Here is a 115,343-nt window from a genome sequence, read left to right as displayed (position 1 = left end):
GCACGTCGCCATGGCTATCAAGAAGGTATTGCATTAGATGTACACGGCTATTTATCTGAAGGTGCAGGTGAAAACATTTTTGAAGTCAAAGATGGCATTTTATTCACACCGCCGTTTACTTCATCTGCTTTACCGGGGATCACGCGTGATGCAATTTTAACCTTAGCAAAAGATATGGGCATTGAAGTGCGTGAACAGACATTGTCTCGTGAATCTCTCTATCTGGCGGATGAAGTCTTTATGACAGGTACCGCCGCTGAAATTACCCCTGTCCGCAGTGTCGATGGTATTGAAGTCGGGATTGGTCGTTGTGGCCCGATGACCAAGAAAATCCAACAAGCATTCTTCGGCTTATTTGATGGCACTACCGAAGATAAATGGGGTTGGTTGGATCAAGTTAATCCTTAATAATTAAATATAAATATCCCTCCAGCATAAAGAGCCTATTGGCGATATGTCATTGAATTATGCAAAGGGTAAATGTTACAGGCGGTCGTTCCCCGCCTGTTTTAAACACGGGAGTAAAGATATGCCTAAGTACCGTTCAGCAACAACAACTCATGGTCGTAATATGGCTGGTGCTCGCGCATTGTGGCGCGCAACGGGTATGACCGATGCTGATTTTGGAAAACCTATTATTGCAGTTGTGAACTCATTCACTCAGTTTGTTCCAGGTCATGTTCATTTACGTGATCTTGGTAAGCTCGTTGCGGAGCAAATCGAAAAAGCGGGTGGCGTTGCGAAAGAGTTTAATACAATTGCGGTCGATGATGGGATTGCCATGGGACATGGCGGAATGCTGTATTCCTTACCTTCCCGTGAATTAATTGCGGATTCAGTTGAATATATGGTCAATGCACACTGTGCGGATGCAATGGTGTGTATCTCTAACTGTGACAAAATCACTCCGGGAATGTTGATGGCATCCTTACGCCTTAATGTTCCGGTTATTTTTGTGTCAGGTGGCCCGATGGAAGCCGGTAAAACTAAGCTTTCAGATCAAATTATTAAGTTAGATTTAGTTGATGCGATGATCCAAGGCGCTAACCCGAATGTTAGTGATGAAGTGAGTGATCAAATCGAACGTTCAGCATGCCCAACTTGTGGTTCGTGCTCTGGTATGTTTACTGCTAACTCAATGAATTGCCTAACGGAAGCACTTGGTTTATCACAACCCGGTAATGGCTCATTGTTAGCAACTCACGCAGATCGTGAAATGTTGTTTATCAACGCCGGTAAACGTATTGTTGAGCTTACTAAACGTTATTATGAAAAAGACGATGAAAGTGCGTTGCCGCGTAATATTGCGAATAAATCAGCGTTTGAAAATGCGATGATATTAGATATCGCAATGGGTGGCTCGACAAATACCGTTTTACATTTATTGGCGGCGGCACAAGAAGCAGAAATTGATTTTACCATGGATGATATTGACCGCTTATCTCGCAAAGTGCCGCATTTGTGTAAAGTGGCACCAAGTACCCAAAAATACCATATGGAAGATGTCCACCGAGCTGGTGGGGTTATCGGTATTTTAGGAGAGCTTAGCCGAGCGGGTTTATTACAAGAAGATGTTACCAATATTCTAGGCCTGACTTTTCAAGAAACATTAGCGCAATATGACGTGATGTTGACGGAAGATGAGGCAGTTAAATCGATGTTCTCGGCAGGACCTGCGGGTATCCGTACCACGAAGGCTTTCTCACAAAATTGTCGCTGGCCATCGCTGGATACAGATCGTGAAAATGGCTGTATTCGTCGTCTTGAACATGCGTATAGCTTGGATGGCGGCTTGGCGGTTTTATCCGGTAATATCGCCGAAGATGGCTGTATCGTAAAAACGGCAGGGGTAGATGAAGGCAGTTTAGTCTTCCGAGGGCCAGCGAAAGTTTTCGAAAGCCAAGATGATGCTGTTGAAGCGGTATTAGGTGGGAAAATTGTTGAAGGTGATGTGGTTGTTATTCGCTATGAAGGGCCAAAAGGCGGTCCGGGCATGCAGGAAATGTTGTATCCAACCTCTTACTTAAAATCAATGGGGCTGGGTAAAAGTTGTGCGCTTATCACGGATGGTCGTTTTTCTGGCGGTAGTTCAGGGCTTTCTATCGGTCATATCTCGCCAGAAGCAGCAAGTGGTGGCTTGTTAGCTTTGGTGCAAGAAGGCGATATCATCGATATTGATATTCCAAAGCGAACCATAAAACTGGATGTTAGTGATAGCGAGCTTAATAAACGCCGTGATGCAGAACTAGCTCGCGGTGATAAAGCTTACACGCCAACAAATCGTCAACGCGAGGTTTCTTTTGCATTGCGAGCTTATGCTTCACTCGCCACAAGTGCTGATAAAGGTGCTGTCCGCGATAAATCGAAACTAGGGGGCTGATTGTGGCAGCTGCAAAACCGTTACCGGCCAAGCCATCAGGGGCTGATTACTTAAAAGCGGCGCTTAGTGCGCCGGTGTATGAAGTGGCGACGGTCACGCCACTTCAGCAAATGGATAAGATATCTGCACGTTTGGCGAATACGATTTTAGTGAAGCGTGAAGATAGGCAACCTGTGCACAGTTTCAAGCTGCGTGGTGCTTACGCCATGATTGCGACTTTGACAGAAGAACAAAAAGTCAAAGGAGTAGTGACTGCTTCGGCGGGTAATCATGCCCAAGGTGTTGCTTTATCTGCGAGCCGAGTTGGTGTGAAAGCTAAAATTGTTATGCCAGTCGCAACTGCCGATATCAAAGTGGATGCTGTGCGTAGTTTTGGCGGTGAAGCTATTTTGTATGGCGCAAATTTTGATGAAGCGAAAGCCAAAGCAATAGCCATGGCAGCGGAAGAAGGCTATACCTTTGTACCGCCTTTTGATCATCCATCCGTGATAGCCGGACAAGCAACAATTGCTTTAGAACTGTTACAGCAAGATGCACACTTAGACCGTATTTTTATTCCCGTTGGTGGTGGTGGATTGATTGCCGGTGTCGCGGTTTTAATTAAGCAACTGATGCCTGAAATCAAAATTATCGGTGTTGAAGCTGAAGATGCCGCTTGTTTAAAAGCTGCACTAGAAGCAGGGCATCCTGTCGATTTACCTCGTGTTGGCTTATTCGCGGAAGGGGTTGCGGTTAAACGTATTGGTGATGAAACCTTTAGGCTGTGCCAGCAATATGTTGACGATGTGATTACGGTTGATAGCGATTCAATTTGCGCTGCATTGAAAGATATTTTTGAAGACGTGCGTGCAATTGCTGAGCCATCCGGCGCATTAGCTTTAGCTGGATTGAAAAAATATGTTCAGCAGCACAACATTAAAGGCGAGCGCCTTGCGCATATTCTTTCTGGCGCAAATATGAATTTTCATGGATTACGTTATGTTTCTGAGCGTTGTGAGCTTGGGGAACAGCGAGAGGCATTGCTGGCAGTCACTATTCCTGAAAAAAAAGGGAGTTTTTTACGCTTTTGTCAGCTATTAGGGCATCGTGCAATTACTGAGTTTAATTATCGTTATACCGATGCAGATCCTGAGCATGCATGCATTTTTGTTGGAGTGCGGTTGAGTGAAGGTGAAAGCGAGCGTTTAGAAATTATTCAAGAATTACAAAATAATGGCTATGAAGTAACAGATTTGTCTGATGATGAAATGGCGAAACTTCATGTGCGCTACATGATTGGTGGTCGCCCTTCTAAGCCATTAGATGAGCGATTATATAGTTTTGAATTTCCAGAGTCCCCAGGGGCATTGCTGAAATTTCTAGAGACCCTAGGTACGCATTGGAATATTACGCTATTTCATTACCGTAGCCACGGGACTGATTATGGCCGAGTATTAGCCGCATTTGAATTGTCAGGCCCTGAAGTTCGCTTTGATCGCCATCTTGATGCGCTGGGTTATGAATATCATGATGAAACGGGTAACCCATCATTTCGTTTCTTTTTAGCGCCGCAAGATAAGCAAAAAGTGTTAGATTGAGTTTTCAGGGAGTAATGCCCAAAACGCTTTAATTAAGGGCTCATTTAGGCGTTTGCTAAGTAGACAAACGCCTAGCTCGAATGGCTCGACCATCGAAATATTATCTAATTGAGAAATGCGGCTGCGTACAGGTTCAGGGCTGTTGTCTACAACAACGCTGGGTATCAACGCAATGCCGCAACCAAGAGCAACCATCGAAACAATGGCCTCATGGCCTGATACTGTGGCATATATTACGGGATTATTGATGTGATGGCGTTTAAACCATAATTCGATACGTTTACGTGATGGGCCATGCTCCGGCAAGATGAAGGGCACTGTTGACCAATCAGGTTTTTCTTCTGCCACCATGGTGCGTACCGCGCAGGGCAAAGACGGCGCGATTAAAACTAATGGTATTTCACCAATTTTAGCAAAACGCACGCTATCGGGTAAACGTTCTGGCTTTCCTGCAATACCAAGGTCGGCTTCGTTTGTTTCGACTTTTTCAACCGCATCTGCGGCATCGCCAGTGGTAAGCTTTATTTCAACCAAAGGATGTAGCGCTCGGAACTTATCGAGGACTTGGGGTAAGTGACTATAAGCTGCAGTGACCGAACAAAAAAGGCGTAGCTCCCCACTTAATGATGGGCTTTGCTGATTAAGTGCATGCTGTAATTGCTGGTGTTGTAACAAGGTTTGTTGAGCAAACTGCTTAAGGTGTTCACCGGCTTGGGTCAGTTTTACCGAACGATTATCACGAATGAATAGGGGATGTCCCAACTGTTCTTCAAGGCGCTGAATTTGCCGTGACAAGGTTGATGGGCTGACGTGCATTGCTTTTGAAGTGCGACCAAAGTGTAAGCTTTCAGCTAAATGTAAAAATAGCTTCAAATCACGGATATCCATTTCGTCCTCTGATAAGGTAGATAATAGTGTTGCAAATATCGCAACATTATATTGTTAATATATCAATTTAAGCAATGCACAACATCGAATATAGTAAATCCATAAAGGCTCAAAAATGAGCAACAGGTAAATCGATTACCTGACATAACGAATAAAACAGAACAATGGAGCATGACAATGGCGAATTATTTTAACACATTGAATTTACGCGAGCAGTTAGCGCAACTGGGTAAGTGCCGCTTTATGAACCGCGATGAATTTGTGGATGAAGCGAATTATCTGAAAGGTAAAAAAATCGTTATCGTCGGTTGTGGTGCTCAAGGTTTAAACCAAGGCTTGAATATGCGTGATTCAGGTTTAGATATCGCTTACGCATTACGTGCCGAAGCAATTAGCGAAAAACGTGCATCATGGCGTAAAGCGACAGAAAATGGTTTTAAAGTTGGCACATATGAAGAGCTGATCCCGGAAGCAGATTTAGTTGTTAACTTAACGCCAGACAAACAGCATTCTACTGTTGTTCGTGCCGTTCAGCCAATGATGAAGCAAGGCGCGGCATTGGGCTACTCTCATGGCTTTAACATTGTCGAAGTCGGTGAAGAGATCCGTAAAGATATTACCGTTGTGATGGTTGCCCCAAAATGTCCGGGTACGGAAGTTCGTGAAGAATATAAGCGTGGCTTTGGCGTTCCAACGCTGATTGCTGTTCATCCTGAAAACGACCCGAAAGGTGAGGGTATGGCTATCGCGAAAGCATGGGCAGCGGCAACGGGTGGCCATCGTGCAGGTGTTCTGGAATCTTCATTTGTTGCTGAAGTTAAATCTGACCTGATGGGTGAGCAAACTATCCTGTGCGGTATGTTGCAAGCGGGTGCATTACTGAGCTACGACAAAATGGTGGCAGATGGCGTTGAGCCAGGCTATGCAGGCAAGCTGATTCAATTTGGTTGGGAAACGATCACGGAAGCGTTGAAACAAGGTGGTATCACGCTAATGATGGATCGCTTATCTAACCCTGCAAAAGTACGTGCATATGCATTATCTGAGCAACTGAAAACGATTATGGCACCATTATTCCACAAGCATATGGATGACATTATCTCGGGTAAATTCTCATCAGATATGATGGCTGACTGGGCAAATGATGATAAAAACTTGCTGACATGGCGCGAAGAAACCGGTAAATCGTCATTTGAAAACTACCCAGAGTATGAAGGCAAAATTTCTGAGCAGGAATATTTTGACCATGGCGTTTTGCTGGTTGCGATGGTTAAAGCGGGCGTTGAATTAGCATTCGATACTATGTTAGAAGCCGGTATTTATGAAGAGTCTGCCTATTATGAGTCTTTACATGAGCTACCATTGATTGCGAACACCATAGCACGTAAGCGTTTATATGAAATGAACGTGGTTATTTCAGATACAGCAGAATACGGTAACTACTTGTTCTCTTTTGCCGCTGTACCAATGCTAAAAGATTTTATGACTAAGTTACAAGCAGGCGATTTAGCGAAGCCCGTTGCGGACAACGGTACAGACAATGCACAGTTACGTGATATCAATGAAGCGATCCGTAACCATCCGATTGAGACTATCGGTAAGACTTTACGGGGTTATATGACGGATATGAAGAAGATTTCTAGCGCACAATAATTCCTCGTCACTCTTCGCGTGATAGGTGCGTTGGCTGCACTCGGTTACCCAAGTCACATACTATTGTATGCTCCTTGGGATAACCTCCTTTGCCGCCTTCCTCTAACACGAATAGCTTAGAAAAATATCAAAGCAAAAATTTTCAATGAAAGCCGTGTGATGAAGTATCACGTGGTTTTTTGTTTTATCGTATTCATATAGAAGAAATAAAGCAGGTGCGTTGGCTTCACTCGGTTACCCAAGTCACATACTAATGTATGCTCCTCGGGATAACCTCCTTTGCCGCCTGCCTCTAACGCGAATAGTTTAGAAAAATATATTGATGTAATAAAAGAATAAAACAAAACCACATGATTCTGATGAATGATGTGGTTTTTTGTTTTTAGAAAGGAACATTGCTCAAGAGTTGATTGGGTTTCTGCTACAATCTGTAGCGAGTTCCATTTTGAATAATTAAGTGATGTAGAGAAACCATGCGATTAAATCCAAGCCAGCAACAGGCTGTTGAATATGTGGAAGGGCCATGCCTTGTGTTGGCAGGGGCGGGTTCGGGAAAAACTCGAGTTATCACCAATAAGATCGCCCATTTGATCCGCCAATGCGGCTATCAACCTCGACAAATTGCCGCGGTAACCTTTACCAATAAAGCCGCACGTGAGATGAAAGAGCGTGTGGCGCAAACATTAGGTAAAAAAGAGGCTCGTGGGTTGATCATCTCTACATTTCATACCTTGGGCTTGGAAATTATTAAGCGCGAGTATAAAGCATTAGGCATTAAAGCGAATTTTTCACTGTTTGATGATCAAGACCAAATAGCACTTCTGAAGGAGCTGACATTTGATCTGCTTGAGGAAGATAAAGATCTCTTAAAGCAACTGATCTCATCGATCTCTAACTGGAAGAACGATCTAATTTCACCGCAACAAGTGATGGGTCAAGCTAGAGGCGAAAAAGAGCAGCATTTTGCGGAATGTTATCGACGCTATGAGTTACATTTAAAAAGCTGTAATGTCCTTGATTTCGATGATCTTATTAGTAAACCAACTCTGTTGCTCTATCATAATGAAGAGGTGCGTGATCGTTGGCAGCAAAAAATTCGTTACTTGCTGGTGGACGAATATCAAGATACCAATACCAGCCAATATCAACTCGTTAAATTACTGGTAGGAAAACGTGCAAGGTTTACGGTTGTTGGTGATGACGACCAATCTATTTACTCTTGGCGTGGTGCTCGTCCTCAAAACCTTGTGCTATTAAATCAAGATTTTCCTAAGCTTAATGTGATTAAGTTAGAGCAAAACTACCGCTCTTCAGAGCGCATCTTAAAAGCCGCTAATATTTTGATAGCGAATAACCCGCATGTATTTGAAAAGAAACTTTTCTCTGAATTGGGCTATGGTGCGCCTTTAAAAGTCTTAACTGCAAATAATGAAGACCATGAGGCTGAAAGGGTAATTGGCGAGCTAATTGCACATCATTTTATCAATAAAACTCAATATAAAGACTATGCAATTTTGTATCGAGGTAATCACCAGTCGCGTATTTTTGAAAAAATGCTGATGCAAAACCGTATTCCGTACCACATCTCAGGAGGAGCTTCCTTTTTCTCACGCCCTGAAATAAAAGATTTATTAGCTTATTTGCGAGTACTTACTAACCCTGAAGATGATAGCGCGTTCCTGCGTATCGTAAATACACCGCGCCGTGAAATTGGCCCTAAAACCATTCAAAAATTAGGTGAGTGGGCAAATCAACGCAGTAAAAGTCTGTATCAAGCCAGTTTTGATCTCGGGTTAGAGCAATCTTTAAAAGGAAAAGGTTTAGAAGCATTGCAGCGATTCACTCATTGGATGGATGATATTGTAAAAATATCGGAACGAGAGCCTCTAATCGCTGTGCGCGATTTATTACGCGAAATAGATTATGAAAGCTGGCTTTATGAAACATCAGCAAGTGCAAAAGCCGCCGAAATGAGGATGAAAAACGTCAATCAATTGTTTACTTGGATGAGTGAAATGATTGAAGGTGATGAGCTTAATGAGCCGATGTCTCTTACCCAGATAGTGACTCGTTTCACATTACGCGACATGATGGAACGTGGTGAAGATGATGAGGATTCTGATCAAGTTCAGCTAATGACTCTACATGCATCAAAAGGGTTAGAATTTCCTTATGTATTTTTGGTTGGTATGGAAGAAGGATTATTACCTCATCAAAGTAGTATTGATGAAAATAATATTGATGAAGAACGTCGATTAGCTTATGTCGGGATCACTCGAGCACAGCGGGAACTCTTTTTTACACATTGCCGTGAGCGTCGTCAATATGGTGAGTTAATTCGTCCTGAATTGAGCCGATTTCTGCTTGAATTGCCGCAAGATGATTTAGAGTGGGAACAACAACGTAAAGTTGTGACGGCCGAGGAGCGTATGCAAAAAGGGCAGTCTGCACTTGCTGACATCAAAGCGCGTTTAGGTTTGAGTAAAAAAGAAGATGTATAATATAACTAATGAGTTCCCACATTAAACATTGCCTAATGTGGGAATATGATTAGTAATTTGAACTATTTCGTTCTTCCAGATCTAAAATCCAATTGACATAGCCCTGCCACTGAACCTCTTGCTGTAGGTTTTCCGCTCGCAATGGGTGTTCTGCTAACCAACGATAAGGTAGCACAATGATGAGGACATGTGAGCTCACATTTAACCTTAGAGCAGGCAAAGTATCATCACGTCGACGACTGGCAAAAATAATTGCTAGCCTGAGTAAACGACATAAATCATAGGCTTGCTGCATTGGTATTGCATTTTGTTGGCTCAGAGTTGATGCATCAATAGGCCCATGCTGATTTTTTAGCAGCGCGGACAGTAAACGTTTCTGAGCAGGCGTAAACCCGGGTAAATCAAGATTGGAGATTAAATAGCTGGCATGTTCAGGCCCTTTACGAAAATCAATACTGAGGCCGATTTCATGTAATGCACAGGCGCTAGATAATAAATCGCGGCAACGAAGATCAAGATCCCAGTCTTTAGCAACTTGAAGATAGAAATGTTCAGCTAGCTGGCGAACTCGGCCGGCTTGCTCTATATCAACTTGGAAACGGCGTTGGATATTGCGTAATGTTCGTGCTCGAATATCTTGCTCGATTGGCAATTCAAGCATGCCATACACTAGCCCCTCACGTAAAGCGCCGCCTGCGAGCGTCATATTATCAATTTCCAATGCTTCAAAAATAGCAATTAAAATAGATAAGCCACTCGGGAAGACAAGCGCACGTTCAAAAGTTAATCCTTCAATTTCAAGTTCTTCCAATTTATGGCACTGGATAGCTTTTTGTCTGAGCTGCTTTAACTTAGAAAGTGTGATTAGTTCATCCATGCCCTGTGCGATCATAATTTCTTGAATTGCTTGAACGGTACCTGATGCGCCAACACAAATTTTCCAGCCATGGTTTTTAAGCGAATCGGCAACCGGGGCAATAACTTCATGTGCGGCAGATTGGGCTTGTGCGAAATTATCTTCGGTCAGGGTTCTGTCGCTAAAATAGCGTTCTAGCCATGTCACGCAGCCCATTTCAAGGCTATAAAGTTGCTGTGCTTGAGCGCCAGTTCCCGTAACGAGCTCTGTACTGCCGCCGCCAATATCAACAACTAAGCGTTGATCAGGACCGCCTGTTGTATGAGCAACGCCTTGGTAAATTAGGCGAGCTTCTTCTTCTCCTTGAATAACTTTGACTGGATTTCCTAGGATTTCGCTGGCTTTTTCAATAAAAGTATCCGCATTTTTTGCTAAGCGCAGTGTCGCTGTTGCGACAACACGGATTTGAGCACGAGGAATATCCTGTAAGTGCTCAGAAAAAAGGCGCAGGCATTGCCAGCCTCGTTCCATTGCTTGCTCTGATAGTCGGTTATTTTTATCTAACCCAGCAGCAAGGCGAACTTTGCGTTTAACCCTAGAAATTATCTGGATGCTACCAGCGGATTCACGGACAACCAGCATGTGAAAGCTGTTGGAACCTAAATCAATAGCAGCATAAAGAGAAGAAGATTTCAGCATATCGTTTTTACTCAGCCTGGTCGTTTATGGTTGTTACGCGGGCCATTGTGGCGACGTGGCGAATTTGAGTTACGTCTAGGTCCACTAGGACGCGGACGATGGCGACGTTTTGGTACTGGAAGCTCAGTTAACAGAGCATCACTATTGTATTTACTCACAGGGATTGAGTGCTGAATATACTCTTCGATACCGGGTACATTCAGAGCGTATTCTTCACACGCTAAGCTGATTGAGTTACCACTTTCACCAGCACGACCTGTTCGACCAATACGGTGTACATAGTCTTCACAGTCATCAGGTAGGTCATAGTTAAATACATGAGTTACAGATGGAATGTGTAAACCACGTGCAGCAACATCAGTGGCAACTAAAATATCAATTTGGCCTTGGGTAAATTGCTCTAAAATACGTAGGCGTTTTTTCTGTGCAACATCACCTGTCAGCAAGCCAACACGGTGACCATCTGCGGCGAGGTGAGCCCAGACATCTTCACAACGGTGTTTTGTATTTGCAAAAATAATACAGCGCTCAGGCCATTCTTCTTCAAGTAAGGTCTGTAGTAGGCGCATTTTTTCTTCGTTTGAAGGGTAAAATAGCTCTTCTTTTATACGATGGCCTGTTTTTTGTAGCGGTTCTACTTCAACATATTCAGGGTTATTCATTTGCTCAAACGCTAATTCTTTCACACGATAAGACAGTGTGGCAGAGAACAGTAGGTTAAGCCTTTCTGTTGCGGCCGGAATACGGCGGAATAGCCAACGAATATCTTTAATAAAGCCAAGGTCATACATGCGATCAGCTTCATCGAGAACAATCACTTGGATTGCACTTAAATCGACGTAGTTTTGTTTAGCATAGTCGATAAGACGACCGGTTGTGCCAATCAAAATATCAACACCATTTTGAAGAACTTTTAGCTGTTCATCATAACCATCACCGCCGTAAGCCAAACCCATTTTCAGGCCAGTATACTCAGCAAGTTCTTTTGCATCCGAGTAAATTTGTACGGCTAATTCACGAGTCGGCGCCATGATCAATGCACGGGGCTGATTGGTTTTTTTCCCCTCAGCAGCAGGGTGAGTTAATAGATAATGAAATGTAGACGTTAAAAATGCTAACGTTTTACCTGTACCGGTTTGCGCTTGTCCCGCAACGTCTTTGCCTTCGACAGTAAAAGGCAAGGTGAACGCCTGAATCGGCGTGCAATAATCGAAGCCTTTTTTATTAAGAGCTTCAATGACTTTAGGGTGCAATGCGAAGTCGGAAAACTTCTTTTCTGTCAAGTGTGCTTTACTCATAGTATGTTAGAATATCAGTTAACGGTTGATTTACGAAAGTGTATATTGTGAAATAAAGCATACTACTGCTAATAATGTTACACTTAGCCTGCAAAAGATGATTCTTTGGAGTACAACATGAGCGACAAAATTATACATATAACTGATACAAGTTTTGAAACTGCAGTTCTAAAAGCAGATTCACCTGTTCTCGTCGATTTTTGGGCTGCATGGTGTGGTCCTTGTAAAATGATCGCGCCTATTCTTGATGAAGTAGCTGAAGAATATACAGGCAAACTGACCATCGCAAAACTGAATATTGATGAAAACCCGGCTACCGCTCCCAAATATGGCATTCGCGGTATCCCAACGCTTCTATTATTCAAAAATGGTAGTGTAGCAGCAACAAAAGTTGGTGCATTATCTAAAACCCAACTGAAAGAATTTCTAGACGAAAATCTGTAAGTTATCGTTATATGTAAGCTAAAACGTTTAGCGGTATCTCTATTTTATCTAGAGAGCCGCTAGACGTCTTCATTCAGGCATGATAAGTTATCTGTATTCCTCATTTAGTACCCGTAGAATTACCTTGAATTCCATAGCTCTTATCTTATATATCTAGTTTGTCAGTTCAGTGTAGTCATAATTTCATGATGCTGTTACTCGTCTAGACTGATAATGCATTGATTTTAAAAATGATGATTTGAAAATCGAGTTATAGCAGCCGCTTAAATCAATTTCGTTGATCGCGTCATTTCTATAATGTAAGTTAAAAAATAGTTATTAGATGAGTAATGAAATTTAGGTGAGTTGTATCATAAGATGCAACTAACAGGTCGAGTAAAGTTTAATATCAGTTGATAATATTTAGGTTTTAATGCGTTGACTGAGTTTAAATTTGTGATGTGGAATAGATGTTGTCTTAAATGTACAAAAAACTATTGCTAATATTGTGTACGTTTCTAATAATATAGCGAACATCGTTTAGATGAATAGTCATATGTTAGTGCAATCTTAGCAGTAACAAACGCGAATTTTACGTGTTGTTGTTAGAGGTTAGTCAACCATTACCAACAGGGCGTTATAAAGTGAAACTGGCACTTACTTCTTAATAATAAGCTGCCTTCAATTTACGTTCATAGTTCAAGAAATACCCCGAGTTAAAGAACCCACCATTATGAATCTTACCGAATTAAAAAATACGCCAGTATCAGAATTGATTACGTTAGGCGAAAACATGGGGCTAGAGAATTTAGCCCGTATGAGAAAGCAGGATATTATTTTCTCAATTTTGAAGCAGCATGCAAAAAGTGGAGAAGATATTTTCGGCGATGGCGTACTGGAAATATTGCAGGACGGGTTTGGCTTCCTCCGTTCAGCTGACAGTTCTTACCTCGCAGGTCCTGATGATATCTATGTTTCTCCTAGTCAAATCCGTCGTTTTAACCTACGCACCGGCGATACCATAGCCGGAAAAATTCGTCCCCCTAAAGAAGGTGAACGTTATTTTGCCCTTCTCAAAGTTAACGAAGTTAACTATGACAAGCCTGAAAATGCGCGTAGCAAAATTCTCTTTGAAAACCTTACTCCTTTACATGCAAATAGTCGTCTTCGCATGGAGCGTGGTAATGGTTCAACGGAAGATTTAACTGCACGAGTTTTGGACTTAGCGGCTCCGATTGGTCGTGGTCAACGTGGCCTGATTGTTGCTCCGCCAAAAGCGGGTAAAACGATGTTACTGCAAAATATTGCCACTAACATTGCAACTAATCATCCGGACTGTGTTCTGATGGTATTGCTGATCGATGAGCGTCCAGAAGAAGTGACTGAAATGCAACGTTTGGTAAAAGGTGAAGTTATTGCTTCTACTTTTGATGAGCCAGCTGCACGTCACGTCCAAGTTGCTGAGATGGTTATTGAAAAAGCAAAACGTCTTGTTGAACATAAAAAAGACGTTATTATCTTGCTTGATTCCATTACACGTCTTGCCCGTGCCTACAACACCGTTGTACCTTCTTCAGGTAAAGTGTTGACTGGTGGTGTGGATGCAAATGCATTACACCGTCCAAAACGTTTCTTCGGTGCCGCTCGTAATGTTGAAGAAGGCGGTAGCTTAACCATCATCGCAACTGCACTTGTAGACACTGGTTCGAAAATGGATGAAGTTATCTACGAGGAATTTAAAGGTACAGGTAATATGGAACTGCACCTGTCTCGTAAGATTGCTGAAAAACGTGTTTTCCCTGCGATTGATTACAATCGTTCAGGTACACGTAAAGAAGAACTTCTCACGACACAAGATGAACTACAAAAAATGTGGATCCTGCGTAAGATCATTCACCCAATGGGCGAAATCGATGCAATGGAATTCCTCATTAACAAACTGGCAATGACTAAAACTAACGAAGAGTTCTTTGATTTTATGAAGAGAGCTTAACGGCTAACGTTTCAGTATGCAGATAAAATAGGCGCTCCACCAAGGGGCGCCTATTTTTTTATCTGTACTTTAGTTCGTTGGTTAAAATATTATATTGGTACTTATAAAGACTAGTTATTGCCTAGATTGTTATTTTTATAGTAATAAATTTAGTGACTGAAGTTTTAACTAATAGTCATGTGCTTAAAGCGTGTTTTTATAATACAAAGTAATTTTTTTATACTGATATCGAGTTTTTATGCGATTTTATATCTAAATGATTGAATTGGAGTGATTTATTTTTTCTCTTTAATGATGACTTTATCCGATATCTACTGATAGAACGGTACTGGTTAATATAAACTCACTGAGTTAATCATAGTAGAAAATAAAATTAACTCGATTTAAGGATATTGTTTTTATGGCATGCATATTGCAGCTATAAAGTATAAAATCGATATTACAGCCTTGTTGAAATAGAACATGGACGTGAAGTTTCATTTATTAGTTATACTGTGCAAATAGCATAACCAATAAAGATTCGTCTTATAGCGGAAATTTTTGTTGAGATGATAATGCAATAGCGCTTGTTTGTTTATCGGCATTAGTCCAAAAAATTTTAGTTTTTTAGTTAGATTAGAAAAAATAAGAGAGTCGAATAGTGGATACCACACACTTTATAACCAACCTCTTCTACGTATTCTTGTTTTCGTTAGCCTTTATTTTTATCGCCCGTGTTGTTGCAGTAAACATCGGGTTGGTTGATAAGCCTAACTTCAGGAAAAAACACGTAGGATTAGTTCCTCTCGTTGGAGGGATTTCGGTCTTTTTCGGAATTTGTTTCGCGTTTGCTATCACTGAGGAATATATTCCTCACAAGTGGTTGTATGTTGCCTGTGCTGGGTTATTGGTCTTCATCGGTGCACTTGATGATAGATTTGATATCAGTGTGAAGTTAAGGGCTGGTGTTCAAGCGATTGTCGCAGTTGTTATGATGACAGCGGGGGGCTTAACACTTGAATCATTAGGGCATGCATTTGGTCCGTGGGAGCTGGTGTTAGGTCCATTCGGTTATATTGTTACGCTATTTGCCGTGTGGGCTGCGATCAATGCATTTAATATGGTTGATGGTATTGATGGGCTCTTAGGTGGGTTATCCTCTGTTTCCTTTGGTGCTTTAGGTTTTCTGTTATATCAAAGCGGCAATTATGCATTAGCATTTTGGTGTTTTGCATTTATTGCGGCTATCCTTCCTTATATCTTATTAAACTTAGGTATCTTAGGCCGTCGTTTTAAAGTATTTATGGGGGATGCGGGAAGCACACTGATAGGCTTTACTATCATCTGGATATTGGTGGCTTCGACGCAAGAACAGGTTCATCCGATTAATCCGGTGACGGCATTGTGGATTATTGCCATTCCATTAATGGACATGGTTGCCATCATGTATCGTCGTATTCGTAAAGGTATGAGCCCATTCTCTCCTGACCGTCAACATATCCATCATTTGATCATGCGCTCAGGTTTTACGCCAAAAGGGGCATTTGTTCTTATTACTTTGTCCGCTGCGGTATTAGCATGCATTGGTATTATCGGTGAACGCCTATCATTTGTACCTGAATGGGTAATGTTGGCATTGTTTTTGCTTGTATTTATGATGTATGGTTATTGCATTAAACGTGCTTGGAAAGTTGCTCGTTTTATTAAACGTGTAAGACGTCGAGCTCGCAGAGGTGCAGTACGGTAACGACAAACGTAAATAGAGGTTCTGTGCAGTGAATAACTCAGAAACGCAACCTAATCAGTATCAAGCTCCAGTAGAACCGGAATTGGATATCCGAGGCTTATGCCGCTCATTATGGCAAGGTAAAATCTGGATCGCTGCATTTGCAGTCATATTTGCTGCAATCGCGTTGGGCGCATCTTATTTTATGCAGCCAAAGTGGAGCTCAACTGCAATCACGGACCTACCAACAGTTAATAATCTGGGCAGTTATTACTCCCAGCAACAATTCCTGCGTAACCTTGATTCACGTATTAATAATATTGGGCAAGAAGGGCAACTGCCTACGATAGCGAAAGAAGCTTACGAAGAATTCACTAAGCAACTTGGTGCTTATGATACTCGTCGTCAATTTTGGCTGAGTACGGATTATTATAAGCAACGGTTAGAAAATGATCCGAAAGCAGATGCTGCGCTATTGGATGAACTCATTAATAATATTGAGTTTACACCTGCGGATGAACTAAAAAATCTAACCGATAGTATTAAATTGGTTGCTGAAACAGCTACAGATTCAAACCAATTGCTGCGCGAATATATTCAATTTGCCAATCAACGCGCAACAACCAATTTGAACGATGAAATAAAAGGAACTTGGGCAACAAAAATGCAGTCCATGAAAGCGTTAGTAAAACGCGAAGACATGGTTGCTCAAGCAGCATATGAAAGACGTTTAAATACACTTGAGCAAGCACTTATTGTTGCTGAAAAACAAGGTATTTCACGTAATCAAAGCTCTATGCCTGTTGATGAAGTTCCTGATTCTAAAATGTTTATGTTAGGCGCACCATTACTACAAGCTCAAATTGAAACCTTAAAAGCAACCGGCCCTGATCATGATTCTAATTATGACCAAAACATTGCGATGTTATCGACATTAAGTGTCGGGCCTACCCTCCAAGATAATTTTCAAGCATACCGCTACTTGCGAACGCCTGAAGATCCAGTCAAACGCGATAGCCCACGCAGAGCCTTTATGATGGTTCTATGGGGTGCAATTGGTATGTTAGTTGGTGCCGGAGTTGTACTGTCTCGCCGTCGCCCATCATGATTTTAAATACGTCACTGGCTCTTTGAGTCAGTGACGCTATAAAGTCATTAAAATTAAAGAAAGCAGCAAACTGCGAAAGATAAATATAAGAGAGTCACTGTGAAAGTATTGACTGTATTCGGCACACGACCTGAAGCCATTAAAATGGCGCCGTTGGTTCATGCACTTGCGGGTGATGCGGATTTTGAAGCTAAAGTTTGTGTTACCGCACAGCATCGTGAAATGCTAGATCAAGTACTGAAACTATTTGAGATCACACCCGATTATGATCTCAATATTATGAAACCAGGGCAAGATTTAACGGATATAACATGCCGTATTTTAGAAGGATTAAAGGCAGTATTTGCTGATTTTAAGCCTGACGTCGTGTTAGTTCATGGCGACACAGCAACAACCATGGCGACCAGCCTTGCTGCATTTTATCATCGTATTCCTGTTGGGCATGTAGAGGCTGGATTGCGTACAGGGGATCTTTACTCGCCATGGCCTGAGGAAGCAAATCGCAAGATTGCAGGTCATCTCGCCATGTACCATTTTGCACCAACCGAAAATTCGCGCCAAAATTTGTTAAAAGAATCGATTCCAGATAGCCATATTTTTGTCACGGGTAATAGCGTGATTGATGCTTTGTTATGGGTACGTGATAAAGTTATGAGCGACCAGTACATGATGGAAAAATTAGCCGCTAATTACCCGTTTCTTGATGCAAACAAAAAAATGATTCTGGTAACAGGCCATCGTCGTGAAAGTTTTGGTGGGGGTTTTGAGCGCATTTGTCATGCACTCGCTGAAATTGCACAGGCACATCCTGATGTTCAAGTTGTCTACCCTGTACACTTGAATCCAAATGTCAGTGAGCCAGTAAAACGCATATTGCATGATATTGATAATATTATCTTAATTAGTCCTCAAGAGTATCTCCCATTTGTCTATTTAATGAACCATGCTTATTTGATATTGACAGATTCTGGCGGTATTCAGGAAGAAGCTCCATCATTGGGCAAACCAGTTTTAGTGATGAGAGATACCACCGAACGTCCTGAAGCCGTTGATGCGGGTACAGTACGTCTTGTTGGTACGAATACACAAAAAATTGTGGAAGAAGTTAATCGGTTACTGACAGATGATGCGGAATATCACGAAATGAGCCGCGCTCACAATCCTTATGGTGATGGGCATTCTTGTCAGCGTATTCTTGACGCATTAAAAAGCAATCAGGTGAAATTATGAGTTTTAAAACTATTTCTGTTATCGGCCTTGGTTATATTGGTTTACCAACAGCGGCAGCCTTTGCATCTCGTAAAAAGCAAGTGGTTGGCATCGATGTCAACCAACATGCGGTGGATACCATTAATCAGGGTAAAATCCATATTGTCGAGCCCGAATTAGATATCGTAGTAAAAAAAGCAGTGGAAGAGGGGTACCTGAAAGCCTTTACTAAGCCACAGCCCGCAGATGCATACCTCATTGCCGTTCCAACACCATTTAAAGACGAGCATGAGCCCGATCTAGCTTATGTCAGGTCTGCTGCAGAATCGATTGCACCGGTATTGAAAAAAGGCGATTTAGTGATCCTTGAATCCACATCGCCAGTGGGTACAACTGAACAAATGGCGTTATGGATGGCTAAAGCGCGCCCTGATTTGACATTCCCACACCAAGCGGGTGAAAACGCCGATATTGATGTGGCATATTGCCCGGAGCGCGTATTGCCGGGACAAGTTATGGTCGAATTGATTAAAAATGACCGCGTTGTTGGTGGAATGACACCAAAATCATCCAAGCGTGCTAGTGAGTTGTACAATATTTTCCTTGAAGGTGAATGTGTTATCACCAACTCAAGAACCGCAGAAATGTGCAAATTAACAGAAAATAGCTTCCGTGATGTGAATATTGCATTTGCTAACGAATTATCATTAATTTGTGCTCAGCAAGATATCAATGTTTGGGAGTTGATTAGCCTCGCTAACCGCCACCCGCGTGTGAATATTTTACAGCCAGGTCCCGGTGTTGGCGGCCACTGTATTGCCGTCGACCCATGGTTTATCGTGGCTCAAAATCCACAACAGTCTCGCTTAATCCATACTGCGCGTTTAGTTAACGATGGCAAACCAATTTGGGTTGTTGATCAGGTCAAAGCAGCAGTCGCAGACTGTTTAGCTGAAACGGGTAAGAAAGCGAGTGAAGTGACTATTGCTTGTTTTGGCCTTTCGTTTAAGCCGAATATTGATGACCTGCGTGAAAGCCCAGCGATGCACATTACTAAGATGATCGCTAACTGGAATCCGGGTAAAACTTACGCAGTTGAGCCGCATATTCATGAATTGCCGACTTCTTTAAAAGGTATTTCTGAGTTAGTTTCAGTTGAGCAGGCGGTTAATGAAGCTGACATCATTCTGATGTTAGTTGATCACAATATATTCAAAGCTATTCAAGGTTCGCTAATCACTCAAAAATGGGTGGTGGATACCAAAGGAGTATGGCGTTGAAACGCATTTTAATCACGGGCGGTGCGGGTTTTATCGGCTCTGCTGTTGTTCGTCATATTATTGATAACACACAAGACAGTGCGATTGTGGTCGATTGTTTGACCTATGCAGGCAACCTAGAATCACTGGCTGATGTGGCGAATAATCCACGCTACTCCTTTGAACTGGTTGATATTTGTGACCGTGTGGCACTGGATAAAGTGTTTGCCCAATATCAGCCAGATGCCGTAATGCATTTAGCGGCCGAAAGTCACGTTGACCGTTCCATTGATGGCCCAGCAGCATTCATCGAAACCAATATCGTTGGGACTTATACTTTATTGGAAGCGGCTCGTCATTATTGGTCAGCGTTGGATGAAGGTAAAAAGGAAGCTTTTCGTTTTCACCATATTTCGACAGATGAAGTATATGGTGATTTGGATGGCCCTGATGGTTTCTTCACGGAAACAACGCCTTATGCGCCCAGTAGCCCGTATTCCGCATCAAAAGCATCGAGCGATCATTTAGTTCGTGCATGGCAAAGAACCTATGGCTTGCCAACCATGATTACGAATTGCTCGAATAATTATGGTCCATACCATTTCCCTGAAAAGCTGATCCCGCTAATCATTCTTAATGCATTGGCGGGTAAACCTTTACCTGTTTATGGTAAAGGGGAGCAAATTCGTGATTGGTTATTTGTTGAAGACCATGCTCGTGCTTTGCATTTAGTTGCAACAACCGCTGAGCCGGGAACCACCTACAACATTGGTGGGCACAACGAACGTCGCAATATAGATGTTGTTGAAACGATTTGTGAGCTGCTTGAGGAACTTTATCCAGAGAAACCTCAAGGTGTTGTTCATTATCGCGACTTGATAACTTACGTGAAAGACCGACCGGGTCACGATATGCGCTACGCCATTGATGCGACCAAAATTGAGCATGAATTAGGTTGGACACCACAAGAAACCTTTGAATCTGGTATTCGCAAAACCGTGCAGTGGTATTTGAATAACGAAACGTGGTGGCGCCGTGTGCAAGATGGTTCCTATGCAGGTGAACGACTTGGTTTGAGCAGTTAGGAGGACACATGAAAGGTATTATACTGGCGGGGGGATCGGGAACGCGTTTACACCCTATCACTCGCGGCATTTCTAAGCAGCTATTACCTATTTACGATAAGCCGATGATTTATTATCCGCTGTCGGTTTTGATGTTGGCGGGAATTCGTGAAATATTAATTATTTCTACCCCTGATGATTTACCGATGTTTCAGCGTTTATTAGGTGATGGACAAGAGTTTGGAATTGAGCTCAGTTATGCAGAACAGCCTTCCCCTGATGGACTTGCTCAGGCATTTATTATCGGTGAAGAGTTCATTAATGGTGACGCTTGCTGTTTAGTGCTTGGCGATAATATCTTCTTTGGTCACTCATTTAGTCCAAAATTGACCTCGGTCGCCAAAAGAAGTCAAGGCGCAACAGTGTTTGGTTACCAAGTGATGGATCCTGAGCGCTTTGGGGTTGTTGAATTTGATGATGACTTTAAAGCGTTATCTATCGAAGAGAAACCCAAAAAACCCAAATCTAACTGGGCAGTGACTGGCCTCTATTTCTACGATAATCAAGTGGTTGAATTTGCTAAGCAAGTTAAACCTTCTGAGCGCGGTGAATTAGAAATTACCTCTATTAACCAAATGTACTTAGAACGTGGCGAGTTGAATGTTGAGCTGCTCGGTCGCGGTTTTGCATGGCTAGATACCGGTACTCACGACAGCTTGATTGAAGCGGGAACATTTGTACAAACCGTTGAAAAACGTCAAGGTTTTAAAGTTGCCTGCTTAGAAGAGATTGCATGGCGTAATGGCTGGCTGACCGATGAGCAAGTTCAAGAATCTGCTGAAAAGCTGAAAAAAACCGGTTATGGGCAATATTTAGAGGATCTCCTTCGTGTCCGTCCGCGCCAGTATTGATGCCTTAGCGTGGGAGTCTGATTTTTTTGGACGCTCAACGGCAAAATTGAATTTTACCAGCACTGACGCTGAAACTCTCCTTGCTTATCAATTAGATCAATATGCGATAGTGCAAGCGAAAATTGCCGCATCAGAAACCGCCCTGATTGATGATTTATCCGGTATGGGTTTCGTTTTGGTTGAAGGTGAAATTGATTTTGCTCTGACTATTGGCACAAAAAATGCTTACTTAAACGCTGGGTCATCTACGACTGAATATGTTGATGTGGCACAAGTGGATGACATTGTCGTACTACGTCAAGCCGCAGCCGCTGTTTTTAGTAATAGCCGCTTTAGGGCGCCTTGGTATCAAAATGATGATAGCGGGCGGTTTTATGGGTTGTGGATTGAAAAATCAGTATTAGGTACGTTTGACCATACCTGTTTGTTAGTCAAAGACGCATCCGGCAATATTTTAGGTTTTGTGAGCCTACGGAATATTGATGCCGATACCGCTCGTATCGGCCTGTTAGCTAAAATGCCAGAAGCGAAAGGACAGGGGATTGGTCGTAAATTGATGTCAGCAGCATTCGATTGGTGTGTGCAACACCAAAAAAGACAGTTAAATGTTGCCACTCAAATCAGCAATGTTGCGGCATTAAATCTTTATTCACGTAGCGGTGCTTCTATTGCAAGTACCGCATATTGGCTATACAGGGGACAACATGATTCCATTTAATAAACCACCCGTTGTAGGTACTGAATTAGAGTATATGAGACAAGCCATGGAAAGTGGCAAGTTATGCGGCGACGGGGACTTCACAAAACGTTGTGAAGAGTGGATGGAGAAGCGCTTTGATTGCCCAAAAGTTCAATTAACGCCATCTTGTACTGCATCATTAGAAATGGCTGCGATCCTGATTGATATCAAACCAGGCGATGAAGTTATCATGCCTAGCTTTACCTTTGTGTCGACGTCAAACGCCTTTGTTTTGCGTGGCGCAAAAATTGTTTTCGTTGATATTCGTCCAGATACGATGAATATTGATGAAACAAAGATTGAAGATGCCATCACTGAACGTACTCGTGCAATTGTTCCGGTTCATTATGCAGGGGTTGCTTGTGAGATGGACACCATCATGAATATTGCGAAAAAGCACAATTTATTTGTGATTGAAGATGCGGCGCAGGGCGTCATGTCCACCTATAAGGGAAAAGCCCTTGGTACAATTGGCCATATTGGTTGCTACAGTTTCCACGAAACCAAAAACTACTCTTCAGGCGGCGAAGGTGGAGCGACTTTAATTAATGATAAATCATTGATTAATCGTGCAGAAGTGATCCGTGAAAAAGGAACGAACCGCAGCCAATTTTTCCGCGGCCAAGTGGACAAATATACTTGGCGCGACATTGGTTCAAGTTACTTACTTTCTGACTTACAAGCGGCTTACTTATGGGCACAACTCGAAGAGGCCGATAAAATCAATGATCGCCGTTTACTGCTGTGGAAACGCTATGATGAAGCACTGCAACCACTCGTGGGTGCCGGCCGCTTAGTGTTAGCTACTGTGCCTGAAGGACTAAAACACAATGCGCATATGTTCTACATTAAATTGCAAGATGTGGAAGAGCGTACTGCGTTTAATGATTACATGAAATCTCATGGTATTTTGACGGTGTTCCACTATGTTGCGCTGCACTCGAGCCCTGCGGGAATGGAGTTTGGACGTTTCCATGGTGAAGATAAATATACAACACGTGAAAGCGATCGTTTAGTGCGTTTACCGATGTTTTATAATATGACGGATGCAGAACAACAGACTGTGATTGAACGCATTAACGCGTTTTTTGCCTAATGTCATTAGCAAGAGCATCGGTTTGGACGGCTGGGTCTACCCTGATTAAAATCGGGGCAGGCCTTGTAATCGTTAAATTATTAGCCGTCTCATTTGGTCCAAGTGGTGTCGGTTTGGCGGGTAATTTCCGCCAACTTATTACGGTGTTAGGGGTACTTTCTGGCGCCGGAATTTTTAATGGCGTCACAAAATATGTTGCCGAACATCATCAAGACCCAGTGAAATTACGTGCTGTCCTTGGTACCTCTTCGACAATTATTTTAGGTTTTTCAACACTTTTAGCTGTTATTTTTCTTTTATTTAGTGGTTTTATCAGTGCAGCTCTATTTGATGATGCAAATTATGAATCGGTAATCCGCGCCGTCGCATTTATCCAGATGGGAATTGCATACTCGAATTATTTTTTAGCAATATTAAAAGGTTATCGGGATGCATCGGGTAATGCTCAGGCTATTATCTTAGGTAGCTTGGTGGGAGTGGCAGCTTATTATTTATGCTATATGCTTGGTGGTTATGATGGCGCATTAGCGGGGTTAGCTTTAGTTCCAGCACTCGTGGTATTACCAGCAGGTTTGATGATTGTAAGACGCAAGCAGTTTGCACTTTCTGCGCTTAAACCCGCTTGGGATAAAGCGATTGCAACGAGTTTAGGTAAGTTCACGATAATGGCGATATTGACGTCAATAACCTTACCTGTTGCGTATATCATGATGCGAAATTTATTAGCCGAGCGTTACAGCTGGGATGATGTTGGTTTATGGGCGGGTGTAAGCACGATTTCAGATGCCTATTTGCAATTTATTACTGCCTCGTTTTCGGTTTACTTGCTACCCACGTTATCTCGCTTGCAATTAAAAAGCGAAATATCAGCAGAAATTATCAAGGCATTAAAATTTGTATTACCCGCAGTCGCTGTTGCCAGTTTTATGGTGTGGTTGCTGCGCGATTTTGCGATTTGGTTACTGTTTTCTGAACAATTTACCGGTATGAGAGACCTATTTGCATGGCAGTTGGTCGGTGATGTACTAAAAGTGGGCGCTTATGTTTTTGGCTACCTCGTTATCGCCAAAGCCGCATTACGTTTTTATGTCCTGGCTGAAGTAAGCCAATTCGTTCTTTTGATGGGCTTTGCTCATTGGCTTATCCCTGAGCATGGCGCTGTTGGCGCAACACAGGCTTATATGGCAACGTATATTGTCTATTTTATCCTCTGTTGTTGCGTATTTTTGATTTACCGTAGGCGAGCATGACAACCTTAATACATGTACTGGGATCTGACCTCCCTCATCACAATCAGACGGTTTTAACATTTTTTAATCATGTTATTTGCCAAGAGGCTGAGCCGTCACAAAAGCCGCATTTTATGGTGGTAAGCCATGACGTGCAGTTGGCTGACGCTTATCCAAAGCTAGAGATTGAAGTTTTTGAAAGTAAAAAAGCGATTGCTGATAGCGTGATCCAACGTGCTAAGGCGGATCGCCGCACACGATTTTTCTTCCACGGACAATTTAATGCACCAATATGGCTAGCCTTACTGTTTGGCCAAATAAAATCCCATCAATTTTGGTGGCATATTTGGGGTGCTGATCTGTATGAAGAATCTAACGCATTAAAATTTAAATTATTTTATGTTTTGCGTCGTTTAGCGCAAAAAAAGGTTGGCCATGTGTGTGCAACGCGTGGTGATCTTTGCTATTTCCATCAATCGAATCCAAAAGTTCCTGCATCAGTGCTTTATTTCCCGACAAGGATGGATCCTGCATTAACATTAAACGAGCCTAAGCCACGAGAAGGCGATGAATTAACAATTCTTCTGGGTAACTCAGGTGACCGTTCAAATCGTCATGTAGAGGCGTTGGCTGCGATTAAACAACAGTTTGGGGATAAGGTTAAGGTGATTGTTCCAATGGGCTATCCTGCGAACAACCAAACGTATATTCAGCAGGTTGAAGATGCGGCGAATAGCCAATTTTCAGCGGGACAGGTTGATATTCTTAAAGAGCGAATGGCGTTTGATGCGTACCTGAATTTATTGAAATCCTGTGATTTGGGGTACTTTATCTTTAATCGTCAACAAGGCGTAGGTACCGTTTGCTTACTGATCCAGTTTTGTATTCCTTTTGTCATCAGCCGCCAAAATACATTTTGGCAGGACTTGACGGCTCAGAATGTCCCTGTTTTTTTCTATGGCGATGAACTGACGCTACCGCTGGTGGATGAAGCACAACGGCAGATGGCAACGCTTGATAAGCAGCACATTGACTTTTTTGCACCTAACTTCACCGAGGGTTGGAAAGCGATCCTGAGCCTTGCGGAGGAGCGAGCATGACGCTAGCGGAGTTAGGCGGCTTAGCATTGGTTTACCTGATATCGATTATTTTTATTGGCACATTACTCTATAAAGAGTTTTTACGTGTGCGTTTTAACTTTAATATTTTCTTTTCGATGTTGTATTTATTGACATTTTACTTCGGATTTCCACTAACTTGTGCCTTAGTATTTCAATTTGAAGTCGCCGTTGTTCGTGCGGATTACTTATTGTACGCCCAGCTTGCTGCAACCTGTTTTTATGCCATTTATTATGTTGCTTATAAAACGCGTTTATCAAGGAATGATAACTCGCAAAGGCGTGCACTCTTTAGCATGAATAAGGTCGAAACCAATTTAACCTGCATGTTGTTGATCTTGATTGCTGTTGTCACTGTGGGAATTTTCTTTTTACAAAATGGTTTTTTGTTATTCAAGCTAAAATCCTACAGTCAAATATTTTCAAGTCAGGTCTCTGGGGTCGCATTAAAACGCTTTTTCTATTTTTTTATCCCCGCCATGCTGATTGTGTATTTCTTACGTCCAACACAAAAACGGTGGGTTTTGTTTCTTGTTAGCACCGTCGCATTTGGTTTTCTGACTTATGTGATTGTGGGGGGGACAAGAGCCAATATTATTATCGCCTTTGCGCTATTTTTGTTTATCGGTATCGTGAGAGGGTGGATAACACTTTGGATGCTGGCTGCTGCTGGAGTGGCGAGTATCGTCGGTATGTTCTGGTTAGCGTTGAAGCGTTACGGCCTTGATGTAAGCGGTGCAGAGGCTTACTACACGTTCTTATATCTGACACGAGACACATTTTCGCCTTGGGAAAATTTAGCCTTGTTGCTGAGTCATTATGATGAAATGGATTTCCAAGGTCTTGCACCAATTGTGCGTGATTTCTATGTGTTTATTCCATCGTGGGTATGGCCTGATCGTCCTGATACTGTACTTAATTCGGCGAACTACTTTACATGGGAAGTGCTTAACAACCATTCAGGCTTAGCGATTTCACCAACCTTGATTGGTTCCCTAGTGGTGATGGGTGGGGTTCTTTTTATTCCTCTCGGCGCAATCGCGGTTGGGCTTATTATTAAATGGTTTGATTGGATTTATGGCATGAGTCTCAAAGAATCAAACCGTTATAAAGCCGCTATCATGCAAGCATTCTGTTTTGGCGCTATTTTCAACATTATTGTATTAGCTCGCGAAGGCGTTGATTCATTCGTGTCGCGAGTGGTCTTTTTCTGCTTAATATTTGGGCTTTGTTTGGTTTTAGCTAAATTACTGTACTGGTTATTTGAAAGTGCGGGTCTTATCCGAGCGAAAACAGCTTCTTACCTAAGAAGTCAACAGCGAGAGAACCGCTAAGGGAGCAATATGGAACAGCCATCAACTTCGCAATCATCGGTTGCACAATCGTCAGTTCCACAATATAGCATTCGTGGTCATAACATCTGGGGCTTCAAAAACATGGCCCATTTCTTAGACTATTTATTTGCCAATGGTGAAACAAAGACCGGCACTTTGGTTGCTATCAATGCAGAAAAAGTGATGATCGCGGAAAAAGATATTGCGTTGAATACCTTGCTTGGCCAAGCGGAATACTTATATGCCGATGGCATTAGTATTGTTCGGGCAATACGTCGTAAATACCCACAAGCAGAGGTCTCTCGTGTTGCAGGGGCTGACCTTTGGGAAGGTTTAATGGAAAGAGCCGGTAAAGAAGGAACGCCAGTATTTTTGATAGGCGGTAAACCTGAAATTTTAGCGCAAACAGAAGATAAGCTGCGAACTCAGTGGAATGTGAACATCGTTGGCTCGCAAAATGGGTATTTTACCGCAGAAGATAGAGATGCTTTATTTGAGCGTATTCATGCCAGTGGTGCAAAAATCGTCACCGTAGCGATGGGATCTCCTAAGCAGGAGATGCTAATGCGTGATTGCCGCCTCGTGCATCCTGATGCCTTATATATGGGCGTAGGTGGGACTTATGACGTCTTTACGGGGCATGTGAAGCGTGCGCCTAAAGTATGGCAAAATTTAGGCCTTGAGTGGCTGTATCGCTTATTATCACAACCGACACGTATTAAACGCCAGTTTAAGTTGCTTAAGTTTTTAGGTTATTATTACGGTGGTAAGCTTTAATTATTTTGAGTCTATATTTTAAATTGCAAGGTTCCTCATTGAAGAGATCGGCGTAACTGCTGGTCTCTTTCTTCAAATATTTCTATAATCCCTCAAAAATAAACATAACCACTAGATATTCCACTCTATCTTGGGGATATGGCGTTTTTTTTCATTATTAAAATGACAATTACAGCGATTATTACTCACTTAGTCCCAATTAAGGCTGTGATTATATGACTACAATTTATGGCAGGGGAATTTATGGAAAATCCACAACAAGGACTTCAGCGAGGGCTTGAGGCTCGTCATATTGAGCTGATTGCACTCGGTGGCACTATTGGTGTTGGACTCTTTATGGGGTCAGCAAGCACTTTAAAATGGGCCGGGCCTTCAGTGCTACTGGCTTATATCATCGCCGGAATATTCGTTTTTTTTATTATGCGGTCAATGGGCGAAATGCTGTTCCTTGAGCCTGTAACGGGTTCTTTTGCCTCCTTTGGGTATAAATATTTAAGCCCATTTTGGGGGTGTTTAACCGCATGGGGTTACTGGTTTATGTGGGTAGCGGTTGGGATATCTGAGATAACCGCAATCGGCGTTTACGCGGAATATTGGTTTCCCGATGTGCCTCAGTGGATATTTGCGTTAGTTGCCGTCACACTCGTTGCCCTCGCTAATTTAGCCGCAGTGAGGCTGTACGGTGAATTAGAGTTTTGGTTTGCCATGATCAAAGTGACGACGATTGTAGTGATGATCTTGATAGGGCTTGGGCTAATTTTCTTTGGTATTGGTAATAATTTTGTACCCATTGGTTTAGGGAACCTTACTGAGCATGGGGGCTTCTTTGCAGGTGGTTGGAAAGGTTTCTTATTTGCCTTGTGTATTGTTGTTGCATCTTATCAAGGTGTTGAATTAGTTGGGATCACCGCTGGGGAAGCCAAAAATCCACAAGTGACATTGAGAAAAGCCATCAATAATATTTTATGGCGTATTTTAATTTTCTATGTTGGTGCGATTTTTATTGTTGTCACACTATTTCCTTGGACTGAGGTGGGGCAGCAAGGCAGTCCATTTGTTCTCACCTTTGCTAAGGTGGGCATTATTTCGGCAGCCGCAGTGATTAACTTTGTGGTGCTGACTGCGGCGTTATCCGGTTGTAATAGCGGTATGTACAGTGGTGGGCGGATGTTGTACGCATTGGCACAAAATAAACAATTACCGCGTTCATTACTTAAATTAACGCGTAATGGTGTTCCGGCTCGTTGTGTTGGTTTTACCATTGTGTGTTTATTGGCGGGGTCGAGCTTGAACTACATCATACCTAACCCGGAAAAAGTTTTTGTATATGTATACAGTGCGAGTGTTTTACCCGGTATGGTGCCTTGGTTAGTACTGTTAACCAGCCAAATTCGTTTTCGCCAGCAGAATAAAGACAAACTAAAAGATCATCCTTTTAAATCGATTTGGTTTCCATGGGTAAACTATGCCACTTTGCTGTTTTTAGCTTGTGTATTGGTCGGAATGGCCATTAATCCAGATACTCGCTTGTCTTTAATCGTGGGGGCGATATTTTTATTGACCGTTTCAGCGTTTTATTTCTTAGTTAAAGCGGTTAATCGCAAGAATGAAAAAGCGAAGTTAGGTCATTCATAGCAACTGGATTTTAGTTATAGAACGATAAAGAGAGTAAAAACGCTCTCTTTATCGCCGAAATGGATAAAAGGCAAGCAATCGATATTTTTATTTAAAAAAGGACTAGACAGCGTGTAGATAAATCCGTACTATCCTGTTCCGCAACGGCGTTAAGCGCCCGTAGCTCAGCTGGATAGAGCGCTGCCCTCCGGAGGCAGAGGTCTCAGGTTCGAATCCTGTCGGGCGCACCATTAATTGGTGACACGCTACGGTGGCAAAACGAAGTTGTTTGTAGTAGAGTAGTGAGAAGTAAAGTAACAAGAAATAAAATAGCAACGCTTTGAATAAAGTGAAGTTATGGTGGCTATAGCTCAGTTGGTAGAGCCCTGGATTGTGATTCCAGTTGTCGTGGGTTCGAGCCCCATTAGCCACCCCATTTTTTTCTGTGACATTGCGAGGGTGGCGGAATTGGTAGACGCGCTAGCTTCAGGTGTTAGTGCCCTATGGGCGTGGGGGTTCAAGTCCCCCCTTTCGCACCACGAAAAGAATAATGTGAAGATGTAAAGCAGTACATTTCGGCGAGTAGCGCAGCTTGGTAGCGCAACTGGTTTGGGACCAGTGGGTCGGAGGTTCGAATCCTCTCTCGCCGACCAATTTAAAGAACCCCGCTTAATAAAGCGGGGTTTTTGCATTTTAGTGTATTAACTTTTTATTTTTATCTCACCTATCACCTATCACCTATCACTGATTACTTTCTTTATTTCTTCATCAAAACACGCTTTTTATCCCGTTCTTTTTTACTTCTATTTTAATGAATTCAACTAGCTGTTTTATATAAGAAAATAGAACTGTCGTAAATTTGATACAAACCAATACTTTAATGTCTCTAAATGGAGACATATTACTCAATGATTTGTAAGGAAAAATTAATAACGAGACTTTAATGTCTCTAAATTGAGACAAGAGAGAGGTTAAACCCTGCTTGTGAGAAAGGCTTTTGAATAGAATAAAGAACGGAACGAGTGGGGCTAATAAAATTTTGTGTAAAATCGCATAGATGCGTGAGTAATACCAAAAAGTGAAAATAAAATAAAGTTGGCACGCCTTGTGCATTATTTATTATGTAGATGCTCATCCCACTTCTTATGACAGCAATGCTTCATAAACCAAGGGATGACGCAAAGCCGATTATCGGTGCCTATTGTCCACTGTAGATGATCAAGAGCTAATCCTCTTACCATCAATTAACGGGCGAAACGTTGAGTGAGGCACCATCCGTCTGTAGACCTGATTGTATTTTACACCTGCTTCGGCAGGTGTTTTTTTTGGTTTGAGCTCTACAAAATTTCTTTGATAGTGATTTTTCAATTCAATTCATTTCATATTCGTCATACTTCAAGCTAAATGGCTATGGTTTGCATGTACCTTGAAGTATTTTGAATATAAAAGGGGCATCGAACTCAATAATTATTTTTGTTTTTTGCTAAACCATTTACTGAACCAACGGGTGATGTAGGTATAGCAAAGAATAATGAATGTAATAATAAAGATATCTTTATTTAAATCTTCAGTATTAAAACCGACGATAGTGATAAAAATAAAAGGCGATAAAATTAATAGAAGTAGATCAAAAAAGATCTGCAAACGATTAGGGGTAGAAATAATCCAACGCCAAATAGTTTTAATTACATTCATATGTATATCCTGAGTTCATCTAAGGCAAAAGTGCATAAGATTATTTATACACTATGCGAATGGTTTATTACATAGTAAAGCTTGTTTTGTTTGCACTTCTAGCCATTATGGTTAACCTTTTTAAGGTTAATTAGGGAATATAGAGGATATCGCTACGAATGATTCTTGCGTGTATAATGGTCAATCGATGAGATGACCTTTGCTTTATCTTTTAATGACATTCTAAATAAGAAAAACAGTTGTATTATATAGTTATTACCTAATGAATATTATTTTGGTATTAATCTAAAATAGTGGGACGTTGGAGGCAAATAAAAAGCCCCACCTATTTAGGCAGAGCTTTTATTGAAGCAAAAATCGTGGAAAAGCGTCGATAAACTAAAGGCTATGATCGCTCTTTTTTTAGCGAATGTATCAGCGCTTCTTGGCGAATTTTAGCCGCTTCATTTGGCTTGTGAAGCTTATCATACGCATCAGCTAACCACGCTGCATCATGGGCATCAAATCGCTGAGCCAAAGCTGCTTTAAAGTAGGCTTCTGCTTTTTCCCACTGGGCATGTTGAAGCGCAAGTAGCCCTAACGTGCTGTTAAGAAGTGGGGTTGCACCATTTTGTTTCAGTAACTGAAGCAATGTTTTTTCGATAACTTCGGGTTGTTCGCTGTTAAGGCGTGGTGCTAACACTAATAAACGTTCGTCGTATTGCTGTTTTAGCCCATCAATAATGATTTTTTCTGCGCTCATCGTATCACCACATTCAATCAAGTGCTCCGCTAGGAAAGATTGTAGGGCGGTTTCATTACGCACTTTACGCGGTTGCGTTTTCCACCATTTGCGTAAACCTTCGCTACCACCTTCAGCCATACATTGGTTCATTAACCCTTTATATGCTTTGAGTTTTAGCGCATCCAATTCATCTTCATTATGGAGCTGAACTTTCGCCATTACTGGCAGTAACTCGATTAAAGCTTGATAAGCACCTGAGCGTAAATAGGCTTGCTCTGCAAGGCGTAAAATTTCGGGGTGTCTTGGTGCTTGGTCGATAAGCCTATCAATACCATTACGAGCCGCGTGAACTTCCCCTTCTGCTAACTGAATACGCACTCGGCTAATATCAACCGGGAGCTGATCATTACCCGCCGCTTCTGCGGCTCGGTCGAGATATTGATGAGTACGATACTCATCCCCTCTTTGTTGTGCAGCTTCGGCAGCAAGTAGATAGTTAACAACCGGTTGCTGAGATAATTCAGCATGTTTACTCATTAGCTTTTCGACTTGTTCAAAGTCACCTTCAGCGAGCTTAAGTAAGGCTTTTTGGGTTTGAGTATGGGCTTTATGGTATTTACGGCCACTCACCCAGCCTTTTGTTCGTGAAGTGGTGCTAATAAAACGGCGATAGCACCAGCCTAAAAATAGCAGAACAAACTGAAGTAAAATAAAGGAGAGCACCAAGCTCGTTACGCTAGTGGTGATATCGTAGTCATCGGTACGGATAAAAACGTAACCTTGGTGACCTGCGAGCAATGGCCCTAAAATAATACCAGCGATAAGAACAATAAAGAGTATCAATACCTTAATCATAGTTACCCCTTGTTCTCAGTAGGCTGTGCCGCCTCAATTGGCGCTGATTTAGCTTCCTTTTGCGGCTCTACGGCTTGGGTTTGTGCATCTTCTGGAATGGTAGTATCAGCTACATCCGTTGCGGCTTTGGCTGCATCTGAGGCCGCTTCAATGGTATCGCTTGCATCAACGGCACCATCATTTGTTTGTGAAAGTAAGCTACGGACACGTGTTTGCATTAATTTTTCAAGTTTTGCTTGGCTTTCCAGCGCTTCTGGCATTTCAGTTGCAATCGGCTGGTTAATTAAATCGTCGATTTCAGATAAAAAGGCTTTTGTCGCTGGGGCATCTACATCAAAGTAAGCCCTAACCCAAGTAGACGCTTGCTCAAGGGATTGTTTATACGTTTCTTCTTGATAACGGGGTACGGCTTGAGCTGCAATCAGTAATTGGGAACGAATGTTTTCACGCAGATAGATGTCTTGATTCGGTGCGAGCAACGGCGCTTCTGAACCATCACGAGCACGGACCGTGACAAAGTCACTGGTGAAACTTTTCCAACTGCGAGATAAGTTTTGCTTCCAATCAGAAATATCTTCACTGACTTCGCCGCTGTTATCATCCGATTTTGCATCACCGCTATTTAAATCAGCTAAGCGCAAGTTATCTACTTCGTTACTCAGCTGATTGAGGCGTAAAATGATACCATCATAATCAACTTGGTTGATGGCAGCTAACCGACCAATATCATTATTAATAGATTTACGGATATCCAATAGACTCGGGTCGTTCATCTCAGCTAAGCTGTTATCCGCGCTTTTCAGAAGCACGGCAGCGGTCACTGGGTCATGGTCATTCCACAGTTTTCTGCCAGCCATTTTCACCATGAAGTCAGCCTGTGCGATTAGCCAACTTTTCACATCCGTACTTGAAAGCGCAGTAACATGTGCTTGTAATTCTTGCATGCGGCGATTTAATTGTTCTTCATATTCACGGGCGTGATTACGCAGTTCTGAATTCGCGGCAATCAGTGCATCTAAACGTTGGCTATCGGTATTTTGTTGTTCAATTAACTCATTGAGCTGCTGTTTCAACACATTGTTTTCATTTACTAACGTGCTATTGTTTTGTTGATTAAAGTAATAAAGGCTGCCACCAATAGCGATGATGATAGCAATGGCAATGATGCCAACTACCAGACCAGAACGTTTTTGTTCCGAAGCCGGTTTTACTTGGCGGCGATCTTGTTTATCTGCAACCTTTTCATCGTTAGCCGTTTCGGTAGTTTTTTCTTGTTCCGTCATAAATTAGCATCCCATATCGGTTGAAATTAACGCTTCTAGTAAAGCATTATTATCTGCGCTATTCGCTACACAGACCCTGTGCCATCCACTTTGTCGGGCTTGGTCTGCAATCCGTTCACTGACGACAATGAGTCGGCGGGAAAACCACCACTCTTTGATGTCTTCAGCAATTAATTCATTTAGTAAGGTTAACATTTGACCGCTGGTGATCACAATATCGCTAATGTTGGCTTGAGACCATTTTTGGTTAAATGCCGTTTTTTCATAATAAACGGGGTGTCTTGCATAGCACTCGCAATAGTCAACTTGTGCCCCCCTTGCTCTGAGAGTTGAAGCAAGGAGCTCTCGGCCGCCATTACCGCGCAATAATAAGGCACGTTTACCTTCTAAAAACTGAAGTTCAGGCAGCGTGAGGAGTATTTCGCTGGTTTCTCCATGATCAGCCCAACAGATTGTTTGCCCCGTTGTTCGCTGAAAATACTGTCCGGTTGAGCGGCCTATACCGTAGTAGGATAACTTATCTGACCAGTTACGTCCTGCTTGTTCAAGGGTTAAATTTGCATACCAGACTGCATTTTTGGATAAAAGAAAGACTAAGTCACTATTCTCTAAATTATTGAGCTTAGCGATAAGTTGAGAAAGTTCGGCACCCGGACCAATGCTGATCAAGGGGGAGGCATAGGCCTCGCCTCCGATGGCGTTGATCGCTGCTATCAGCTCTGAGCTGGTGGCTTCAGGGCGGGTGACGAGGACTCTCATGCAGGTGGATTTCCTTGATAGACTTCCGCTAAAATTTCTCGTGCACCACGCTCAAGAAGTTCTTCCGCTAACTCAATACCCGCTTGGTTTGCATGTTCAGGTGTGCTGAGGCGCTCGCCTCGAATAATAACACTCCCGTCAGGAGCGCCAACAAGCGCTCGAAGCCAAATTTTGTCACCTTGCCAGATAGCATAACTACCAATAGGAACTTGGCATCCGCCTTCCAGTCGCATGTTCATGGCCCGCTCAGCGAGAACACACACTGAGGTGGTGTCATCATTTAGCTTAGCTAGCAATGCTTGCGTTTTTTCATCATTTAAACGGCATTCGATACCGACAGCACCTTGACCCACTGCGGGTAAAGATTGCTCAGGCTCAAGAGCGGCACGTACTCGCTCTTCTAAACCTAAACGTTTGAGGCCTGCCACTGCAAGGATAATGGCATCATACTCGCCGTTATCGAGTTTAGAGAGACGAGTACCTACATTACCGCGTAAATCACGAATAACGAGGTCTGGGCGCTGTTCTCTTAATTGGCATTGGCGACGTAAACTTGATGTTCCAACAATACTACCGACAGGTAAATCGTCAATATTGGCATAGTGATTAGAAACAAAGGCATCGCGGGGATCTTCACGCTCACAGATGGTCACTAAACCGAGTCCTTCAGGAAACTCAACAGGAACATCTTTCATGGAATGTACTGCAATATCAGCACGATCTTCGAGTAATGCAAGTTCTAATTCTTTGACAAATAAGCCTTTACCACCAACTTTTGCTAATGGAGTATCAAGAATGATATCGCCTTTTGTCACCATAGGGACAAGTTCAACTTGTACGTTAGGATGAAGTTGCTCTAATTTTTGTTTTACAAAATACGCTTGCCACAGCGCTAAAGGGCTTTTGCGTGTTGCAATACGTACAATATTGATAGCTGTCATTTCGCTGTTTTCTCAGGCGAATATCGCCGCAGATTAACCATACATTTAGCGTCAGTTTTAACATGTTAGCGATATTTTTTCCAGTTGGACACAAAAGGGTCAATACGATTATGTGTCCTCTTTTTTGTCAGGATGAGGGGCAGGGAGGGGACTCGCTCCTAATTAAGGAAGAAAATAGGCGCATTAAATACATTTCTTTAGCTAATTGTGCTCTAAAATCGGCGAGAAAAGTGTAATTTGACATTAATTTGTGTTGAAGCGTTCAAGCATAGACAGCGTGCGCATTGTCCTTACTCTCATTTTATTTGGTTGTTTTATTAAACGATGAGTCGGGTTGTCATTATTCCATTGAAAAACAAGGGATATTCCGGTGTTATAAAAAATAAAAAGTCTTTTTATACAATATGTTGAAAAGCATTTTGTATCAAAAATAAGCGGAAAAAATTATGTGATCTACTTTACCCTTTTGATGCAAGGTGTTAAATTGATCACGTTTCCGACAATCCATTTGAAAATTACTTTAAATTTATCTCTATCTGTTGGGTGCTGGGGAAAGTCCCAGATTTGTTTGTCTCTCATTCAGTCAGGCGTAACCTTTGTATCTCTATATCGAAACCTTAAAACAAAGACTTGATGCGATAAACCAACTTAGGTTGGAACGCGCGACAGCGTCTATGAACGAAACCTTTTCGAAGGTGTATAGCCTGCTGCCTGTCTTGTTTCACTATCATCATCCAATGATGCCTGGTTTTATTGAAGGTAATGTTCCTCATGGTGTTTGTTTTTTCTCCCCTGATGCAGAACAGAACAAATGGTTGGAACAATTTGAACGATTCCTTACTGTCGAACCACAAGCCAATGGCGAATTGCCGATCACGGGCATTTACTCCATGGGCAGTACCTCTTCAATTGGTCAAAGCCAATGTTCCGATATTGATGTTTGGGTATGTCATCCATCATGGCTCGATAACGAAGAAAAGCGTTTCCTACAAAAAAAATGCACTTTAATTGAGCAGTGGGCAGCGTCTTTAGGAATTGATGTAACCGTTTTTCTTATTGATGAAAACCGCTTTCGTCATAACGCAAGCGGGCATATTGGTGGCGAAAACTGCGGTTCAACTCAGCATATTTTATTGTTAGATGAATTTTACCGTACTGCGGTGCGTATGGCCGGTAAACGGTTGCTATGGACAATGGTGCCAGTTGAAGAAGAACCGAATTACGATGAGTATGTCATGGGGCTTTATGCTCAAGGTGTGCTTACGCCAAATGAGTGGTTAGATCTCGGTGGGTTAGGTGAATTATCTGCCGCTGAGTATTTTGGTGCGAGTTTGTGGCAACTGTATAAGAGTGTCGACTCCCCTTATAAAGCGGTTTTAAAAAGTATTTTGCTTGAATCTTATTCATGGGATTATCCTCACGGTAAACTGTTGGCGATGGAATTTAAACGTCATTTACACGCGGGTGAAATTGTCTGTTATGGCTTGGATTCGTATTGCTTAATGCTAGAGCGCGTAACACGCTACCTAGTCGAAATTAATGATTTAACCCGCCTTGACCTTATCCGCCGCTGCTTCTACCTCAAAGTCTGTGAAAAACTCTCTGAAGATGATGACAACCAATGCGCGGGTTGGCGTCGTGATGTTTTATCACAACTTGTTGAGTCATGGGGTTGGGGCACAGAGCGTTTAGCATTGTTAGATACGCGTAATCAGTGGAAGATTGAGCGAGTTCGCCAAGCCCATAACGAATTACTTGATACCATGATGCAAAGCTATCGTAACTTAATTCGTTTTGCTCGCCGTAATAATTTAAGTGTTAGTGCAAGCCCGCAAGATATTGGGGTATTAACCCGTAAATTATATGCCGCTTTTGAAGCATTACCTGGCAAAGTTACTTTGGTAAATCCACAGATATCGCCTGATTTAAGTGAGCCACATCTTACTTTTATCTATGTACCGCAAGGCCGAGCAAATCGCAGCGGTTGGTACCTGTATAATCAAGCACCAAATATTGATACCATCATTGGTCATCAGCCATTGGAATATAACCGCTATCTTAATAAATTAGTGGCGTGGGCGTATTTCAATGGGTTATTAACTGAATCAACTCAAGTGTATATGCATAATGGGCAATCCCAGTGCGATGAAAGAAAGTTACTTGAGCTGATGCATGATGTTTCAAGCCATTTCCCCATTAGGTTGCCTGCACCAACACCAAAAGCCTTATATAGTCCATGTGAAATCCGCCACTTAGCCATTATCGTTAACTTAGAAAAAGACCCAACACAGGTCTATTCTGAACAGGTTGTGCATGTGGATTTTAGAAAGTTAGATATTTTTAGCTTTGGTGAAACGCAGCAGTGTTTAATTGGTAGTATTGATTTGCTTTATCGCAACTCATGGAATGAGGTGAGAACCCTTCATTTTAGTGGTGAGCAGTGCATGTTAGAAGCATTGAAAACCATTTTGGGTAAAATGCATCAAGATGCCTCTCCGCCAGAGGCGGTGGAAGTTTTTTGCTATAGTGAACATCTGCGAGGCTTGATCCGTACACGTGTTCAGCAGTTGATCTCTGAATGTGTCGAATTGCGCTTATCAAGTAATCGTCATGATCCAGGTCGTTTTAAAGCCTTACGTATCGCGGGTCAGACTTGGGGGCTTTTCTTTGAACGCCTCAATGTGTCAGTTCAAAAATTAGAAAATGCCGTTGAGTTTTATGGGGCAATTTCCTATAACAAACTGCATGGATGGCCAGTTAAGTTACAAGCGAAAGGTGAAAATCATTTACCTGCGGTAGTGGATGGCTATGCCAGTGAAGGTATTGTGCAGTTTTTCTTTGAAAATATGCCAGATAACAGCGGTTTTAATATTTACGTGCTAGATGAAGCTAATCGCGTCGAAATTTATTCTCATTGTGAAGGGTCTAAAGAAGATCTCGTTCGTGATGTCAGTAAATTTTATTCGTCGTCCCATGATCGCTTTACGTATGGCGCTAATTTTATCAATTTCAACTTGCCACAGTTTTACCAAATTGTGGATCAAGATGGTAAAAGTCAGGTAATTGCATTTTCTGGAGTAACTTGGCCTTTTGCTGTAGAAGAAGATAACGATAAACTAATGAGCCATGAGCTGCGCTTGAGGCAGTCAGGTCATCCTCAAGCACATTTTTATTAGTAAACTGAAGGAAATCATTGGGTTTACTTCGTCTATTTCCTCAGAAAAATAATTAGAAAGAAAACGGTTCTTGGCTTTGAAAAGCGATTGCGTTTGCTAACACTCCTTTAAATTCTTGGCCAGAACGGTCACAAATCCATTCATTATTTTTATAGCTATAGTGATACCCACCTTGCTTTGTTGCGAGCCAAATTTGGTGAAAAGCCTCTTGTTTGTTGATGATGATTTTACTGCCATCTTCAAAAGTAAGTGTCATTACGCCACCATTAATCTCGCAATCAATATCTGCGTCACCCTCGTAATTATCGATATGCTCTTCAATCGAGCTGAGTAGCTGTTCTGCTAATTGATGAAATTCGCTGTCATTCACGGTTAACTTCCTATTGCTCACAATTATTTAATTGAAATTATTATAGTTACTTAAAATTATAGGTGGGAATGTCTAGTGGGGTCAATCTAGCGAGAGCGGTTAAAATTTTCAGATTAAATTTAGGCTAGAGTATATAATGTGAACATGCTTGATAAACAGGCGTGATTTGAGAAGTCACACCTGTTATTGTGTAAAAATATCAGATGTTAAAATGAGTATTACAGGCGAAATATAATGAAAAAAAGTTTATTCGGGCTTAGTGCGCTTATTATGTTATTTACCCTCTCTGGTTGCGGCTTAAAGGGCCCACTCTATTTTCCGCCAGAAGAGCAAGCTGCGCCTGCTCAAACGTCTGATGTGCAACCTAAAGCACAAAGCAGCGCTGAAAAAGCGCCTGCTCAAGCTACAACTAAGTCATAGTTGGCGCTATGGAGCGAGAAATGCAATTTTCTAAAATGCATGGCTTAGGTAATGATTTCATGGTGGTCGATGGCGTGACGCAGAACGTTTATTTTTCGCCCGAACTCATTTGCCGTCTTGCTGATCGGCATACAGGTATAGGTTTTGACCAGTTACTGCTTGTTGAAGCGCCTTATGACCCTGACCTCGATTTTCATTACCGCATTTTCAATGCCGATGGGAGTGAAGTCTCACAATGTGGCAATGGCGCACGTTGTTTCGCTCGCTTTGTTCGCCTAAAAGGGTTAACGAATAAGCAAAAAATAAAAGTCAGCACACAATCTGGCCGCATGACCTTAACCATCAATGAAAATGATGATGTCTGTGTCAACATGGGTGAACCTGATTTCGAGCCACAGAAAGTTCCTTTCCGCGCAGTAAAGGCTGAAAAGACCTATATTATTCGAGCACAAGAACGTACAGTGCTATGTGGCGTGGTTTCTATGGGAAATCCACACTGTGTGATCCAAGTTGAAAGCATACACACAGCCGAAGTCGAAGTATTAGGACCCGCACTTGAAAGCCATGAACGTTTCCCTGAACGTGCAAATATCGGTTTCATGGAAGTTGTGAATGCAGAGCATATCCGCTTACGGGTTTATGAACGTGGTGCGGGTGAAACACAAGCTTGTGGTAGTGGTGCGTGTGCGGCGGTTGCCGTTGGTATTGGCCAAGGCTTATTAGGCAAGCGTGTTCGTGTTGATTTACCTGGTGGGTCTCTTGATATTAGCTGGGATGGTCCGGGAACCCCGCTCTATATGACGGGACCTGCAACACATGTTTATGATGGCGTGATCCAAATTTAATCTTGATAAACAAAGAGGATAATAATGGATAAAACGGAAATAGTGCCAAAGCGTGTTGATCAGATTGATGAATGCGATGTGGTGCAATATTTAAAGGAAAATCCTTATTTTTTTCTGCGCAATGCGCCACTTGTTGAACTCATCAAGGTTCCACATGTTGTACAAGATGCCATTTCATTGCCTGAATTAGTGATGCGCCGTCAACGGATAAAAATTAAAGAATTAGAACAAGATATCCGCTTTATGGTGGAACAAGCACACGAAAACGGACAGCTCTTTGATGAGCTGTTGTTTTTGGTTATTGAAATGTCATCTGCCGACAGCTTGCAAGAAATGTTGCTCTGCTTAAATCGTTGGGCTCGAAAATTAGGCCTTGCAAGCGCATCTGTCCGGTTATTTAGTGATTGCTGGCGGCTTGCTGCGCCATTAGATGCACATCAGCTGGTAATCTCTCGGCGTGTTTTTGAATCGGTTCGGATACAACGTTTTGGTGATAAGATGAATTATCTTGGGCGATTAAATGGGCCTGAACTTCAATTGCTTATACCTGAAGCGCTCAATGTTGGCTCTGTCGCAATTTCATTATTTGGCCACCATGGTGAGTCTGGTATGGTCATTTTTACTAGCCGCGACCGTGAGCATTATCAGCAGGGTATGGGGACGGTAATGCTGGAAAAAGTTGCTCAAATTCTGCCGAGGTTATTATGCCGATGGATAGAACGTCTGTAAGTATTCAGCCTAATGGGCTGGATGATCAAATTGAAGCCTTTTTACGTTACTTGCGTGTTGAACGTAGACTTAGCCCTGTCACTATCACCAATTATCGTCGCCAACTGAGCGCCGTTACTCAAATACTCTCAGAATTAAAAGTGACACAGTGGCAGCAACTGGACACCGCAATTGCGCGCAATGTTGCCGCTAAAAGCCGTCGAACAGGGCTGCAAGCCGCGAGTATGGCATTACGGTTGTCATCGCTTAGAAGTTTTTGTGATTGGATGGTACAGCAAGGCGAGCTTCCGGCTAACCCCGTTAAAAGCATTCAAGCCCCTAAAGCGAAAAAACGACTTCCTAAGAACATGGATGTCGATGAAGTTTTTCAATTATTGAATATGGATAGCGGCGACCCCCTCGTTGTGCGTGATAGAACCATGCTAGAAGTGATGTATGGTGCGGGGTTACGTTTATCTGAGCTTGTAGGGCTAGATGTAAAGCATCTTGACCTTGATCTTGGTGAAGTATTGGTGATGGGGAAAGGCAGTAAAGAGCGCAAAATTCCAGTTGGTAAAACCGCAGTGAGTTGGCTGAAACGCTGGTTAGAAATGCGTGAGCTTTATGATCCGGAAGATGGCGCGGTATTTATCTCAACCCAAAGTGGTAAGCGAATTTCAAATCGAAATGTACAAAAACGGTTTGAGCAATGGGGCATAAAACAAGGGGTTAACAGCCATATTAATCCCCATAAATTACGCCATTCTTTTGCGACGCATATTCTTGAATCAAGTGGTAATCTACGTGGTGTGCAGGAACTTCTCGGCCATGCGAATCTCTCGACGACACAAATCTATACCCACCTTGATTTCCAGCACCTCGCAAGCGTTTATGATGTGGCTCATCCAAGAGCAAAGAGGGAGAAACCTTAATGCATTTTTACCGCCCACTTTCGCCAATTAAGGCGATTACATTTGATTTGGATGACACGCTTTACGACAACCATCCAGTTATTGATAAAACGGAAGAAGAGGTTTTACGCTTTGTGCGTGAATACGATCCACGTTTTAGTCATTTTGAAAATAATGATTTATACACCTTTCGGCATATTGTTGCTGAGCAAGAACCCGATATTTGCCACGATATTACCCGTTGGCGCTGGTTATCATCCAAAATGATGTTTTGCCATTATGGATACAGTAAAGAAGATGCTTTAAAAGGGGCTGATGCGATTATGGCGCACTTTACTTACTGGCGAAATCAAATAGAAGTGCCTGTATCGACCCATGAAACATTGGCGCTATTAGCAAAAAAAGTCCCTTTAGTTGCCATTACCAATGGTAATGCTGAGCCTGAGGCTTGTGGACTGGGTGATTATTTTCAGTTTGTATTGAAAGCGGGCCCCGATGGGCGCTCAAAGCCATTTTGTGATATGTATCGCCTTGCGGCGCAGCGTTTAGAAATAGAACCTCATGCCATTTTACATGTGGGTGATAATTTAATAACCGATGTCGAAGGCGCAATTAAAAGCGGTATGCAAGCTTGCTGGATTAATCCTTGCAATAAAACACTGATGAAAGAGAAAGATGTACGTTTATTACCTCACGTTGAAATTTCTCAGTTGGCTTCTCTCTTATCATTGGTATAATCAATTTTCTGTATAAAAACACAGTGGTGTTAAGTTCTTTCGATCTTCAAACCACTGTCCTGCTTTGATGGTAACTATGGACGTCTCTTATCTGCTCGAAGGTCTAAATGACAAACAGCGCGAAGCGGTTGCCGCCCCGCGTACCAATTTACTCGTACTTGCTGGTGCGGGAAGTGGTAAAACTCGCGTGTTGGTGCATCGAATTGCCTGGCTGATGTCGGTTGAGAATGCGTCTCCCTATTCCATTATGGCAGTCACTTTTACCAATAAAGCTGCAGCAGAAATGCGTCATCGAATCAATCAATTGATTGGTACAAGCGAAGGTGGCATGTGGATTGGTACATTCCATGGCTTAGCGCATCGCTTATTGCGTCAACACTATATGGATGCAAACTTACCACAAGATTTCCAAATTTTAGACAGTGATGATCAATACCGTTTAATTCGTCGCTTATTAAAAGCAATGAACCTTGATGAAAAGCAGTGGCCTCCACGGCAAGGTATGTGGTACATCAATGGTAAAAAAGATGAAGGTTTACGTCCGCAGCACATTGAAAGCTATGGTAATCCGATTGAAGCGACATGGCAGAAGGTGTACCAAGCCTATCAAGAAGCCTGTGACAGAGCAGGACTCGTGGATTTCGCTGAATTATTATTACGAGCCCATGAATTGTGGCTAAACAAACCTCATGTATTACAGCATTATCGTGAGCGCTTTACCAACATCTTAGTTGACGAATTTCAAGATACCAATAGCATCCAATATGCGTGGATACGTGTACTCGCCGGTGATACGGGTAAAGTGATCATCGTGGGTGATGACGATCAGTCAATCTATGGCTGGCGTGGTGCTCAAGTCGAAAATATTCAACGTTTTTTAAATGATTTTCCGGGCGCAGAAACCATTCGCCTTGAACAAAATTACCGCTCTACCAATAATATTTTGAAAGCTGCGAATGCTTTGATTGCGCATAATAGCGATAGACTCGGTAAAAATCTTTGGACCGACGGGAGTGATGGCGAGCCAATTTCCCTTTATTGTGCATTCAATGAATTAGACGAAGCGCGTTATGTGGTTGGTCGTATTAAACAATGGCATGAAAATGGTGGCGCACTAAAAGATTGTGCCATGCTTTATCGGAGCAATGCTCAATCCCGTGTATTGGAAGAAGCCTTAATCCAAACTTCGATGGCATATCGTATTTATGGTGGTCAACGTTTCTTCGAGCGCCAAGAAATCAAAGATGCACTTTCCTATTTGAGGTTGATCGCTAACCGTAATGATGATGCCTCTTTTGAGCGAGTGGTCAATACGCCAACTCGGGGTATTGGCGAGCGTACGTTAGATACAGTCCGCCAGACAGCACGTAGCCAACAATTAACCTTATGGGAAAGTTGTGAGTACTTACTGCGCGAACAGGTGCTAGGTGGGCGAGCCGCAGCGGCTATTGAGCGTTTCTTAGAGTTAGTCGATGCATTAGCAAAAGAAACCCAAGAAATGCCTTTGCATGTACAAGCAGATAGGGTGATCAAGGATTCAGGTTTGCGCGCAATGTATGAGCAAGAAAAAGGCGAAAAAGCCCAAGCGCGAATTGAAAACTTGGAAGAGTTAGTTAATGCGACTCGTGACTTTAGCTATCAAGATGAAGACCTAGATTTAATGCCATTACAGGCATTTTTATCCCATGCGGCATTGGAGTCAGGTGAAAGCCAAGCGGATGCTAATCAAGATGCTGTGCAATTAATGACGTTACACTCGGCGAAAGGTTTGGAGTTCCCAGTGGTGTTTATTGTTGGCATGGAAGAAGGCATGTTTCCTAGCCAAATGTCGATGGATGAAAGTGGGCGACTTGAAGAAGAGCGCCGCTTAGCTTACGTGGGTATTACACGTGCAATGCAGAAGCTGACGATTACCTATGCGGAAAGCCGTCGCTTATATGGTAAAGAAGTTTATCATCGGCCCTCGCGTTTTATTGGTGAGCTTCCAACAGAATGCGTCGAAGAAGTGCGTCTAAGAGCGACGGTTTCGCGACCTGTTAGCCATCAACGCCTTGGTACCCCTATGAGCCAAAATGATTCTGGCTATGCATTAGGCCAGCGTGTCATGCACCCTAAATTTGGTGAAGGAACCATTGTTAATTTGGAAGGAAGCGGAGAACATTGCCGACTGCAAATTGCTTTCCAAGGGCAAGGCATTAAGTGGTTGGTGGCTTCGTATGCACGGTTAGAGAATTTATAATTCAGAAATAACTACCATTATTTTTTAGTGGTAGTTATTTTTATGACATTCTGAATATTATAGTTAATAAATTATTGCTAAATTTATTTTTTATACATATAACATATAAACGATTTATTGATTACTCTTAATTATATAATTTGTTGATTTGTTTTTATATAAGCCTTCACGTAATCTAGTTTAGGTAATGTTAACTAAATAAATTAAGGATAATATATGAACATACAACGCAAAGACATGTTAAATAATAAAATTGAAAATGCAGAGAGAAATATCGATTATCTTTTTCACTCTTTATCCCGTGAGAGTATGATTATAAGTAATTTCGAGGAAAGACAAAAAGAAATAATTAATCAAACGCCGGATAGTCTAAAGAAATATGTAAATGGCGTTTTAAATAAAATAAAATTCAGAATGGAATCTAAAATAACAAGTCAAAGCAAAGGAATTGGTGAGATAATACGCTCTTTTTATAGGGAAAAAGAAAACTCAGGCAGTTTAGTTAATAATAAATATGTTAATTATGGCTCGGATGATTTATTAGAAGAAATTGGTAGCCTAAATGAATGGTTAAATATAATTCCGAAATCATATAATTATAATAATCAAGAGCTAAATGTCCATATATCTAATGGAATAGGCAAAGAATTGAAAATTATGCTTTCTAATTTAGTTGATGACTTTAATGCTGAAAATAAAGAGAAAATGGAATTGATAAAAGATGCTCATAATTCTATTTTAAGTATTAAAAGAGAAAATTTGAATATCTCTCTGGAAGAGGCTATGTCTCAGCAAGAAAGGGGAATATATACGCCATCTTACTCAGAGCCAGTTAATATGGAATTACTTAGCGAGCAAACTGCTGATTTTAAACAATCTCAGGAAGGCAGTTCGACGATAGAAAACGTCATTGAGATGCAAGACAACTCACTTATCACGGCAAGTGTTCAGCGCTGTATGGGAAGAACAGCAATGTGTGGTATTACACACTAATTACGCATTAATTTAATTAGTAATTAACAATAATCTTATTTGTATATTAGGCGCTCATCAGTATTTGAGCGTTTTTTTCATTCAAACAAATGATTGTAAATTACGTAGGCTATTACCATTTGATAAGTAAGGTTTTTTTAGATAAAAGCTTTGATATAATAGTTTAATCCTCAAGATTTGAGTTTTTAATTTTAACTTTTCTTGATTTTAAAGTATAAAATTATACCGAATATCCTTCCATAGATTCATCATGTCAATTGATAAACTTATTGATTCTCTTTCCACTCAGGGTTGGTATGTGTGGGATGATTTCTTGAACCTGTCAGAAATTCAAGGGATTAAAAACTGTATTCCAACGAGTCTACAAGACGCCCGCATCGGGCACCGTGGCTCATTGCAAGGAAACAAAACAATCCGTGGTGACCAGACGATTTGGCTAGAGCCTGAAATGGGTCAGCCTGTCGTAAGTTATATGGATAAAATGGAGAACATTCGCCAAGCACTAAATTGTGCGCTTTATATTGGGCTGCGTGATTTTGAAACCCATTTTTGTTGTTATCCAAACGGAGCTTTTTATAAAAAACATGTCGATAACCCTCAAGGACAGGGGCGACGTAAAATCACAACTGTTTTATATATGAATGAGTTATGGCAACCTAGTGATGCCGGAGAATTGGTTATGTATGATCATCAAGGTAATGAGTTACTAAAGCTTGAGCCGCTTTCAGGCCGCATGATCTTTTTTATGTCAGAGGATTTCCCCCATGAAGTTTTACCTACCCTCCAAAAGCGTGAAAGTATTGCTGGCTGGTTTTTAACTGAAAAACCGCTTTAATTATTTTACGTATACGCCGCCTCTGAAAAGGGGCAGGCTGAACTTGGAATAAAAAATAAAATAATCAGATAAAGTATTAAGTTTTTATGCTCAAAAATCAGGTAGTTTAAAACTTCCAGCCGAAATAAAAAACAGTATCAATTATTCCCATTATCAAGGATATATAATAAGGATATAAATTATATGGATATAAGTGAAAATGAAGTTATTGATTTAACCTCGAGTTCTCATAATGAATTTTGGGAACGTTCGACCGAAGATTGTATCAGTCAATTAGCGAGCGAAAGAGCGTATTTAGAAGAAATGAATTTTTTGATTAGACTTAATGAAAAACAAATTCGAGATGAAGTTAACTCAGAAACACCTGATGAGTACGTAATTGAATTTATAAAAAGTAAAATAGAAGATTTTGAAAAACAGAAGGAAAAAATTCAAAATAACATTGCTGAAATAGAATTTGTAATGAATGAAAAAGGGGATGCCATTCCAAATCATGTTCCAAATAAATCCTATGATAATTTTAATTATTTAAATGATCAAATCGCAACATTATATTCATCAGATATTTATCTTGAAAAGAATCACAACCAAAACTTACTTTTTAGCTCAAACGTTTCTTGTATACCTGATATTGAACTTGGTTATCAATATTGCACGTAATAGTAAAGTCTATTCCAAAAAAACCAACCACGTTAAGATTAACGTGGTTGGTAGATATCGCGTATTATGAGATCCGCTTAAATTCCTTTCCTGAAAATGCAATCACCGCATTCCCTCTTTCAATTTGATAATGGGAATGATGCCGCTGCTTATCTAGAGCATTTAACTGTTGTGATTGATGTTCATTTAATTTCCATTGGATCAGTTGCTTAGCTAGCCTTTTATTCGCATGTTGACTACGCTCGGATTGAACTTTTACGGTAATTCCGGTTGCGACATGCTTCGCTCTAACCGCAGAAGATGTTTTATTGACATGCTGTCCTCCGGCACCTTGTGCTTTAGTAAATTCAAACTCAATTTCACTTTCCTCAAGTGGCAAAATAGCTGAAAAACGTATCACACTCATAAACCAATTTTTGCGTTTATGGCGTGGGCGCAGTGGACTTTGGCATTGCCATTGAATCGTGCCACACCACGCTTGAGCCAATGCTTCTGCTTGTTCGCCATCGAATGAGACTAATACTGACTTAAAACCCTTTTTTGATGGGAAGGATTCTAATATATCAGCAGTAACATGATTGTTTTTTGCCTCTTGTAAAAAACAGGCTAATGCCTTCTCTACTGCTATGCAGCATTCCTCAGGACCTTGTGCGGATGAAAATTGTAATAGCATTTCAACAATCTCCGCTGGTTTTATAGGTCACAACGGGTTTTAGTCGAGCAACGACTTGGATAATGCCAATGTTCACCATGCTTTCAATCACCGTATCAATAGATTTATAAGATTGAGGTGCTTCTTCATAAATTAATTGTTTATTTGCACAAATCACGCGACTGCCAAATGCTGTCCGAGATAATTGAGCAGGGGTGTAGCGATGAGATAAGCGGCCTTTACATTCAGTTCTCATCCATTTGCGACCCGCACCATGGGCTAAAGAATTTAGACTAACTTCAGTAGCGTGTGGGGCAACTAGATAACTGTAATCTCCACGAGAGCCAGGAATAATGACAAATCCGCGATCAGATGGTGTGGCACCTTTTCGGTGTAGCCAGCCCTTTATGCCATTAAAAGTACTGGCTTCGACTAAGTTATGATTGATATCTAAGCTTAGCTCCCCGATTGTTTTAGCCTGCTGCATCATGCGTAAACCAATTAATTGTCTATTTAATTGCGCAAAGTTGAGTGCGTCTTGATGCGCTTGTAAATAATATTTTGCTTCATCAGATTGTTCATCAAGACCAAGATGGTTATGTTGCTCAATGTGTTGGCGTAAAATGGACTGACCTAAACCGCGAGACCCACTGTGAACTAAAAGTAATAGTTTTTGTTTGTTTAAACCACTTTGTTCAAATCGTTGAGGATCGAGAATTTCATCCACGACTTGGAACTCTGCAAAATGATTTCCGCCACCAATAGAGCTAAGTGATGCCATAAAATCATGCGATTTCATCTGCTCAGGGACGTTTTCTTCTAGCCAATGGAAAGAGGCCACATCAGACATTTCAGAGAGCTGTTTTTCCAATTTATCTAAATTTAATTTGGATTTTTTAATCTCTGTCTGAAATAGACTCATTCCACAGCCAATATCATTACCGACGAGGGCAGGATAAAAGCGCTTAGTTGAAAAAAATGCTGCACCAATAGGATAACCACGGCCGGGATGAAGATCTGGCATTCCAACCACGGATACCATGTCAGGCAAATTCGCTGTTGTTTGTAATTGTTGGATTGCTTTTGTTTCAATCCATGTTGTTTCTGTCGCGATATAACTAACGTATTCGCTGACAGAATGAAGGGTATTGCCCATAAGCTATTAACTCATTTTTTAATTGAAAAATAAGGTGATTAGCAGGCAAAAAATAGAAAGGATAGTGAACTAACGAGAGTGACTATTTCTGAATATGCCCGCAAAGAGTTTGATTAGTTGTTGTCATGATGAACCTCCTTGCAGTTAATTTATGTGATTTGAAAACGCTGCGGATGTTAGCGAGATATTTTTCATTTTACAAGCAATATTTAGTTATTAAAAAATTCAGTGGGTAGGGAATTTGAGTTAATTTTTTTAACTACTTGATTGATATAAATAAAAAGTCTCTCCAGTTTTTATTTTAAGCTAGCGAGAGACAGTTTTATCCAAACAGATCAGTGAGCAACGAAAATGATCTGTTTGGAAGGTATTGATTGCCAATGGAAAAGTCACTAAGCAATATGAACGGTTTTACCACCAATAATGGTGCGTAATATTTTCACATTTTCAATATCATCTGCGGGAATTTCAAATACATTGCGATCAAGCACGATCATATCGGCAAATTTACCGGCTTCCAATGATCCGATAACCTCTTCACGATGCTGTGCATAAGCAGAATCAATGGTGGCAGAACGTAAAACCTCAGTTACGGTTAAATCACGGTCGTTGTCTAATCTTGGTGCTTTTTGCCCATTAATATCGCGACCTCGACGTGTTGCCGCCACTTTTAAATCGTACCATTCATCAAAATCATCAATAGGCCAGTCGCTACCAAAAGCCACAACAGCACCCGCATCAACGAATTTCGCGATAGGCTCTAACTGTTCAAAACGCTCTTCACCTAACATATTACGCTCGAAAGCTGCTAATTCAGGTGTTGGTGCAGCCCATTGGAATGAAAGACAGGCAATGGTTTTCAAACGTGCAAAACGCGCATAATCGTTGGCATCAACCAATTCATTATGGGCTAATCCTGGGCGAATATCTTTTTCAGGGTGCGCAGCTCGCATTTTTTCTATCGCATCTAAAACAATTGAAACTGCACCTTCACCGACCGTATGTAAATGCGGGTCATAACCTGCCGCCGCTATTTTTTCCATCAGTTCATCAAGAATTTCAGCTGTGAAATATAAGTCGCCAAAGTTATCTGTTTCAACCCAATTTGGGGCGATATCAGTGCCTTTATTGACACGATATGGTTGTAACAGTGATGCGGTCATCGTTGGATACTGCATAACTCCATCGACGAACATTTTGATATTGCGTAGACCAATCCCCGGCTCTGGCGTCCAATCGGCTTGGTGCCACTGTTTAGCAAAAGCAACGGCTTTATCAACGGCGGCGGCGACGGAAGCCACATCTGGCGTTTCATCAGGGGTAATTTCTCGGGCGGCTTGGAAGCGAACGGTGAGGTCACCGCGTTGTTGAAGCTGCGAAAAAGCATCCAATTGTTGTTCGGAAACACGAGCATCCATCACGGTAGTTACACCTTGCTGGTTCAGAACTTTTTGTACTAACTCGGCGACTTCAATAGTTTGGTCATCACGGATAGTGGCGATGCTATCAGCTGCACGCATCGCGGGTGCATCTTCGAGAATACCGTTTAGCTCGCCATTTTCATATTTACCAATTTTACCGTCAGGTGGCTCAGGGGTTTCTTTGGTGATCCCTAATAGGTTTAATGCATGGCTATTTGCCAGTAACGTATGGCAGTCATTCGAGAAAAGGACGACAGGACGCTGGGTGTTCAGTTTGTCCATATCTTCGCGGTACATATCAATGCCCGCAGGCAACATGCCTTGACGTAACCATGCTGTCACTTTGAGCCAGTCATTTTCACCTGTACGGGGGTCTTTATCTAAGTGATCTTGCACGCGCTGAAGGATTTGGTCGATGCTGAGTGATTCATAGTTGAGGTGGCAACCAAATAATTGAACCCCTCCCCAAAAGGGATGCATATGCCCATCAATGATACCAGGCATCATCATTTTGCCTTCTAAATCGATACTTTCTGTTTCTGGCCCAACATATTGGTGCAATTCATCAGAAGTCCCTGTCGCAAGAATATAGCCATCTTGCAAGGCGATTGCGTCAACAACGCTATTTTGATTGTCTGCGGTGTAGATATAACCGTTAAAGTAAATGACATCAGCAATTTTGTTATTCATGTTAAACCGTCTGTATCAGGGGCTCTTACTTTGAGCCAAAACTAAAAAAATAACGGGGAAGGCTGTGCTCCCCCGTAATCATCTATAAGGCTTATACCCGTCATGCTTCAAGTTACTTGGGTGTTATCTTCACTCTGTAGCTACAAGCAATTCGAATTATTTTGGGTATATATGATTAATTAATAATCATATTAGTCTCATCGTCAGAAATTGCAGGTGGACGACGCGTAAAGCCATGAGTCAATAAGGCGAGATAAACGGCACCTGCGGCTAACCACCATAGGCCCACTTTGAATGCTTCAGCATCAAGGCTTGTCCATAGCCATAGCGTTAAAACAACTCCCGTGGATGGCATGATAAGGCAGGTCACAATTTTTGTATTATCGAGCGGTGCTTTACGATCAATGTAAAAATGCTTAATCACCGATAAATTCACAAAGGTGAAGGCGATAAGCGCACCAAAGCTAATCATTGATGCAACCATACTGAGGGATAACACCAGCGAAAGCAGTGAAGCAATGGCAACAAAGATGATCGAATAGACTGGCGTATTCAATCTCGGGTGCAGATAAGCAAAGATTGAGCGCGGTAATACACCATCACGACCCATAGCATAGAAAATTCGTACAATACTGGCTTGTGAGGTCATTGCAGAGGCGAAAACACCGATGACATAAGCCGTGATGAAGCTTGAAGCCATCATTGCACCACCGACTTGTTTCATGACCGCGAGGCTAGCAATATCTGTGTTTGGGATAAACTCTTGCCACATCGGATAAACCAAGTGTGCGCTATAAGAAATCACCACAAACAGTGTACCTGCAATAAAAACGGTATATAGGATTGCTTTAGGTAATGCGCTACGGGCATCTTTAGTTTCTTCTGCCATCGTTGAAATTGCATCGAAGCCTAGGAAGGCTAAACACAACACTGCCGCACCGGCAAACAGACCAGACACCTGCGATGAGAGCACGGTGATTGGTGCAAGTAAGGCATCAGCATCCAACACAAAAGAGGTTTTAACGCTCAAATATAAGAAAATGGCGATAAAGACGATTTGCATCAATATGATTAGCATATTCATTGAGGATACCAGTTTGATACCCAAAATATTCATCAGGCTAACAATCGTAATTGTGCTGCAAATAATTACGTATATCGGTATGTTTGGGAAGGCTTCGTGGACGAAGATCCCAATAGCGATATAGTTGATAATCGGCAAGAACAGATAGTCGAGCAATTGTGCCCAACCCACTAAAAATCCGAGCGTGCCGCCAAATGTTTTTTGTACATACGAATAAGCAGACCCAGCAAGTGGGAGCTCACTTGTCATACGACAATAACTCATGGCAGTGAAAAAGACGGCGGCGAGTGTAATTAAATAAGCAATTGGCAGATGCCCTTCACTTAATACAGTCACTTGTCCATAGGTGGTGAAAATTCCGAGTGGCACCATATACGCCAGCCCGAAAAAAACTAATGCAGGTGTGGTTAGCACACGTTTCATGTGAACAGTATTCTGTTGCATTTTGAAGCCCTTCCCAAAAGCCCTTCACAACGTCAACTCTTTCTGAATATACAGGAGGAGCAAACTTAAAATGCAGACATATAACGTCAGTATTCTCACTTCAGTTATAGCACTACACTATTTTTTTAATTTAAAACGAAACGCATTGAATTCAATTTCAGAAAACCTCGCACCAGGATATATTTTATCAATATCATCGTGCGCACTTTAATGAAACGTCAGTGATGAATCGGACCATCGCCACACGCTGGGGTGAATACAAGCGGCGTACAATATAATTACCAAGCTCCTATTAAGCAATCATTAATTGAAAAAATTAAATAAATTCTTTTAATTCAACAGGTTGTTTTATGATTCGTGGGGATGTTTTTTGAGGATTTAAGATAAGGTTAATAATAGCGATTTTTTGAATAAAATCAAGGTGATTGAAATTGAATTAGTGTGTTGATTTTATTGATTTTACTTGTCATGTTAAGTAAATAATTTAAATCGCAGTGCGAATATAAAAATATTAATTAATATTTTTTACTTAAATATCCTTTTTAAGTCATACTTAAACCGAATAAATATTAATATAGTCGTGTTAATTACATAAAATAAATTAACGATTTAAGTTCCATTAAATGAAACACTGACCTTAATAATATATATATTTAGGCCAGTGTTTTAATCAATCCTTAATATCGTTGATTAAAAGAGATATTAAGCGCTAGCTTTTGATTTTTTTCTGAGCTTTTGTTGCGTATATAAAGCATCTAATGTAAACAAAATTAATGCAAACCAGATAAAACCAAAGGTGACGAGTAACTCCGAGGTCATCACTTCACCATACATAAAGACCGCAAGTAAGAACATAATACTTGGACCTAAGTATTGGAAAAAGCCTAATGTTGATAAGCGTAAGTGATTGGCGGCTTCAGTAAATAATAATAAAGGCACCGTAGTGATAACACCGGCTGCAATTAATAAAACATTAAGTTTCCAGCCATTGATCGACATATCGCTTGTTGGGCTATCAGCAAAAAATAACAAAAAGATAATGCCGACTGGGAGTAACCACAGGGTTTCAAACGTCATACCTGTTTGTGCATCAACACCGAGTTTTTTACGCAATAAGCCATAAGTGGCAAATGTGACGGCAAGACTTAAGCCGATTACCGGTACTGAGCCAAATTGCCATAACTGGATTAATACGCCAGTCAATGCGAGGGCAACTGCAACCCATTGCATTCGACGGAATCGCTCTTGTAAAAACAACATACCAAACAAGACGTTAACCAATGGGTTGATAAAATAGCCGAGACTCGCTTGCAACATGTGACCATTGTTGACTGCCCAGATATAAATTAACCAATTTGATGCGATAGTTGTTGCCGTTACACCGAGGACTAATATTTTTTTTGGTTGTTTCAGTACTTGGCGAACGTAATTCCAGTGCCGTGAAACCGTTAATAAAAGTAGCATAAAGAAAAATGACCAAATAATACGGTGAGTCAGGATTTCTTCTGCGGGCACTTGTTTAATACTTTTAAAATAAATTGGTGCGACACCCCAAATAAAATAGGCGCCCAAGGCACATAATACGCCTTTAGTAGTATTTTGCTGGCTCATTATTGGCTCTGAAATTGAATTAAAGATTTAATGAAAATTGATTGAGAGATCGAGCCTAAAAAAGATTGGCTCGATTTGTGACTCAGCTAATGTGACATTGCTCTGGTTTTTTTACAAGTTATTAGTTTACTGAGTGATTAATTTCTACTGATAGTTTTACTCAATAAGTTCAAGTTAGCCAATCAAGTAAGTTGCTGTTGCAGTTGCAATATGTTGGTTGCGCTCATTGTGCAATTCGCAGCGCGTTACCGCGATTTTATTTCCATCACGCAGTAAACTGGCACTGGCGGTAAAGATTTCGCCACGACCGGGACGTAGGTAATCAACACGTAGATCTATCGTGCCCATACGCGACATTTTATCGGCAATTTCTTGATGTACGAGGGGATTAATCCGCTGTAATATCCGGTTAATGCATACCATTCCTCCTGCGACATCCAGAATTGATGCGATCACACCACCATGTAAAATATTTTGCGTGAAATTGCCAATAAGTTCAGGGCGATTCTCCACGGTGAGTTGGACAAAATCTTCGTTCATATGTGCAAGTTTGATGCCTAATAATTGATTAAAAGGCATTTTGTAGATAAACGCATTACTCATGAGCTGACTAGCTTCTTCTAAGGTATAAATGCGGTCATTCATCATCTTCATCCTTTAAAAATTATGTAAATAGTACGTTATCATTATGTTTAATTTATGTCTCTATCAAACAAATGAATAATCTTTCAACAGCTAATCAGTTTTGTGTGTAAAATAGGACAAACTTTTTTTTGATGCTGTTGAAAATAGGAATGACGAATGCGCGCTTTACCGATGTTACTGAGTTTTGTGCTCTGTTTTTGGTCTGTTTCACTTTTCGCTTCAGAAAATCTTGATACAAAATCAAACTCAGATGTAAAGGATAACTCGCCAATTCGAGGTAGTATCATTTCAGGGTTATTGCAAAACTACGATAATCCCTTCGTACTGTATCCTTATGAATCTAATTATATAATTTATACTTATACCTCATCGATCAATAAAAAAGCGATCGCCAGCTATGACTGGGGTGATGATGCGCTTAATGATGAAGTTAAGTTTCAGTTAAGTCTTGCATTTCCATTATGGGCGGGTATTGCAGGGGATGATTCAATTTTAGCCGTCTCCTATACCCAACGTTCTTGGTGGCAGCTAAGTAATAAGAAAGAATCTTCGCCATTTCGTGAAACCAATTATGAACCGCAGGTTTTTGTAGGCTGGTTGACGGATTATCAGTTAGGTGGCTGGACGGTTCGTGAGTTTGAAACGGGTTTTAATCACGAATCTAATGGGCGTTCTGACCCAACCTCTCGTAGTTGGAATCGAGTGTACGCGAGAGCAATGGCACAAAATGGGAATTGGCAGGTTGATCTCAAACCTTGGTATCGCATCCCTGAAAGTGAAGGAAGTGATGATAACAAAGATATCACTAAGTATATGGGGTACTATCGTTTAAAAGTGGGTTATGCTCTGGGTGATAGCGTGATTACGGCGACGGGTCGCTATAATTGGAATAGTGGTTATGGTGGCGGCGAGCTCGGTTGGAGTTACCCAATTAGCAAACACGTTAGGCTGTATACCCAACTCTTTAGTGGCTATGGCGAGTCAATGATCGACTATAATTATCGGCAGACACGCTTTGGTATTGGTGTCATGTTAAACGATATGCTTTAATTGCTATCCACATTTGTTAGCAGACATTATCTGAGTTTCAAGGTAATATCTTGGTAGGTTTTTATCCTACCGATCCGATTCTTCGCTGCTCTGTTTGGGCAGCGACTTGCTTTATAGATTGAGGAAGTTTGTGTCCACCGCTTGCGTAACCAACCCATTATCACTCGCTGAAAGTGTACTAAATAGCACTTTTGGTTACCAGTCGTTTCGTCCAGGACAAGATGCTGTCATTGGTGCGATCCTCGATAACCGTGATTGCTTGGTCTTGATGCCGACAGGGGGAGGGAAATCCTTATGCTACCAAGTCCCTGCATTGGTTAAAGACGGGGTAACATTAGTGGTTTCGCCATTAATTTCCTTGATGAAAGACCAAGTTGACCAATTGCAATTACATGGCGTGAATGCCGCTTGTTTGAACTCCTCACAAACTCCACAAGAACAACGTCAAATCATGGAGAAATGTGGCAACGGAGATATCAAACTATTGTATGTCGCCCCCGAACGGTTACTGACAGAATATTTTTTAAGTCAGCTAGCTCATTGGAATATTACATTGCTGGCGGTAGATGAAGCTCACTGTATTTCCCAATGGGGACATGATTTTCGTCCTGAATATCGTTCATTAGGTCAATTAAGACAGTCTCTGCCTAACGTACCCGTTATGGCGCTGACGGCCACGGCGGATGAAACCACTCGTGCAGATATTATTCGGTTATTGGAGCTTCATGACCCTTTAGTTCATGTGAGCAGCTTCGATAGACCCAATATTCGCTATACCCTTGTTGAGAAATATAAGCCATTGGATCAACTTTGGTTTTTTATTAAAGGACAAAAAGGTAAAGCGGGAATTGTGTACTGCAACAGCCGTAATAAGGTGGAAGAAACCGCAGAACGATTACAAAAACGCGGGTTAAGTGTTGCCGCTTATCACGCAGGTTTAGAGAATCAGCAGCGTGAATGGGTTCAAGATGCATTTTTGAAAGATAATCTGCAAATTGTGGTGGCGACAGTGGCTTTTGGCATGGGGATCAACAAGTCAAACGTGCGGTTTGTGGCTCACTTCGATATTCCTCGTAATATCGAAGCTTATTATCAAGAAACTGGCCGAGCAGGGCGTGATGGCGTCGAAGCTGAGGCTGTTTTGTTTTACGATCCTGCGGATATGGCATGGCTTCGCCGTTGCTTAGAAGAGAAACCGGCAGGAATGCAGCAAGATATTGAGCGCCATAAGTTGAATGCCATTGCGGCATTTGCCGAAGCGCAAACCTGTCGCCGACTGGTTTTATTGAATTATTTTGGCGAAAATCGCCAACAGCCTTGTGGTAACTGTGATATTTGTTTAGATCCACCGAAAAAATACGATGGGTTAATTGATGCTCAAAAAGCGCTTTCATGCATTTATCGTGTTGGTCAACGCTTTGGTATCGGCTATATTGTAGAAGTCTTGCGCGGTGCAAATAATCAGCGTATTCGTGACCTTGGCCACGACAAACTTCCTGTTTATAGCATTGGCAAAGAACAAACCAATGAACACTGGATCAGCGTTATCCGTCAATTGATCCACTTAGGGATGATCACGCAAAATATCGCACATTTTTCTGCACTTCAGTTAACCGAAGCGGCAAGACCGATATTAAGAGGCGAATCATCGCTACAACTTGCTGTACCACGAGTTTTGGTCACGAAAAGTCGTAACCAGCAAAGTAAAGTTTATAGCGGCAATTATGATAAAAAATTGTTTGCTAAATTACGTAAACTACGAAAATCGATTGCGGATGAAGAAAATATCCCCCCCTTTGTTGTTTTTAACGATGCAACGTTAATCGAAATGGCGGAACACTGCCCAACGTCTCCGACTGAATTATTGCTGGTCAATGGTGTTGGAGAGAAAAAATTAGAGCGTTTCGGTGAGGCGTTTATGACGCTCATTCGAGATCACCTTGAAGGTTATGAATGAATAAAGGATAGACTTGATGACACCTGAAAGCCTAAAAAAAAGCTGGCTTAATCGAGAAACTCAGTTCTCTGCCTTTGCCAACGGCCCACTTTTAGACTTTTGGCAGCACCGCGAAGAAGCGGAGTTTCTCGGTGTTGATAATGTACCTATTCGCTATGTTCGTTTTATAAAATCTAAACATAATAAAGCCATCGTTATTTCTCCCGGTCGCAGCGAAAGCTACATCAAATATCCAGAAATTGCCTACGATTTTTTTCATTTAGGGTTTGATGTTTTTATTATTGATCACCGTGGTCAAGGGATCTCTGGACGTATGTTAGCAGACCCGCAAAAAGGGCATGTTGAACGTTTCTCTGATTATATTGATGATTTCGCTCAGTTAATTGAGCTAGAAGTAAAATATCGACATTACCCCAAATGCTATGCCCTTGGTCATTCTATGGGCAGTGCCATTCTTGCGGGATATTTACTGCGAGATAGCGTGACTTTTGATGCGGCGGCGCTATGTGCGCCAATGATTGGTATTAATTTACCCATGCCGCATTGGTTGGCGAGTTTTATTGTGGATAGAGCCGAGTCTCGCACAAATATTCGTAATGATTATGCCGCCTCTACAGGGAAATGGCAGCCTTTACCTTATTTGATCAACGTGCTTACACATAGCCAAGAACGTTATCGTCGCTATTTACGTTATTATGCAGATTACCCCGAATTACGTCTCGGTGGTCCAACGTACCACTGGTTACGAGAGAGTTTTGCGGTTGGCGATGAGCTTATTGCGAAAGCGGGAGAGATTGATGTACCACTGATGGTGTTAGAAGCCAGTGAAGAGAAAGTGGTAAGTCATCGAGAGCTACAAGCTTTTTGTCAAAGTCGGCAAAAAGCGCTGACAGGAAGAGAAGAAAAATTACCCCTCATCATTGAAGGGGCCCACCACGAAATCCTGTTTGAGGTTGATGCACTTAGAGCGATGGCGCTAAATGCTATCTGTGATTTTTTTGACCAGTATTAGCTAGGAACTCTATATGAAATATCCAGTTGTTGCTTCCGATTTGGACGGCACACTTTTATCCCCCAATCATGATTTAACGTCTTATACGAAAGAGACATTGAAACAACTCGTGACAACACAAGATGTTCGTTTTGTCTTTGCAACCGGGCGTCATCATGTTGATGTTGCCCAAATTCGTGATGGATTGGGTATCGATGCCTATATGATCACCTCTAACGGGGCACGTATTCATAATACAAATGGCGATCTGATCTTCCAACATAATGTTGATCCGCAAATTGCCCATGAGCTTTGCTTGATGGAGTTTGATAATCCAGAATTGGTCACAAACTACTATCATGGGGATGACTGGTTTATTAACCGTGAAAGTCCGGAGCAAAAGGAGTTTTTTAAAGAGTCGGTGTTTAATTACCAACTCTTTGATCGTCACCATTTTGCGACTGAAGAGGTGTGCAAGGTTTATTTTACCAGTGAAGATCATGATCTTCTGGTTGATTTACAACAAAGGATCCAACGTCGCTGGCAAGATAAAGTCAACGTAACCTTCTCTTTGCGTAGCTGCCTCGAAGTTATGGCGGGTGAGGTTTCCAAAGGCGAGGCGCTAAAACAAGTTGCTGCTCTTCATGGTTATATTGCCGACGATTGTATTGCTTTTGGTGATGGCATGAATGACAGAGAAATGCTGACGGTGGCGGGTAAAGGCTGCATCATGCAAAATGCGCATCAATTACTAAAAGATGCATTGCCGCATATGGAAGTTATTGGCTCAAATAGTGATGATGCGGTTGCCCGTTATTTAAGAAATAAATATTTAATTGAATCATAATTGCTATTTAAATTCGTCATCGAAAAAAGCCAGTTAGCGTAAAATGCGAGTTGGCTTTTTTCGCGATATAAGTTCAACGAAAAGTGCTTTTAATGCAAATTAAGTCAATTTTCCTATTCTCTATATGGCAAAGCAAGTTTAAGCTATAGAAGCCCTGCGTAGCTTGAGCTTCAAGGGGTTGAGGTTCATATCATGCTGACATTTAACGACAGGGCATTGCTTTGAATTATTTTGAGTATACTGCATTATAGAGGGTTTTTTAGGATGAAAAGAATTGCGTTAGCGCTCTTGTTAGGTTCTGTTTGTTATAGTTCGATATTAATTGCTAAACCTGCCGTCCCCCCCGCGACATCTAGCGCAGTAGCCCAACCAACGATAGAGCAAATAACGCAATCCGCTGAAAAAGGCGACCCTACCGCCCAGTTTTTACTTGGAGAACGCTATTTTAAAGGCAATGGTGTTTCACAAGACTCAAAAACAGCCGCCGAATGGTTCATTAAAGCGGGCGATCAAGGTAACTCTGATGCCCAATTTCGTTTAGGAACTATGTATGTAAATGGTTTTGGTGTTCGTCGCGATTATGACAAAGCGATGCTGTGGTATGAACAAGCCGCTAAGCAGGGTGATACTCGCGCAGAAACCAATATGGCCATGATGTATGCTCAAGGTTTAGGTGTTGGACAAGATTTAGTCAAAGCGGCTTTTTGGTTTAGAAAAGCCGCTCAAGGCGGCAATGCTATCGCTCAATTCAATATTGGACAAATGTACTCCATTGGCAGTGGCGTTGATGTTGATGATGAAAAAGCCGTATTTTGGTTTAGGAAAGCGGCTAAACAAAAAGATGCCAAGTCACAGGATCGTTTAGGCGTAATGTACTCACAAGGAAAGGGGGTTAAGAAAAACCTTCAGCAGGCTTATGCGTGGTTATCCACTGCGGTATACAGTGGTAATAAAGAGAGCCATAGACTGCAAGAAAAAATAGCCCAGCAGCTCAGTGAAGATGAAATGCAGCAAGCGCAGAAATTAGCGGATAATTACATTAAGACCTATGGTTTTAAAGAGAGTTAACTTGCGGATTATTGGTGGGGTATGATTTGGTATCCCACCATCACAATCAGTGATAGCGGCAAATATCCCCAACAGAAACGATAGAAACGGTTATATCCCCATCCTCGACGTACTTTTAATTGCGCTTGTTTTGATGAAAGCTTCCTCACTAACAAGCGATAAACCACAATATATAACAGGCTAAAACCTTGCCAAAGATATAAGGTATTAAAGGCAAATGTTTTACCAACAATCAATAAGATAACTAATGGGATCAAGAAAAAGAGAATTGAGCTGATACGCTCAAGTTGGCTAACTTTAAGTCTAATTAACTCATCCCGTGTATTTAAAGATTGTGTCATATCACTGCCTTGAATAAAAAATAGGGCTTCATCAAATAAGATTAAGGGCTAAAAATTAGCCCTTAAAAAGATTACAGTTCCCCTGATTTACGCGTTGGGTTGCGACCCGATAAGTTATTTGTCGCACTTTGCAATGTATTGTCACGTACATCAACCCTTGCTTGGAACGGTGGGAATGGCAGTGTAATTCCTTGCTCTGCGAAGGATGCCAAAATATTTTGATGAATTTCATGGCGAGCGGGTAAGCGATGACCCATTTCTGCCGCGTAAACCCGCAACTCAAATATTTGAATACCTTGTTGTAAATCAACTAGATAAACTTCAGGGGCGGGGTTATCTAAAATCATGGTTGAGCGTTCTGCGGCACGTAAAATGGTATTCGTGATCAATTCACTGTTAGCATCCGTTGGGGCTGGGATCGTCATGACAATACGTGTCACGGTATCCGACAGTGACCAGTTAATAAATTGCTCAGTAATAAAGGCCTTATTGGGTACAATAATTTCTTTTCTATCCCAGTCGGTCAGGGTTGTGGCTCGGGTATTAATTTTTGTGATGCTACCGGTTAAATTACGGATAGTCACGGTATCGCCAATACGAATCGGTTTTTCAAATAAAATCATTAAACCAGAGATAATATTGGCAAAAATTTCTTGTAAGCCAAAGCCTAAGCCAACCCCCATTGCCGCAATAAGCCATTGCAGTTTTGACCAATCAATACCTAACATAGAGAAACCAAAAATAATCCCGATAATCGTGATGGTATATTTGGTTAATGTACTAATGGCATAGCCGGTACCGGGTGTTAAATCAAGATGCTGTAATACAGCAAGCTCAAGCAGTGCTGGGAGATTACGAACTAATTGTGCCGTGACGATGATGATCAAAATGGCGATAAAAATTGAGCCCATGGTAATAGGCTGGATAGTGTCAACGCCATTGATGGTGGAGGTAACATCCCACAAGCGAATGTTTTCAAGGAATGAAAATGCGGTATGCAATTCAGACCACAGCCAGATCAGCGAAACTAACGCAATCATGGTTAAAATAGAGCGAACAAGACCGACAGACTGAGTACTGATAGCATCAAGGTCAATCACTTGTTCTTCGATATCAATATTACCTTCGTTACTCGCATTGGGTAGCTGATTATCATCTTCCCCTTTCGCACGTTGTGCGAGCATTTCTGCACGGCGTTGTTTAGCCCGCTCAAAAGCCAGTTTACGGCGCTGCATCGACATCCAACGTCGAATGGTGTGATAGATAATCAGTATCACAAACCAAATCGCCACAGAGGTTTCTAGCCGAGCCAATAAGGCCTGAGAAGTCGAGAAATAACCCAATACTGAGAAAAATGCGGCAACGATTGGTGCAAGGAAGATCAACAGCCAGAGCGCGGTGTTGATAATATTTTCACCAGAGCCGTGTCTATCAAGGTATAAAGGGATTTGTGATCGGCGTAAGTTATTGGTGATTAAGCTTAAAGCGACACATAATACTAAGAAGCAGAAGCGGCCAAGCGTCGCGGCAAACTCCCTGTCGCTATAATGTTCAAAGGTGATCAATGCCATGACGAGAGGCACGATCACAAAGATGGCGAGGCGATAGTGGCGCATTGCGCGTTTAACGGCGTCTTTATCCCAACCAAAATGGGCAATAAATAACCCGGTCGGACGTGAAAAAGTTTCACTGATCATAAATAGCCACAGTAATGGTGTCGTGGCACTTACGCCATACCCTATCGCTACCGCCATTGGGTATTGCCATGCACTTTGCAGGCCATAACCGATCGCAGACCACATCATAGGAAGTGGTAATGCGACAATAATTGACCAAAAAATGGTGCGGATAGTCAGGTAAAAGCGGTCTTGAGTCACTTTACCGATACGCAGGCTAGAGCGGTCTAAGAAGGCTTGATAGTGCTTACGGGTACTAATACTAAAAATAACTAAGATAACTGAACCTAATAGATACAAGAACGAGTCTTGAGTTGTTGCCATCACTTTTAGCGCTCTGGCAAGCTGAGACAGGGTATCGAGAGACAGTAATTGAGTGATATCAGTTACCAGCAGCACTGGGTAGTTGATGCTAATCGGGGGCACATCAGCCACCCAGAAGAGATAACGATTCGACGCATCTTTAACTTCTTTTAGTGCATCGGCGAGCTGACCGGTGGCAACATTTAATTTAGTCAGCTCAAGCATTTCGGTATCAAAACCTGAGATAAGCGATGATAAGAGCTCTTTACGGGTTTTGATCAATGACTGATAAACTTGTGTTTGTGCAGGGTTCAGTGCATTTTCAGTCTCTTGGGCGGATATATCTAGCTTTGAGAGGCGCTCTAGCGTGTCTTCGTAATTCAAACGTTGAACACGTAAGTCAGCCATTTCGCGGTCAAGCTGTTGGCTTTTTGGCATCTCAGGAAGACGTGATAGCTGAGACCTCAAGGCTTCACCGAGGGTGCTTGAACTGCTAATCCATTGAGCTTGTTCTCGAATAGTAGTGAGCGCTTGGCGTGCATCGCGAATACTGGTAGATATTTCCGCCTGGCTGGTGGTGATGGTGCTCATCCGCTGTGCTTGTTCTGTTAATTCTTGCGACATTTTACGGTTAATATCGAGCTGTTCTTTTAAGTAAGGAGTTAATTCCCCTTGCTCGGCTAGCATTTCAGTGTGTTCTAATGCCAGTATCGCTTTTTGTTGGCGCTGGGTATTTTGGAAATCACGTAGCTGTTGTAATTCAAGCTCAAGACGCTGGTAGCGTTTTTTATTGAGCTCTAATGTCATGCGTGAAATTTCTTGGCGATTATTGGCGGATAACTGCGCCATTTCTAATTCGTTTACGATTGCTTTGCGAGCACTTACTTCGGCTTGAGCTAAGGTATATTGCGCTTCTGCTAATGGTGTCGATGGGGTACCTAATGATTGGAACCGGGAGCTCGCTTCACCTAGCATGCGCCTTGCCTCAGACAGTTGCTGAGGAAGTGCATTGAGTGACTCAATGATTTCTCGGCCTTTATCTTGTTCTTGCTGCATTAAGCGGCCTTGATCAAGAAGTTGGCTGCTTAATTGGATAATCCGTTGTTCTAGCTCACTTAAACTGATCCCGGAAGGAATCGGCGCTGGCTCATCACTTTCATTGAGTAAGCTTTGTCTTATTCCTTTGATTATTTTAGGAAAATTATCAATCGCTTCTTGATAAGACTTGGCTTTACTATTGGAATCATTGGATTCACTAAGCCAGTTTAATGCGCCTTGAAGTGCTTGAGCAATTTCCGCATCTTTAGGATTTTTACTTGATTCAAGTTGTTTAAGCTCCTGCTTTATCTGTGCCTCATCCTGCGATGCAATGGGCGCCGCAATGGATGAGAAAACGATTAACAGACTAAGAAAAAAACTGATAACCAAACGCACAGTGAGGAGCTCCTTCAAGTAATGACTTATTAATTATAGTTGCGTTGGTGTATCAGTGTATTTTTTTTCGTCGACTGATTCAGCAAGTAACTCACCCATACGCGTCGCATAACCCGGAATTAGCGATGGATTAAAATGGACTTTATTTGGTTCAAATAGGTTGATAACCGTTGAACCTAACTTAAAGCGACCCATTTCTTCACCTTTTTTCAGGAATACAGCACCTTCTGAATGTTGCTCTGGGTAAGTCCAGCGCTTAATCACACCTTCGCGCTGTGCGTTTACCGTACCACTCCAAACCGTCTCTATGCTGCCGACAATAGTCGCACCCACTAAAATTTGCACCATTGTGCCGACTGGGGTTTCAAACACACAGATAAGGCGTTCATTGCGGGCAAATAAATTAGGTACGTTAGTGGCGGTTAATGGGTTAACGGAGAACAGGTCGCCAGGCACATAGATCATTTCGGTGAGTAGTCCATCGCATGGCATATGCACACGGTGGTAATCACTCGGTGCAAGGTATGTTGTGATGAACTGGCCATCATGGAATTTTTCAGCGAGTTGATATTGGCCTGCAAGCAGAGCATCAACGGTATAATGATGGCCTTTAGCTTGGAATATAAGGTCATTATTAATCGGGCCTAATTGGCTAACGGCACCATCAGCAGGTTGTGCAAACTGATTATCTTCAGACACAATAGGGCGCGCATCTTCTTTCAGGGCACGCACAAAAAAGTCATTAAATGTCGCATAAGCGCTGAGTTCGCTTTTTTGTGCCTCATTCATATTTACTTTGTAAGCTTTAGTGAATAGCTTGATTGCCCATTGGGTCACAAACCCTGCATTTTTATCAGCAAACCAGCCTGCAAATTTGGTAAGTCCTTGTTTAGGAAGCATATATTGCAAACGGATCTTCATTTTATCTAGCACGTTAACCTCTGATTTTTAAAGGTAAATTAGCGAAGGACGCTATTGTACATTTGCTTTTCTAAATATTCGATAAGCTTAAGAATCTTTACTTTTATACCCGTGAGGCATACCCCTCCAATGCATTGGAGTATAGCCTCTGTTATTTGAGCGTAAAAGAGTGTAAGTACACACTAACTCTTTATGATGTTGGTAACGCTATTTTTCTTTTCCAGTAAAGTTCCCGCGTGGTTTCACTTGCTCCATGCTTTCGAGGATCCGATGATAATTTTCAAAACGCGATTCAGCAATTCTGCCGTCATTGGTGGCTTCCCGTAATAGGCAGCCCGGATCATCTAAGTGCTTACAATCTCTGAATTTACAACCACCTAGATAGTCTTTAAACTCGATGAACCCTTTAGTTACCTGCTCTGTGGTTAAATGCCATAAACCAAACTCACGAACGCCTGGAGAATCAATAACATCGCCACCTTGAGGGAAATGATACAGTCTCGATGCTGTCGTGGTATGTTGCCCTAGCCCTGAGTTATCGGAGACATCATTAACCAGTATGATTTTTTCATTATCAGGCAGTAGTGAATTGAGTAAACTGGACTTACCGACCCCTGATTGCCCAACGAAGACAGAGACTTTACCTTCTAGCGTGTTAGTGAGTATTTCCATGCCTTCACCGGTGTGACTCGATACTTCGATCACTTGGTAGCCAATATCACTGTAAATCGTCATCAATTCACTGACCCATTCGCGATTTTCATCGTCTAATAGATCCACTTTATTCAATACAATCACGGCTTGAATACCAATGGTTTCACAGGCAACAAGATAGCGGTCGATAATATTGAGGGAAAGTTCAGGTAAAATCGCTGAAACGACAACAATTTGGTCGATATTAGCGGCAATAGGTTTTAAGCCGTCATAGTAATCAGGACGGGTTAATACGGAATGACGTTCATGAACAGCTTCGACGATCCCATTAATTTTAATATCATCTTGCGTATTTAAAGCAGGACGCCATACCACTTTATCTCCGGTAACCAGAGATGCAATTGTTCTGCGTAGATTACAGCGCTGAACGGTGCCATCACTTGCTTCAATGTCAGCATGCTGCCCAAAGCGGCTAATCACCAAGCCTTCTTGAGCTTCGCCTAGTTGGCTATCATCAATTTCAATTTTTTTTGGTTTTTTCAGTCTTTTTTGATGATTTTCTTGAACGCGGCGCTGTTGGCCTTTCGATAGTTTCTGTTTAGCCACCTGTCCTCTCTTTACTCTTGGCTGAATACGGTTAGTTGCATTTTACACAGGCAACACACCTGTAACTTAAAGCATGAAGGGTGCTATCATACCTTAACTTCATAGTATTCAGTTAGGGCATATCATGCAAAAGAATGAGAATAATTTAATCTGGATTGATTTAGAGATGACGGGCCTCGATCCAATCCGTGATCGTATTATTGAAATTGCCACCATTGTAACAGACAGTAACCTTAATATTTTAGCCGAAGGGCCGGTGATTGCCGTTCATCAATCCGAAGAGCAACTGGCATTGATGGATGATTGGAATGTGAATACGCACACGGGAAGCGGCCTTGTCGAACGCATTCGAAAAAGTGTGATTAGTGAGCGTGAAGCCGAGCTTGCAACTATAGCATTTTTAGAAAAATGGGTACCAAAAGGGGCGTCACCCATTTGTGGAAACAGTGTTGGTCAAGATCGCCGTTTTTTATTCAACTATATGCCTGAGCTCGAAAGCTATTTTCACTATCGTTACCTCGATGTCAGCACACTCAAAGAACTCGCTCGCCGTTGGAAACCCGAAATTCTAACGGGTTTCTCAAAGAAAAATACGCATCAAGCGCTAGATGATATTCGAGAGTCTGTTGCTGAACTCGCTTATTATCGTGAGACGTTTATTAAATAATTATACCCGTCATGCTTCAAGCTCTCTAGTTGTTGATCGCCTACAGGGAGCTGGAATTATTGCATTACATTTGTCATTACGTTATTCTTTTCGAAAAGTATAAATTAAAATGGAGGCGACGATGAGCACCATACAGATCAGAGTCGATGAACAATTAAAAAAAGATGCTTATCAAGCATTTGAAAAACTCAACTTATCTCCATCTGATGCATTAAGACTATTTTTACGCTATGTGGCAGAAAATGAAAAATTGCCCTTTTCTGAAGTATCTATCGTGGTGAGTGAAAGTGATGATGATGATGCCATTTTGGCCGTTGTCCGTGAGCGTTTAAAAAAACCAGCAAAACGTATCAGAGTAAATGTGGATGATCTTTAATATTGAGTTTGATGAACGAGCCTTAAAGGAATGGAATAAACTTGATAGCAGTGTTAGAGAACAATTCAAAAAAAAACTAAAAAAATTACAGACTAATCCTTATATTGAGTCAGCACGCTTGAATGGCGAGCAATCAAATTGCTATAAAATCAAGCTGCGTTCTTCTGGCTATCGTCTTGTTTATCAAATAATTGATTCAGAAATCGTCATTTTTGTTATTGCTATTGGTAAAAGAGATGCCCAGAAAGCATATAAAGTAGCGAATATAAGACTAACGAAGTAATTTAGCTTGGGTTCTAGCGTAAAAGTTAACAATGTTAACGTATTGAAATCAGAATATTACAAGTGGCGGTGACAAAATCACCATTGTGATTATTTTGTCGTCAAATAAATAAAAAAACGAAAAATTTGAGCTGCGGGGCTTGCTAGTCTCTTAATTTTTCGTATAATGCGCTCCCCGTACCGATGAAGTTTTTAGAAGTTTTTATGGCTGTATATCGGCACGGTAAAGCAAAAAGAAGATGTTTTGCGGGAATAGCTCAGTTGGTAGAGCACGACCTTGCCAAGGTCGGGGTCGCGAGTTCGAGTCTCGTTTCCCGCTCCAAATTTTCTTGATGTTTTAGTTGCTAGAACACTATTTTCGGTATGCGGGAATAGCTCAGTTGGTAGAGCACGACCTTGCCAAGGTCGGGGTCGCGAGTTCGAGTCTCGTTTCCCGCTCCAAACTTTCTTAGTGTTTTAGTCAGTAGTACCCATCCAAATGCGGGAATAGCTCAGTTGGTAGAGCACGACCTTGCCAAGGTCGGGGTCGCGAGTTCGAGTCTCGTTTCCCGCTCCAAAATTTCTTACCGATTTTATCTTCCTCTATCGATACCCTAATATCACTTTTCTTGCCATACGACAAAGTAAGCACAATTACCTATTTGTTTCTATTATTTTAGACTTTCTAAAGATCTTAATTGTTTGATAATATGGATCAATATAATCGTTACGATCTTTTTTAGATCTTGTTTGGTTTTTTACTTGCATTCATTAACCTGTCACCATAGAATGGCCTCCCCCTAGCAATAGGGCAGTCAAAAAGAACGTCTACATTGATAATGGCAATGTTAGCGACAAGCAAAAAAACACTTTTTCTTCGGTTCAGTTAAGTTTTCTTTATAACCTGTTTTTTTTACAACTTTATACCTATTAGTTAACGTAAAATCAGCGTTTTCTTCGTTTTTCGTAACGGATAAGTTATCCACAGCCTATGACTATTTAGGTTGCGATTACCGCCATTTGAAATAAATTATTGCACAGAGTTATCCACAGGCTGTATGTTTGCTTGTAACTTCTCGATTATAAAAATAAAAGTGAAGTGGTAATTGTTAACTCATTGAATTAATTTGATTAAATATTTTTTCTAAAAATGCGTTAAGCACAACTTGCAAATTCTTTACCTATTGTCTGCAAAGCAATTTTTTATTTATTCACACTTGTTTGACAATTCATCAATTCAGATATATAGCCGCATTTTTTTTAAGCATCTCTTGGTAAACCTTTAGTAATGGCGCGAACAAGACGCTTTTGCTGTGAAGTCTGAATAGTCACAGTATGCTCTTCTCGACGAGTTAGTTGTTGCGCAATCGACCAATGAAAGTGTTCATCTAACATTTCATTCATGCCAAGCTTTTCTTGCAGTGCAATAACAATGCTATCTTGATAAGGCGCATTGCCCAATGCCACACTGATATTCCTGAGCCATTTAATGTAACCAATACGACGAATGGCGGAGCCTTCAGTGACTCGCAGAAATTTTTCCTCATTCCAAGCAAATAGGTCGAGTAGCTCAGGGGTATGTAACGTTTGCCGAGGGCTGAAATCGTCTTCATCTGTTAATTTGGAGAAGCGGTTCCATGGGCAAATTAGCTGGCAATCATCACAGCCATAAATACGGTTACCCATTAATGGGCGAAACTCTTCAGGGATCGCGCTATCAAGCTCAATGGTGAGATAAGAAATACAGCGCCTCGCATCAACGGTATACGGCTCCACAATGGCACCCGTTGGACAAGTTGTCATACAAGCGACACAACGACCACATTCCTCTTCAATAGGATGATCAACAGGCAAAGGTAGGTTGATCAGTAGTTCTCCTAAAAAAAACCAAGATCCAGCCTCTCGATTTAAAACTAATGAGTGTTTACCTGTCCAGCCTAACCCGGCTTTTACTGCGAGCGGGCGCTCTAAGATTGGTGCCGAATCGACAAAAGGGCGAAAGTTAAGGTCGTCAGGGTAATTGAGTTCTCGACAGTATTCTAAAATACGATCACTGAGTGTTTTTAGGCGTTTTTTTAATAGCTTATGATAATCACGACCTAATGCGTAGCGGCTAATATAGCCGAGTTCAGGGTTGTTCAGTGTACTCGCAAAAGCGGCTTTAGCGGGCAAATAGTTCATACGCACACTGATGACACGGAGTGTTCCCGGATGCAGTTCATGGGGTCTTGCTCGCATCATGCCATGACGACTCATCCATGCCATATCCCCATGATATTGCTTGTCTAACCATGCTTGTAACTTAGGCTCTTCAAGGGATAAATCGGTATCACAAATTCCCACTTGCTGGAAGCCAGCTTCAATGCCCCATTGTTTGATATTGTGTGCAAGAAGGTTGAGATCGAGGAGTGTGGTCATCAGATTCTATCGAGTTAAGGGTGAATTATTTAGAGTATATATCAGGATAAATTCAGATCTAAGCTAGGATTTTTCTGATCTCAATATTAGCGCAATGTAAATTAAGAAAAATAAATCCGCTTAGGTTATTATAGTCTGTAATATTTATACTCAAAATAAATTAAACATGTACCTGTCATATTTCAAGTTGCTTGGATGTTGTTATGAATATAGGGACTTCGCTCAGCTATCCGAATCATAGCGTTAACCTATGCTCATTGGCTATCTTCGCTTCGAGCCTACAAGCAAATTGAATTATTTTGGGCATACCTATTTATTTATGAACATTATCCATTTATTGAAAGAATATTATGAAAGAACGCACGCTACAATTGACGGATGAAGCGCAAACAGTGGCGCTAGGGCGCGCGGTTGCTAATGCCTGTCACCAAGGCATGATCATCAATCTATATGGGGATCTTGGGGCAGGGAAAACGACGTTTAGCCGTGGTTTTTTACAAGCTTTGGGGCACAAAGGGCATGTGAAAAGTCCAACGTATACTCTCGTCGAGCCATATGAATTAGCGGATAGACAAGTTTTCCATTTTGATCTTTACCGCTTAGCGGATCCTGAAGAACTTGAATTTATGGGAATTCGCGACTATTTTTCTGGGAATTCGATTTGTCTGGTCGAGTGGCCGCAGCAAGGTAACGGTTTTTTGCCAGAAGCGGATCTTGAACTCCATCTGACTTACCAAGGTGAAGGCCGTGAGGCTCGCTTGGTGGCGTTTTCAGCAAATGGGGAGTCGTTGTTAGAAGCACTACAGACACTCTAAGGAATATATCGCACATGATGAATGCATCAAAAAAGGGTCTTTTTTCGTTTTTGCTACTGTTTATAGCGTTAGCATTGTGGCTAGTGACATCTCAAGTTCACGCAGCAACGCTATCAAATATTCAAATTAATAATAGCCCTTCTCAGGCGCAAGTCACATTAACCTTTGTTGATGGTAAGCCTGAGTATTCTTATTTTCCGTTGCATTCACCTGAGCGACTGGTTGTTGATGTTAAACAACGCGCAGAAATTGTTGGACTACCACTAAAAGTTCCTTCAGGGGATTTAGTTAAGTTAGTGCGTGCTAGCCAACCGTCAGATAACCAACATAAACGTCTCGTTTTAGAGTTATCTCAAGCAGCCAAAACGAAAGCCGTTTTGAAGCAAGTTTCGGGTCAATATCAACTCGTCTTAACGGTTTCGACCGGAAAATCAAATTCATCGACCTCATTTAATAATACCGAGGCTCCCACACAATCGGTTAATAATCGTCAGCCAGTAACTCAAGACAAATCGCTGAAAATGAACACGCCAGCGGCGACTCCAACGCCTGTTCCTGCCAAAAATAGAACGATGCCAAAAGGAACAAAGCAGGTGGTGATTGCCATTGATGCAGGGCACGGGGGTAAAGACCCCGGTGCGATAGGTAAAAATGGTTATAAAGAAAAAGATGTCACATTAAGCGTTTCGCGTAAGCTATTCCAAAAATTGGCCTCTGATCCTATGTTTAAACCTGTTATGACAAGGGATGGTGACTACTTTATTTCTGTCAGTGGCCGTTCTGATGTTGCGCGTAAAAAAAGTGCCAACATGCTGGTCTCAATCCATGCGGATTCAGCACCTAACAGCAGTGCTCGTGGTGCCTCCGTTTGGGTATTATCAAATCGTCGTGCCAACAGTGAATTAGGTAGTTGGTTAGAACAGCGTGAAAAGCAATCTGAGTTATTAGGTGGCGCAGGGGATGTGCTTAGTGGCGCAGATCCTTATCTTAGCCAAGCTGTTTTAGATCTCCAGTTTGGTCATTCTCAACGCGTTGGCTATGACGTGGCCGTTCAAGTGATCCAACAACTGAGAAAAGTGGGTAATATCCATAAAAAAACCCCTGAGCATGCAAGCCTTGGCGTATTACGTTCACCCGATATCCCTTCAATTTTAGTTGAAACGGGATTCATTAGTAATACCGCTGAAGAACAGCTACTTAAATCGAATGACTACCAAGAGAAAGTGGCTGAGGCGATACACCAAGGGTTGCGGCAATATTTTCTCGCCAACCCAGTACAAGCAGCACCACAATAAGAGGTTCGGGTAATGGCTATACATATTCTCTCGCCTCAACTTGCTAACCAAATTGCAGCAGGTGAAGTGGTTGAAAGACCCGCATCTGTTGTCAAAGAGCTGGTTGAGAACAGCCTTGATGCAGGCGCGACTCGTATTGATATTGATATCGAGCGAGGTGGAGAGAAGCTTATTCGTATTCGGGATAATGGCTGTGGTATTGGTAAAGATGAGCTGATATTAGCACTCGCACGCCATGCAACCAGTAAGATTGCTACTTTGGATGATCTTGAGGCCATTATGAGTATGGGGTTTCGTGGCGAAGCCTTGGCAAGTATTAGCTCAGTTTCACGTCTCACCTTGACCTCCAAACCCGCTGAACAAGCAGAAGCATGGCAATCTTATGCGGAAGGCCGTGATATGTCAGTGACGGTTAAACCCGCCGCACACCCCAATGGCACTACGGTCGAAGTGCTCGATTTATTTTATAATACCCCCGCACGGCGCAAATTTATGCGTACGGAAAAAACCGAATTTGGTCATATCGACGAAATTGTTCGTCGAATCGCACTGGCACGTCCTGATGTCGCGATTAATCTCAGTCATAATGGTAAATTGGTAAAGCAATATCGTGCTGCTCACGATGATATGCAGCAAGAAAAACGATTGGGTTCAATTTGCGGTACTGGATTTATGCAAGGGGCATTGTCTCTTTCATGGGAGCATAGTGATTTAGGCATAAAAGGCTGGGTAGTTTCACCATTAGCGACATCTTCATCAGCTCCAGTGAGTGAAGTGCAATACTGTTATGTCAATGGGCGAATGATGCGCGATAGGTTAATTAATCATGCTATCCGCCAAGCTTACGAAGGGCATTTAGATGAAAACCAGCAGCCTGCGTATGTGCTTTATCTCACCATAGACCCCAAACAAGTAGATGTTAACGTACACCCTGCAAAACATGAGGTACGTTTTCACCAATCAAGATTAGTACACGACTTTATTTATCAGGCTGTTCGTACGGCGTTGATGAATGCGCTATCAGTAGATGAGCTTCCCGGTATTGAGCCTATTGCTTCGGAAATTGAAAATCGTCCTTCTGCGGGGGATAATTATTTTTCTACGACAAAGCATACTCCAGCTATTGAACAGCTTGAACGCTTAAATACGGAGCAGGAAAGCCCAGCAAAAGAATCTGAAGTGGTGTATGGAAACAGACAAAATTCATCTCCTGTATCATCACCTGTATCTGCCAAATCTACACATTATTCTGTGGAAAAAATAGGTTCTGGACATTCAGCTCCCACTTATGATCGTAAAGCGGGACAACTTTATCAAAGCTTGATGTCCATCCCAGTGGCAAAAGAGGATAAAAAACCGTTATTCCCAGAGCGACAACCCTTGAATACGTTGACGGTTTCTTCTCAATCAGTAGCAAAAAATGCGGATGGCTACCTATTTGGCAAAGTATTGACAATTTACGCAAAAAACTTTGCATTAATTGAGTCTTCATTGGGTCTAATCCTGTTATCCTTAACTGAAGCGAATTATTTATTGAGGTTGGCTCAGTTATCACCAAATGGTGAAGCCTTAAAACCTCAGCCGTTGTTAATTCCCTTAAAATTATCACTTAAGCACGATGAAATTGAGGTTTTACAGCGGTACAAGCAGCAATTAACATTATTTGGTATCGAAGCCACGATATTTCATGGAAAAGTAACAATTCATACGGTATCGTTACCATTAAGAACACAAAATTTATCGCAGCTTTTTTCTGATTTAATTATTTTTTTGTCGACAAAAGAAAGTGTAACGCATGAAGATATCGCACAATGGCTAGCTAAAGCGATTTCACAGACAAAAACAGAGGAAAGTTGGAGTTTAGCGCAGGCTGTACAGTTACTCGCAGATGTTGAGCGGATTTGTCCGCAGTGGGTTAAAAATCCACCACCAACATTATTACAATTAATTAATTTACAATCCGTGGTAGCTACACTAACAAATGAGTGATTTAGTAACTCAAAAAAAACCGGATGCAATATTCCTAATGGGCCCAACGGCTTCAGGTAAGACAGCTTTAGCGATTGAACTTAGCAAGCATTTACCTGTTGAAATCATTAGTGTTGATTCAGCACTAATTTACCGTGGCATGGATATCGGTACAGCAAAGCCAAGTAAAGAAGAGCTCAGCCAAGCGCCTCACCGTTTGATTGACATTCTCGATCCGTCCCAGTCTTATTCCGCCGCTGATTTTCGGCGTGACGCATTAAATGTAATGGATGAAATTACGTCTAAAGGTAAAATTCCATTACTTGTGGGTGGCACAATGCTTTATTTTAAAGCATTGCTTGAAGGTCTTTCACCTTTGCCTTCTGCTGATCCTGTTGTGCGTGCAGAAGTTGAAGCTATCGCACAAACAGAAGGATGGTCTGAAGTACATCGTCGCTTAGCTGAGGTTGATCCTGTTGCTGCGGCTAGGATTCATCCTAATGATCCACAAAGATTATCCCGAGCTTTAGAGGTATATCTCATTTCGGGACAAAGTTTGACTGAAATGACACAAACAGCGGGAAAAGAATTGCCTTATAATGTGTTTCAGTTTGCTATTGCGCCTCAAGATCGTAAAATTTTACATGAGCGCATTGAACAACGTTTTCATCTGATGTTAAACGCGGGTTTTGAAGAGGAAGTTCGCGGCCTATATCACCGAGGTGATCTCCATGTCGACCTACCTTCTATTCGTTGTGTAGGGTATCGGCAAATGTGGTCTTATCTCGACGGTGAAATAGATCATGATGAAATGGTTTATCGGGGGATCTGTGCAACTCGCCAATTGGCAAAACGTCAGATCACTTGGTTAAGAGGCTGGGAGAATATTCACAATCTAGATAGTGAACAACCTCAGCAAGCGCTTAAAACGGTTCTGCAAGCTATACTCTAAATAATTCGGGCTGTATTTAGGTGTGAAGCGAAGTGATGCTAACATCGATGCAACTTGCAGAATAACGAGAGTATATTCGTACATAGAGCTATTGTTTGTGTACAATTAGGACGTTAAGCGCAATTTTTGAGTAGTTACTTTTTGGAATCGCAAGGTTCTCATTTAAAAACAACAAAATAAGGAAAATATAGAATGGCTAAGGGGCAATCTTTGCAAGATCCGTTCCTGAACGCATTGCGTCGTGAAAGGGTTCCGGTCTCTATTTATCTCGTTAACGGCATTAAATTGCAGGGTCAAATTGAATCTTTTGACCAATTTGTCATTTTACTGAAAAACACAGTTAGCCAGATGGTATATAAGCACGCTATCTCTACTGTTGTTCCTGCACGCCCAGTTTCACACCACAGTGGTGCACCTGCGGGTGGCCCTGCGAATGGTGGTTACCATTCAGGTGGTACGCCTGCTGCGCAGGATGGCGAAGCGACTGAGTAAGTTTGTACGCTACAAATAAGGAAAGCATGGGTAGGGAGACTATACCTGTGTCTTTCCTTTGCAATTATTATTTATCCTAAGAGGTTGCACCTTGTTTGATAGGTATGAAGGCGGTGAGCTAGCTGTATTAGTGCATGTCTTTTTTTCTCAAGAAAAAGACACCGAAAATCTTGCGGAATTTGAGTCACTCGTGACTTCTGCGGGGGTAAAACCAGTACAAATAGTCACAGGCAGTCGAAAGGCTCCCCATGCTAAGTTTTTTGTTGGTGAAGGGAAAGCTGAAGAAATCGCCGAAGCAGTTGAGGCAAGTGGTGCGGATGTGGTGTTGTTCAATCATACCCTTAGCCCTGCTCAGGAACGTAATCTCGAAAGGATTTGCCAATGTAGGGTTATCGACCGTACAGGGGTGATTTTAGATATTTTTGCTCAACGCGCACGCACGCACGAAGGTAAACTTCAAGTTGAGCTCGCTCAATTGCGTCACTTATCAACTCGGTTAGTGAGAGGATGGACGCACCTTGAGCGGCAAAAAGGCGGGATTGGCTTACGCGGTCCCGGCGAAACGCAACTTGAGACAGACCGTCGGTTATTAAGAGATAAAATCAAACAGATCTTATCTCGTCTTAGCCGAGTAGAAAGACAGCGTGAACAAGGGCGTCAAGCGAGAAATAAAGCGGATATTCCGACTGTTTCTCTTGTTGGGTATACCAACGCCGGTAAATCGAGTTTGTTTAACCGGATGACTGCTTCTGATGTTTATGCTGCAGATCAGTTATTTGCAACCCTTGATCCAACGCTCCGTCGTATTCATGTCGAAGATGTAGGTGTCGTGGTACTTGCAGATACTGTCGGTTTTATTCGCCAATTACCCCATGATTTGGTTGCGGCTTTTAAAGCAACCCTGCAAGAGACACGTGAAGCAACATTGTTACTACACGTGATAGATGCAGTAGATAACCGTTTGGATGAAAATATCCACGCGGTAGAAAGCGTATTGGAAGAAATTGAAGCGGATGAAATACCTGTACTTTTAGTCATGAACAAAGTTGATATGCTGGAGGGTTTTGTCCCGCGTATTGACAGAGATGAGGATAACAAGCCAGTTCGCGTCTGGGTATCAGCGCAAACAGGTGAAGGTATCCCTTTGCTGCTACAAGCGTTAACGGAACGTCTTTCAGGTGAAATCGCACATTTTGAATTGCGTTTACCACCGAATGAAGGTCGTTTGCGTAGCCGTTTTTATCATCTTCAATCTATCGAACGTGAATGGTTGGAAGATGACGGCTCAATCGGCCTTGAGGTGCGTATGCCAATGGTGGATTGGCGACGTTTATGCAAGCAAGAGCAGCAGTTACCTAGTTATGTTGTTTCGCATGAAGAACGTATTTAGCAGCAACACAATTAGGCAATGGAATTGATATTAAGAGCCAAATATACGAAAAATAATTCAAGATATCTGTAGAAGCAGTCGACGCAATTCTGAAGCGCAATAGTAATAGTGTGATTTAGGTTGTTGAAAAAACTAACACTCAGGCAACTTGATGTATGACGAATATCGCTCTTAGCCCTGAAAATCAATCATAAAGAATGGAGCTAAAACATGGCGTGGAATCAGCCCGGTAATGACGGACAAGACCGCGATCCGTGGGGAAGCGGCAATAAAGGCGGCAACTCTGGCGGTAACAAAGGTGGTCGAAAACGTGGGGCTTATGATCTCGACGATCTCTTTCGCAAACTAGGCAGTAAGCTTGGTGGTAAGAAAGGTGGTGGCAATGGTGGTGATGGCGAGAACAAACAACCGTCTCCTTTAAGTGGCAAGCTAGGTGTACTGGCGCTTGCAGCTATCGTTGTCGTATGGGCAGGATCGGGTTTCTATACCATTAAAGAAAGTGACCGTGGCGTAGTATTACGTTTTGGTGAATTTAGTGGTGTTGTAAATCCAGGTTTGAATTGGAAGCCGACTTTCATTGATCAAGTTGTCCCAGTGAATGTTGAAACTGTTCGTGAACAAGCAACGAATGGCATGATGCTGACCTCTGATGAGAACGTCATCCGCGTTGAAATGAACGTGCAGTATCGTGTAACAGATCCCGCTCAATATCTGTTTAGCGTAACTAACCCAGACAACAGTCTGCGTCAGGCGCTCGACAGTGCTGTACGTGGTGTTATTGGCCAGTCTGCCATGGAGCAAGTACTGACTACGAATCGTGCATTCATCCGTGATGTGACGCAAAAAGAGCTTGAAGCGACAATTGCGCCATACAAAATGGGCATAACATTACTTGACGTCAACTTCCAGGCCGCTCGTCCGCCTGAAGATGTTAAAGCAGCATTTGATGATGTAATTTCCGCAAGGGAAGAAGAGCAAAAGACCATTCGTGAAGCTCATGCTTATCGTAATGAAGTGCTACCGTTAGCAAAAGGTAATGCGCAGAAAATGATCGAAGAAGCCGAAGCCTATAAAGCCAGTGTGGTCTTTAAAGCAGAGGGTGAGGTCGCAAGTTTTGCTAAGATGTTGCCTGAGTACCGTGCAGCACCGGAAATTACCCGTGAGCGTCTTTACATTGACACAATGGAACGCGTGTTAAGTAATACACGTAAAGTTATTGCAAATGATAAGAGCAACAGCATGTTAGTTCTGCCGTTAGATCAAATCATGCGTAATAATGGTGGAAATGCAACTTCAACGCCAAGAACTGACTTACCGCCAAAAATGACGAATTCAGGCTCTAATAATTCATCATCAAATGGTTCAGCACAATCTAACAGCGCTGCTCGTAATGATGCCGTTAGAGTAGGGAGACAATAACTATGCGTAATTCATTCATTGTTATCATTATTGCCATTTTGGCAGTTGTTTACGCATCTATCTTCATTGTTTCTCAAACTGAGCGTGGCATTGTACTGCGTTTTGGTAAGGTATTGCGTGATGCTGAAAACATCCCAATCATTTATGAGCCGGGTCTGCATTTCAAAGTTCCATTTGTTGAATCGGTAAAAATACTTGATGCACGTATTCAGACATTAGAAATTCAAGCTGACCGCTACCTGACTAGCGAAAACAAAGACTTGATGGTGGATTCATACCTGAAGTGGCGTGTTACTGATTTCAGTCGTTATTATGTAGCGACAGGCGGAGGTAATCCTGCTCAAGCAGAAACACTATTAAAACGTAAATTTAGTGACCGTTTACGTTCTGAGTTTGGTCGCCTAAGTGTGAAAGACATCATTACTGACTCTCGTGGTCGTTTAACAGTAGATGTTCGTGATGCTCTGAACAAAGGTACAGCGGTAGATGATGCAACGAAAGATGCAGATGCCTTGATTGCAGATGCTGCTGCACGTGTTGAACAAGAAACTAACCTGAAGCCATTGGTTGTTAATGCAAACAGTATGGCGGCATTAGGTATTGAAGTGGTTGACGTACGTATTAAGCGTATTGAACTGCCAAATGAAGTTTCTGAAGCTATCTATGCACGTATGCGTGCAGAGCGTGAAGCGGTAGCGCGTCAACATCGTTCACAAGGTCAGGAAGAAGCAACGAAAATCCGTGCGGTTGCAGATAAAACAGTAACGGAAACACTGGCTGAAGCTGAGCGTACTGCGCTGACATATCAAGGTGAAGGGGATGCAATGGCAACCAGACTGTTTGCTGATGCATTTAACCAAGATCCTGAGTTCTATGCCTTTATTCGTAGCTTACGTGCTTATGAGAAGAGCTTCAAAAGTGGGGAAGATATCATGGTGCTTAGCCCTGATACCGATTTCTTCCGCTTTATGAAAGCACCAACTAAGTTACGTGCACCAGAGTAAAACGATAAACAGATTAAGCTAGCTGCGCTTAAGTTACGTGCAACACGCTAAAATAACTGTTAATCTATTAAAGAAAAGCCCGCTTCGGTGGGCTTTTTTTCGCCTGTCGTTTTAAGTGTAAGATTTTTCAGGGAAAATTTAAGCTGCTCAGGTTGATAGCATTCATTTTGAGTTTACGGCAGAAATAAAAATACCATTTTACTTGCTTTTCCTAAATTTTTTTTGCAATGCGAAAATATATCACTGGAAAGGTTTATTTTTGATGGTAGAATTCATTTTTAAGCAACCGAGTGTATTTCGAAATGGGTAAGAACGTTGTCGTGCTAGGCACCCAATGGGGTGACGAAGGGAAGGGCAAGATCGTTGACTTGCTGACAGAGCGTGCTAAATACGTAGTTCGCTACCAGGGCGGCCATAATGCTGGCCATACGCTTGTTGTAAACGGTGAAAAAACCGTTCTCCACTTAATTCCATCGGGTATTCTTCGTGAAAACGTCATCAGCATTATTGCTAATGGTGTAGTCCTTGCGCCTGATGCATTGATGAAAGAGATGAAGGGACTGGAAGACCGTGGTGTTCCTGTTCGCGAACGCTTACATATTTCTGAAGCCTGCCCACTGATCCTGCCTTATCATGTTGCATTAGACAATGCGCGTGAAAAAGCACGAGGCTCTAAAGCTATCGGAACTACCGGTCGTGGTATCGGTCCTGCGTATGAAGATAAAGTTGCTCGTCGTGGTCTACGCGTTGGTGACTTATTCGATAAAGCAACATTTGCTGAAAAACTCAAAGAAATCGTTGAATACCATAATTTCCAACTGGTGAATTACTATAAAGAGCCAGCGGTTGATTATCAAAAAACTCTCGACGATATTATGGCAGTCGCAGACATTCTGACTGGCATGGTAGTTGATGTTTCTGATCTGCTCTATAAAGCACATCAGAAGAATGAATTAGTCATGTTCGAAGGTGCTCAAGGCACATTATTGGATATTGACCATGGTACTTATCCATACGTAACCTCTTCTAACACTACTGCGGGTGGCGTTGCAACAGGTTCTGGTTTAGGTCCTCGTTATGTGAACTATGTGCTGGGTATTATTAAAGCGTACTCTACCCGTGTTGGTGCTGGCCCATTCCCTACTGAGCTTTTTGATGAGACGGGTGAATTCCTGCGCGAAAAAGGTCAAGAGTTTGGTGCAACTACAGGGCGTAAGCGTCGTACTGGTTGGTTAGATATCGTTGCGATTAATCGTGCGGTACAAATTAACTCATTGTCTGGCTTCTGTATGACTAAACTAGACGTTTTAGATGGTCTTGAAGAAATTAAAATCTGTGTCGGCTACCGTCGCCCAGATGGCAAAGTACTTGAGACTACGCCATTAGCTGCAGATGAGTGGGTTGGTTTAGAGCCAGTTTATGAGTCAATGCCTGGTTGGAACGAAACCACATTTGGTGCGAAACAAATAGACCAGTTGCCAAAAGCGGCTCTTGATTTCATCAAGCGTGTTGAAGAGCTTACCGGTATTCCAGTTGATATTATTTCAACAGGCCCTGATCGTGCAGAAACCATGATCCTACGTGACCCGTTTGATGTTGAGTAATAACACTGACAGCGCTCTCTAAGGGCGCTGTTTATTCCTACACTACGCAGCTTATCCTCTCCTCGTTATTAATCCCCTTTGATAAAACATTCAAAATTCCACATAATGATTGATGAAAGTAAACTTTCTGGGCACATTTTGTGCAATTAAGTGCATATTTGACTTGAGTAATACGCTAAACTGTATTTAAGAATATATAATTAATTTACATGCTATATTTTGGGCTATATATAGTGCATTCAAGCTCAAAATTGTCTGTATGCATTCTAAAATAAACAATATGATTTAGGGTCGATATCATTAAGGCCGAATGGTAAAAAGCCAAAAAATTTTGAGGTGATTGTGCAGCTGACGAGCTTTACCGATTATGGGTTACGAGCCCTTATCTATCTAGCGTCTCTCCCTAAGGGAGAAATAACGAGTATTACACAAGTCACTGATGTTTATGGTGTCTCTCGTAACCATATGGTTAAAATTATTAATCAGCTCAGTCGCCTCGGTTATATTAAAGCCTATCGAGGCAAAAATGGCGGCATTACGCTTGGCCAGCCAGCAGAATCAATTCGTATAGGGGATGTCGTTAGAGCACTTGAACCCCTAACTCTTGTTAATTGCAGTGGCGAATTTTGTCATATTACGCCTGCTTGTCGTTTGAAAAGTGTACTTCAGGACGCAATGAAACAGTTTTTACAAGAACTTGATCAACATACGCTGGCGGACATGGTGAAAGATAACAGCCCGCTTTATCAATTGCTGCTTGATTAACCTCGCAGCCATTTTGTTGTAATTATTAATTCTGATGACAACGGAGGTAACGATGTCACACGATCCTTTTCAGGAAAGAGAAGCAGAAAAATACGAATCCCCAATTCCTAGCCGCGAGTTCATTCTCGACCTTATTTCTAAGCGTAGTACACCAGCGAGTCGAGAAGAAATTGCTCAATTATTAAACCTATCAAGCGAAGACGATCTTGAAGCTTTACGTCGTCGACTCAGAGCAATGGAACGTGATGGGCAACTCGTCTTTACACGTCGTAAATGCTATGCCTTACCTGAGCGTTTAGATTTGCTCAAAGGCAAAGTGATTGGCCACCGAGATGGTTATGGCTTTTTGCGCGTAGAAGGTAAAAAAGAAGATTATTATTTATCTCAAGAAGAGATGAAGCGTGCATTACACGGTGATATCATTTTAGCCCAACCACATGGACAAGACCGTAAAGGTCGCACAGAAGTACGCGTTGTTCGTGTCCTCGAACCAAGAAACAACCAGATAGTCGGGCGTTATTTTATTGAAGCTGGTATGGGCTTTGTTGTGCCTGATGATAGCCGCCTTAGTTTTGATATTTTAATACCCAAAGATCAAGTCTGTGGCGCACGCATGGGGAATGTCGTCGTTGTTGAGCTAGTTACAAGACCACAACGTCGCTCCCAAGCAGTCGGTAATATTATTGAAATCTTGGGTGAAACCATGGGAACCGGTATTGCGGTTGAAATCGCATTACGTACTCATGAAATTCCGCATACATGGCCACCGCAAGTTGAAAAACAAGTAGCAGATCTTAGTGAACATGTACCTGAGTCTGCGAAAAAAGGACGTGTAGATTTACGCGATTTGCCATTAGTCACCATTGATGGTGAAGACGCCCGTGACTTTGATGATGCGGTATATTGCGCACCCAAAAAAGGGGGAGGTTGGCGTTTATGGGTGGCGATTGCAGATGTAAGCTATTATGTTCGTTCGCAAACAGCTCTTGATACTGAAGCGCGTAGTCGTGGTAACTCGGTTTATTTTCCATCGCAAGTCGTTCCTATGCTACCGGAAGTATTATCGAATGGCCTCTGCTCACTAAACCCAGGGGTTGATCGCCTTTGCATGGTTTGTGAAATGACAGTGTCGGAATCGGGTCGTTTAACTTCATATAAATTCTATGAAGCCGTGATGAGCTCACATGCACGATTGACCTACACCAAAGTATGGAAAATTTTGCAAGGTGATGAAGAACTGCGTGAGCATTATAAAGCGTTAGTACCACATATTGAGCATCTGCATCAATTGTATAAAGCGCTGGATGCTGCGCGTATCGAACGTGGCGCTATTTCATTTGAATCAGAAGAAGCTAAATTTATCTTTAATGCGGAACGTCGTATTGAACGTATTGAGCCTGTTGAGCGCAATGATGCACATAAACTGATTGAAGAGTGCATGATTTTAGCGAATATTGCGGCTGCGCGTTTCGTTGAAAAAAATGAAGAGCCGGCACTGTATCGTGTGCATGATAGGCCAAAAGAAGAGAGTGTGATGAATTTGCGCTCTGTCTTTAGCGAATTAGGGCTGACATTGCCGGGTGGTATGAAGCCTGAGCCAAAAGATTATGCACAGGTAATGAACGACGTTGCAGAACGTCCTGATCATGAACTACTGCAAACGATGATTTTGCGCTCAATGAAACAAGCTATTTATGACCCTGAAAACCGGGGTCACTTTGGGCTTGCTTTGAAATCATATGCCCACTTTACTTCGCCAATTCGTCGCTATCCTGATTTATCATTACACCGTGGTATTAAGTATTTATTAGCGAAAGAGCAGGGTCTCTCAGGTAAACATTGGACAGAAACCGGCGGTTGGCATTATGACATGGACAGCATGCTACAACTGGGCGAGCACTGTTCACTCACTGAACGCCGTGCAGATGAAGCAACACGTGATGTTGCGGATTGGCTCAAATGTGACTTTATGCAAGATCACGTTGGTGAAGTGTTTACTGGTTTGATCACCAGCGTAACTGGCTTTGGTTTCTTTGTTCGCTTAAATGAGCTCTTTATCGATGGATTAGTACATATTTCGACTCTTGATAACGATTATTACCGTTATGATGCGGTTGGGCAGCGCTTAATTGGTGAGTCTTCGTCGACAACTTATCGCCTTGGTGATGAAGTTGAAATTCGGGTTGAAGCGGTTCATATGGAAGAGCGTACAATTGACTTTGCATTGATTTCAACCACACGTAAAGCGAAGAATCCGGGTAAAACTGAGCGTGACAGAACCAAAAAAGACGCAACTAAAACAATGCGTTCCCCTCGTAGACGAGGTGATGCAAGCAAAGAGAAAAATTTCGAGCCAGACTCCGCTTTTCGTCGTTCAGAGAAAAAAGGTCAAAAAGCAGATCAAAAATCTGAAGTGAAAGATAAAGGTAAAAGTAAGAAGGCATCGGATAAAACCAAAAAAATCAGTGCGAAATTAAAAGCCAAGCGCGTCGCGAAGAAATCCCAAAAGCAAGAGGGTTAGTTATTCTTCAGGCGTAGTATACTTGTTAATTAACTAAGGTGGCGTTATTTCGCCACCTTTAACTTTACGAATACATAAGAAATTTATGAGCGAAATTATTTATGGCGTTCACGCAGTGAAAGCCTTGCTGGAGAATTCACCTCAGCGCATTAAAGAAGTCTATATTTTAAAAGGCCGCGAAGATCGCCGCCTACTCTCTATCGCGCGAGAAATTGAAGCGCTAGGTATCGTCGTACAAGTTGCAAATAAGCAGTGGATGGATTCACACACTGATGGCGCTGTACATCAAGGTATTATTGCGAATATCTTACCGGGTAAACAGTACCAAGAAGGCGACCTGCCTGATTTTCTGGAGAAAACCGAATCGCCTTTCTTACTGGTGCTTGATGGTGTGACAGACCCACATAATTTGGGGGCTTGTTTACGCAGTGCTGACGCCGCTGGCGTACATGCGGTGATTGTGCCAAAAGATAAATCTGCTCAGTTGAATGCAATCGCTAAAAAAGTAGCCTGTGGCGCAGCGGAAAATATTCCACTGATCCGTGTAACTAACTTAGCGAGAACATTGCGTTTGTTGCAAGAATACAATATTTGGATTGTTGGAACGGCAGGCGAAGCGGACCATAACCTTTATCAGAGCAAGCTAACAGGGCCTGTTGCCTTGGTGATGGGTGCTGAGGGGGAAGGTATGCGTCGTCTGACTCGTGAGCACTGTGATGAGCTTATCAGCATTCCAATGGCAGGTTCAGTCTCATCTTTGAATGTTTCTGTCGCCACAGGTGTTTGCTTATTCGAAGCTGTACGCCAACGTTTGGTAAAATAATGCGCGCGTAAATTAAAATATAATTTTAATTTAGCCCCATCCCTTGAGTTTTATCTCAGGGATGGGTATAGTGACGCGTCAATTTTTTAGCCGCACTCAATAAGTTCCTTGCCTCCGCGGGCCGCGGTTAACCCTGACAGGAGGCTAATAATCCGTAAGGAGCAACTACTCATGCGTCATTACGAAATCGTTTTTATGGTCCATCCTGACCAAAGCGAACAGGTTCCGGGCATGATCGAACGTTACAGTGCTACAATCACTAACGCGCAAGGTCAAATTCACCGTCTGGAAGACTGGGGCCGCCGTCAACTGGCTTATCCAATCAATAAACTGCACAAAGCACACTATGTTCTTCTGAACGTAGAAGCTCCACAGGAAGCGATTGATGAGCTAGAAACTAACTTCCGCTTCAACGATGCCGTTATCCGCAGCATGGTTATGCGCGTTAAACACGCGGTGACAGAAGCTTCTTCTATGGTTAAAGCTAAAGACGAACGTCGCGGCCGTGACCTTTCTGATGATTATCAGGATGAAGAAACTGAAGAAGCTGGGGATTCTGAAGAGTAATTGCACAGGTGACCACTAATCGTTTAGTGCTGACAGGCACAGTCTGTAAAGCATTGATTCGAAAAGTGAGTCCATCAGGCATTCCTCACTGCCAATTTGTCTTAGAACATCGTTCTCAACAATTGGAAGCGGGAATGTCAAGACAAGCGTGGTGCAGAATGCCCATCATTGTCAGTGGACAAGCCTTGCAATCCCAAACTCACAGTATAACGGTCGGCAGTTGGATTACTGTTTCAGGTTTCATTAGTACCCATCAGGGGCGAAATGGGATCAGTAAATTAGTCCTTCATGCCGAGCAGATTGATTTGATAGATTCTGGAGACTAGCCTTATGGCACGTTATTTCCGTCGTCGCAAGTTCTGCCGTTTCACAGCGGAAGGCGTTCAAGAGATCGACTATAAAGATATCGCAACGCTGAAAAACTACATCACTGAAAGTGGTAAAATTGTACCAAGCCGTATTACCGGTACCCGTGCAAAATATCAGCGTCAGCTCGCTCGTGCTATCAAGCGCGCTCGCTACCTATCTCTGTTGCCATATACTGATCGTCATCAGTAATTGGTACAGTCCATTAACGACTTAAGAGGATAAGGTAATGCAAGTTATTTTGCTTGATAAAGTAGCTAACCTAGGTAGCCTAGGTGATCAGGTTAACGTTAAATCGGGCTATGCTCGTAACTACTTAGTTCCACAGGGTAAAGCTGTTCCTGCAACTAAGAAAAACGTCGAATTCTTCGAAGCTCGCCGTGCTGAACTGGAAGCTAAATTAGCTGACGTTCTCACTGCAGCACAGGCTCGTGCAGCAGCTGTTACTGCGCTGGGTTCTGTTACTTTAGCTTCTAAAGCGGGTGACGAAGGTAAACTGTTTGGTTCAATCGGTACTCGTGATATCGCTGATGCAGTCACTGCAGCTGGCGTTAAAATCGCGAAAAGCGAAGTTCGTCTATCAAATGGCGTTCTGCGTACTACTGGTGATCATCAAGTTCAGTTCCAGTTACATAGCGATGTTTTTGCAGAGCTTAACGTTATCATCGTTGCTGAGTAATCAATAGTGATGATAAGTACCGTCGATTTATCGGTGGTGCTATAAAAAACACCGGCTAAGTCCGGTGTTTTTTACTTTCTAGGCTTTTATTTTTATTCATAAAACATAGATGCTATTGGTTTGCTAAGCATTGATAATCAAGAATTTCTCCTGCCGAACCTAAGTTTAAATCCCACAGATCCATCCTATTTGCTAATAATACCAATGACCCATCCTTAAGCTGTACCATGGCTAACCCAAAGTGGCCTATATTGTCATCATGCTGTAAGGCGTACTCTTGTAATAGCTTAAAAGGGTTAATCGAGTAGGTGGTGATTCTTTTTGCTAAATAGTGATGTCCTTCTAATTTAATAGGAAATTCAGTCCAATTAGAGGTTATTACTGACTGTTGATCATTGAGCTTTTCTAGAATGTCTTTCTTAAGGCAAGCGATATGAATATGCAGTTGATCTTGTGATCGACCATATTGTGAATTCACCGCGACCGCCAGTAATTCTTCAGGAATTGTTTTGTTTAATCCGCGAGATAAGTCGGCTCTTTCTTGCCAAGCGAGGGAGAAATAGGATGGTGTATTTTCTGCTAACAATAATGGGGATTCAATACCGGTAATTTTATTTGTTGGGATCACAAGGTTGTGTAACGGGCCATTGCGGTCTTCAAATAATACATATTGATTGGATGTATCGACCTTTAAACAGGATGCGGGTTGCTGTTTTGTATGCTGTAAAGGAACACATTGTTGGCTAACGATATTCCAAAGCGCATCTGAATTGAGTTTTATCCAAGCGATATAGCCAAGAGCGGCGATGAGTAGTAGCAAGAAACCTGCTAGAAAAACTTTAATGCCTTTATTTATTTGCATAATCATTTTTTAATGGGAAATAACAGGTAGCCTTTATCATATATTGATAAGTAAGGTGCAATACAAATAGCGATGATTAGGACAAAGTTCTGGTGGCTTACCATTATAAATAAGCCACCAGCCAAAAATAACGGCTAAGGCGTGCGGTAGTAACTACCATCGCTAAGTCTTGCGAAGCTATAGGTTTTTCCATCCGGTGTGGTGATGTCTAACAATTGGACTTCACCCTTTGCATTCGCTTTAACACGAATTTTTTGGCCTTGCTGTAAACTACTCAGTGGTTTTTCAGCCCCTTCAACACGCGCCATAACAAAGGCGTCATTGGCCTGTAGGTTATTATCACGAAATAGCTGTGCGAGGGTTTTACCTTTTTGTACGCGGTAGTTCTGCCATTCATTCGCTGATGGGCGAGCTGTTTTGGGCTCTTCCGGTTTGGCGGTTGACGGCTGATTGGTGGGCGGCGTAACTTGAGGTTGCTCTGGTGCTGAAGGCTCGATAGGCTCAGGCACGATTTCAGGCTCAAGTGGCAATACACCTTGATCCACCGGAGAGGTTGTGGGTTCTTCAGTCGGTGGTGTCATGACGGGGTCAGGGGCAATCTCAGGTATGTTTGGCGGTGGGATCACGATAGGCTGAGGTTGGTTTGAAGCTATATTACCCGTCGTTGATTTATCATCGGTTGGCCAGAACAGTGCCACGATAATAATCAGCGCTAAAACGGCGATACCGTAGCGGTGAAATGTGGATAGTTTGAACATCGCGCCTCCTTTATTGAGGATAACAAGCAAGCCATAATGTATTTATACGCATACTAGCACCCTTTTTTTATAATTTAATAACTTGATACGATTTTTCAGAGAACACTGAGCCAATTGTTGGTGAACCTTCATAAATAAGCGATTTTTATGCTTTTGTTTCATTGTTTAGGTTTACCCATAAGAGGGTGGCTGTTATTCTGGTTTTTTTATCAAAAACCATATGGGTATTTTAATGGCAAACCAAAATTTTGATTCAGTAGAAGCTCAAGCGAGCTACGGTATTGGTCTACAAGTTGGACAACAATTGTTAGAGTCAGGGCTGGAAGGTCTTGTGCCAAATGCAATTTTGGCCGGTCTAACTGACGCTTTAGAAGGCAATATGCCGTCAGTTCCTGTTGAAGCATTACACAATGCACTACGTGAAATTCATGAACGTGCAGATGCTGTACGTGTTTCTCGTCAAGGTGCAATGGCTGCAGAAGGTCAAGCATTCCTTGATGAAAACCAAAAGCGTGAAGGTGTATCAACCACGGAATCTGGTTTGCAATTCTCTGTTATTAATCAAGGTGACGGTGCAATCCCTGCTCGCACAGACCGTGTTCGTGTTCACTATACTGGCCGTCTTATTGATGGTTCGGTATTTGACAGCTCTGTTCAACGTGGGCAGCCTGCAGAATTCCCAGTTAGCGGCGTGATCCCAGGCTGGATCGAAGCACTAACACTGATGCCAGTTGGTTCAAAATGGGAATTATATATCCCTCATGAATTAGCTTATGGTGAGCGTGGTGCAGGTGCATCTATCCCACCATTTAGCCCATTAGTTTTCGAAGTTGAGCTGCTGGAAATCCTGTAATTATCAGCTATTAACTTATCGCAATATCCATTTTTTATTAAATCCCTTATTGTTGAAATAAAACAATAAGGGATTTTTTTATCACGTAAATTCGTGCACTTGCAAGATAGGGCTGCTAATCTTGAACTAAAGGGCGATAGAAAGAGGTGAAGAAAATGCTACAGCAAATTTGTGAACTGGCTCAAGAAGCAGGCTATGCCATCATGAAAATCTACAATGCGCAGGCGCCTTTACAGGTTCAGCACAAGAGTGATGATTCTCCAGTGACTGATGCGGATATTGCAGCTCATAAAATTATTGAGGCAGGTTTATCTCGTATTACGCCTGATATACCGCAGCTTTCTGAAGAAGATCCACCCCTTTGGTCATTAAGACAAAATTGGCAGCGTTATTGGCTGATTGATCCTCTCGACGGTACGAAAGAATTTATTAATCGTAATGGCGATTTCACGGTAAATATTGCATTGATTGAAAATGGTGTACCAGTGATGGGGGTTGTTTATGCCCCTGCGAAAGGCTTACTGTACTATGCTCAAGGTAATCAAGCATGGAAAGAGGAAGCGGGTAATAAACTGCCTATCCAAGTCCACGATGCTAAGCCTCCCGTCATAGTGATCAGCCGTTCTCATCAAGATAGTGAATTAATGGATTATCTGAGACAAATGGGGGAGCACACCACAGTAGAGATTGGTTCTTCATTAAAATTTTGCTTAGTCGCGGAAGGTAAGGCACAACTTTATCCTCGTTTTGGGCCAACCAATATTTGGGATACAGCGGCAGGGCACGCGGTTGCGATTGGTGCGGGGGCTAAAGTGGTTGATTGGAATGGGCAAACCCTCGACTATACACCACGAGAATCATTTTTAAACCCCGGTTTTCGAGTGATTTTATTCTGATATGATGCTCAACAGAGGTTGGGCAATTATTTACCCAACCTCATTCTTAAGACAATTAATTATCTAATTGCAGCACTTTTGCTGTTGCCGTACGAATATCTAAGCAGGCTTTCGCATCTTGTTTTAAATCAATGCCATAGGTTGGAATGATCGCTTTCAAGCGAGTTTCCCAGCCATTGGTATCTAACTCATTTTTAAAACATTCTTTCAATATATTTAATGAAATATAGGCTGCAGTTGATGCACCCGGTGATGCGCCCATTAATACGGTAAATGATTTATCTGCACTGGTGATAAGCTCAGTGCCAAACTCAAGTACGCCTTTTTTGTCCTGACCCGGCCTGATGATTTGCACACGTTGGCCTGCAACTACCTCTTTCCAATCTTCATGCTGTGCTTCTGGATAAAATTGTTGCAGCATAGCAAATTGATGTGCCGAGGTTTGTAGCACTTGACCGACTAAGTATTCGGCTAGTGCCCAGTTATCTTTAGCGACCGCTAACATAGGCTCAATATTATTTAGTTTCACCGACTCAAATAAATCTAAATAAGAGCCATGTTTGAGGAATTTACTTGAGAAACCGGCATAAGGGCCAAACAGCAAAGAGCGTTTACCGCCAATAATTCGCGTATCCAAGTGTGGAACGGACATCGGGGGTGAGCCTTTGTCTGCTTTACCATAGATTTTTGCATGATGGCGAGCCGCAATTTTCTCATCGTCGCAGCGTAACCAAATACCGCTAACGGGGAATCCACCGAAACCTTTTCCTTCAGGAATACCTGATTTTTGCAAAAGTTCGATAGCGCGTCCACCCGCTCCAACAAAAACAAACTTAGCGGAGGTAATCGATTTTTCATGGGTTATTAAGTTTTTAACTTCAATATTCCATCTGCCATCGGAAGCTTGTTTGACATCGATAACCTCATGCTTATAGTGCAGTGCGAAGCCGGTCTGGTCACTCAATTGCGCCATTAATAAATGCGTTAATGCACCATAATCCACATCGGCTCCGGTGATGACACGGGTGACGGCAATTTTTTCTTTTGGATCCCGTCCTTCCATGATCAGGGGAGCCCACTCATTTATCTGCTTAGGGTCATCGCTGTATTCCATATTGTGATAGCAATGATGGGCAGACATTTGGCGGAAACGTTGTTGGAGGAATTTGACATTATCTTCACCCCATACAAAGCTCATGTGTGGGCAAGGATGAATAAAATCACGAGGATTTTTGATTTTGCCTTTAGCAACAAGGTACGACCATAATTGACGTGATAAATCGAATTCAGTATTCACTTCAAGGGCTTTACTGATATCAACGGTGCCATCAGGATTAGGCGGCGTATAGTTCATCTCACAGTTTGCCGCATGACCGGTTCCGGCATTATTCCATGGATGTGAACTTTCTTGTGCACAGTCATTTAATCGTTCGAATACTGCAATATTCAAGGAAGGTTCGAGTTCTTTAAGGAATGTCCCGAGGGTTGCACTCATGATACCTGCACCGATTAGGGCGATATCAACATGTTCTGAAACGGGTTTGTTCATGGAAAATCCCTATTTTTTAGTCGGAGTAAAACGCAAATCAGTGCCTTCTTGGTACACAACATAAGCGCGTCGCCAAGGCTCATCACCAATTAAGCGCCATTTATGGCCTGAACCGGTATTGTCTTGTGCAAGTAAAATATCACCGGGATTAATAATAAATTTTGATCCATCTTTAGTTTCAAATTCTAAGGTACCGGAGAGGGTGATGACATAACGAGGAACGGGGTCTTTATGCCAGTCGAACGAGCCCCCTGAAATTGTTTCACGAAAGGTAAGCTCACCCACGGCGATGGGTGGGGTTTGGCTATCCCCCTCTGTATTGGGAACGCTGTTAAGCTCTATTGTGCCTTCTTCAAACAGCGAGTTACCATCTTGGCCTGTCCACATACGAATGCAACGTATCATCTTGTCTCGCTCCTAGATTAAAATAATTCATCATGTACCGGTTGTTTTTCGATTTTTAGGGGTATTGGCTACGCTCAGTCGCCCTGAAAATCAAACTATTTCCGGTATACCTATTTTTAAAAATAACACTTACCTATAATTAAAATTAATTAGGTTATTTGCTCTATCTTAATATGAAGATATTAAAAAAATATAATGATGCCTTTAAATTTAAGGTTTTTTATTCATAAGGTCAAAAGTATTATTGCGTTTATCAGGCTCTAGCACGGTTAAATAAATATGAATGAAACTGCATTGCCATTTATTGATGATACAATTAGGATGATAGTCTTGAAATATTAATAAATTTATTTTAATTCATTGATTTTAATTTATTTTATCTTTCATTCTCTATGGTCTTATTTTGATGATATGTTTCTCTTCTCGCTAATTGGCAAGAAGAGAATATAAAAATAGAACGATATATTTACGACTAAAAATTGTTTTTTAAAATAGAATTAAGTGCTAGATGTTGTATTAGCATAATTGTTTTGCCATCAACAATTTCACCCGTTTTAATCGCATTGAGGGCTTTAGGAAATGGCCACTCTAATACCTCAATGTCTTCGCCTTCATCAACCAACCCGCCACCAGAGCTTTGGCGATTTTGTTCATTATATTCAGCGATATAAAAATAAAGTTTTTCAGTGACTGAACCCGGGCTCATAAATGCCTCAAAAACTTTTTCTATTTTATCGACTTTAAAGCCAGTTTCTTCCTCTGCCTCGGCAATAATACGTTCTTCAGGAGAGGCGTTATCGAGTAATCCTGCGGCGGCTTCAATTAAAAAATGTTGATAACCATTTACATACATCGGCATACGAAATTGGCGAATAAGAATAATGCTATTTTTTATTTTGTTATAGAGCAAAATCACCGCACCGTTGCCTCTGTCATACACTTCACGCTCTTGCTTTTGCCAACTTCCATTGCGCAATTGTAATTCGTAGGTGTATTTTTTTAGGATGTACCAGTTGTCTGAAAGTAATTTTTCGCTGATATTGCGAATTTGAGGCTGTTTTGTAGACATATTGAGGCCTAAGAGAGAGTGATGACAATTAATCTAACATCATTGATTGGCTGGAGAAATAGAGGGAAAATAAAATAGAGAAGGTAAGACGGGGTTACCATCTTACCTTTAGCGTTTATTGCTGAATGAAGTATTGTTTATTTCATTATCTGAATTTGTTTAACTTCAACTTCTCGTGAATTCCAGTCTTTATCGATTTTACCGCGAATTTCGACTTTATCTTTAGGTGTCACATTCACACCATTCCAACGTTTGTGATCGATTTCTAGCGTAATACTGCCTGTTCCATCAGTAAATTCGTAATGTTTATTATCTAACTGCTTAACAATAGTCCCTTGCAGAATAACCCAGCTGTCATCTGACATTTCGAGCGCTTTAGCCACGGTTGTTTGGCTTTCATTTGGGCCAGAAAAACCACCTGATTGAGTCTGGGTATTTGTCACTGTACCAGGGCCATTAAATCCGCCGTTTATCGCATTATTATTTGATGCGGTATTAGCGAAAGCTGGTGCAGTAGCGAGTGCTGCGACTAAGGCAATTAAAGGTAATTTTTTCATCAGTATAATCTCCATTTGTGACGTAAACTTGCTTTATGGAGTGTATTAAAGCAAGTAAATCTTAACAGAATCTTAAGCGCGTTAATAAAAAAATATATTTTCGGTTTAGCTTATAATAGCTAGTCATCTTCTAGTTTATACGATAAATATAATAATATTCCGATTCGGAGGGAAATATGCGTATTCTTTTAGTTGAAGACGACAGGTTAATTGGTGATGGATTAAAAGTCGGTTTAACCCAGCTCGGTTTTACGGTTGATTGGTTTATGGATGGTAAGCAAGGGCAAGTTGCTTTATTTGATGCACCTTATGATGCGGTTGTGCTCGACTTATCGCTTCCGACTATTGATGGCCTAGATATTTTAAAGCATTGGCGAAAAGAAGGACGTGATGAACCCGTCTTGATTTTAACCGCAAGGGATGCGCTCGATCAACGTGTTCAAGGCTTGCAGCAAGGAGCGGATGACTACCTGTGTAAACCTTTTGCTTTGGTTGAAGTGGCTGCCCGTTTACAGGCGCTAAATCGCCGCCGTAGTGGACAATTATCCCCTAAATTAACTCATGGTGATGTTGAAATGGATCCTATTGCTATGACGGTGACTTTTCAGGGAGAACCCATCCAGCTAAAAGGAAAAGAGTTTGCGTTATTGTCTCTGTTTCTGCATAACCCAAATAAAGTGCTTTCACGGGCACTAATTGAAGAAAAGCTCTACAACTGGGATGAAGAAGTATCGAGTAACTCTGTTGAAGTTCATATACACCATTTAAGGCGTAAATTAGGTAATAAATTTATCCGCACCATCCATGGCATTGGGTATCGATTAGGTGATTTGTAATGAAAACTTTCAGCCTGAGACTGAAATTAACCTTAACACTGCTTCTGTTAGCTTTGATGACATGGGGGATCGCAAGTTCTCTTGCATGGTATCAGACTTATAAGACGATTAATGAACTCTTTGACACCCAACAAATGGCCTTTGCTAAGCGGTTGTCTGTATTGCCTTCTGACCTTGAATTAAGCACGCCATCTTTAGTAAAAACTAAAAAATTATTGCGTAAAAATCGGGGTAGCCAAGATGATGATGCTCTGGCTTTTGCTATTTTCACGCCAAGTGGTGAGCGAGTTCTCAACGACGGGGACAATGGCAGAAAAATACCTTTTCTTTATAAACGAGAAGGATTTACGGAAGGTTATGTTGATGGCAGTGATGACCTTTGGCGCTTTGTTTGGTTAAAATCAGTTGATGGGCAATACATCATTGTGGTTGGGCAGGAGTGGGATTACCGGCAAGATATGGCCGCAGATATTATGGTAGCGCAATTTATTCCTTGGTTAGTAGCGTTGCCTGTTATGTTGATTTTATTCTTATGGCTTTTAACTCGGGCATTGAAACCATTACGTGATGTTGCTACGCAATTGGTACATCGTCAGCCTGATGAGCTAAGTGCGATTGAAGTCGCGAGAATACCCAGCGAAGCCAAGCCTATTTTGGATGCACTTAATGCACTATTTGAACGAATTAATCAAATGTTTACTCGCGAGCGGCAATTTACTTCCGATGCAGCGCATGAGTTGCGTAGCCCGCTTGCGGCACTTAAGGTTCAAACAGAAGTGGTACAAATCGCAGGAAGTGATGATGCCATTCGGCAACATGCAGTGGCAAATTTATCTGAAGGAATTGATAGAGCCACTCGGCTAGTTGACCAATTATTGATGTTATCAAGGCTGGAGTCTTCCACTTTGCTAGAAGATGTTGCGCAGGTATCTTGGCCATCATTGATTGCGTTATCAGTAAATGACCTCGCAGCTGAGGCGAAAGCGCATCATGTCAAAATTAAAACCACGATAATTGAGGAACCCCCCCTCTTTTCTGGGCAGCCGTTGTTACTTAGTGTGCTACTTCGAAACTTACTTCACAATGCAATTCATTACGGTAAAGAGCAGGGAGAAGTTGAACTGGTTTTGTATTCTGAACGTCTCGAAGTTAGAGATAATGGTATTGGCGTCACTCCTGATGTTTTACGTCGACTCGGGGAGCGTTTTTATCGACCTCCAGGTCAGGAAAAAACGGGAAGTGGTTTGGGGCTATCCATTGCAAAACGTATTGCACAATTACATAACCTTCAACTCACGTTTTCAAATATGAAGAATGGGGGCTTTTGTGTCACTATTTTTTGGAAAAATAAATAGTTTTAAATGGTATGATTTTGATTAGTTATTAAAAAAATAAAGCTAATTATGCATATTGTTAATGTGGCTATTTTAGAATAACGCGCTGTTTTAACAATATTGGATGACAGCGATCTTTCACTATTAATATTTTTCACTTATTGGGAAGAAAATAGCTGAGCATGCCTTTAAAAAAACATACTCAGCTAAAGTGTTTATTTTAGATTTTGTTCTTTAGCGAGTTCAGAAACTAATAAACCAATAGCTTTGTCAATTTCAGCTGCAGTGAGGCTTCCTTCTTTAAAGAATAAAACTTTTCCTTGTTTATTCAATATGATAATAGCTGAATTTTCAGGCGATAAACTCCATGCATCTTTGACTACACCGTCACTGTCAACAATAAATTGCGAATAAGGAAATTCTTTTTTACTATCTTCAACACTGTTTTTAACGAAAACACCAGTGCCAAAAACGGCATCATCAGTATTAATAATTGTTGTCGTTTGGTAGGTATCATGGGGAAGTTTAGCTTGTTTAATCGCTTCAATTAACGGTGCATTTAATTCTTTTGCCGCTGAGCGTCCAGCAATATGCTGAATAGTACGGACCTTTCCTTCGAGCTGCTGACTTGTCCAAGGTTGATAATTTAGTTTCCCTTCATTAGTTAAAATCAGTTCCCCTTTATCGATAACTGAAACAGGTTTAACTGTTTGATTTGATAGTATGTTACTAGATAATGCAGTTGAAGATAGACCAACTAAACAGATCAAAAATAAAAATGTTCTTATCATAAGGATACCTTTAATCATCATTTGAATTGCAGGGTGTTATAGATGAGAGTGACTATTTATCATATTTGTACTTACAGCATAGCTCATCGGATGAGTTGCATGTAAAAAATTAACAATTATTTAAAATTCAGCATAAACACAAAGTTTATCGGGTCATTAACAGATATTTGACAGTGTCATTTTCTGTAAGGGGATTGAATAAAACTGCAATTTTAGAACCAAAATAGAAATTTCTGGTCTATGATTAGTGAACGGTATGAGTTATTGAATATCGTAAGAACAAAGGGGAGAAAAGTTCTAATGAAAATTTTTAACCGTTACAACCCATCTAAGATTGCGCTTTATGTCAAAACACTTTTCAGTGGCAGGCTCTATATAAAGGATATGGGGGCTTTCGAGTTCAACTATGGGAAAATCTTACCACCCAAAATCAGTGATAAACGGCACTACAATGTGATGAGCGAGGTTAACAAACAGGTACTTTTGCTACAGGCGGAGTTAGGGTAGTCGTTAATCTAAATAGGTTAAATCATTAATTAACTATTTGGTTAACAAAAGCGCCACAGACAAGTGGCGCATGAGTTAAAAATATTGGGTTAACAGAAGCGGCTTCGCAACCAGTAATATCAATGTTCTGTATTTTTTGCGTCAGCCGTTTCAGTGCTATTTTTTCCAGGTTGAATAACAACAGGCCCTGGTACAGATGTAATACGAGTGACCAATAGCTGATCAATCTTGTAGTTATCAATATCAACGACTTCAAATTTGTAGCCTGCGTATTTTACATAGTCTGTGCGTTTAGGCATTCTTCTCAATCGGTACATCATGAAACCACCAATCGTTTCATAATTACTAAAGTCTGGAAAGTCATCAATATTCAAGATACGTTGGACATCTTCAATCGGTGTACCACCTTCAACCAGCCATGAATTCTCGTCTCTAACTACGATTTGTTCTTCTTGCCCCGGGCCAATTAAATCACCCATTAAGGTAATCATGACATCATTGATAGTGATGATACCCATGATCAATGCATATTCATTAAGAATAACAGCGAAATCCACGGCATTGTGTTTAAAGGCTTCAAGTGTATCGGATAAAGAAAGCGTATCCGGGATCATTAATGTACTTCGTATATGTACACCATCTTGCAAACATAAGCTTTGCCCATTAAGTACGCGATTAAGTAACTCTTTAGATTCAACATAACCAATTACATGGTCAATATCTTCAGAACATACAAGAAACTTAGAGTGTGGCTGAGTTGATATTTTATGTTTAATACTTTCTTCGGATTCATATTTATCAAAGTAAATAATATTTTCACGGGGTGTCATTGCGGAAGGAACGGTACGTGACTCGAGTTCGAAGACATTTTCGATTAATTCATGTTCTTGTTTGCGTAAAACACCCGCTACGGCACCCGCTTCAACAACCGCAAAAATATCATCAGATGTGATGTCTTCATTGCGAGCAATCGGTAATTTGAATAGTTTGAAAGTAAGGTTAGCAAGGCCGTTAAAAAACCAGACGAGGGGGCTAAGGACAATCAAACAAAAACGCATGGGGTTAACAATTCGGGTTGCTATTGCTTCAGGCTTTACCATACCGATACGTTTAGGAATTAAGTCAGCAACTAAAATAAATAAGCTAGTTACGATAGTAAAAGAAATAATTGATGCACTTTGCTGTGCCCAAATTGGTGATAAGAAGTGAATAAAGAATTCTTGTAATGCGGGGGCAAAAGCGGATTCCCCAACAATACCCGCTAAAATAGCAACAGTGTTAAGGCCAATTTGAACTACCGTAAAAAACATGCCCGGTATTTCTTGTAATTTAAGCACGCGAGCTGCATTAATATTGCCTTCATCGGCCATCAGTTTAAGTTTAATACGGCGAGAGGCTGCCAGTGAAATTTCTGACAAAGAAAAGAATGCGCTAATTGCACATAATAAAAGAACGATCAATAAACTGTTAAGCATAGGTTATCCAGATACATCTTCATCAACGAGATTATTCAATAACCCCTGAAGGCATCCTATCGAGTAAATATATTTATTAAGTAAATATACAGTGGCGCGGTATGCGCTAGTTAGTTGGTTAGTAGTATAGCATTCAGTTAAATTATCTGGCTAGATATTCGTCATAATTCAAGCTGTAGCGTTGTTGCCTACATTCAATCACTCGGGTCACATACTTGTGTATGCTCCCCAAGATGCTTTCATTTGCCGCCTAGCTACAACTGGAATTATTTAGAATATGGATATTCGTCATAATACGTATTGTAGGGGTGTAGGCTTCATTCGGCTACCCAAGTCACATACTTGTGTATGCTCCCCAAGATGCTTTCATTTGCCGCCTAGCTACAATGCGAATTATTTAGAATATTGACCACTCATGCGTAATGCCTTTTGGTGTCATTATTGCGGTAAACAAACACCGATTCCACCGAGCGCACAATAGCCATTTGGGTTTTTATAGAGATACTGTTGATGATAGTCTTCAGCAAAATAAAACACATCAAGAGGGGCTATTTCGGTGGTGATGTGTCGATGATCGCCTTGGTTATCCATCGCTTGTTGGTAATCTTGTCGGGTTTTTTCTGCTTGTCTAAGTTGGTCATCAGAGACTGTATAGATTGCAGAGCGGTATTGAGTGCCAATATCACCCCCTTGGCGCATACCTTGTGCAGGGTCATGATTTTCCCAAAATAAGGTTAAAAGTTGAGCGTAACTAATTACCTGTGGATCGAAAACAACACGTACTGCTTCTGTATGACCAGTTTGGCCTGAGCAAACTTCTTCATACGTTGGGTTTGGTGTAATACCGCCACAATAGCCAGTAGAGGTGGAATAAATCCCTGTTTTTTGCCAGAATAAGCGTTCAACACCCCAAAAGCAGCCCATTGCAAAGTAGGCAACTTCCATATTCTTAGGAATAATCTCGATCGAATGATGGTTCACTGCATGGTATGGTGAGCACTGCATAGCGAGCTGCCTGCCAGGCAGTGCTTGTGACATATTAACAGAGTGAAATTTATTAGATGGCATAATGGATCCTATATGTGTTAATACACAAATAATTTAAATAATGGGATAAAAACTTGTGTCTCTGACTAATATTACTCAAAATAAATTGATATGAAGCCTTTAGTCAATCTATCAATCACCTCAGGAGCAGGCGTGTCGAAATACCCTATAATCTGTTTTCTCTGCTTAACTGCGACAATACCGGTGGCATATGCTGCGAATCTTCGTCTTAATATTGAAGGGATTGAAGGGCAACTTAATCAAAATGTCCGCGTACAATTATCGAATATTACACAAGATGAGGTTGTCCCAAATGGGCGTTTTCGTGCTCGAGTCGAGAAAGCAATCAAAGAAGGGTTAAAGCCGCTCGGTTATTACGAACCCACCGTTGAATTTAGTTATCAGGAAAATACCCCACCTGCTCGATCAGTATTAACGGCAAAAGTAACACCGGGTGAACCTATTTTAGTTCAAGGTGTGAAGGTGGAGTTACAAGGTGGTGCAAAAACCGATCCTGATTATGAAAAAATGATCAAAAGAAATACGCCTAAAGATGGCACGATCCAAAACGATGGGGAGTATGAAGATTTTAAAGGGAAATTTAGTGGTCTTGCTGTCCGTAAAGGTTATTTTGATGCCATTATGGAGAAAAGCCAGTTAGGGATTTCCCTTGATCACCATGCCGCTTATTGGGATTTTGATTTCAATAGTGGTGAGCGTTACCGCTTTGGGTCGATCTCCTATCAAGGTTCACAAATTCGTGAAGACTATCTAAATAACCTTTCTCCTTTTAAAGAAGGTGAATATTACACCTCTGAGCAATTAGCCGAATTTAACCGCCGATTAGCGGAAACGGGTTGGTTTACCTCTGCTATCGTGACGCCTAATATTGTTAAAGCGAGAGCAGAAGGCTCCGATGAGCTGCCAATGGAAGGGGTGATGGTACCTCGGGCAAAAAACTTTATTGAACTTGGTGGTGGTTACGGGACAGATGTAGGGCCTAAACTTAAATCCACATGGAATAAACCATGGATAAATTCACGAGGCCAAAGCTTAACCTCCAGTATTAGTTTATCTCAACCTGAGCAAATCATTGATGCTAGCTATAAAATACCCTTAAAAGCGAACCCATTAGAGCAATATTATGCAGTTCAGGGTGGGTTTAAACGCACAGACTTGAACGATACTCAAGCCAATACCACCACCTTAAACGTGTCACGCAATTGGGATTACTCGAGCGGTTGGCAATACGGGGTAAACATGCGCTGGATGCTCAGTAACTTTACCCAAGCTAACGTCACCAATACCACCATGTTGCTTTATCCTGGTGCGAATGTAAGTCGTATTCGCCAGCGTGGTGGCGTGATGCCAACATGGGGGGATAGCCAACGTTATTCGGTTGATTACTCGAATAAAATATGGGGTTCAGATATTGAATTTCTTGTATTACAAACCAAACATGTATGGATACGAACGCCATGGGAAGGTCATCGATTTGTGGTTCGCGGTAATCTAGGCTGGATTGAAACCAATGATTTTGACAAAGTTCCACCTGACTTACGTTTCTTCGCCGGTGGTGATGGCAGCGTCCGTGGTTATGGATATCAAAAAATCTCCCCTGAAAATGATCGTGGTAAATTAACTGGGGCATCAAAACTGGCAGTTGGATCCGTTGAATACCAATATAATTTTACAGGGAATTGGTGGGGCGCGACTTTCATTGATAGCGGTGAAGCCGTCAATGATATCAAAGACAGTGATTTTAAAACCGGTGCAGGTATTGGTATCCGCTGGGTTTCCCCTGTCGGGCCTATTAAATTTGATTTAGCAACACCAATTGGTGATTCAAATAACGATAAAATTCAGTTTTATATCGGTTTGGGGACAGAACTATGAAATGGATGAAGTGGTTAAAATGGACAAGCATTTCCATTTTATTAATTCTTGTTCTGATCGTTGCTATATTAAGCTGGGTTTTAGGGACGCAATCAGGTTTACATTTTGCATTAAACACCGCAACCCGCTTTGTTCCTGAATTAACCATTGAGTCGATTGATGGGGATATCAATGATTTAACGCTGTCTGGCGTAAAATACCAAATGCCAGGGGTAGATGTTAACGCTGGAAAATTGCATCTTGCCGCTCGCTTAAAATGCTTAACAAGTCGTGAATTATGCATTGATGCACTGACTACTGATAATGTCACTGTTAATATTGACACCACTCAGTTTCCACCTTCAGAAGAAACCCCTCCATCAGAGCCATTAACTGAGCTTAAAGCGCCATTAACTATCCGTTTAAGTCAATTATCGTTGGTTTCTACCCATGTTAGTGTTGATGGAATGGATATCGATTTAGCTAAATTTTCTACTGGTATAACGTGGGAAGGTAAGGCAATAACGATTATTCCAACTGATATTATTGATTTGGCGATTAATTTACCGGTGACGGAAGCGGCTGAAGACGTGCAAGTCAAGCCAGCTGAATCTGAGATACCTATCAACGAACAAAAATCACTTGGTGATGAATTAAAAACGCTGTTCGCTAAACCCTTGCTGGCCGAGTTACCGGAAATTATTTTACCGGTCGACCTTGATGTGGAAGGCATAAATGCCTCGAATTTTCAGTTAAAGGGCGGCACCGAGGTTACGATCAACAGCCTGAATTTGAAGCTTTCCAATACGGGACAAAATGTCTTACTGAAACAACTCGCAGTGGATGCGCCAGAAGGCAAAGTTTCGTTATCTGGAACAGCCACATTAAAAGATAAATGGCCCGTCTCTCTGTCTATGGTCGGTGAAAGTCGTTTAGAAGATTTGAGTGGGCAAAAAATTGATTTGTCACTCAAAGGTGGCTTATTAGATGAACTCAAATTAGCTTTAAATTTAAATGGCCCTATTAATGCAAAATTAGATGCACAAACCGATCTAAGTCAAGCCGACTTACCGATATTGCTCACCCTCGAAAGTCAAAAATTGACTTGGCCGCTGGTGGGTGATGCACAATATCAACTCGATGGAACCCGTCTGCGCCTAAATGGGCATCCATCAGCCTATGATTTATCGCTGCGATCGGCGATAACAGGGCAAGATTTACCCCCTTCAACGTTGATGCTGGATGCCAAAGGTAATGAAGAGCAAATCAACCTTACTCGCTTACGCTTAGCCGCTTTACAAGGTAATGCTGATATCACTGGCGTTGCTGATTGGAGTAAAGCCATCAGTTGGAACGCGGTGCTGACTTTATCTGGGATTAATACGGCAAAACAATGGCCCGAATGGCCAGCAAAAGTCGATGGTAAGGTCGCAACTCGCGGAAGTCTATATGGTGGTAGTTGGCAGCTGGAAATCCCTGAAATTGCACTTGATGGTAATGTTAAAAATAACCCATTAAAAGCACGAGGTAAGGCAAAAGGAAATGCGGCCGGTCAGTGGGATATTCCTGAATTTAATTTAGCCTTGGGTAAAAACCATATTGATGTTAAAGGTTCTCTTGCTGAGAAATGGAACCTTGATGCCAAAATTAACGCGCCGGGCTTAAATGGTTTATTACCAGGTCTGGCAGGCGTAATTGCTGGTGATGTTAAATTACGCGGTAATTTGCAAACGCCAGAAGCGCTTGTGGATCTGACTGCTCGCGGCGTGAAATGGCAAAATGACCTTTCCATCGAAAATGTCGTTATTAAAGGAAATGTCGCTTCGGGTGAACAAATCAAAGGGGATCTCTCTGTTGTTTTACGTCAGTTAAGACAAGCTGATCTTGTTATTAGTAACTTAACCCTTGATGCAAAAGGCAGTGAAAAACAGCATACATTAAAGCTTAATGTGAAAGGTGAGCCTGTTTCAGGCCAATTAGCCTTAGCGGGAAGTTTTGATCGCCAAACTGAGGTTTGGAAGGGGTCCTTGAGTAATACGCTATTTGAAACCGTTGTGGGCGAATGGCGACTCAATAAAGCCATGTCACTGAATTATTCTAACCAATCCCAAGAAGTGGTGGTTGGAACTCATTGTTGGGTCAATCCAAATGCCCGTCTTTGTGTGCCAAAACCGATTAAAGCCGGTAAAAGCGGTAGTGCCGATATTGTGCTTGAACGTTTTGATTTAGCAATGATTAAGCCGTTTATGCCAAAGGATACTCGAGTTAATGGGGTGTTTAGCGGAAACGCCAATGCTATCTGGAAAGATGATGGTAGCATGCCGCAAGTGAAGCTAGCGTTAAAAGGTGACGGGGTCAAAGCGACTCAATTTGTTGATGGTGCCCGCTTACCGTTAGAATTTCAAACGCTAACATTAAATGCGGCAATGAAGAATGGCAAAGCGGATCTGAATTGGTTATTTAAGATAGCCAATAATGGTCAGCTCAAAGGGAATGTTCAAATCTCTGATATAGAGAAAAGACGTTTGCTTGCAGGTAATATCGAAATTAATTCAATTACGTTGGATTTAATTAAACCGCTATTAGGCCAAAAAGAAGTTGCCAATGGTAATTTAAATGCTAACTTGCGTTTGAGTGGTTCCGCGAATAACCCATTGATGAATGGCAGTTTGTCCTTATCAAATCTCGAAGTTAAGTCGGCAATGATCCCTTTTGATATTAAAAGTGGCCGTTTAGGGATCACCTTTAATGGTACTAGCTCGGTAATGAATGGGCAGATCAACACGCCGGAAGGTTACCTGAATATCGATGGTGATGCCGATTGGCGTCAAGTGGATGCATGGCGTGCAACGGTAATGGCTCGAGGGAATAACTTACGTGTTTCCTTGCCGCCAATGATACAAATTGATGTACAGCCGGACTTAACCTTTGAAGCATCACCAACGTTAATGACTCTCAATGGCAGTGTTACCATACCGTGGGCTCGTATTACCGTACAGGAACTTCCTGAGTCAGCGGTAAGTGCTTCTTCTGATGTGGTTATGCTCGATAGTAATTTACAGCCCATCGCCGAAAAAGCACCGTCTATTCCAATCCAAACAAATTTGGATATTAAAATTGGTAATGATGTTAGGCTGGATGCGTTTGGCTTAAAAGCGCGGTTAACCGGTTTATTGAAAGTCACACAAAATAAGCAAGGACTTAGCTTGAATGGTCAAGTGGATATCCCATCAGGGCGTTTCCGCGCTTATGGGCAAGACTTGCTGGTACGTAAAGGGCTGATTCAGTTCTCTGGTCCTGCGGATCAACCTTTCTTGAATCTTGAAGCTATTCGTAATCCGGATAATACCGCAGATGATGTTATTGCGGGTGTTAAGGTGACAGGACTTGCAGATAAACCAAAAGTCGATATATTCTCAGAACCCGCCAAGACACAACAAGAAGCTCTTTCTTATTTATTAAGAGGGGAAGGCTTAGAAAGTGGTGATGCGAATGGATCCCAGATGACATCTATGTTAATTGGCCTCGGCGTCGCACAAAGTGGACAACTGGTTGGTAAAATAGGTGAGACATTTGCTGTATCTGATTTGGCTGTGGATACGCAAGGGGTCGGAGATGGCTCCCAAGTTGTGGTGAGTGGAAAAATTACCAATGACCTACAAGTTAAATATGGCGTTGGGATTTTTGATTCACTGGCAACCTTAACTTTACGCTATCGATTAATGCCAAAACTTTATTTAGAAGCTGTGTCTGGTGTCAATCAGGCCTTGGATCTCCTTTACCAATTTGAGTTTTAAATTATGCGTGTAATTGTTTATGGCAGTTTAAGGCGCAAGCAGGGAAATCATCACTGGATGACTTATGCTCAACTTTTGGGTGAGTATAAGCTCGAGGGCTATGAACTTTACGATCTTGGATATTTCCCCGCCGTCGTAAAAGGGAATGGGGCGATTGAATGTGAAGTTTATCGCATTAATCCTTCCATTCTAACAGAGCTTGATGAGCTAAAGAAAAACTCACAAGATTATGTCAGAGAGTTAATTCCAACGCCTTATGGTAATGCTTGGATTTATCTTTATCGGCATTCTGTTGAAGGCTTGCGCCATATTAAGAGCGGTGATTGGCTCAAGCGTGATGAAGAAAGTTAATCCTGTTTGACCAGTAACGCCGGCTGTTTGCCGGCGTTTTATTACGATAGCGTACAAAAAAAAGGTTCTGGTGTTTAGCCCAGAACCTTGATTACCCTAAAAAGGATAAATTATTTTTTCGCTGCGCGTTCGAAAGATTCGATGATTTCGGCTTTCGCAGAGCTTGCATCTTCCCAGCCGTCAACTTTAACCCACTTACCTTTCTCTAAATCTTTGTAATGTTCAAAGAAGTGAGTAATTTGAGCTTTCAGTAATTCAGGCAGATCGTTCACATCTTTAATGTGATCGTATTCTTTGCTTAGCTTAGAGTGTGGAACAGCGACTAATTTAGCATCTTCGCCTGCTTCATCCGTCATCTTAAGCACGCCAACTGGGCGGCAACGAATTACTGAACCCGGTTGTAATGGGTAAGGAGTAGGGACGAGTACGTCAACAGGGTCACCATCTAAAGACAGTGTATTGTTGATGTAACCATAGTTGCATGGATAGAACATCGCAGTAGACATGAAACGGTCTACAAACAGCGCACCTGAGTCTTTATCAACTTCATATTTGATAGGATCTGCGTTTGCAGGAATTTCGATGATAACGTAAATATCTTCAGGCAGATCTTTACCTGCCGGTACATTGTTCAGGCCCATTAGAATGCATCCTTTGTGTGAATAATCAATCTACCTACCACTATTTAAGCTGTATATGCATTGGTTTTTTGCATTTTTGACAGCGTTAATTGTTTAGTGCAGGTAACGTGGGGAATATTATAGCCGTAAAGAAGGACGAATTCATTGAAAAAAGCGAATATCAAATAAAGAAGACGGGACTAGCCCGCCTTGATATTGATGCTCTCGATACTTTAAGTTGCATGATTGTTGACTATATTCAGCGACCTGAATTACCTATTTGACCGGTAGTTTGGCTTGTCGCCTACATACATCTTGAACTATTTTGAGTATTTACATCAGTTGAATAAATGAGATTATTCAGTATCTGGAAACTCACGCATAAATGATTCTGCTTTGTTTACCATTGCTTCAGTACCAACAAAGAAAGGAGCGCGTTGATGCAATTCGGTTGGGATAATATCCAAAATACGGTTAGCGCCATCACTTGCTTTACCGCCAGCTTGTTCTGCTAGGAAGGCAATTGGGTTGCACTCATACAGTAAGCGTAGTTTTCCATTCGGATGACTTGCGGTACTTGGGTAGATATAAATTCCCCCTTTGAGCAAGTTACGATGGAAATCAGCCACTAATGAGCCAATATAACGAGTGGTGTAAGGGCGACCTGTCGCTTCATCTTGTTCTTGGCAGTATTTAATATACTTTTTAACGCCCATAGGGAACTTGATGTAGTTACCTTCATTGATGGAGTACATTTTGCCTTCTGCTGGGAACATCACTTTTTCGTGAGAAAGACAGAAAACACCCAAAGAAGGGTCGTAGGTGAATGCATGAACGCCATAACCTGTGGTGTAAACCAACATGGTTGAAGAGCCGTAAACTACGTAACCTGCAGCGACTTGGCGATGACCAGGCTGTAGAAAATCAGCCTCAGTAACCGATTGCCCGGTTGGCGTAATGCGACGATAAATTGAGAAGATAGTACCAACGGAAACGTTTACATCGATGTTTGAAGAACCATCGAGTGGGTCCATTAAAACAACGTATTTAGCGTTTTCTGCGCGGTCACCTTCGAAAATGACAATTTCGTCTTCTTCTTCAGAGGCGATACCGGCTACTTCTCCGCGAGCTTTCAAAGCCGCTTTCAACTTTTCGTTTGCATACAGGTCGAGCTTCATCTGGACTTCACCTTGTATATTCGAGACACCATTAGTGCCAAGAATGTCTACAAGTCCAGCTTTGTTAATATCACGATGGATAATTTTAGCGCCCAGTTTGATTGCTGACAGTAAGGATGTCAGTTCTCCTGTTGCATGAGAAAAATCTTGTTGCTTTTCGACGATGAATTCGCCTAATGTTTTCATGACGAAGGTCCTGAATAAAATTGACAGAGGTTTGCGGGGCAAATTTACCCTCGCGCGTGGAGTTTAACTAAATTAAAAAAAGATTAATAGGTTAATGCATTTATAAATAGGCTATTGATGGGTAGAATAGTGACAAACCTCATGCTATTGGATGAAAAAGAATGCACATACATATTTTAGGTATCTGCGGCACCTTTATGGGAAGCTTAGCGATATTAGCTCGTTCATTAGGTCATAAAGTGACAGGCTCTGATGCAAACGTATATCCACCGATGAGTACTTTGCTTGAAAAACAAGGAATTGAGCTCATTCAAGGTTATGATCCCGTGCAACTCGATCCTGTGCCAGATATGGTGGTTATTGGTAATGCAATGACCCGTGGAAACCCTTGTGTTGAAGCGGTGTTAGAAAGAAGCATACCTTATACTTCTGGTCCTCAATGGCTGCATGACCATATCCTTCCAGAGCGTTGGGTTTTAGCGGTAGCAGGGACCCATGGTAAAACAACAACAGCAGGTATGTTGGCCTGGATCCTTGAAGATTGCGGCTACAAGCCCGGTTTCCTGATCGGCGGTGTTCCCGGGAATTTTGAAGCTTCCGCACAAATTGGTGAAAGCCCATTTTTCGTTATTGAAGCCGATGAATACGATTGTGCCTTCTTTGATAAGCGCTCTAAGTTCGTTCATTACAGCCCAAAAACACTGGTGCTTAATAACCTAGAGTTTGACCATGCTGATATTTTTGAAAGCCTAGAGTCAATTCAAAAACAATTCCATCATCTTGTTCGCATCGTGCCGGGAAGCGGCAAAATCTTTATGCCAGATAACGACAATAATCTTAAGCAGGTTATGGGTATGGGGTGTTGGAGTGAACAAGAGCTGGTAGGCGAAAACGGTGAATGGCAGGCCAAAAAATTAAACCATGATGGTAGCCACTACGAAGTGTATTATCAGCAGGAAAAAGTGGGCGAAGTTAACTGGTCACAAGTAGGTAATCACAATATCCAAAATGGCTTGATGGCGATTGCGGCTGCGCACCATGTGGGTGTGCCTGCGAAAGAGGCGTGTTTTGCTTTGGATAAATTTATCAATGCTCGCCGCCGTCTTGAGTTACGTGGTGTTGAGCACGGAGTGAGTGTTTACGATGATTTCGCTCATCACCCAACGGCAATTTTAGCAACATTAGAAGCATTACGCAGCAAAGTTGGCGGAACTTCACGTATTATTGCTGTACTTGAACCTCGTTCAAATACCATGAAAATGGGGATCAATAAAAACGATATTGCACCAGCATTAGGTCGTGCAGATGAAGTGTTCTTATTCCAACCTGCCAACATTCCTTGGATGGTGACGGATATTGCTGAACATTGTGTACAGCCTGCTCGTTGGAGTGCGGATATCGATGCATTGACTAACATGGTTATCGAAACAGCCCAACCGGGAGATTACATCCTTGTGATGAGTAACGGTGGTTTTGGTGATATTCATGGTAAATTGCTGACTGGATTAAAAAATAAAGCGGAATCGAAAGTCGAAGATTAAGGTTTATTTAATGAAAAAAGGGAAAGTGACGCTTTCCCTTTTCATGATCAAAAAATCGTTATTAGAGTGAAATATCCCATCTTGTCTCTTGCGGGCTCGAACAACTTAAAAAAATCACGTTTTCGCTCTGCTTTAAACTTCCCATATAGCAATCAATAGAATCAGTCACTAAGTGAAATAAGCACCCTACTGCAATTGCTTTTAATTTCCATGATGGGAAGAAGAACAAACAAACGTAGCCAATTGCCGCCCAAACGGTATGCATTGGATGAAAACCAATGCCGCAACGGTCAGGATCAAAAATAGGTGTTGCTAAAAGATGGTCAAGGTCGATAGCCATTGTTGATATCATCAACAATGCCGCCAGTTTCCAATTTTTACGCCAAAATAAGTAGCCAAATAAGATGGGTACTACAAAATGAAAACCATAATGTACAATATTTCTAAAAATTTCGAATATCACAATGAAATCTCTAAGACGAAATAAAAGAGGGCATAACTAAAAAAACAAAAAGGGAAAATAGACTATTCTCCCCCTTATTAATAAACGAGTTATGCTTTTTGAACGCTTTTAGACAGATTAAAGCTCTTGGTCAAACAGTGTTAAAATTGCCTCATATAACTCTAGCGTCGAAAAATCTTTTGCTGGCGTAGAAAAAATAGTGTCATCACCCGCAATACTGCCAAGAATGCCTTCAGCTTTTCCTAAGGAATCTAATAAACGGGCGATAAGCTGTGCTGCACCTGGACTCGTTCTAATAACAACAACTGAGTGGTTGTAGTCAATATCGAGTACCAAGTTTTTAAGTGGGCTGGTGGCAGTAGGAACACCCGGTTCAGTTGGCAGGCAATAGACCATTTCCATTTTTGCGTTACGAGTGCGAACTGCACCAAACTTAGTCAGCATTCTGGAAATCTTAGATTGATTGATATTTTCGAAGCCTTGTTCTTGAAGAGCAATAACGATCTCAGCTTGAGAGCTAAATTTCTCTTCTTTAAGTAGGGCTTTAAAAGCCTTAACCAAATCTTCTTGTTTAGACGGTGTGCGCATAATTAACCCATTCTTCGGCATTAAACTGAGTTGTATTATCGATAAAAGTGCATTTTTATGCAACAAAATTGCGTTATGATGATTTTATAACCGAGTTTAGGTAACATTTTTAAAATGATCCTACCTATTTTACAGTGAATAAAAATACTTAACTTAAATAGATACTGTGAATATTTAGCATAGAGTATCAATGAATTTATAAGCTAAATGTTGTAATTTTATTGTTAATAAATTTGTTTTCGATGAATTAATCGCCAGTGAAAACAACTTATTGTGCGAAATGCAATAGTGAGAAAAACTATTTGTTAAAAAAGTGCCCGTTATCTCATTAACAGATAAGGAATTTGTTTAGAATAGTGAATATCAATAAGCATATTATCTCGCGTTAACATCTCTCTATATCTGTTAAGAAATTGTTTTTTATACGTAATGTGTATTAGTGCATAATTAGATAAATTCATATTTTTTTGAAAGTACAAATTAAGGAGTTTCAGAATGAAAGTTGCAGTCCTAGGTGCAGCAGGTGGTATCGGTCAGGCTCTAGCCCTTCTTCTCAAAAACCAGCTTCCAGCAGGTTCAGAACTCTCCCTTTATGACATCGCGCCGGTTACTCCGGGTGTCGCCGCTGATCTTAGCCACATCCCAACAGATGTTAAAGTTGTTGGTTTTGCTGGCGAAGATGCAAAACCAGCACTAAAAGGTGCGGATGTTGTTCTTATTTCTGCGGGCGTGGCACGTAAGCCAGGTATGGATCGCTCTGACCTGTTTAATGTTAACGCAGGTATTGTGCGTAACCTGACTCAGCAAATTGCTGAAACTTGTCCTAAAGCCCTGATTGGTATTATCACTAACCCAGTGAATACGACAGTTGCTATTGCCGCTGAAGTACTGAAAAAAGCAGGCGTTTACGATAAAAATCGCTTATTTGGTGTGACTACACTTGATATCATTCGCTCAAATACGTTTGTTGCTGAATTAAAAGGCAAGAAAACGAGCGAAATCGAAGTGCCTGTTATTGGTGGTCACTCAGGTGTCACTATCCTGCCTCTGCTATCTCAAATTCAGGGTGTTAGCTTCACTGATGAAGAAATTGCAGCATTAACTAAACGTATCCAAAATGCGGGTACTGAAGTTGTTGAAGCGAAAGCGGGTGGCGGGTCGGCTACACTGTCTATGGGCCAAGCGGCAGCACGCCTTGGTTTATCTCTGATCCGTGGTCTGCAAGGTGAAAGCAACGTTGTTGAGTGCGTCTACACTGAAGGTGAAGGCAAACACGCTCGTTTCTTCGCACAACCGGTACTTTTAGGTAAGAATGGTATTGAAAAACACCTACCAATTGGCGAGCTAAGCGCATTCGAGAAAAAAGCCCTCGAAGAAATGCTAGATGTATTGAAAGGTGATATTGCGCTCGGTGAAAAATTCATTAATGGCTAATGCCAATTAATCCATTTTTATAGAGTCGTCGATAAAATAAGGCTGGGTTTCTATTTTAGAATCCAGCCTTTTATTTGGCTTTTACTTTTTGTATTAGTGGCGAATAAGTCATTTTTCCCGCAATCCTTGAATTTGGGTTCAGCATATTTTTTGGTGTATTGTTATGCCTTTCCCCTTTTTTTTAAATTTTTCGAATAAGTGATGATATTGACGAGAGGATCTCATGAATAAAAAAGTCGTTTCTGAGTTTCACATCGATACACAAATAACTCAGCTTGGCAGAGATCCGGCTAAACAAGCCGGCTTTGTTAACGCGCCTGTTTATCGAGGATCAACCGTTGTATTTCCAACCGTTGATGCATTACTCAACGATCGAGCCGAGTTTAATTATGGTACCGCAGGCACACCGACAATTAAAAGCCTAGAGCAGGCTTGGTCAGCACTCGCTGGTGCAGAAGGCACTGTATTATCGCCATCAGGATTAGGGGCAATTGTACTCGCCTTACTAACCACATTGAAAACGGGCAACCATTTATTAATGCCAGATAGTGTTTACCGGCCAACACGCAATTTTTGCCGTGGATTACTCGATAAAATGGGGATCACAACAACTTATTATGATCCTATGATAGGGGAAGGCATCGAATCATTAATTCAGCCAAATACCAGTACGATTTTTTTAGAGTCTCCGGGATCGCAAAGTTTTGAGATTCAAGATGTTCCTGCGATCGTTACAGTCGCAAAGCGCCATAATGTGGCAACCATTATTGATAATACATGGGCAACTCCATTATTTTTCCGTGCTCATGAGTTTGGTTGTGATATTTCGTTGGAAGCTGGGACAAAATATTTGGGTGGACACTCGGATTTACTTATGGGGATTGTTTCTGCCAACAAGATATGGTGGCCAAAGCTCCGCGAAACCTATGATTACATGGCAATGCTACCGGGAGCTGAAGATTGTTTTTTAGCACTGCGTGGCTTACGTACTTTGCCGATCCGCTTGAAAGAAGCCCAAGCTCGGGCGCTTGATATCGCACATTGGTTAAAAGCAAGACCCGAGGTGATCCGAGTATTACACCCCGCATTTCCTGATTGTCCAGGTCATGAAATTTGGAAGCGTGATTTTACTGGTTCTTCAGGCTTATTTTCGATTGTTCTTGATCCCAAATATACCCAAGAAAATATTGTCAGTTTATTAGATGGGCTTTCTATTTTTGGAATGGGTTATTCATGGGGTGGTTTTGAAAGCCTAATCATTCCGTTCAATTGCGCAGAATACCGTACGGTGACGTCATGGGAGCCGGGGGGATTAACATTGCGACTACAGATAGGTCTTGAGCATCTAGATGATTTAAAACAGGATCTCGCGGATGGTTTTGCCCGTATGAAATAAATACTAAGACGATATAAAAAATAAAGCCGTAGCTTAAATACTTTATTGCTTACGGCTTTTATCTGTTCTCAATCTGAATTCTGTGTTTTTTCTCTAACTTTTCTTTCTAATAAATCACCTGTAATGCTGTCATAATAGCGGCTAGGCCAAATTTCAGATGGGTGTATTCCTAGAAAATTTGCAATGATCCATTCCCCTTTTGGCCACGGTCGTGAAAGTGTATTGGCAAGCGTTGATGAACTTAGTCCAGCGCCTCTCGAAATTGCGGCAAGTGTTGTTCCACGCTTACGTAAAGCTGCGATGATATCTGCTGGATGCCAGTCCGATTTCCGTAAAATCATTTTTTTAGTCCTTTTTTCACTCAGAATCATGTAGAGTTAGTCGTACATGTAACAGGATATTGTGATACATTCAGTACAACCTTCCTGTTATTGGAAATAAAATAACAGATATTTCTCAAAAATATTTCTAAATTTTTCTTAAAGTTCAGTTTTATGAAACTATCGTTGTTTTTATGAAAAAATTAGAAAGCGAGCTGTTATAACTGTGAATTAAGCTAAGACTTTGAAAATAAAACTAACTCTTCTTGAGTAGTTAGAAAAAAAGCGTATTTAATGGTATGTATTACTTGTATTGATAATATATGCTGAGTATTCAATAAAACTCTTATAAATATTAGTAAAAGGTTATTCAATTAACTGTTATTAAAAGAAATTAAAATGTAAATAACATATATGTTTTATTTATTATTATTAAGCATTATTAATAAGAATTGAATCACTATATGGAGTTTTAAGAAAATAAAGGGAATTTTCAGCAACTGATACTAAGTAGTGATTATGGCTAGGAGGGTCTGATATGTACAAGGAATGGTTAACAGCAAAAGAGCTGGCTGGGATGCAAGGGCTTCCAATGACAACACAAGGTATTAATGGTGTCGCGAGGCGGGAAAACTGGATTTTTCGAAAAAGAAGAGGGGTTCAAGGTAAAGCGTTGGAATACCATATCAGCTCTTTGCCCAGCGATATTTTTGAACGCAACTTTGTTAATGAAACACCCGCGATATATCAAGCTAAACGAAATGATAATGCCTATATTTGGCAGGAAGCATACAATCAGCTTTCAAATAGTGAACGCGAAATAATCGTCACATTCATTATGCGTAAAGGTGCTTTAGCATTAGTTGATTTAATTAATAAGAAATAATTTACAAACTCTTAAGATGTAAATAATTAATATATAAAAATAATACTATATTTGATCTAAAGATATTCTTATCAGATAACGATCTCGTACAGCTATAACAACAGCGGGCTTCATAAATAAGCGTGAAAGTGAAAATATGAAAAAATTGTGGTTCACTGCGAAAGAATTGGCAGGGTTAGAAGGTCTTCCTACTTCACCTCAAGGGGTTAACTTGATGGCGAGAAGGGAAGGATGGAAAAATCGCCGTAAAACCG

General features: G+C 41.6%; 101 protein-coding genes and 7 tRNA genes (1 of these 108 running past the window's edge). 74 read left to right on the top strand and 34 right to left on the bottom strand.

Annotated elements, in window-relative coordinates; translation table 11 throughout:
• From M998_RS09560 to ilvA, 3 genes are all read left to right on the top strand, one after another.
• Positions 1-408: the 3' end of a branched-chain amino acid transaminase gene (locus M998_RS09560; RefSeq protein ID WP_068908618.1), read on the top strand. The gene continues 519 nt to the left of window position 1, outside the view; only the last 408 of its 927 coding nucleotides appear in the window; its start codon lies off the left edge, out of view; the stop codon is at positions 406-408.
• Between the two features lie 121 nt (positions 409-529).
• Positions 530-2,380 (top strand): dihydroxy-acid dehydratase, encoded by a 1,851-nt coding sequence (gene ilvD / locus M998_RS09555; RefSeq protein ID WP_068439710.1) that lies wholly within the window; start codon positions 530-532, stop codon positions 2,378-2,380.
• Between the two features lie 2 nt (positions 2,381-2,382).
• Positions 2,383-3,957 (top strand): threonine ammonia-lyase, biosynthetic, encoded by a 1,575-nt coding sequence (gene ilvA / locus M998_RS09550; RefSeq protein ID WP_068908616.1) that lies wholly within the window; start codon positions 2,383-2,385, stop codon positions 3,955-3,957.
• On the opposite strand, the gene ilvY is transcribed toward ilvA, so the two are convergent.
• Complete coding sequence (gene ilvY, locus M998_RS09545) at positions 3,949-4,845, bottom strand: HTH-type transcriptional activator IlvY (RefSeq protein ID WP_068908614.1); 897 nt, start codon at positions 4,843-4,845, stop codon at positions 3,949-3,951. The two genes, ilvA and ilvY, sit on opposite strands and share 9 nt — an antisense overlap.
• A 177-nt stretch (positions 4,846-5,022) precedes the next feature.
• On the opposite strand from ilvY, the gene ilvC reads away from it, so the two are divergent.
• Both ilvC and rep read left to right on the top strand, forming a co-directional pair.
• The gene (gene ilvC, locus M998_RS09540; RefSeq protein ID WP_068439717.1) at positions 5,023-6,498 is read left to right on the top strand and encodes a ketol-acid reductoisomerase; all 1,476 of its coding nucleotides are present in this window, start codon (positions 5,023-5,025) and stop codon (positions 6,496-6,498) included.
• A gap of 473 nt (positions 6,499-6,971) precedes the next feature.
• Entirely contained in the window at positions 6,972-8,999 is a 2,028-nt protein-coding gene (gene rep, locus M998_RS09535) for a DNA helicase Rep (RefSeq protein WP_068439719.1), read from the top strand.
• Between the two features lie 49 nt (positions 9,000-9,048).
• On the opposite strand, the gene gppA is transcribed toward rep, so the two are convergent.
• Together gppA and rhlB are read right to left on the bottom strand one after the other, a co-directional pair.
• Complete coding sequence (gene gppA / locus M998_RS09530) at positions 9,049-10,554, bottom strand: guanosine-5'-triphosphate,3'-diphosphate diphosphatase (protein ID WP_068439721.1); 1,506 nt, start codon at positions 10,552-10,554, stop codon at positions 9,049-9,051.
• A gap of 11 nt (positions 10,555-10,565) precedes the next feature.
• Complete coding sequence (gene rhlB, locus M998_RS09525) at positions 10,566-11,852, bottom strand: ATP-dependent RNA helicase RhlB (protein ID WP_068439723.1); 1,287 nt, start codon at positions 11,850-11,852, stop codon at positions 10,566-10,568.
• Between the two features lie 117 nt (positions 11,853-11,969).
• Here rhlB and trxA point away from each other — a divergent pair, with 117 nt between their 5' ends.
• The 19 genes from trxA to M998_RS09430 all read left to right on the top strand — a co-directional run bounded on the left by trxA (position 11,970) and on the right by M998_RS09430 (position 30,084).
• Positions 11,970-12,296 (top strand): thioredoxin TrxA, encoded by a 327-nt coding sequence (trxA, locus tag M998_RS09520; protein ID WP_068439725.1) that lies wholly within the window; start codon positions 11,970-11,972, stop codon positions 12,294-12,296.
• A gap of 712 nt (positions 12,297-13,008) precedes the next feature.
• On the top strand, positions 13,009-14,268 hold the full coding sequence (gene rho / locus M998_RS09515) for a transcription termination factor Rho (RefSeq protein ID WP_068439727.1): 1,260 nt from the start codon (positions 13,009-13,011) through the stop codon (positions 14,266-14,268).
• Between the two features lie 640 nt (positions 14,269-14,908).
• Complete coding sequence (wecA, locus tag M998_RS09510; RefSeq protein ID WP_068908612.1) at positions 14,909-15,994, top strand: UDP-N-acetylglucosamine--undecaprenyl-phosphate N-acetylglucosaminephosphotransferase; 1,086 nt, start codon at positions 14,909-14,911, stop codon at positions 15,992-15,994.
• A gap of 28 nt (positions 15,995-16,022) precedes the next feature.
• On the top strand, positions 16,023-17,081 hold the full coding sequence (gene wzzE / locus M998_RS09505; protein ID WP_068908611.1) for an ECA polysaccharide chain length modulation protein: 1,059 nt from the start codon (positions 16,023-16,025) through the stop codon (positions 17,079-17,081).
• 99 nt (positions 17,082-17,180) lie between these two features.
• Positions 17,181-18,311: a non-hydrolyzing UDP-N-acetylglucosamine 2-epimerase gene (gene wecB, locus M998_RS09500; protein ID WP_068908609.1), complete on the top strand. Its 1,131-nt coding sequence runs from the start codon at positions 17,181-17,183 to the stop codon at positions 18,309-18,311.
• On the top strand, positions 18,308-19,570 hold the full coding sequence (gene wecC, locus M998_RS09495) for a UDP-N-acetyl-D-mannosamine dehydrogenase (protein WP_068908607.1): 1,263 nt from the start codon (positions 18,308-18,310) through the stop codon (positions 19,568-19,570). The genes wecB and wecC overlap by 4 nt, the downstream gene beginning before the upstream one ends.
• The gene (rffG, locus tag M998_RS09490; protein WP_197713313.1) at positions 19,561-20,634 is read left to right on the top strand and encodes a dTDP-glucose 4,6-dehydratase; all 1,074 of its coding nucleotides are present in this window, start codon (positions 19,561-19,563) and stop codon (positions 20,632-20,634) included. Before wecC ends, rffG begins: the two co-directional genes overlap by 10 nt.
• A gap of 8 nt (positions 20,635-20,642) precedes the next feature.
• Positions 20,643-21,524 carry a glucose-1-phosphate thymidylyltransferase RfbA gene (gene rfbA / locus M998_RS09485; RefSeq protein WP_068908605.1) on the top strand — a complete coding sequence of 294 codons (882 nt, stop codon included), beginning with the start codon at positions 20,643-20,645 and terminating at the stop codon, positions 21,522-21,524.
• Positions 21,502-22,242 carry a dTDP-4-amino-4,6-dideoxy-D-galactose acyltransferase gene (rffC, locus tag M998_RS09480; RefSeq protein WP_068908603.1) on the top strand — a complete coding sequence of 247 codons (741 nt, stop codon included), beginning with the start codon at positions 21,502-21,504 and terminating at the stop codon, positions 22,240-22,242. The genes rfbA and rffC overlap by 23 nt, the downstream gene beginning before the upstream one ends.
• Positions 22,229-23,359, top strand: a complete 1,131-nt coding sequence (gene rffA, locus M998_RS09475; RefSeq protein ID WP_068439744.1) for a dTDP-4-amino-4,6-dideoxygalactose transaminase — start codon at positions 22,229-22,231, stop codon at positions 23,357-23,359. The genes rffC and rffA overlap by 14 nt, the downstream gene beginning before the upstream one ends.
• Positions 23,359-24,609 carry a lipid III flippase WzxE gene (gene wzxE / locus M998_RS09470; RefSeq protein WP_068439746.1) on the top strand — a complete coding sequence of 417 codons (1,251 nt, stop codon included), beginning with the start codon at positions 23,359-23,361 and terminating at the stop codon, positions 24,607-24,609. Before rffA ends, wzxE begins: the two co-directional genes overlap by 1 nt.
• Positions 24,606-25,688 carry a TDP-N-acetylfucosamine:lipid II N-acetylfucosaminyltransferase gene (locus M998_RS09465; RefSeq protein WP_068439748.1) on the top strand — a complete coding sequence of 361 codons (1,083 nt, stop codon included), beginning with the start codon at positions 24,606-24,608 and terminating at the stop codon, positions 25,686-25,688. The genes wzxE and M998_RS09465 overlap by 4 nt, the downstream gene beginning before the upstream one ends.
• Complete coding sequence (wzyE, locus tag M998_RS09460) at positions 25,685-27,040, top strand: ECA oligosaccharide polymerase (RefSeq protein ID WP_068439750.1); 1,356 nt, start codon at positions 25,685-25,687, stop codon at positions 27,038-27,040. Before M998_RS09465 ends, wzyE begins: the two co-directional genes overlap by 4 nt.
• 9 nt (positions 27,041-27,049) lie before the next feature.
• A complete protein-coding gene (gene wecG, locus M998_RS09455) occupies positions 27,050-27,817 on the top strand; it encodes a lipopolysaccharide N-acetylmannosaminouronosyltransferase (RefSeq protein WP_068908601.1) in 768 nt (255 codons plus the stop codon).
• A gap of 243 nt (positions 27,818-28,060) precedes the next feature.
• Positions 28,061-29,452 (top strand): bifunctional threonine/serine APC transporter ThrP, encoded by a 1,392-nt coding sequence (gene thrP / locus M998_RS09450; protein WP_068908599.1) that lies wholly within the window; start codon positions 28,061-28,063, stop codon positions 29,450-29,452.
• Between the two features lie 153 nt (positions 29,453-29,605).
• A tRNA-Arg gene (locus M998_RS09445) sits at positions 29,606-29,682 on the top strand.
• Positions 29,683-29,791: 109 nt separating this feature from the next.
• A tRNA-His gene (locus tag M998_RS09440) sits at positions 29,792-29,867 on the top strand.
• Between the two features lie 17 nt (positions 29,868-29,884).
• A tRNA-Leu gene (locus M998_RS09435) sits at positions 29,885-29,970 on the top strand.
• A 37-nt stretch (positions 29,971-30,007) separates the two neighbouring features.
• Positions 30,008-30,084, top strand: a tRNA-Pro gene (locus tag M998_RS09430).
• An 814-nt stretch (positions 30,085-30,898) separates the two neighbouring features.
• Here the strand turns inward: M998_RS09430 and M998_RS09425 are convergent.
• The 5 genes from M998_RS09425 to hemC all read right to left on the bottom strand — a co-directional run bounded on the left by M998_RS09425 (position 30,899) and on the right by hemC (position 35,688).
• Positions 30,899-31,126 carry a hypothetical protein gene (locus M998_RS09425; protein ID WP_068439756.1) on the bottom strand — a complete coding sequence of 76 codons (228 nt, stop codon included), beginning with the start codon at positions 31,124-31,126 and terminating at the stop codon, positions 30,899-30,901.
• 385 nt (positions 31,127-31,511) lie between these two features.
• A complete protein-coding gene (hemY, locus tag M998_RS09420) occupies positions 31,512-32,705 on the bottom strand; it encodes a protoheme IX biogenesis protein HemY (RefSeq protein WP_068908598.1) in 1,194 nt (397 codons plus the stop codon).
• A 2-nt stretch (positions 32,706-32,707) separates the two neighbouring features.
• Positions 32,708-33,988, bottom strand: coding sequence for a uroporphyrinogen-III C-methyltransferase (hemX, locus tag M998_RS09415; RefSeq protein ID WP_068908596.1), 1,281 nt, complete (start codon positions 33,986-33,988; stop codon positions 32,708-32,710).
• Between the two features lie 3 nt (positions 33,989-33,991).
• Positions 33,992-34,747 carry a uroporphyrinogen-III synthase gene (locus M998_RS09410; RefSeq protein WP_068908594.1) on the bottom strand — a complete coding sequence of 252 codons (756 nt, stop codon included), beginning with the start codon at positions 34,745-34,747 and terminating at the stop codon, positions 33,992-33,994.
• Positions 34,744-35,688 carry a hydroxymethylbilane synthase gene (hemC, locus tag M998_RS09405; protein WP_068439762.1) on the bottom strand — a complete coding sequence of 315 codons (945 nt, stop codon included), beginning with the start codon at positions 35,686-35,688 and terminating at the stop codon, positions 34,744-34,746. Before hemC ends, M998_RS09410 begins: the two co-directional genes overlap by 4 nt.
• Before the next feature lie 596 nt (positions 35,689-36,284).
• Between hemC and M998_RS09400 the strand changes: the two genes are divergently transcribed.
• Positions 36,285-38,864, top strand: coding sequence for a class I adenylate cyclase (locus tag M998_RS09400; protein WP_068908592.1), 2,580 nt, complete (start codon positions 36,285-36,287; stop codon positions 38,862-38,864).
• Positions 38,865-38,916: 52 nt separating this feature from the next.
• Here the strand turns inward: M998_RS09400 and cyaY are convergent, their stop codons facing one another.
• Positions 38,917-39,234: an iron donor protein CyaY gene (gene cyaY, locus M998_RS09395; RefSeq protein ID WP_068439764.1), complete on the bottom strand. Its 318-nt coding sequence runs from the start codon at positions 39,232-39,234 to the stop codon at positions 38,917-38,919.
• A 234-nt stretch (positions 39,235-39,468) separates the two neighbouring features.
• Here cyaY and lptM point away from each other — a divergent pair, with 234 nt between their 5' ends.
• The 9 genes from lptM to M998_RS09350 all read left to right on the top strand — a co-directional run bounded on the left by lptM (position 39,469) and on the right by M998_RS09350 (position 47,582).
• On the top strand, positions 39,469-39,654 hold the full coding sequence (gene lptM, locus M998_RS09390) for an LPS translocon maturation chaperone LptM (RefSeq protein ID WP_068439767.1): 186 nt from the start codon (positions 39,469-39,471) through the stop codon (positions 39,652-39,654).
• A gap of 20 nt (positions 39,655-39,674) precedes the next feature.
• Positions 39,675-40,499 (top strand): diaminopimelate epimerase, encoded by an 825-nt coding sequence (gene dapF, locus M998_RS09385; protein WP_068439769.1) that lies wholly within the window; start codon positions 39,675-39,677, stop codon positions 40,497-40,499.
• A 24-nt stretch (positions 40,500-40,523) separates the two neighbouring features.
• Positions 40,524-41,228, top strand: a complete 705-nt coding sequence (locus tag M998_RS09380; protein WP_068439771.1) for a DUF484 domain-containing protein — start codon at positions 40,524-40,526, stop codon at positions 41,226-41,228.
• The gene (gene xerC / locus M998_RS09375; protein WP_068439774.1) at positions 41,210-42,139 is read left to right on the top strand and encodes a tyrosine recombinase XerC; all 930 of its coding nucleotides are present in this window, start codon (positions 41,210-41,212) and stop codon (positions 42,137-42,139) included. Before M998_RS09380 ends, xerC begins: the two co-directional genes overlap by 19 nt.
• Positions 42,139-42,855, top strand: a complete 717-nt coding sequence (gene yigB / locus M998_RS09370) for a 5-amino-6-(5-phospho-D-ribitylamino)uracil phosphatase YigB (RefSeq protein WP_068439779.1) — start codon at positions 42,139-42,141, stop codon at positions 42,853-42,855. Before xerC ends, yigB begins: the two co-directional genes overlap by 1 nt.
• A 76-nt stretch (positions 42,856-42,931) precedes the next feature.
• The gene (uvrD, locus tag M998_RS09365) at positions 42,932-45,094 is read left to right on the top strand and encodes a DNA helicase II (RefSeq protein ID WP_068908591.1); all 2,163 of its coding nucleotides are present in this window, start codon (positions 42,932-42,934) and stop codon (positions 45,092-45,094) included.
• A gap of 216 nt (positions 45,095-45,310) precedes the next feature.
• Positions 45,311-46,087: a nucleotide exchange factor GrpE gene (locus tag M998_RS09360; RefSeq protein ID WP_068908589.1), complete on the top strand. Its 777-nt coding sequence runs from the start codon at positions 45,311-45,313 to the stop codon at positions 46,085-46,087.
• Between the two features lie 250 nt (positions 46,088-46,337).
• Positions 46,338-46,922, top strand: a complete 585-nt coding sequence (locus M998_RS09355) for a 2OG-Fe(II) oxygenase (RefSeq protein ID WP_068908588.1) — start codon at positions 46,338-46,340, stop codon at positions 46,920-46,922.
• Positions 46,923-47,105: 183 nt separating this feature from the next.
• Positions 47,106-47,582, top strand: coding sequence for a prefoldin domain-containing protein (locus M998_RS09350; RefSeq protein WP_068908586.1), 477 nt, complete (start codon positions 47,106-47,108; stop codon positions 47,580-47,582).
• A 64-nt stretch (positions 47,583-47,646) separates the two neighbouring features.
• Here M998_RS09350 and prfH read toward each other — a convergent pair whose 3' ends face one another.
• The 6 genes from prfH to M998_RS09320 form a co-directional block, all read right to left on the bottom strand.
• Positions 47,647-48,255, bottom strand: coding sequence for a peptide chain release factor H (prfH, locus tag M998_RS09345; RefSeq protein WP_068908585.1), 609 nt, complete (start codon positions 48,253-48,255; stop codon positions 47,647-47,649).
• A gap of 1 nt (position 48,256) precedes the next feature.
• Entirely contained in the window at positions 48,257-49,390 is a 1,134-nt protein-coding gene (locus M998_RS09340) for an RNA ligase RtcB family protein (protein WP_068908583.1), read from the bottom strand.
• A gap of 392 nt (positions 49,391-49,782) precedes the next feature.
• A complete protein-coding gene (locus M998_RS09335) occupies positions 49,783-51,501 on the bottom strand; it encodes an amidohydrolase (protein ID WP_068439794.1) in 1,719 nt (572 codons plus the stop codon).
• Positions 51,502-51,676: 175 nt separating this feature from the next.
• Complete coding sequence (locus M998_RS09330; RefSeq protein WP_068908581.1) at positions 51,677-53,029, bottom strand: APC family permease; 1,353 nt, start codon at positions 53,027-53,029, stop codon at positions 51,677-51,679.
• Positions 53,030-53,731: 702 nt separating this feature from the next.
• Complete coding sequence (rarD, locus tag M998_RS09325; RefSeq protein WP_068439798.1) at positions 53,732-54,640, bottom strand: EamA family transporter RarD; 909 nt, start codon at positions 54,638-54,640, stop codon at positions 53,732-53,734.
• A 174-nt stretch (positions 54,641-54,814) separates the two neighbouring features.
• Positions 54,815-55,285, bottom strand: coding sequence for a thioesterase family protein (locus M998_RS09320; protein ID WP_068439800.1), 471 nt, complete (start codon positions 55,283-55,285; stop codon positions 54,815-54,817).
• A gap of 156 nt (positions 55,286-55,441) precedes the next feature.
• Between M998_RS09320 and pldA the strand changes: the two genes are divergently transcribed.
• The 5 genes from pldA (at position 55,442) to M998_RS09295 (ending at position 61,198) form a co-directional block, all read left to right on the top strand.
• Positions 55,442-56,335: a phospholipase A gene (gene pldA, locus M998_RS09315; protein WP_068439802.1), complete on the top strand. Its 894-nt coding sequence runs from the start codon at positions 55,442-55,444 to the stop codon at positions 56,333-56,335.
• A 130-nt stretch (positions 56,336-56,465) separates the two neighbouring features.
• Positions 56,466-58,292 carry an ATP-dependent DNA helicase RecQ gene (gene recQ, locus M998_RS09310; RefSeq protein ID WP_068908579.1) on the top strand — a complete coding sequence of 609 codons (1,827 nt, stop codon included), beginning with the start codon at positions 56,466-56,468 and terminating at the stop codon, positions 58,290-58,292.
• Positions 58,293-58,308: 16 nt separating this feature from the next.
• Positions 58,309-59,304, top strand: a complete 996-nt coding sequence (gene pldB, locus M998_RS09305) for a lysophospholipase L2 (RefSeq protein ID WP_068439806.1) — start codon at positions 58,309-58,311, stop codon at positions 59,302-59,304.
• 13 nt (positions 59,305-59,317) lie between these two features.
• Complete coding sequence (gene yigL / locus M998_RS09300) at positions 59,318-60,130, top strand: sugar/pyridoxal phosphate phosphatase YigL (protein ID WP_068439808.1); 813 nt, start codon at positions 59,318-59,320, stop codon at positions 60,128-60,130.
• Between the two features lie 264 nt (positions 60,131-60,394).
• Positions 60,395-61,198: a tetratricopeptide repeat protein gene (locus M998_RS09295; RefSeq protein WP_068908577.1), complete on the top strand. Its 804-nt coding sequence runs from the start codon at positions 60,395-60,397 to the stop codon at positions 61,196-61,198.
• Between the two features lie 8 nt (positions 61,199-61,206).
• On the opposite strand, the gene M998_RS09290 is transcribed toward M998_RS09295, so the two are convergent.
• From M998_RS09290 to rsgA, 4 genes are all read right to left on the bottom strand, one after another.
• Positions 61,207-61,539, bottom strand: coding sequence for a hypothetical protein (locus M998_RS09290; protein WP_068908575.1), 333 nt, complete (start codon positions 61,537-61,539; stop codon positions 61,207-61,209).
• A 71-nt stretch (positions 61,540-61,610) separates the two neighbouring features.
• A complete protein-coding gene (gene mscM / locus M998_RS09285; protein ID WP_068439814.1) occupies positions 61,611-64,952 on the bottom strand; it encodes a miniconductance mechanosensitive channel MscM in 3,342 nt (1,113 codons plus the stop codon).
• A gap of 33 nt (positions 64,953-64,985) precedes the next feature.
• Positions 64,986-65,885 (bottom strand): archaetidylserine decarboxylase, encoded by a 900-nt coding sequence (gene asd / locus M998_RS09280; protein WP_197713312.1) that lies wholly within the window; start codon positions 65,883-65,885, stop codon positions 64,986-64,988.
• 195 nt (positions 65,886-66,080) lie between these two features.
• Complete coding sequence (gene rsgA / locus M998_RS09275) at positions 66,081-67,133, bottom strand: small ribosomal subunit biogenesis GTPase RsgA (protein WP_068908573.1); 1,053 nt, start codon at positions 67,131-67,133, stop codon at positions 66,081-66,083.
• Between the two features lie 124 nt (positions 67,134-67,257).
• Between rsgA and orn the strand changes: the two genes are divergently transcribed.
• From orn to M998_RS09245, 6 genes are all read left to right on the top strand, one after another.
• Entirely contained in the window at positions 67,258-67,800 is a 543-nt protein-coding gene (orn, locus tag M998_RS09270) for an oligoribonuclease (protein WP_068908571.1), read from the top strand.
• A 121-nt stretch (positions 67,801-67,921) separates the two neighbouring features.
• Positions 67,922-68,176 carry a type II toxin-antitoxin system RelB/DinJ family antitoxin gene (locus tag M998_RS09265; RefSeq protein WP_068908569.1) on the top strand — a complete coding sequence of 85 codons (255 nt, stop codon included), beginning with the start codon at positions 67,922-67,924 and terminating at the stop codon, positions 68,174-68,176.
• Complete coding sequence (locus M998_RS09260; RefSeq protein WP_068908568.1) at positions 68,166-68,459, top strand: type II toxin-antitoxin system RelE family toxin; 294 nt, start codon at positions 68,166-68,168, stop codon at positions 68,457-68,459. Before M998_RS09265 ends, M998_RS09260 begins: the two co-directional genes overlap by 11 nt.
• Positions 68,460-68,704: 245 nt before the next feature.
• Positions 68,705-68,780 (top strand) — tRNA-Gly (locus M998_RS09255).
• A gap of 43 nt (positions 68,781-68,823) precedes the next feature.
• Positions 68,824-68,899, top strand: a tRNA-Gly gene (locus M998_RS09250).
• A gap of 39 nt (positions 68,900-68,938) precedes the next feature.
• Positions 68,939-69,014 (top strand) — tRNA-Gly (locus M998_RS09245).
• 683 nt (positions 69,015-69,697) lie between these two features.
• Here M998_RS09245 and queG read toward each other — a convergent pair.
• Positions 69,698-70,855, bottom strand: coding sequence for a tRNA epoxyqueuosine(34) reductase QueG (queG, locus tag M998_RS09240; protein ID WP_068908566.1), 1,158 nt, complete (start codon positions 70,853-70,855; stop codon positions 69,698-69,700).
• Between the two features lie 350 nt (positions 70,856-71,205).
• Here queG and tsaE point away from each other — a divergent pair, with 350 nt between their 5' ends.
• From tsaE to rplI, 16 genes are all read left to right on the top strand, one after another.
• On the top strand, positions 71,206-71,670 hold the full coding sequence (tsaE, locus tag M998_RS09235; protein ID WP_068439823.1) for a tRNA (adenosine(37)-N6)-threonylcarbamoyltransferase complex ATPase subunit type 1 TsaE: 465 nt from the start codon (positions 71,206-71,208) through the stop codon (positions 71,668-71,670).
• A gap of 14 nt (positions 71,671-71,684) precedes the next feature.
• A complete protein-coding gene (gene amiB / locus M998_RS09230; protein ID WP_068908562.1) occupies positions 71,685-72,965 on the top strand; it encodes an N-acetylmuramoyl-L-alanine amidase AmiB in 1,281 nt (426 codons plus the stop codon).
• 12 nt (positions 72,966-72,977) lie between these two features.
• The gene (mutL, locus tag M998_RS09225) at positions 72,978-74,954 is read left to right on the top strand and encodes a DNA mismatch repair endonuclease MutL (protein WP_068908560.1); all 1,977 of its coding nucleotides are present in this window, start codon (positions 72,978-72,980) and stop codon (positions 74,952-74,954) included.
• Complete coding sequence (gene miaA, locus M998_RS09220) at positions 74,947-75,885, top strand: tRNA (adenosine(37)-N6)-dimethylallyltransferase MiaA (RefSeq protein ID WP_068439829.1); 939 nt, start codon at positions 74,947-74,949, stop codon at positions 75,883-75,885. The genes mutL and miaA overlap by 8 nt, the downstream gene beginning before the upstream one ends.
• 192 nt (positions 75,886-76,077) lie before the next feature.
• Positions 76,078-76,377, top strand: coding sequence for an RNA chaperone Hfq (gene hfq / locus M998_RS09215; RefSeq protein ID WP_068439831.1), 300 nt, complete (start codon positions 76,078-76,080; stop codon positions 76,375-76,377).
• A gap of 91 nt (positions 76,378-76,468) precedes the next feature.
• Entirely contained in the window at positions 76,469-77,767 is a 1,299-nt protein-coding gene (gene hflX, locus M998_RS09210; protein ID WP_068908558.1) for a ribosome rescue GTPase HflX, read from the top strand.
• Between the two features lie 210 nt (positions 77,768-77,977).
• Complete coding sequence (gene hflK / locus M998_RS09205) at positions 77,978-79,186, top strand: FtsH protease activity modulator HflK (RefSeq protein WP_068439835.1); 1,209 nt, start codon at positions 77,978-77,980, stop codon at positions 79,184-79,186.
• Between the two features lie 2 nt (positions 79,187-79,188).
• Positions 79,189-80,190: a protease modulator HflC gene (gene hflC / locus M998_RS09200; RefSeq protein ID WP_068439837.1), complete on the top strand. Its 1,002-nt coding sequence runs from the start codon at positions 79,189-79,191 to the stop codon at positions 80,188-80,190.
• Between the two features lie 302 nt (positions 80,191-80,492).
• Entirely contained in the window at positions 80,493-81,794 is a 1,302-nt protein-coding gene (locus tag M998_RS09195; protein ID WP_068441604.1) for an adenylosuccinate synthase, read from the top strand.
• Positions 81,795-82,136: 342 nt separating this feature from the next.
• Complete coding sequence (gene nsrR / locus M998_RS09190) at positions 82,137-82,559, top strand: nitric oxide-sensing transcriptional repressor NsrR (protein ID WP_068439839.1); 423 nt, start codon at positions 82,137-82,139, stop codon at positions 82,557-82,559.
• A 52-nt stretch (positions 82,560-82,611) separates the two neighbouring features.
• The gene (gene rnr, locus M998_RS09185; RefSeq protein ID WP_068439841.1) at positions 82,612-85,080 is read left to right on the top strand and encodes a ribonuclease R; all 2,469 of its coding nucleotides are present in this window, start codon (positions 82,612-82,614) and stop codon (positions 85,078-85,080) included.
• Positions 85,081-85,165: 85 nt separating this feature from the next.
• Positions 85,166-85,903, top strand: a complete 738-nt coding sequence (gene rlmB, locus M998_RS09180) for a 23S rRNA (guanosine(2251)-2'-O)-methyltransferase RlmB (RefSeq protein ID WP_068439843.1) — start codon at positions 85,166-85,168, stop codon at positions 85,901-85,903.
• Between the two features lie 171 nt (positions 85,904-86,074).
• The gene (gene rpsF, locus M998_RS09175) at positions 86,075-86,470 is read left to right on the top strand and encodes a 30S ribosomal protein S6 (RefSeq protein ID WP_068439845.1); all 396 of its coding nucleotides are present in this window, start codon (positions 86,075-86,077) and stop codon (positions 86,468-86,470) included.
• Between the two features lie 8 nt (positions 86,471-86,478).
• Positions 86,479-86,796, top strand: a complete 318-nt coding sequence (priB, locus tag M998_RS09170) for a primosomal replication protein N (protein ID WP_068439847.1) — start codon at positions 86,479-86,481, stop codon at positions 86,794-86,796.
• A gap of 4 nt (positions 86,797-86,800) precedes the next feature.
• Entirely contained in the window at positions 86,801-87,028 is a 228-nt protein-coding gene (gene rpsR / locus M998_RS09165) for a 30S ribosomal protein S18 (RefSeq protein WP_000135199.1), read from the top strand.
• A gap of 37 nt (positions 87,029-87,065) precedes the next feature.
• Positions 87,066-87,515 carry a 50S ribosomal protein L9 gene (rplI, locus tag M998_RS09160; protein WP_068439849.1) on the top strand — a complete coding sequence of 150 codons (450 nt, stop codon included), beginning with the start codon at positions 87,066-87,068 and terminating at the stop codon, positions 87,513-87,515.
• A 112-nt stretch (positions 87,516-87,627) separates the two neighbouring features.
• On the opposite strand, the gene M998_RS09155 is transcribed toward rplI, so the two are convergent.
• Both M998_RS09155 and M998_RS09150 read right to left on the bottom strand, forming a co-directional pair.
• Entirely contained in the window at positions 87,628-88,377 is a 750-nt protein-coding gene (locus tag M998_RS09155) for a CDP-diacylglycerol diphosphatase (RefSeq protein WP_068908624.1), read from the bottom strand.
• Positions 88,378-88,511: 134 nt separating this feature from the next.
• On the bottom strand, positions 88,512-89,135 hold the full coding sequence (locus M998_RS09150) for a LysM-like peptidoglycan-binding domain-containing protein (RefSeq protein WP_068439851.1): 624 nt from the start codon (positions 89,133-89,135) through the stop codon (positions 88,512-88,514).
• Between the two features lie 232 nt (positions 89,136-89,367).
• Here M998_RS09150 and bamJ point away from each other — a divergent pair, with 232 nt between their 5' ends.
• Both bamJ and cysQ read left to right on the top strand, forming a co-directional pair.
• Positions 89,368-89,988 carry a BamJ family beta-barrel-assembly machinery protein gene (bamJ, locus tag M998_RS09145; RefSeq protein ID WP_068441610.1) on the top strand — a complete coding sequence of 207 codons (621 nt, stop codon included), beginning with the start codon at positions 89,368-89,370 and terminating at the stop codon, positions 89,986-89,988.
• Between the two features lie 155 nt (positions 89,989-90,143).
• Positions 90,144-90,884 (top strand): 3'(2'),5'-bisphosphate nucleotidase CysQ, encoded by a 741-nt coding sequence (gene cysQ, locus M998_RS09140; protein ID WP_068439853.1) that lies wholly within the window; start codon positions 90,144-90,146, stop codon positions 90,882-90,884.
• A gap of 55 nt (positions 90,885-90,939) precedes the next feature.
• On the opposite strand, the gene mqo is transcribed toward cysQ, so the two are convergent.
• The 4 genes from mqo to M998_RS09120 form a co-directional block, all read right to left on the bottom strand.
• Positions 90,940-92,433: a malate dehydrogenase (quinone) gene (gene mqo / locus M998_RS09135; RefSeq protein ID WP_068908556.1), complete on the bottom strand. Its 1,494-nt coding sequence runs from the start codon at positions 92,431-92,433 to the stop codon at positions 90,940-90,942.
• A gap of 9 nt (positions 92,434-92,442) precedes the next feature.
• Entirely contained in the window at positions 92,443-92,838 is a 396-nt protein-coding gene (locus M998_RS09130; RefSeq protein ID WP_068439857.1) for a cupin domain-containing protein, read from the bottom strand.
• Positions 92,839-93,310: 472 nt separating this feature from the next.
• Positions 93,311-93,907: an NUDIX hydrolase gene (locus M998_RS09125; RefSeq protein ID WP_068439859.1), complete on the bottom strand. Its 597-nt coding sequence runs from the start codon at positions 93,905-93,907 to the stop codon at positions 93,311-93,313.
• A 137-nt stretch (positions 93,908-94,044) separates the two neighbouring features.
• Positions 94,045-94,464, bottom strand: coding sequence for a YgiW/YdeI family stress tolerance OB fold protein (locus M998_RS09120; RefSeq protein ID WP_068439861.1), 420 nt, complete (start codon positions 94,462-94,464; stop codon positions 94,045-94,047).
• Positions 94,465-94,640: 176 nt separating this feature from the next.
• On the opposite strand from M998_RS09120, the gene qseB reads away from it, so the two are divergent.
• A complete protein-coding gene (gene qseB / locus M998_RS09115) occupies positions 94,641-95,300 on the top strand; it encodes a quorum sensing response regulator transcription factor QseB (RefSeq protein ID WP_068439862.1) in 660 nt (219 codons plus the stop codon).
• Positions 95,300-96,655 (top strand): quorum sensing histidine kinase QseC, encoded by a 1,356-nt coding sequence (gene qseC / locus M998_RS09110; protein ID WP_068908554.1) that lies wholly within the window; start codon positions 95,300-95,302, stop codon positions 96,653-96,655. The genes qseB and qseC overlap by 1 nt, the downstream gene beginning before the upstream one ends.
• A 194-nt stretch (positions 96,656-96,849) precedes the next feature.
• On the opposite strand, the gene M998_RS09105 is transcribed toward qseC, so the two are convergent.
• Positions 96,850-97,425, bottom strand: coding sequence for a YtfJ family protein (locus tag M998_RS09105; protein ID WP_068441613.1), 576 nt, complete (start codon positions 97,423-97,425; stop codon positions 96,850-96,852).
• Positions 97,426-97,725: 300 nt separating this feature from the next.
• Between M998_RS09105 and M998_RS09100 the strand changes: the two genes are divergently transcribed.
• The gene (locus M998_RS09100; protein WP_068441615.1) at positions 97,726-97,932 is read left to right on the top strand and encodes a stringent response modulator YtfK; all 207 of its coding nucleotides are present in this window, start codon (positions 97,726-97,728) and stop codon (positions 97,930-97,932) included.
• 119 nt (positions 97,933-98,051) lie between these two features.
• Here M998_RS09100 and paeA read toward each other — a convergent pair whose 3' ends face one another.
• On the bottom strand, positions 98,052-99,407 hold the full coding sequence (gene paeA / locus M998_RS09095) for a polyamine export protein PaeA (protein ID WP_068908552.1): 1,356 nt from the start codon (positions 99,405-99,407) through the stop codon (positions 98,052-98,054).
• A 438-nt stretch (positions 99,408-99,845) separates the two neighbouring features.
• Positions 99,846-100,475, bottom strand: coding sequence for a peptide-methionine (S)-S-oxide reductase MsrA (gene msrA, locus M998_RS09090; RefSeq protein ID WP_068908550.1), 630 nt, complete (start codon positions 100,473-100,475; stop codon positions 99,846-99,848).
• Between the two features lie 132 nt (positions 100,476-100,607).
• On the opposite strand from msrA, the gene tamA reads away from it, so the two are divergent.
• Genes tamA through M998_RS09075 form a run of 3 tightly spaced genes read left to right on the top strand, consistent with a single transcriptional unit; the run spans position 100,608 to position 106,477 of the window.
• The gene (gene tamA / locus M998_RS09085) at positions 100,608-102,350 is read left to right on the top strand and encodes an autotransporter assembly complex protein TamA (RefSeq protein ID WP_068439868.1); all 1,743 of its coding nucleotides are present in this window, start codon (positions 100,608-100,610) and stop codon (positions 102,348-102,350) included.
• Positions 102,347-106,126 carry an autotransporter assembly complex protein TamB gene (gene tamB / locus M998_RS09080; protein WP_068908548.1) on the top strand — a complete coding sequence of 1,260 codons (3,780 nt, stop codon included), beginning with the start codon at positions 102,347-102,349 and terminating at the stop codon, positions 106,124-106,126. Before tamA ends, tamB begins: the two co-directional genes overlap by 4 nt.
• A 3-nt stretch (positions 106,127-106,129) precedes the next feature.
• A complete protein-coding gene (locus M998_RS09075) occupies positions 106,130-106,477 on the top strand; it encodes a gamma-glutamylcyclotransferase family protein (RefSeq protein ID WP_068439870.1) in 348 nt (115 codons plus the stop codon).
• Positions 106,478-106,587: 110 nt separating this feature from the next.
• On the opposite strand, the gene ppa is transcribed toward M998_RS09075, so the two are convergent.
• Both ppa and fbp read right to left on the bottom strand, forming a co-directional pair.
• The gene (ppa, locus tag M998_RS09070) at positions 106,588-107,118 is read right to left on the bottom strand and encodes an inorganic diphosphatase (RefSeq protein ID WP_068439871.1); all 531 of its coding nucleotides are present in this window, start codon (positions 107,116-107,118) and stop codon (positions 106,588-106,590) included.
• 335 nt (positions 107,119-107,453) lie between these two features.
• Complete coding sequence (fbp, locus tag M998_RS09065; protein ID WP_068439872.1) at positions 107,454-108,461, bottom strand: class 1 fructose-bisphosphatase; 1,008 nt, start codon at positions 108,459-108,461, stop codon at positions 107,454-107,456.
• A 161-nt stretch (positions 108,462-108,622) separates the two neighbouring features.
• Between fbp and mpl the strand changes: the two genes are divergently transcribed.
• A complete protein-coding gene (gene mpl, locus M998_RS09060) occupies positions 108,623-110,002 on the top strand; it encodes a UDP-N-acetylmuramate:L-alanyl-gamma-D-glutamyl-meso-diaminopimelate ligase (protein WP_068908546.1) in 1,380 nt (459 codons plus the stop codon).
• A gap of 61 nt (positions 110,003-110,063) precedes the next feature.
• Here mpl and M998_RS09055 read toward each other — a convergent pair whose 3' ends face one another.
• Entirely contained in the window at positions 110,064-110,465 is a 402-nt protein-coding gene (locus tag M998_RS09055) for a DUF6122 family protein (RefSeq protein WP_068908544.1), read from the bottom strand.
• A gap of 117 nt (positions 110,466-110,582) precedes the next feature.
• The gene (gene argR / locus M998_RS09050; protein ID WP_068439877.1) at positions 110,583-111,053 is read right to left on the bottom strand and encodes a transcriptional regulator ArgR; all 471 of its coding nucleotides are present in this window, start codon (positions 111,051-111,053) and stop codon (positions 110,583-110,585) included.
• A 495-nt stretch (positions 111,054-111,548) separates the two neighbouring features.
• Here argR and mdh point away from each other — a divergent pair, with 495 nt between their 5' ends.
• Both mdh and metC read left to right on the top strand, forming a co-directional pair.
• Complete coding sequence (mdh, locus tag M998_RS09045) at positions 111,549-112,487, top strand: malate dehydrogenase (RefSeq protein ID WP_068908542.1); 939 nt, start codon at positions 111,549-111,551, stop codon at positions 112,485-112,487.
• A gap of 223 nt (positions 112,488-112,710) precedes the next feature.
• A complete protein-coding gene (gene metC, locus M998_RS09040) occupies positions 112,711-113,883 on the top strand; it encodes a cystathionine beta-lyase (protein ID WP_068908540.1) in 1,173 nt (390 codons plus the stop codon).
• A 68-nt stretch (positions 113,884-113,951) separates the two neighbouring features.
• Here the strand turns inward: metC and M998_RS09035 are convergent, their stop codons facing one another.
• On the bottom strand, positions 113,952-114,224 hold the full coding sequence (locus M998_RS09035) for a helix-turn-helix domain-containing protein (RefSeq protein ID WP_068908539.1): 273 nt from the start codon (positions 114,222-114,224) through the stop codon (positions 113,952-113,954).
• 517 nt (positions 114,225-114,741) lie between these two features.
• Between M998_RS09035 and M998_RS09030 the strand changes: the two genes are divergently transcribed.
• Positions 114,742-115,089: a DNA-binding protein gene (locus M998_RS09030; RefSeq protein WP_068908537.1), complete on the top strand. Its 348-nt coding sequence runs from the start codon at positions 114,742-114,744 to the stop codon at positions 115,087-115,089.
• Positions 115,090-115,225: 136 nt separating this feature from the next.
• The coding region (locus M998_RS09025; protein WP_282956434.1) for a DNA-binding protein at positions 115,226-115,343 on the top strand (118 nt) is incomplete at its 3' end.

The organism is Providencia heimbachae ATCC 35613 (genome assembly GCF_001655055.1).
In the GTDB taxonomy this organism is placed as follows: Bacteria; Pseudomonadota; Gammaproteobacteria; order Enterobacterales; family Enterobacteriaceae; genus Providencia; species Providencia heimbachae.
The sequence above is the reverse complement of the archived record's forward strand: the minus strand, read 5'-3'. Positions and strand labels throughout refer to the sequence as shown.

Coding starts and splice junctions, on each gene's coding strand:
- ilvD (WP_068439710.1), top strand. CDS start 530: ATGCCTAAGTACCGTTCAGCAACAACAACTCATGGTCGTAATATGGCT.
- ilvY (WP_068908614.1), bottom strand. CDS start 4,845: ATGGATATCCGTGATTTGAAGCTATTTTTACATTTAGCTGAAAGCTTA.
- ilvC (WP_068439717.1), top strand. CDS start 5,023: ATGGCGAATTATTTTAACACATTGAATTTACGCGAGCAGTTAGCGCAA.
- rep (WP_068439719.1), top strand. CDS start 6,972: ATGCGATTAAATCCAAGCCAGCAACAGGCTGTTGAATATGTGGAAGGG.
- gppA (WP_068439721.1), bottom strand. CDS start 10,554: ATGCTGAAATCTTCTTCTCTTTATGCTGCTATTGATTTAGGTTCCAAC.
- rhlB (WP_068439723.1), bottom strand. CDS start 11,852: ATGAGTAAAGCACACTTGACAGAAAAGAAGTTTTCCGACTTCGCATTG.
- trxA (WP_068439725.1), top strand. CDS start 11,970: ATGAGCGACAAAATTATACATATAACTGATACAAGTTTTGAAACTGCA.
- rho (WP_068439727.1), top strand. CDS start 13,009: ATGAATCTTACCGAATTAAAAAATACGCCAGTATCAGAATTGATTACG.
- wecC (WP_068908607.1), top strand. CDS start 18,308: ATGAGTTTTAAAACTATTTCTGTTATCGGCCTTGGTTATATTGGTTTA.
- rffG (WP_197713313.1), top strand. CDS start 19,561: ATGGCGTTGAAACGCATTTTAATCACGGGCGGTGCGGGTTTTATCGGC.
- rfbA (WP_068908605.1), top strand. CDS start 20,643: ATGAAAGGTATTATACTGGCGGGGGGATCGGGAACGCGTTTACACCCT.
- rffA (WP_068439744.1), top strand. CDS start 22,229: ATGATTCCATTTAATAAACCACCCGTTGTAGGTACTGAATTAGAGTAT.
- wzxE (WP_068439746.1), top strand. CDS start 23,359: ATGTCATTAGCAAGAGCATCGGTTTGGACGGCTGGGTCTACCCTGATT.
- M998_RS09465 (WP_068439748.1), top strand. CDS start 24,606: ATGACAACCTTAATACATGTACTGGGATCTGACCTCCCTCATCACAAT.
- wzyE (WP_068439750.1), top strand. CDS start 25,685: ATGACGCTAGCGGAGTTAGGCGGCTTAGCATTGGTTTACCTGATATCG.
- wecG (WP_068908601.1), top strand. CDS start 27,050: ATGGAACAGCCATCAACTTCGCAATCATCGGTTGCACAATCGTCAGTT.
- thrP (WP_068908599.1), top strand. CDS start 28,061: ATGGAAAATCCACAACAAGGACTTCAGCGAGGGCTTGAGGCTCGTCAT.
- M998_RS09425 (WP_068439756.1), bottom strand. CDS start 31,126: ATGAATGTAATTAAAACTATTTGGCGTTGGATTATTTCTACCCCTAAT.
- hemY (WP_068908598.1), bottom strand. CDS start 32,705: ATGATTAAGGTATTGATACTCTTTATTGTTCTTATCGCTGGTATTATT.
- hemX (WP_068908596.1), bottom strand. CDS start 33,988: ATGACGGAACAAGAAAAAACTACCGAAACGGCTAACGATGAAAAGGTT.
- M998_RS09410 (WP_068908594.1), bottom strand. CDS start 34,747: ATGAGAGTCCTCGTCACCCGCCCTGAAGCCACCAGCTCAGAGCTGATA.
- hemC (WP_068439762.1), bottom strand. CDS start 35,688: ATGACAGCTATCAATATTGTACGTATTGCAACACGCAAAAGCCCTTTA.
- lptM (WP_068439767.1), top strand. CDS start 39,469: ATGAAAAAAAGTTTATTCGGGCTTAGTGCGCTTATTATGTTATTTACC.
- dapF (WP_068439769.1), top strand. CDS start 39,675: ATGCAATTTTCTAAAATGCATGGCTTAGGTAATGATTTCATGGTGGTC.
- M998_RS09380 (WP_068439771.1), top strand. CDS start 40,524: ATGGATAAAACGGAAATAGTGCCAAAGCGTGTTGATCAGATTGATGAA.
- xerC (WP_068439774.1), top strand. CDS start 41,210: ATGGATAGAACGTCTGTAAGTATTCAGCCTAATGGGCTGGATGATCAA.
- yigB (WP_068439779.1), top strand. CDS start 42,139: ATGCATTTTTACCGCCCACTTTCGCCAATTAAGGCGATTACATTTGAT.
- uvrD (WP_068908591.1), top strand. CDS start 42,932: ATGGACGTCTCTTATCTGCTCGAAGGTCTAAATGACAAACAGCGCGAA.
- M998_RS09360 (WP_068908589.1), top strand. CDS start 45,311: ATGAACATACAACGCAAAGACATGTTAAATAATAAAATTGAAAATGCA.
- M998_RS09355 (WP_068908588.1), top strand. CDS start 46,338: ATGTCAATTGATAAACTTATTGATTCTCTTTCCACTCAGGGTTGGTAT.
- M998_RS09350 (WP_068908586.1), top strand. CDS start 47,106: ATGGATATAAGTGAAAATGAAGTTATTGATTTAACCTCGAGTTCTCAT.
- prfH (WP_068908585.1), bottom strand. CDS start 48,255: ATGCTATTACAATTTTCATCCGCACAAGGTCCTGAGGAATGCTGCATA.
- M998_RS09340 (WP_068908583.1), bottom strand. CDS start 49,390: ATGGGCAATACCCTTCATTCTGTCAGCGAATACGTTAGTTATATCGCG.
- M998_RS09335 (WP_068439794.1), bottom strand. CDS start 51,501: ATGAATAACAAAATTGCTGATGTCATTTACTTTAACGGTTATATCTAC.
- M998_RS09330 (WP_068908581.1), bottom strand. CDS start 53,029: ATGCAACAGAATACTGTTCACATGAAACGTGTGCTAACCACACCTGCA.
- rarD (WP_068439798.1), bottom strand. CDS start 54,640: ATGAGCCAGCAAAATACTACTAAAGGCGTATTATGTGCCTTGGGCGCC.
- M998_RS09320 (WP_068439800.1), bottom strand. CDS start 55,285: ATGAATGACCGCATTTATACCTTAGAAGAAGCTAGTCAGCTCATGAGT.
- pldA (WP_068439802.1), top strand. CDS start 55,442: ATGCGCGCTTTACCGATGTTACTGAGTTTTGTGCTCTGTTTTTGGTCT.
- pldB (WP_068439806.1), top strand. CDS start 58,309: ATGACACCTGAAAGCCTAAAAAAAAGCTGGCTTAATCGAGAAACTCAG.
- yigL (WP_068439808.1), top strand. CDS start 59,318: ATGAAATATCCAGTTGTTGCTTCCGATTTGGACGGCACACTTTTATCC.
- M998_RS09295 (WP_068908577.1), top strand. CDS start 60,395: ATGAAAAGAATTGCGTTAGCGCTCTTGTTAGGTTCTGTTTGTTATAGT.
- M998_RS09290 (WP_068908575.1), bottom strand. CDS start 61,539: ATGACACAATCTTTAAATACACGGGATGAGTTAATTAGACTTAAAGTT.
- orn (WP_068908571.1), top strand. CDS start 67,258: ATGCAAAAGAATGAGAATAATTTAATCTGGATTGATTTAGAGATGACG.
- M998_RS09265 (WP_068908569.1), top strand. CDS start 67,922: ATGAGCACCATACAGATCAGAGTCGATGAACAATTAAAAAAAGATGCT.
- M998_RS09260 (WP_068908568.1), top strand. CDS start 68,166: ATGATCTTTAATATTGAGTTTGATGAACGAGCCTTAAAGGAATGGAAT.
- queG (WP_068908566.1), bottom strand. CDS start 70,855: ATGACCACACTCCTCGATCTCAACCTTCTTGCACACAATATCAAACAA.
- tsaE (WP_068439823.1), top strand. CDS start 71,206: ATGAAAGAACGCACGCTACAATTGACGGATGAAGCGCAAACAGTGGCG.
- amiB (WP_068908562.1), top strand. CDS start 71,685: ATGATGAATGCATCAAAAAAGGGTCTTTTTTCGTTTTTGCTACTGTTT.
- mutL (WP_068908560.1), top strand. CDS start 72,978: ATGGCTATACATATTCTCTCGCCTCAACTTGCTAACCAAATTGCAGCA.
- miaA (WP_068439829.1), top strand. CDS start 74,947: ATGAGTGATTTAGTAACTCAAAAAAAACCGGATGCAATATTCCTAATG.
- hfq (WP_068439831.1), top strand. CDS start 76,078: ATGGCTAAGGGGCAATCTTTGCAAGATCCGTTCCTGAACGCATTGCGT.
- hflK (WP_068439835.1), top strand. CDS start 77,978: ATGGCGTGGAATCAGCCCGGTAATGACGGACAAGACCGCGATCCGTGG.
- hflC (WP_068439837.1), top strand. CDS start 79,189: ATGCGTAATTCATTCATTGTTATCATTATTGCCATTTTGGCAGTTGTT.
- M998_RS09195 (WP_068441604.1), top strand. CDS start 80,493: ATGGGTAAGAACGTTGTCGTGCTAGGCACCCAATGGGGTGACGAAGGG.
- rnr (WP_068439841.1), top strand. CDS start 82,612: ATGTCACACGATCCTTTTCAGGAAAGAGAAGCAGAAAAATACGAATCC.
- rlmB (WP_068439843.1), top strand. CDS start 85,166: ATGAGCGAAATTATTTATGGCGTTCACGCAGTGAAAGCCTTGCTGGAG.
- rpsF (WP_068439845.1), top strand. CDS start 86,075: ATGCGTCATTACGAAATCGTTTTTATGGTCCATCCTGACCAAAGCGAA.
- rpsR (WP_000135199.1), top strand. CDS start 86,801: ATGGCACGTTATTTCCGTCGTCGCAAGTTCTGCCGTTTCACAGCGGAA.
- rplI (WP_068439849.1), top strand. CDS start 87,066: ATGCAAGTTATTTTGCTTGATAAAGTAGCTAACCTAGGTAGCCTAGGT.
- M998_RS09155 (WP_068908624.1), bottom strand. CDS start 88,377: ATGCAAATAAATAAAGGCATTAAAGTTTTTCTAGCAGGTTTCTTGCTA.
- M998_RS09150 (WP_068439851.1), bottom strand. CDS start 89,135: ATGTTCAAACTATCCACATTTCACCGCTACGGTATCGCCGTTTTAGCG.
- bamJ (WP_068441610.1), top strand. CDS start 89,368: ATGGCAAACCAAAATTTTGATTCAGTAGAAGCTCAAGCGAGCTACGGT.
- cysQ (WP_068439853.1), top strand. CDS start 90,144: ATGCTACAGCAAATTTGTGAACTGGCTCAAGAAGCAGGCTATGCCATC.
- mqo (WP_068908556.1), bottom strand. CDS start 92,433: ATGAACAAACCCGTTTCAGAACATGTTGATATCGCCCTAATCGGTGCA.
- M998_RS09130 (WP_068439857.1), bottom strand. CDS start 92,838: ATGATACGTTGCATTCGTATGTGGACAGGCCAAGATGGTAACTCGCTG.
- M998_RS09125 (WP_068439859.1), bottom strand. CDS start 93,907: ATGTCTACAAAACAGCCTCAAATTCGCAATATCAGCGAAAAATTACTT.
- M998_RS09120 (WP_068439861.1), bottom strand. CDS start 94,464: ATGAAAAAATTACCTTTAATTGCCTTAGTCGCAGCACTCGCTACTGCA.
- qseB (WP_068439862.1), top strand. CDS start 94,641: ATGCGTATTCTTTTAGTTGAAGACGACAGGTTAATTGGTGATGGATTA.
- qseC (WP_068908554.1), top strand. CDS start 95,300: ATGAAAACTTTCAGCCTGAGACTGAAATTAACCTTAACACTGCTTCTG.
- M998_RS09105 (WP_068441613.1), bottom strand. CDS start 97,425: ATGATAAGAACATTTTTATTTTTGATCTGTTTAGTTGGTCTATCTTCA.
- M998_RS09100 (WP_068441615.1), top strand. CDS start 97,726: ATGAAAATTTTTAACCGTTACAACCCATCTAAGATTGCGCTTTATGTC.
- paeA (WP_068908552.1), bottom strand. CDS start 99,407: ATGCTTAACAGTTTATTGATCGTTCTTTTATTATGTGCAATTAGCGCA.
- msrA (WP_068908550.1), bottom strand. CDS start 100,475: ATGCCATCTAATAAATTTCACTCTGTTAATATGTCACAAGCACTGCCT.
- tamB (WP_068908548.1), top strand. CDS start 102,347: ATGAAATGGATGAAGTGGTTAAAATGGACAAGCATTTCCATTTTATTA.
- M998_RS09075 (WP_068439870.1), top strand. CDS start 106,130: ATGCGTGTAATTGTTTATGGCAGTTTAAGGCGCAAGCAGGGAAATCAT.
- ppa (WP_068439871.1), bottom strand. CDS start 107,118: ATGGGCCTGAACAATGTACCGGCAGGTAAAGATCTGCCTGAAGATATT.
- fbp (WP_068439872.1), bottom strand. CDS start 108,461: ATGAAAACATTAGGCGAATTCATCGTCGAAAAGCAACAAGATTTTTCT.
- mpl (WP_068908546.1), top strand. CDS start 108,623: ATGCACATACATATTTTAGGTATCTGCGGCACCTTTATGGGAAGCTTA.
- argR (WP_068439877.1), bottom strand. CDS start 111,053: ATGCGCACACCGTCTAAACAAGAAGATTTGGTTAAGGCTTTTAAAGCC.
- mdh (WP_068908542.1), top strand. CDS start 111,549: ATGAAAGTTGCAGTCCTAGGTGCAGCAGGTGGTATCGGTCAGGCTCTA.
- metC (WP_068908540.1), top strand. CDS start 112,711: ATGAATAAAAAAGTCGTTTCTGAGTTTCACATCGATACACAAATAACT.
- M998_RS09035 (WP_068908539.1), bottom strand. CDS start 114,224: ATGATTTTACGGAAATCGGACTGGCATCCAGCAGATATCATCGCAGCT.
- M998_RS09030 (WP_068908537.1), top strand. CDS start 114,742: ATGTACAAGGAATGGTTAACAGCAAAAGAGCTGGCTGGGATGCAAGGG.